At 69.5% G+C, this 112,298-nt stretch carries 108 protein-coding genes (2 of these 108 cut by a window edge); 59 read left to right on the top strand and 49 right to left on the bottom strand.

Going from position 1 to position 112,298, the window contains the following annotated elements:
• Positions 1-413 carry the 5' portion of a dihydrofolate reductase family protein gene (locus ODE13_RS09155; RefSeq protein ID WP_322478995.1) on the bottom strand. It extends 175 nt beyond the left edge of the window, so only the first 413 of its 588 coding nucleotides appear in the window; the start codon lies at positions 411-413; its stop codon lies off the left edge, out of view.
• A gap of 390 nt (positions 414-803) precedes the next feature.
• On the opposite strand from ODE13_RS09155, the gene ODE13_RS09150 reads away from it, so the two are divergent.
• The 8 genes from ODE13_RS09150 to ODE13_RS09115 all read left to right on the top strand — a co-directional run bounded on the left by ODE13_RS09150 (position 804) and on the right by ODE13_RS09115 (position 10,701).
• Complete coding sequence (locus ODE13_RS09150; RefSeq protein WP_322478994.1) at positions 804-1,751, top strand: acyltransferase; 948 nt, start codon at positions 804-806, stop codon at positions 1,749-1,751.
• A gap of 91 nt (positions 1,752-1,842) precedes the next feature.
• The gene (locus ODE13_RS09145) at positions 1,843-4,752 is read left to right on the top strand and encodes a DNA polymerase III subunit gamma and tau (protein ID WP_322478993.1); all 2,910 of its coding nucleotides are present in this window, start codon (positions 1,843-1,845) and stop codon (positions 4,750-4,752) included.
• Between the two features lie 170 nt (positions 4,753-4,922).
• Positions 4,923-5,519: a recombination mediator RecR gene (gene recR / locus ODE13_RS09140; RefSeq protein WP_179541999.1), complete on the top strand. Its 597-nt coding sequence runs from the start codon at positions 4,923-4,925 to the stop codon at positions 5,517-5,519.
• Between the two features lie 323 nt (positions 5,520-5,842).
• On the top strand, positions 5,843-6,736 hold the full coding sequence (locus ODE13_RS09135) for a transporter substrate-binding domain-containing protein (RefSeq protein WP_322478992.1): 894 nt from the start codon (positions 5,843-5,845) through the stop codon (positions 6,734-6,736).
• 86 nt (positions 6,737-6,822) lie between these two features.
• Positions 6,823-7,677, top strand: coding sequence for an amino acid ABC transporter permease (locus tag ODE13_RS09130; RefSeq protein ID WP_322478991.1), 855 nt, complete (start codon positions 6,823-6,825; stop codon positions 7,675-7,677).
• The gene (gene ehuD, locus ODE13_RS09125) at positions 7,674-8,396 is read left to right on the top strand and encodes an ectoine/hydroxyectoine ABC transporter permease subunit EhuD (RefSeq protein ID WP_416210629.1); all 723 of its coding nucleotides are present in this window, start codon (positions 7,674-7,676) and stop codon (positions 8,394-8,396) included. The genes ODE13_RS09130 and ehuD overlap by 4 nt, the downstream gene beginning before the upstream one ends.
• On the top strand, positions 8,380-9,207 hold the full coding sequence (ehuA, locus tag ODE13_RS09120) for an ectoine/hydroxyectoine ABC transporter ATP-binding protein EhuA (RefSeq protein ID WP_322478990.1): 828 nt from the start codon (positions 8,380-8,382) through the stop codon (positions 9,205-9,207). The genes ehuD and ehuA overlap by 17 nt, the downstream gene beginning before the upstream one ends.
• Before the next feature lie 210 nt (positions 9,208-9,417).
• The gene (locus ODE13_RS09115) at positions 9,418-10,701 is read left to right on the top strand and encodes an aspartate kinase (protein ID WP_179541995.1); all 1,284 of its coding nucleotides are present in this window, start codon (positions 9,418-9,420) and stop codon (positions 10,699-10,701) included.
• Between the two features lie 121 nt (positions 10,702-10,822).
• Here the strand turns inward: ODE13_RS09115 and ODE13_RS09110 are convergent, their stop codons facing one another.
• The gene (locus tag ODE13_RS09110) at positions 10,823-11,395 is read right to left on the bottom strand and encodes a GNAT family N-acetyltransferase (protein ID WP_322478989.1); all 573 of its coding nucleotides are present in this window, start codon (positions 11,393-11,395) and stop codon (positions 10,823-10,825) included.
• Positions 11,396-11,676: 281 nt separating this feature from the next.
• Here ODE13_RS09110 and ODE13_RS09105 point away from each other — a divergent pair, with 281 nt between their 5' ends.
• Both ODE13_RS09105 and ODE13_RS09100 read left to right on the top strand, forming a co-directional pair.
• On the top strand, positions 11,677-12,645 hold the full coding sequence (locus ODE13_RS09105; RefSeq protein ID WP_322478988.1) for a 3-methyladenine DNA glycosylase: 969 nt from the start codon (positions 11,677-11,679) through the stop codon (positions 12,643-12,645).
• 68 nt (positions 12,646-12,713) lie between these two features.
• Positions 12,714-13,742, top strand: coding sequence for an NADP-dependent oxidoreductase (locus ODE13_RS09100; RefSeq protein ID WP_322478987.1), 1,029 nt, complete (start codon positions 12,714-12,716; stop codon positions 13,740-13,742).
• A gap of 14 nt (positions 13,743-13,756) precedes the next feature.
• Here the strand turns inward: ODE13_RS09100 and ODE13_RS09095 are convergent, their stop codons facing one another.
• From ODE13_RS09095 to ODE13_RS09085, 3 genes are all read right to left on the bottom strand, one after another.
• A complete protein-coding gene (locus tag ODE13_RS09095) occupies positions 13,757-14,416 on the bottom strand; it encodes an NADPH-dependent F420 reductase (RefSeq protein ID WP_322478986.1) in 660 nt (219 codons plus the stop codon).
• Between the two features lie 104 nt (positions 14,417-14,520).
• Entirely contained in the window at positions 14,521-15,303 is a 783-nt protein-coding gene (locus ODE13_RS09090) for a hypothetical protein (RefSeq protein ID WP_322478985.1), read from the bottom strand.
• 87 nt (positions 15,304-15,390) lie between these two features.
• Positions 15,391-16,002, bottom strand: coding sequence for a LysE family translocator (locus tag ODE13_RS09085; RefSeq protein ID WP_322478984.1), 612 nt, complete (start codon positions 16,000-16,002; stop codon positions 15,391-15,393).
• 222 nt (positions 16,003-16,224) lie between these two features.
• Here ODE13_RS09085 and ODE13_RS09080 point away from each other — a divergent pair, with 222 nt between their 5' ends.
• From ODE13_RS09080 to purL, 6 genes are all read left to right on the top strand, one after another.
• Positions 16,225-17,262 carry an ABC transporter substrate-binding protein gene (locus tag ODE13_RS09080; RefSeq protein ID WP_322478983.1) on the top strand — a complete coding sequence of 346 codons (1,038 nt, stop codon included), beginning with the start codon at positions 16,225-16,227 and terminating at the stop codon, positions 17,260-17,262.
• Entirely contained in the window at positions 17,255-18,319 is a 1,065-nt protein-coding gene (locus ODE13_RS09075) for a FecCD family ABC transporter permease (protein ID WP_416210639.1), read from the top strand. The genes ODE13_RS09080 and ODE13_RS09075 overlap by 8 nt, the downstream gene beginning before the upstream one ends.
• On the top strand, positions 18,316-19,038 hold the full coding sequence (locus ODE13_RS09070; RefSeq protein ID WP_322478982.1) for an ABC transporter ATP-binding protein: 723 nt from the start codon (positions 18,316-18,318) through the stop codon (positions 19,036-19,038). Before ODE13_RS09075 ends, ODE13_RS09070 begins: the two co-directional genes overlap by 4 nt.
• Positions 19,039-19,289: 251 nt before the next feature.
• Entirely contained in the window at positions 19,290-19,541 is a 252-nt protein-coding gene (gene purS / locus ODE13_RS09065; RefSeq protein ID WP_179541987.1) for a phosphoribosylformylglycinamidine synthase subunit PurS, read from the top strand.
• Entirely contained in the window at positions 19,541-20,332 is a 792-nt protein-coding gene (purQ, locus tag ODE13_RS09060; RefSeq protein ID WP_322478981.1) for a phosphoribosylformylglycinamidine synthase subunit PurQ, read from the top strand. Before purS ends, purQ begins: the two co-directional genes overlap by 1 nt.
• Complete coding sequence (purL, locus tag ODE13_RS09055) at positions 20,329-22,653, top strand: phosphoribosylformylglycinamidine synthase subunit PurL (RefSeq protein ID WP_322478980.1); 2,325 nt, start codon at positions 20,329-20,331, stop codon at positions 22,651-22,653. Before purQ ends, purL begins: the two co-directional genes overlap by 4 nt.
• A 134-nt stretch (positions 22,654-22,787) precedes the next feature.
• Here purL and ODE13_RS09050 read toward each other — a convergent pair whose 3' ends face one another.
• Both ODE13_RS09050 and ODE13_RS09045 read right to left on the bottom strand, forming a co-directional pair.
• A complete protein-coding gene (locus ODE13_RS09050) occupies positions 22,788-23,816 on the bottom strand; it encodes a universal stress protein (protein ID WP_322478979.1) in 1,029 nt (342 codons plus the stop codon).
• Positions 23,817-23,885: 69 nt separating this feature from the next.
• A complete protein-coding gene (locus ODE13_RS09045) occupies positions 23,886-24,734 on the bottom strand; it encodes an aldo/keto reductase (protein ID WP_322478978.1) in 849 nt (282 codons plus the stop codon).
• A gap of 189 nt (positions 24,735-24,923) precedes the next feature.
• Here ODE13_RS09045 and ODE13_RS09040 point away from each other — a divergent pair, with 189 nt between their 5' ends.
• The 4 genes from ODE13_RS09040 (at position 24,924) to ODE13_RS09025 (ending at position 28,695) form a co-directional block, all read left to right on the top strand.
• A complete protein-coding gene (locus ODE13_RS09040) occupies positions 24,924-25,547 on the top strand; it encodes a biotin transporter BioY (RefSeq protein ID WP_416210625.1) in 624 nt (207 codons plus the stop codon).
• Positions 25,544-26,779: a fatty acid--CoA ligase family protein gene (locus tag ODE13_RS09035; protein WP_322478977.1), complete on the top strand. Its 1,236-nt coding sequence runs from the start codon at positions 25,544-25,546 to the stop codon at positions 26,777-26,779. The genes ODE13_RS09040 and ODE13_RS09035 overlap by 4 nt, the downstream gene beginning before the upstream one ends.
• On the top strand, positions 26,776-27,960 hold the full coding sequence (locus tag ODE13_RS09030) for an acetyl-CoA C-acyltransferase (RefSeq protein WP_322478976.1): 1,185 nt from the start codon (positions 26,776-26,778) through the stop codon (positions 27,958-27,960). Before ODE13_RS09035 ends, ODE13_RS09030 begins: the two co-directional genes overlap by 4 nt.
• A gap of 558 nt (positions 27,961-28,518) precedes the next feature.
• Positions 28,519-28,695 carry a hypothetical protein gene (locus tag ODE13_RS09025; RefSeq protein ID WP_322478975.1) on the top strand — a complete coding sequence of 59 codons (177 nt, stop codon included), beginning with the start codon at positions 28,519-28,521 and terminating at the stop codon, positions 28,693-28,695.
• A 15-nt stretch (positions 28,696-28,710) separates the two neighbouring features.
• On the opposite strand, the gene ODE13_RS09020 is transcribed toward ODE13_RS09025, so the two are convergent.
• On the bottom strand, positions 28,711-29,259 hold the full coding sequence (locus ODE13_RS09020) for an AAA family ATPase (protein ID WP_322478974.1): 549 nt from the start codon (positions 29,257-29,259) through the stop codon (positions 28,711-28,713).
• An 89-nt stretch (positions 29,260-29,348) separates the two neighbouring features.
• Here ODE13_RS09020 and ODE13_RS09015 point away from each other — a divergent pair, with 89 nt between their 5' ends.
• Positions 29,349-29,651, top strand: coding sequence for a putative quinol monooxygenase (locus ODE13_RS09015; protein WP_179541979.1), 303 nt, complete (start codon positions 29,349-29,351; stop codon positions 29,649-29,651).
• A gap of 11 nt (positions 29,652-29,662) precedes the next feature.
• Here ODE13_RS09015 and ODE13_RS09010 read toward each other — a convergent pair whose 3' ends face one another.
• A complete protein-coding gene (locus ODE13_RS09010; RefSeq protein ID WP_322478973.1) occupies positions 29,663-30,247 on the bottom strand; it encodes a cysteine hydrolase family protein in 585 nt (194 codons plus the stop codon).
• A 71-nt stretch (positions 30,248-30,318) separates the two neighbouring features.
• Between ODE13_RS09010 and ODE13_RS09005 the strand changes: the two genes are divergently transcribed.
• Genes ODE13_RS09005 through ODE13_RS08995 form a run of 3 tightly spaced genes read left to right on the top strand, consistent with a single transcriptional unit; the run spans position 30,319 to position 31,925 of the window.
• A complete protein-coding gene (locus tag ODE13_RS09005) occupies positions 30,319-30,744 on the top strand; it encodes a thioesterase family protein (RefSeq protein WP_322478972.1) in 426 nt (141 codons plus the stop codon).
• A gap of 42 nt (positions 30,745-30,786) precedes the next feature.
• Positions 30,787-31,320, top strand: a complete 534-nt coding sequence (locus ODE13_RS09000; RefSeq protein WP_322478971.1) for a phosphoribosyltransferase family protein — start codon at positions 30,787-30,789, stop codon at positions 31,318-31,320.
• Between the two features lie 8 nt (positions 31,321-31,328).
• Positions 31,329-31,925, top strand: a complete 597-nt coding sequence (locus ODE13_RS08995; RefSeq protein ID WP_322478970.1) for a class I SAM-dependent methyltransferase — start codon at positions 31,329-31,331, stop codon at positions 31,923-31,925.
• A 224-nt stretch (positions 31,926-32,149) separates the two neighbouring features.
• Here the strand turns inward: ODE13_RS08995 and ODE13_RS08990 are convergent, their stop codons facing one another.
• From ODE13_RS08990 to ODE13_RS08965, 6 genes are all read right to left on the bottom strand, one after another.
• Positions 32,150-32,581, bottom strand: a complete 432-nt coding sequence (locus tag ODE13_RS08990) for a hypothetical protein (protein WP_322478969.1) — start codon at positions 32,579-32,581, stop codon at positions 32,150-32,152.
• Positions 32,582-32,827: 246 nt separating this feature from the next.
• A complete protein-coding gene (locus ODE13_RS08985; protein WP_322478968.1) occupies positions 32,828-33,634 on the bottom strand; it encodes an amino acid ABC transporter ATP-binding protein in 807 nt (268 codons plus the stop codon).
• Positions 33,621-34,298, bottom strand: a complete 678-nt coding sequence (locus tag ODE13_RS08980; RefSeq protein WP_179541972.1) for an amino acid ABC transporter permease — start codon at positions 34,296-34,298, stop codon at positions 33,621-33,623. Before ODE13_RS08980 ends, ODE13_RS08985 begins: the two co-directional genes overlap by 14 nt.
• A gap of 15 nt (positions 34,299-34,313) precedes the next feature.
• Positions 34,314-35,141, bottom strand: coding sequence for an amino acid ABC transporter substrate-binding protein (locus ODE13_RS08975; RefSeq protein ID WP_179541971.1), 828 nt, complete (start codon positions 35,139-35,141; stop codon positions 34,314-34,316).
• A gap of 145 nt (positions 35,142-35,286) precedes the next feature.
• Entirely contained in the window at positions 35,287-35,913 is a 627-nt protein-coding gene (locus tag ODE13_RS08970) for a HutD family protein (RefSeq protein WP_322478967.1), read from the bottom strand.
• Positions 35,914-35,933: 20 nt separating this feature from the next.
• On the bottom strand, positions 35,934-36,773 hold the full coding sequence (locus ODE13_RS08965; protein WP_322478966.1) for a helix-turn-helix transcriptional regulator: 840 nt from the start codon (positions 36,771-36,773) through the stop codon (positions 35,934-35,936).
• Between the two features lie 110 nt (positions 36,774-36,883).
• Between ODE13_RS08965 and hxlB the strand changes: the two genes are divergently transcribed.
• The 3 genes from hxlB to ODE13_RS08950 all read left to right on the top strand — a co-directional run bounded on the left by hxlB (position 36,884) and on the right by ODE13_RS08950 (position 38,865).
• Positions 36,884-37,474: a 6-phospho-3-hexuloisomerase gene (gene hxlB, locus ODE13_RS08960; RefSeq protein ID WP_322478965.1), complete on the top strand. Its 591-nt coding sequence runs from the start codon at positions 36,884-36,886 to the stop codon at positions 37,472-37,474.
• Between the two features lie 62 nt (positions 37,475-37,536).
• Positions 37,537-38,169, top strand: coding sequence for a 3-hexulose-6-phosphate synthase (gene hxlA / locus ODE13_RS08955; protein ID WP_322478964.1), 633 nt, complete (start codon positions 37,537-37,539; stop codon positions 38,167-38,169).
• A 72-nt stretch (positions 38,170-38,241) separates the two neighbouring features.
• Complete coding sequence (locus ODE13_RS08950) at positions 38,242-38,865, top strand: DUF1697 domain-containing protein (RefSeq protein WP_322478963.1); 624 nt, start codon at positions 38,242-38,244, stop codon at positions 38,863-38,865.
• Between the two features lie 33 nt (positions 38,866-38,898).
• Here ODE13_RS08950 and ODE13_RS08945 read toward each other — a convergent pair whose 3' ends face one another.
• The 5 genes from ODE13_RS08945 to ODE13_RS08925 all read right to left on the bottom strand — a co-directional run bounded on the left by ODE13_RS08945 (position 38,899) and on the right by ODE13_RS08925 (position 43,141).
• Complete coding sequence (locus ODE13_RS08945; protein ID WP_322478962.1) at positions 38,899-39,795, bottom strand: MetQ/NlpA family ABC transporter substrate-binding protein; 897 nt, start codon at positions 39,793-39,795, stop codon at positions 38,899-38,901.
• Between the two features lie 71 nt (positions 39,796-39,866).
• Positions 39,867-40,640, bottom strand: coding sequence for a methionine ABC transporter permease (locus ODE13_RS08940; RefSeq protein WP_322478961.1), 774 nt, complete (start codon positions 40,638-40,640; stop codon positions 39,867-39,869).
• Positions 40,637-41,383, bottom strand: coding sequence for a methionine ABC transporter ATP-binding protein (locus ODE13_RS08935; protein ID WP_322478960.1), 747 nt, complete (start codon positions 41,381-41,383; stop codon positions 40,637-40,639). The genes ODE13_RS08940 and ODE13_RS08935 overlap by 4 nt, the downstream gene beginning before the upstream one ends.
• Positions 41,384-41,483: 100 nt before the next feature.
• Positions 41,484-42,023 (bottom strand): OsmC family protein, encoded by a 540-nt coding sequence (locus ODE13_RS08930; RefSeq protein ID WP_322478959.1) that lies wholly within the window; start codon positions 42,021-42,023, stop codon positions 41,484-41,486.
• Positions 42,024-42,163: 140 nt separating this feature from the next.
• Positions 42,164-43,141 carry a sugar-binding transcriptional regulator gene (locus tag ODE13_RS08925; RefSeq protein WP_322478958.1) on the bottom strand — a complete coding sequence of 326 codons (978 nt, stop codon included), beginning with the start codon at positions 43,139-43,141 and terminating at the stop codon, positions 42,164-42,166.
• 323 nt (positions 43,142-43,464) lie between these two features.
• On the opposite strand from ODE13_RS08925, the gene ODE13_RS08920 reads away from it, so the two are divergent.
• The 13 genes from ODE13_RS08920 to ODE13_RS08860 all read left to right on the top strand — a co-directional run bounded on the left by ODE13_RS08920 (position 43,465) and on the right by ODE13_RS08860 (position 57,023).
• Positions 43,465-44,655, top strand: coding sequence for a zinc-binding dehydrogenase (locus ODE13_RS08920; RefSeq protein ID WP_322478957.1), 1,191 nt, complete (start codon positions 43,465-43,467; stop codon positions 44,653-44,655).
• The gene (locus tag ODE13_RS08915) at positions 44,652-46,151 is read left to right on the top strand and encodes an RbtT/DalT/CsbX family MFS transporter (RefSeq protein ID WP_322478956.1); all 1,500 of its coding nucleotides are present in this window, start codon (positions 44,652-44,654) and stop codon (positions 46,149-46,151) included. The genes ODE13_RS08920 and ODE13_RS08915 overlap by 4 nt, the downstream gene beginning before the upstream one ends.
• A gap of 96 nt (positions 46,152-46,247) precedes the next feature.
• Positions 46,248-47,954, top strand: coding sequence for a dihydroxyacetone kinase family protein (locus ODE13_RS08910; RefSeq protein WP_322478955.1), 1,707 nt, complete (start codon positions 46,248-46,250; stop codon positions 47,952-47,954).
• 68 nt (positions 47,955-48,022) lie between these two features.
• Entirely contained in the window at positions 48,023-48,496 is a 474-nt protein-coding gene (locus ODE13_RS08905) for a ribose-5-phosphate isomerase (RefSeq protein WP_322478954.1), read from the top strand.
• Positions 48,493-49,272: a GolD/DthD family dehydrogenase gene (locus ODE13_RS08900; protein WP_322478953.1), complete on the top strand. Its 780-nt coding sequence runs from the start codon at positions 48,493-48,495 to the stop codon at positions 49,270-49,272. Before ODE13_RS08905 ends, ODE13_RS08900 begins: the two co-directional genes overlap by 4 nt.
• 138 nt (positions 49,273-49,410) lie before the next feature.
• Positions 49,411-50,061 carry a GntR family transcriptional regulator gene (locus ODE13_RS08895; RefSeq protein ID WP_322478952.1) on the top strand — a complete coding sequence of 217 codons (651 nt, stop codon included), beginning with the start codon at positions 49,411-49,413 and terminating at the stop codon, positions 50,059-50,061.
• A 287-nt stretch (positions 50,062-50,348) separates the two neighbouring features.
• Positions 50,349-51,443 carry a TRAP transporter substrate-binding protein gene (locus ODE13_RS08890; protein WP_322478951.1) on the top strand — a complete coding sequence of 365 codons (1,095 nt, stop codon included), beginning with the start codon at positions 50,349-50,351 and terminating at the stop codon, positions 51,441-51,443.
• Positions 51,440-52,069, top strand: a complete 630-nt coding sequence (locus ODE13_RS08885) for a TRAP transporter small permease (RefSeq protein WP_322478950.1) — start codon at positions 51,440-51,442, stop codon at positions 52,067-52,069. Before ODE13_RS08890 ends, ODE13_RS08885 begins: the two co-directional genes overlap by 4 nt.
• A complete protein-coding gene (locus ODE13_RS08880) occupies positions 52,062-53,333 on the top strand; it encodes a TRAP transporter large permease (protein ID WP_322478949.1) in 1,272 nt (423 codons plus the stop codon). The genes ODE13_RS08885 and ODE13_RS08880 overlap by 8 nt, the downstream gene beginning before the upstream one ends.
• A 71-nt stretch (positions 53,334-53,404) precedes the next feature.
• On the top strand, positions 53,405-54,187 hold the full coding sequence (locus ODE13_RS08875) for an SDR family NAD(P)-dependent oxidoreductase (protein WP_322478948.1): 783 nt from the start codon (positions 53,405-53,407) through the stop codon (positions 54,185-54,187).
• Positions 54,180-55,055, top strand: a complete 876-nt coding sequence (locus ODE13_RS08870) for a sugar phosphate isomerase/epimerase (RefSeq protein ID WP_322478947.1) — start codon at positions 54,180-54,182, stop codon at positions 55,053-55,055. Before ODE13_RS08875 ends, ODE13_RS08870 begins: the two co-directional genes overlap by 8 nt.
• A gap of 43 nt (positions 55,056-55,098) precedes the next feature.
• Positions 55,099-56,016 carry a transketolase gene (locus tag ODE13_RS08865; protein WP_416210621.1) on the top strand — a complete coding sequence of 306 codons (918 nt, stop codon included), beginning with the start codon at positions 55,099-55,101 and terminating at the stop codon, positions 56,014-56,016.
• Positions 56,013-57,023 (top strand): transketolase family protein, encoded by a 1,011-nt coding sequence (locus ODE13_RS08860; protein WP_322478946.1) that lies wholly within the window; start codon positions 56,013-56,015, stop codon positions 57,021-57,023. Before ODE13_RS08865 ends, ODE13_RS08860 begins: the two co-directional genes overlap by 4 nt.
• 108 nt (positions 57,024-57,131) lie before the next feature.
• Here ODE13_RS08860 and ODE13_RS08855 read toward each other — a convergent pair whose 3' ends face one another.
• On the bottom strand, positions 57,132-57,608 hold the full coding sequence (locus ODE13_RS08855; RefSeq protein WP_179541952.1) for a flavodoxin domain-containing protein: 477 nt from the start codon (positions 57,606-57,608) through the stop codon (positions 57,132-57,134).
• A gap of 190 nt (positions 57,609-57,798) precedes the next feature.
• On the opposite strand from ODE13_RS08855, the gene ODE13_RS08850 reads away from it, so the two are divergent.
• Complete coding sequence (locus ODE13_RS08850) at positions 57,799-59,223, top strand: sensor histidine kinase (protein WP_322478945.1); 1,425 nt, start codon at positions 57,799-57,801, stop codon at positions 59,221-59,223.
• A complete protein-coding gene (locus ODE13_RS08845) occupies positions 59,220-60,005 on the top strand; it encodes a response regulator transcription factor (RefSeq protein ID WP_322478944.1) in 786 nt (261 codons plus the stop codon). The genes ODE13_RS08850 and ODE13_RS08845 overlap by 4 nt, the downstream gene beginning before the upstream one ends.
• Positions 60,006-60,156: 151 nt before the next feature.
• Here ODE13_RS08845 and ODE13_RS08840 read toward each other — a convergent pair whose 3' ends face one another.
• Positions 60,157-61,251, bottom strand: a complete 1,095-nt coding sequence (locus ODE13_RS08840; protein ID WP_322478943.1) for a carbon-nitrogen hydrolase family protein — start codon at positions 61,249-61,251, stop codon at positions 60,157-60,159.
• A 129-nt stretch (positions 61,252-61,380) separates the two neighbouring features.
• Here ODE13_RS08840 and ODE13_RS08835 point away from each other — a divergent pair, with 129 nt between their 5' ends.
• The 3 genes from ODE13_RS08835 (at position 61,381) to ODE13_RS08825 (ending at position 64,573) form a co-directional block, all read left to right on the top strand.
• A complete protein-coding gene (locus tag ODE13_RS08835; protein ID WP_322478942.1) occupies positions 61,381-62,325 on the top strand; it encodes a helix-turn-helix domain-containing protein in 945 nt (314 codons plus the stop codon).
• 170 nt (positions 62,326-62,495) lie between these two features.
• Positions 62,496-63,458, top strand: a complete 963-nt coding sequence (locus ODE13_RS08830) for an ABC transporter ATP-binding protein (RefSeq protein WP_322478941.1) — start codon at positions 62,496-62,498, stop codon at positions 63,456-63,458.
• Complete coding sequence (locus ODE13_RS08825; RefSeq protein ID WP_322478940.1) at positions 63,455-64,573, top strand: ABC transporter permease; 1,119 nt, start codon at positions 63,455-63,457, stop codon at positions 64,571-64,573. Before ODE13_RS08830 ends, ODE13_RS08825 begins: the two co-directional genes overlap by 4 nt.
• A gap of 61 nt (positions 64,574-64,634) precedes the next feature.
• Here the strand turns inward: ODE13_RS08825 and ODE13_RS08820 are convergent, their stop codons facing one another.
• The 7 genes from ODE13_RS08820 to ODE13_RS08790 all read right to left on the bottom strand — a co-directional run bounded on the left by ODE13_RS08820 (position 64,635) and on the right by ODE13_RS08790 (position 73,327).
• Positions 64,635-65,972 carry a dicarboxylate/amino acid:cation symporter gene (locus ODE13_RS08820; protein WP_322478939.1) on the bottom strand — a complete coding sequence of 446 codons (1,338 nt, stop codon included), beginning with the start codon at positions 65,970-65,972 and terminating at the stop codon, positions 64,635-64,637.
• A 118-nt stretch (positions 65,973-66,090) separates the two neighbouring features.
• Positions 66,091-68,076, bottom strand: a complete 1,986-nt coding sequence (locus ODE13_RS08815) for an NHL domain-containing thioredoxin family protein (protein ID WP_322478938.1) — start codon at positions 68,074-68,076, stop codon at positions 66,091-66,093.
• A gap of 105 nt (positions 68,077-68,181) precedes the next feature.
• Positions 68,182-69,018 (bottom strand): hypothetical protein, encoded by an 837-nt coding sequence (locus ODE13_RS08810; RefSeq protein WP_322478937.1) that lies wholly within the window; start codon positions 69,016-69,018, stop codon positions 68,182-68,184.
• Positions 69,015-71,219, bottom strand: a complete 2,205-nt coding sequence (locus tag ODE13_RS08805; protein WP_322478936.1) for a cytochrome c oxidase assembly protein — start codon at positions 71,217-71,219, stop codon at positions 69,015-69,017. Before ODE13_RS08805 ends, ODE13_RS08810 begins: the two co-directional genes overlap by 4 nt.
• Before the next feature lie 10 nt (positions 71,220-71,229).
• On the bottom strand, positions 71,230-72,090 hold the full coding sequence (locus tag ODE13_RS08800; RefSeq protein ID WP_322478935.1) for a copper resistance protein CopC: 861 nt from the start codon (positions 72,088-72,090) through the stop codon (positions 71,230-71,232).
• A gap of 119 nt (positions 72,091-72,209) precedes the next feature.
• Complete coding sequence (locus ODE13_RS08795) at positions 72,210-72,824, bottom strand: hypothetical protein (protein WP_322478934.1); 615 nt, start codon at positions 72,822-72,824, stop codon at positions 72,210-72,212.
• 218 nt (positions 72,825-73,042) lie between these two features.
• Complete coding sequence (locus ODE13_RS08790) at positions 73,043-73,327, bottom strand: HU family DNA-binding protein (protein ID WP_179541941.1); 285 nt, start codon at positions 73,325-73,327, stop codon at positions 73,043-73,045.
• A 433-nt stretch (positions 73,328-73,760) separates the two neighbouring features.
• Here ODE13_RS08790 and ODE13_RS08785 point away from each other — a divergent pair, with 433 nt between their 5' ends.
• The 3 genes from ODE13_RS08785 (at position 73,761) to ODE13_RS08775 (ending at position 78,650) form a co-directional block, all read left to right on the top strand.
• Complete coding sequence (locus ODE13_RS08785; protein WP_322478933.1) at positions 73,761-77,210, top strand: pyruvate carboxylase; 3,450 nt, start codon at positions 73,761-73,763, stop codon at positions 77,208-77,210.
• Positions 77,211-77,410: 200 nt separating this feature from the next.
• A complete protein-coding gene (locus ODE13_RS08780; RefSeq protein WP_322478932.1) occupies positions 77,411-77,974 on the top strand; it encodes an ASCH domain-containing protein in 564 nt (187 codons plus the stop codon).
• Positions 77,975-78,071: 97 nt separating this feature from the next.
• Positions 78,072-78,650, top strand: coding sequence for an NUDIX hydrolase (locus ODE13_RS08775; protein WP_322478931.1), 579 nt, complete (start codon positions 78,072-78,074; stop codon positions 78,648-78,650).
• Positions 78,651-78,696: 46 nt separating this feature from the next.
• Here ODE13_RS08775 and manA read toward each other — a convergent pair whose 3' ends face one another.
• The 6 genes from manA to ODE13_RS08745 all read right to left on the bottom strand — a co-directional run bounded on the left by manA (position 78,697) and on the right by ODE13_RS08745 (position 83,792).
• A complete protein-coding gene (gene manA, locus ODE13_RS08770; RefSeq protein WP_322478930.1) occupies positions 78,697-79,941 on the bottom strand; it encodes a mannose-6-phosphate isomerase, class I in 1,245 nt (414 codons plus the stop codon).
• Between the two features lie 483 nt (positions 79,942-80,424).
• Positions 80,425-80,730, bottom strand: coding sequence for a 30S ribosomal protein S14 (rpsN, locus tag ODE13_RS08765; protein WP_179541928.1), 306 nt, complete (start codon positions 80,728-80,730; stop codon positions 80,425-80,427).
• A 2-nt stretch (positions 80,731-80,732) separates the two neighbouring features.
• Complete coding sequence (rpmG, locus tag ODE13_RS08760) at positions 80,733-80,900, bottom strand: 50S ribosomal protein L33 (protein WP_022872124.1); 168 nt, start codon at positions 80,898-80,900, stop codon at positions 80,733-80,735.
• On the bottom strand, positions 80,900-81,136 hold the full coding sequence (gene rpmB, locus ODE13_RS08755) for a 50S ribosomal protein L28 (RefSeq protein ID WP_179541927.1): 237 nt from the start codon (positions 81,134-81,136) through the stop codon (positions 80,900-80,902). Before rpmB ends, rpmG begins: the two co-directional genes overlap by 1 nt.
• A 472-nt stretch (positions 81,137-81,608) precedes the next feature.
• Complete coding sequence (locus ODE13_RS08750; protein WP_322478929.1) at positions 81,609-82,832, bottom strand: acetyl-CoA C-acetyltransferase; 1,224 nt, start codon at positions 82,830-82,832, stop codon at positions 81,609-81,611.
• A gap of 15 nt (positions 82,833-82,847) precedes the next feature.
• A complete protein-coding gene (locus ODE13_RS08745) occupies positions 82,848-83,792 on the bottom strand; it encodes a LysR family transcriptional regulator (RefSeq protein ID WP_322478928.1) in 945 nt (314 codons plus the stop codon).
• 82 nt (positions 83,793-83,874) lie between these two features.
• Between ODE13_RS08745 and ODE13_RS08740 the strand changes: the two genes are divergently transcribed.
• On the top strand, positions 83,875-84,855 hold the full coding sequence (locus ODE13_RS08740) for a DMT family transporter (RefSeq protein ID WP_322478927.1): 981 nt from the start codon (positions 83,875-83,877) through the stop codon (positions 84,853-84,855).
• A gap of 13 nt (positions 84,856-84,868) precedes the next feature.
• Here ODE13_RS08740 and ODE13_RS08735 read toward each other — a convergent pair whose 3' ends face one another.
• From ODE13_RS08735 to ODE13_RS08715, 5 genes are all read right to left on the bottom strand, one after another.
• On the bottom strand, positions 84,869-87,334 hold the full coding sequence (locus tag ODE13_RS08735) for an AAA family ATPase (protein WP_322478926.1): 2,466 nt from the start codon (positions 87,332-87,334) through the stop codon (positions 84,869-84,871).
• A gap of 110 nt (positions 87,335-87,444) precedes the next feature.
• On the bottom strand, positions 87,445-90,483 hold the full coding sequence (locus ODE13_RS08730; RefSeq protein ID WP_322478925.1) for an FAD-binding and (Fe-S)-binding domain-containing protein: 3,039 nt from the start codon (positions 90,481-90,483) through the stop codon (positions 87,445-87,447).
• A 79-nt stretch (positions 90,484-90,562) separates the two neighbouring features.
• Complete coding sequence (locus ODE13_RS08725) at positions 90,563-91,069, bottom strand: DUF3830 family protein (protein ID WP_322478924.1); 507 nt, start codon at positions 91,067-91,069, stop codon at positions 90,563-90,565.
• Between the two features lie 39 nt (positions 91,070-91,108).
• Positions 91,109-92,545, bottom strand: a complete 1,437-nt coding sequence (locus ODE13_RS08720) for an amidase (protein ID WP_322478923.1) — start codon at positions 92,543-92,545, stop codon at positions 91,109-91,111.
• A gap of 114 nt (positions 92,546-92,659) precedes the next feature.
• On the bottom strand, positions 92,660-93,652 hold the full coding sequence (locus ODE13_RS08715) for a D-2-hydroxyacid dehydrogenase (protein WP_322478922.1): 993 nt from the start codon (positions 93,650-93,652) through the stop codon (positions 92,660-92,662).
• Between the two features lie 218 nt (positions 93,653-93,870).
• On the opposite strand from ODE13_RS08715, the gene ODE13_RS08710 reads away from it, so the two are divergent.
• Together ODE13_RS08710 and ODE13_RS08705 are read left to right on the top strand one after the other, a co-directional pair.
• The gene (locus ODE13_RS08710) at positions 93,871-94,641 is read left to right on the top strand and encodes an aspartate/glutamate racemase family protein (RefSeq protein ID WP_322478921.1); all 771 of its coding nucleotides are present in this window, start codon (positions 93,871-93,873) and stop codon (positions 94,639-94,641) included.
• Positions 94,642-94,715: 74 nt separating this feature from the next.
• The gene (locus ODE13_RS08705; protein ID WP_322478920.1) at positions 94,716-95,468 is read left to right on the top strand and encodes a maleate cis-trans isomerase; all 753 of its coding nucleotides are present in this window, start codon (positions 94,716-94,718) and stop codon (positions 95,466-95,468) included.
• A gap of 36 nt (positions 95,469-95,504) precedes the next feature.
• Here the strand turns inward: ODE13_RS08705 and ODE13_RS08700 are convergent, their stop codons facing one another.
• Positions 95,505-95,957: a hypothetical protein gene (locus tag ODE13_RS08700; protein WP_322478919.1), complete on the bottom strand. Its 453-nt coding sequence runs from the start codon at positions 95,955-95,957 to the stop codon at positions 95,505-95,507.
• 131 nt (positions 95,958-96,088) lie between these two features.
• On the opposite strand from ODE13_RS08700, the gene ODE13_RS08695 reads away from it, so the two are divergent.
• The 3 genes from ODE13_RS08695 to ODE13_RS08685 all read left to right on the top strand — a co-directional run bounded on the left by ODE13_RS08695 (position 96,089) and on the right by ODE13_RS08685 (position 98,825).
• Positions 96,089-97,315: a sensor histidine kinase gene (locus ODE13_RS08695; protein ID WP_322478918.1), complete on the top strand. Its 1,227-nt coding sequence runs from the start codon at positions 96,089-96,091 to the stop codon at positions 97,313-97,315.
• Positions 97,312-97,974: a response regulator transcription factor gene (locus ODE13_RS08690; RefSeq protein WP_322478917.1), complete on the top strand. Its 663-nt coding sequence runs from the start codon at positions 97,312-97,314 to the stop codon at positions 97,972-97,974. Before ODE13_RS08695 ends, ODE13_RS08690 begins: the two co-directional genes overlap by 4 nt.
• A 155-nt stretch (positions 97,975-98,129) precedes the next feature.
• A complete protein-coding gene (locus tag ODE13_RS08685) occupies positions 98,130-98,825 on the top strand; it encodes a GntR family transcriptional regulator (RefSeq protein WP_322478916.1) in 696 nt (231 codons plus the stop codon).
• 55 nt (positions 98,826-98,880) lie between these two features.
• Here the strand turns inward: ODE13_RS08685 and ODE13_RS08680 are convergent, their stop codons facing one another.
• Both ODE13_RS08680 and ODE13_RS08675 read right to left on the bottom strand, forming a co-directional pair.
• Positions 98,881-99,777 carry an ABC transporter permease gene (locus ODE13_RS08680; RefSeq protein WP_322478915.1) on the bottom strand — a complete coding sequence of 299 codons (897 nt, stop codon included), beginning with the start codon at positions 99,775-99,777 and terminating at the stop codon, positions 98,881-98,883.
• Complete coding sequence (locus tag ODE13_RS08675) at positions 99,774-100,742, bottom strand: ATP-binding cassette domain-containing protein (protein WP_322478914.1); 969 nt, start codon at positions 100,740-100,742, stop codon at positions 99,774-99,776. Before ODE13_RS08675 ends, ODE13_RS08680 begins: the two co-directional genes overlap by 4 nt.
• A gap of 118 nt (positions 100,743-100,860) precedes the next feature.
• Here ODE13_RS08675 and ODE13_RS08670 point away from each other — a divergent pair, with 118 nt between their 5' ends.
• On the top strand, positions 100,861-101,610 hold the full coding sequence (locus ODE13_RS08670; protein WP_322478913.1) for a TetR/AcrR family transcriptional regulator: 750 nt from the start codon (positions 100,861-100,863) through the stop codon (positions 101,608-101,610).
• A 118-nt stretch (positions 101,611-101,728) separates the two neighbouring features.
• On the opposite strand, the gene ODE13_RS08665 is transcribed toward ODE13_RS08670, so the two are convergent.
• Positions 101,729-102,250 carry a ferritin gene (locus tag ODE13_RS08665; protein WP_322478912.1) on the bottom strand — a complete coding sequence of 174 codons (522 nt, stop codon included), beginning with the start codon at positions 102,248-102,250 and terminating at the stop codon, positions 101,729-101,731.
• Positions 102,251-102,471: 221 nt separating this feature from the next.
• Here ODE13_RS08665 and ODE13_RS08660 point away from each other — a divergent pair, with 221 nt between their 5' ends.
• Together ODE13_RS08660 and ODE13_RS08655 are read left to right on the top strand one after the other, a co-directional pair.
• Positions 102,472-103,476 carry an aldo/keto reductase family protein gene (locus tag ODE13_RS08660; RefSeq protein WP_179541910.1) on the top strand — a complete coding sequence of 335 codons (1,005 nt, stop codon included), beginning with the start codon at positions 102,472-102,474 and terminating at the stop codon, positions 103,474-103,476.
• A 269-nt stretch (positions 103,477-103,745) separates the two neighbouring features.
• Complete coding sequence (locus ODE13_RS08655) at positions 103,746-105,104, top strand: hypothetical protein (RefSeq protein WP_322478911.1); 1,359 nt, start codon at positions 103,746-103,748, stop codon at positions 105,102-105,104.
• 14 nt (positions 105,105-105,118) lie between these two features.
• Here the strand turns inward: ODE13_RS08655 and ODE13_RS08650 are convergent, their stop codons facing one another.
• From ODE13_RS08650 to ODE13_RS08635, 4 genes are all read right to left on the bottom strand, one after another.
• Positions 105,119-105,574, bottom strand: coding sequence for a DoxX family membrane protein (locus ODE13_RS08650; protein ID WP_179541908.1), 456 nt, complete (start codon positions 105,572-105,574; stop codon positions 105,119-105,121).
• A gap of 38 nt (positions 105,575-105,612) precedes the next feature.
• Complete coding sequence (locus ODE13_RS08645) at positions 105,613-106,167, bottom strand: acyl-CoA thioesterase (RefSeq protein ID WP_322478910.1); 555 nt, start codon at positions 106,165-106,167, stop codon at positions 105,613-105,615.
• A gap of 36 nt (positions 106,168-106,203) precedes the next feature.
• Positions 106,204-107,067, bottom strand: a complete 864-nt coding sequence (locus ODE13_RS08640) for a response regulator transcription factor (RefSeq protein ID WP_322478909.1) — start codon at positions 107,065-107,067, stop codon at positions 106,204-106,206.
• A gap of 238 nt (positions 107,068-107,305) precedes the next feature.
• Positions 107,306-107,818, bottom strand: a complete 513-nt coding sequence (locus tag ODE13_RS08635; RefSeq protein WP_322478908.1) for a DUF456 domain-containing protein — start codon at positions 107,816-107,818, stop codon at positions 107,306-107,308.
• 308 nt (positions 107,819-108,126) lie between these two features.
• Here ODE13_RS08635 and ald point away from each other — a divergent pair, with 308 nt between their 5' ends.
• Positions 108,127-109,242, top strand: a complete 1,116-nt coding sequence (gene ald / locus ODE13_RS08630) for an alanine dehydrogenase (RefSeq protein ID WP_322478907.1) — start codon at positions 108,127-108,129, stop codon at positions 109,240-109,242.
• 32 nt (positions 109,243-109,274) lie between these two features.
• On the opposite strand, the gene ODE13_RS08625 is transcribed toward ald, so the two are convergent.
• Entirely contained in the window at positions 109,275-110,444 is a 1,170-nt protein-coding gene (locus ODE13_RS08625) for an acyl-CoA dehydrogenase family protein (protein WP_322478906.1), read from the bottom strand.
• Positions 110,445-110,727: 283 nt separating this feature from the next.
• On the opposite strand from ODE13_RS08625, the gene ODE13_RS08620 reads away from it, so the two are divergent.
• Positions 110,728-112,298, top strand: the 5' portion of a protein-coding gene (locus ODE13_RS08620; RefSeq protein WP_322478905.1) for an AMP-binding protein. Its footprint extends 211 nt past the window's final position; only the first 1,571 of its 1,782 coding nucleotides appear in the window; the start codon lies at positions 110,728-110,730; its stop codon lies beyond the right edge, outside the window.

Below are 112,298 nucleotides of genomic sequence, written 5' to 3'. Positions count from 1 at the left end.
AACACCTGGCCGCCGACGTCCCCGGCGGCGACCTCGACGGTGCGGTCACCCGCGCGCTCCTGCGCCGTCGCCATGGCGGCCTCGATGCCGTCGACGAATGAGAACGCCGCCTCGGGATACCATCCCTCGGGCCTGCCTCGGTGGGTCACGACGACGACATGGGGGACACCGGGAGGTGTTCCGTCCCAGCCATTCGTCATGTCGAAGACGTGGCGACCGACGATCGTCGCCCCGATCTGGTCCCAGTACGGCCGGACGTAGTCGTAGGACGTCTGCGACACCTTCAAGACGCCGCTCTCGTCCAACGGCACGTCACCGCTGAGCAACCAGTCGAACAGCGGCCCGGGCTGATCATTGGCGTCCGCGATGAAGCCATCTACCGAGACCGACGCGTACATCACTACTTCGCCCACGGGGCCCTCCTCCGCTGCGCGAGTGCTTCCAGGTTAACGTCTCGTGAGCTGTCTGTCCTAGAGGAGATCGATCGGTCCAGCGGGGTCGATCCCTAGTACGGTGGCGGCAAGACGGTGGGTGCGGACCAGCCGCTTCGGCGTGACGCCGATCAGCTGCTTGAAGGGCTGTGCCAGATGAGTGCCGCTGACACCGTCCGAGCCCCCTGTCCGAACTCGACTCGACCCGTCGACCCTTCCGCAGGTCAGCCGCGTCCAGGGAACATCCAGGTTTTCCCCGGGGTGGGCCGGTAGACTTTCTGAAGTCTGTCACCTCCCCGAGCCAGGAAACTGAGCACACCCATGCCCTCCCCCAGCAGCCCGACGACGGCGCCAGCCGTCACGAGCAGCCGCATGCAGTGGATGGACCTGCTGCGCGGCGTCGCGGTGATCCTGGTGGTGATCCTGCATGCCGCATCGATCCCGATGTCGACCGGCTCGGGCAGCCGTGAGTGGATCCTCGCCAACCGGTACCTGGAGCCCTTCCGGATGCCGCTGCTGATGTTCCTCTCCGGAATGCTGCTGCCACGTTCCCTGGCCAAACCGCTGCCGCAGTACCTGTGGGGCAAGTACGCGGCGATCGTCTGGCCCGCGGCGGTGTGGATGGTGCTCTACGGGGTCTTCGTCTACCGCAACGGGCCCTTCGAACTGACCTACTGGATCACCGGTGACTACCTGTGGTTCCTGCTCGCCCTGTGCCTCTGCTACGCCGCGGCCGCGGTGCTCCGGAAGGTACCTTTCCTGCTGGTTGCCGCGACGATGATGGTCGTCGTCGTGCTGGTGGAGGTTCCTTCGGGCCTTCCGCACAAGACCCTCTACTACGGGGCCTTCTTCTTCCTGGGCGCCTGGGCCGGACCGCGGGTGGAGCGCTGGGCCCGTGCCCCCTGGATGCTGGTGGCCGCGATGGCCGTCCTCGCTGCGGTGTTCTCCCACCTGGGCCGCGAGGATCACGCACTGCGGATGGGGACCTGGCAGGCCGCCGGGATCTCGCTGCTGGGCTTGGCGGTGATCCTCTGGCTGGCCCCGCGCATTCCGCAGGGCGCGGTCTCCCGCTTCTTCGAGTGGGCCGGGCGCAGCTCGATCGTGGTCTATGTGGCTCACTTCCCGATCCTGGTGATCATCCATCGGGTGCTCGCCGGCATGGAGGCCGCCCCGCTCTGGCACGTGGGGGTCACCACGGTCCTCGGCCTGGCGCTGACCCTGCTGATGGTGTGGCTGCGGCCCTGGACCTCCTGGCTGTACGTCTACCCGCGGCAGAAGCAGGTGACGCAACGGCTGCGGATGCGCGCCGCGCAGAGCTGAGGATCCCTGGTGAGGGGCCGCCCGGAGTCGGCGTTCGGCCCCGCCTCCGATCAAGTGCACGTGTCCCACCCAGACGGTAAGGTTCTTCACTGTGAGCACAGCCCTGTATCGCCGGTACCGCCCCGACACGTTCGCCGACGTGATCGGCCAGGAGCACGTCACCGCACCCCTGGTCACGGCCCTGGGCAAGGACGCCGTCTCACACGCCTATCTGTTCTCCGGCCCGCGCGGCTGCGGGAAGACGACCTCCGCACGCATCCTGGCCCGCTGCCTGAACTGCGCCGAGGGCCCCACCGGCACCCCCTGCGGCCGCTGCGACTCCTGCCGTGACCTGGCCACCGGCGGGCCAGGGTCCCTGGACGTCATCGAGATCGACGCCGCCTCCCACGGCGGTGTCGACGATGCTCGGGACCTGCGCGAGCGGGCCACCTTCGCTCCGGTGCGGGACCGCTACAAGATCTTCATCATCGACGAGGCCCACATGGTCACGGCGGCCGGCTTCAACGCCCTGCTGAAGATCGTGGAGGAGCCGCCGGAGCACATCAAGTTCATCTTCGCGACGACCGAGCCGGACAAGGTCATCGGCACCATCCGCTCGCGCACGCATCACTACCCCTTCCGACTCGTGCCGCCGGAGCCGCTGCTGGAGTACCTGCAGCGACTCTGCCAGCAGGAGCAGGTGGCGGTGGCCCATGGGGTGCTCCCGCTGGTGATCCGCGCCGGCGGCGGCTCGGTCCGGGACACCCTCTCGGTGCTGGACCAGCTGATCGCCGGCTCCACGGACAGCGGCCTGGACTACGACCGCTCCGTGGCGCTGCTGGGCTTCACCCACTCGGCCCTTCTGGACGACGTGGTGGATGCGGTGGCCGCACTGGACGGCGCCACCGCCTTCAGCGTGGTGGATCGGGTGGTGCAGTCGGGGCAGGATCCGCGCCGCTTCGTGGAGGACGTGCTGGAGCGGCTGCGTGACCTGATCATCGTGAAGTCGGTGCCGGACTCCCCGGGAGCCATCCTCCGCGGAGTCCCCGCCGACCAGATCCGACGCATGCAGGACCAGGCCTCCCAGGTGGGTGCGGCCGAGCTCTCGCGCGCGGCAGACATCACCGCCCAGGCCCTGACGGACATGGTCGGGGCGACCTCCCCGCGGCTGCACCTGGAGCTGCTCATGGCTCGGCTGCTGCTGCCTCATGCGGACCAGGGCACCTCCAGCCTGGCCGCCCGGCTCGAACGCCTCGAGCGTCGGGTGGACTTCGTGGCTGGAGCCGGGGTGACGCCGACTGCGGAGGCCGCTCCCGAGCAAGACACGACGACGCCTCCGGGCAGCTCCGGCGCCGGGGCGGCGCCCGCCGAGCACGCGACACCCGCCCCTCAGGCGCCTGCGACGGCCCCGGAGGCACCGGCCCCGGAAACTCCGGCGAGTGCCCCCGCACCTGCTCCGGCACCCCCTGCGCAGTCGGCCGACGAGGGATGGGCGACCCCCGGCGTGCCGCGGTCGGTGGCTGAGCCCGCCCATGTCGAGGCCGCACCTGCTGAACGTGACGCTCAGAGCGAGGAGGCGAGCTCCGCCCCGGCTCCCGGGGAGCCCCGACGGCAGCCTCCGGAGGGGGCACCTCAGCAGAGCGCCCCTCCGCACGAACCTCCGCACGAGCCTCAGCAGGAGGCTCCGTCGCAGCCGTCTCAGTCCGCTGGCGATCCGAGGACCGGAGGCCAGCTTGAGCCCGCCTCGGCTGCTCCGAACGGGACGCGTGTGGAGATGCTCCAGCGCGCCTGGCCGGACATCGTGCAGGCTCTGGCCAGCCAGTCGCGGTTGCTGTGGATGCTGGTCAAGGACAATGCGACGGTGGCCGGCTTCGACGGCAAGACCGTCACGGTGGCCTTCACCAATGACGGCGCTCGGTCGACGTTCTCGAATCGGCACGGCGACCAGGCCCTGAACGCGGCGATCCAGCAGGTGCTCGGCATGCAGGTCAGCTTCGACCTGATCACGGGAGGCGCTCCGCCGGGAGCTGGTCAGGCCCCAAAAGGCCCTAGCCGGCCCACGCCGGCACCCGCCGCCGAGTCCGCTCCCGAGCCCCCGCAGCCGGGCACGTGGAGCTCCTACGCCACGACCGTGCCGTCCCGCTCCGACGGCCCCGCTGACGACCGCCCTGCCGATGACCGCCCTACCGGTGGCCTCACGGGCACCGCCGCGCCAGACCCGGCGACTCCGAGCAGCCCTGCCCTGCCGCACGAACAATCCTCGCCTGCCTGGTTGGCCGAGGAGGCCCCAGAGCCCTATGAGGCCGAGCCTGAGCAGCCCCAGGCTCCACCGTCCCCCCACCCGGCATGGAACGGTGACCCCAGCGGCGACCCGGCCGGATCAGCCCTGTCGGCCGACTCTCCCTCCGAGGCCGGAGAACATCGGGACCCGCCGCAGCTGACCGATCCGACCTACGGCCCCACCACTGCCCCTGCCCCGAGCGTCGACCCGCATCCTGGCTCGACGCTCGGCGAGGCTCCGACAGGCGAAACTCCGACAGGCGAAACTCCGACACACAGTCCCCCGACCGAGGTGTACCTGCTCTCGGAGGAGAAGCCCCGGGTCCCCGCCTTCGCGCGGCGGGCAGAGACTCGCCCCGAATCCTCTGCGCCGCAGTCCCCGGCCCACGGCCGCTCGTCGTCCACCAGCCCTTCGGAGGCCGGCAGTGCCGCTCGCAACGGCGCCTCCGGCAGGATTGCGGCGATCAAGCAGCGCATCTCCCAACGCGGCACAGCGGCGGAACCCCCGGGATGGAACGACGAACCACCACCCCCGGACCCCCTGTATGACCAGGGTGCCCCGCGGGACGCCGCTCAGGCCGGGCCGGGCCCGTCCCTGGCCACCGAAAGCGAGGTGGAGGACATCCCCAGTGACGATGACATCACTGTCGAGGAGTCCTCGGTGTTCGGACGGAAGGCCATCGAGCGGATCCTGGACGGAACACTGATCGAGGAGCGTCGGATGGGCGAAGGGCCGCAGTAGACTGACGCTGACCCGGCACGATCCTCCGCGGGATCCGGGCCCTTCGCCTCTCCAGGGCACCCCTGGTGGGGTCGACGTCGTCGGCGGCTCCGGTGGAATCGACGTCCCAGCCCCGCTCCTCCTTTCGTCCCTGCCCACACCGTCCCCGTTGAGAAAGGCGCGTCCCCACCGTGTATGAGGGTGCAGTCCAAGACCTGATCGACGAGCTGGGCCGGCTTCCCGGCATCGGGCCCAAGTCTGCCCAGCGTGTGGCCTTCCACATCCTGGAGGCCGACACCGAGGACATGCGACGCCTCGCCGAGTCGATCGTCACGGTGAAGGAGAAGGTCAAGTTCTGCCAGATCTGCTTCAACGTCTCGGAGCAGGAGACTTGTCGGATCTGTCAGGACGAACGCCGCGATCGCTCCATCATCTGCGTGGTGGAGGAGTCCAAGGATGTGATGGCCGTCGAACGCACGCGCTCGTTCCGCGGTCTGTACCACGTGCTCGGCGGCTCCATCAATCCCATCGCCGGGGTGGGCCCGGAGCAGCTGCACATCCGTGAGCTGCTCAGCCGGCTCTCCGATGACACGATCGAAGAGGTCATCGTCGCCACCGACCCCAACCTCGAGGGGGAAGCCACGGCCACGTACCTGCTGCGCATGCTCGGCTCCATCGGCATCAAGCTGACCCGGCTGGCCTCCGGGCTGCCGGTGGGCGGCGACCTCGAGTACGCCGACGACGTCACCCTCGGACGGGCCTTCGAAGGTCGCCGGACACTGTCCTGACCTGGTCCTGCAGGACACACAGGCCCTCGCGCCAGAACGTTATCCAAGCGTGATTTTCGATTCCGACGAAGACATCACACCTCCTTTCCCCTGCTCATAGGAGCCCGCTCAGACCGCCGCCGTCGCGGGAGTCGAGGGGCACCGACGCCATATCGTGATTCTTTTCTGCCAGGCATTCCCAGCGCACTGGACGACCCTCACGGATAATCACTTCGGGCAGAAAACAGTTTCCAAATCCTTTAGATGTCACTAGCGTGAGAGCGAGTGCGCACTGCACACTCACTCGCATCGAGGACGCACACCAGAGGATGAGGTACCCACGCATGGCCGCAAAGACATCCATGGCAGTCAAGGCCGGCGCCTTCAGCGCCGCCGCGCTGCTCGCCCTGACCGCCTGCGGAAACGGCGACGACGCTGATACAGACACCGAGGAGAACGGCAACGGTGAGGCTGCAGGCGACACCCTGACCATCGCGCTCTTCGGCGAGGAGCCCTACTCCTGGCTCGACGACGCCGGTGAACCCACCGGCGCCACCATCGCCGTGGCCGAGGAGATCTTCGGCGAGCGCATGGGCTACGACATCGACATCGCGGAGGAGCCCGACTGGGGCAACCTCATCCCCGGCCTGAGCGCCGGGCACTGGGACGTGGTGTCCGCTGGAATGTCCATCACCGGTGAACGCTGCGCCGAGGCCGCCTTCGGCGAGCCGGAGCTGGTGTACACCACAGCCCTGCTGGTCGAAGAGGGCAACCCCCATGACGTCCATGACTTCGAGGACCTGGTGGACGCCGACCTCGACGTCATTGCCCTCAGCGGCGCCGTGGAGTCCGGATACATGGACGCGGTCGGAGTCGACCATGACACGGTCGACGGGGCCGACGACGGCATCGACTTCGTCCAGGGCGGACGTGCCGACGTCTTCGCCCTCACGGCGATCTCGCTCGAAGCCATGGCCGGCGACGCCGACGGCGTGGAGGTCACCGACTCCTTCGCCCACGAGCTGTCTGTGGGTGCCCACACCTTCCGAACCGAGGACACGGAGCTGCTGGAGGAGTTCAATGAGCACCTCGCTGACCTCAAGGAGTCCGGCGAGTACCTGGACCTCGTCAGCGAGTTCGGCTTCACCGAGGACGAGATGCCTCCCGGTGAGCTGACCGCCCAGGAACTCTGCGAGGAGGACCCTGCGGAGCTGACCGAGCAGTACCTCGAGGACTGACCCTCTCCGTCCGCTGACTTCTGCGGCCGGTCCCGGACAGGGGCCGGCCGCACGGTCTGCCACCGCACTCATCTGAGAGGCCACCTATGAACTCCTGGGAAGACTGGCCGGCCCACTTCGAGGTCATGGTCAACTGGTCCGACCGACTCCTCAGCGGCCTCTGGACCACCGTCCAGCTCGCCCTGTACGGAGGGCTGCTGGCCTTCGTCGTCGCGGTCGTCCTGGGACTGATGGCCGGCAGCCCCAGCCTGTGGCTGCGGGCTCCCGCCCGCATCATCATCGAGTTCTTCCGCGGCATCTCCCTGGTGGTGCTGCTCTTCCTGCTGCTGTACGTGCTGCCGCAGTTCTGGATGCGCAACCCTGACCTGCCCTTCGAGGACCTGGTCAGGAACACATTCCTGCTCGGGGTCCTGGCATTGGGCATCAACTACGGGGCCTACGGGGCCGAGGCCGTCCGCGCCTCGCTGACCACAGTGCCGAAGGCCCAGTGGGAGGCGACCACAGCGCTGTCGATGTCCTGGTCGCACAAGATGCGCCGGATCATCTTCCCGCAGGCTTGGGCGCTGATGCTTCCCTCGTTGGCGAACCTGTGGATCCATCTGCTCAAGGGCAGCGCCATCGCCTACATCATCCCCTTCGTCAATGACTTCACCGCCGAGCTGAACAACCTGCGCCGGCCCACCGACATCTGGTTCTCCCACGCCTTCATCGGTCTGGTGGTCTACTTCATCCTCGCGCTGATCCTGACCCTGTTCATGCAGGCCCTGGAGGCCCGGGCCAAGCACAAGCTCGGCCGGGGGCCCTCCCTCCGGGAGATCCTCTCCCCCTCCCCCAAGGCCACACCGGCAGATGCGATCGCTCCGAGCACCTCGAGCGCCGGGCCCGCGACGTCGGAGGCTGACAGGCTCCCCCAGCAGCCGACCTCAGGAGGTGCCCGATGATCCAGAACCGCCTGCGCGCCGCCGAGATCGACGATCCGACCAGGGTCGATGAGGAGGAGATCCGCGAGAGCCCCTTCTGGGACTGGGAGTTCGCGTTCAACGCTCTGCCGGACATGCTGTTGGCGTTCCTGCAGGTCACCCTGGTGGTGACCGTCGTCGGCACACTGATCGCGGCCGTCCTGGGGCTGGTCATCGCCGTTCTGCTGCGGGTGCTGCCCCGGCCGCTGGCCTGGCTGGTGAAGTGGATGGCGAACTTCATCCGCATGACCCCGCTGGTGGTGCAGCTGATCTTCATGTTCTGGACGTTCATGTGGCTCGACGGGATCACCATCGGCATCATCGTCTTCGGCGTCCACTACGCCACCTACATGTCCGAGGTGTACCGGGCCGGCATCGAGTCGGTCCCCCCGGGGCAGTGGGAGGCCACCACGGCGCTGTCCATGTCCGCGGTGCGGACCTGGCGACGTGTGATCATCCCGCAGGCACTGCGCTCCACTGTGCCCTCGTTGGGCAACTACGCCATCTCGATGTTCAAGGACACGCCGTTCCTCATCGTCATCTCGGTCGCCGAGATGGTCACCGTCGCCGGTGAGATCGGCGCCCCCACCTTCCGCTACACGGAGGTCTTCGTGCTGGCCGGGCTGATCTTCCTGGCCGCCAGCTACCCCACTGCCCTTCTGATCAGTCGATTGGAGAAGCGTCTTGCCTACGCCCACTGACCCCTCACCTGCCGGTGCGACGACGGTGTCGGAGACCCCGACACCGGTCATCGAGTTCCGCGACGTGGAGAAGCGCTTCGGCTCCAACGTGGTGCTCAAGGACCTCAACTTCACCGTGGAGCGCGGTGAGCGCGTCACTCTGATCGGCCCCTCCGGCTCCGGAAAGACGACGATCCTGCGCCTGGTGATGACCCTGGAGGAGTTGACCGGCGGCTACATCTTCATCGACGGGGAGCCGCTGACCCATGAAGAGCGCGGGGGCCGGCGCACGCCGGTGCCGAAGAAGAAGCAGAAGCAGCTGCGTACTCGCATCGGGATGGTCTTCCAGCAGTTCAACCTCTTCCCCAACATGACGGTGCTGGAGAACATCATTGAAGCTCCGATCCATGTGCTGGGCCGTCCCAAGGCCGAGGCGATCGCCAAGGCCCACGACCTACTGGAGCAGGTGGGCCTGTCCGACAAGGCAGACGCCCACCCGACCTCGCTCTCCGGCGGTCAGCAGCAGCGGGTGGCTATCGCCCGCGCCCTGGCCATGGACCCCGAGATCCTGCTGCTCGACGAGGTCACTTCCGCCCTGGACCCGGAGGTCGTCGGCGAGGTGCTCAACATCCTCCGTCGGGTCGCGGAGACCACCAACGTCACCATGCTGATCGTCACCCATGAGATGGGCTTCGCCCGCGACGTCTCGCACAAGGTGATGATGTTCGACGGCGGTCATGTGGTGGAGTCCGGCCCTCCGGAGAAGATCTTCACCGATCCCGACCACGAGCGCACGCAGGCTTTCCTGGGCGCCGTGCTGGGAGACAGCTGAGAGATACCGAGCCTCCGCCTGGTCTCGCCGCGAGCCTCCCCGGTGGCGGCACCCACTATGGCGCACCGGCACCTTGACCTAGCTGGGTCCTGGGTGCCGTCCATCCACAGTGTGAGACCGGGCACCGAGTCGTGCCCCGTCGCGGAGCACCCTCATAGAATTGTCCGAAGTCCGCGAAAAAACCCTGTACGGGAGTGAGACACCAACCCCATGAGCTTGATCGTCCAGAAATACGGCGGGTCGTCGGTAGCCGATGCCGAGAGCATCAAACGCGTCGCCCGAAGAGTGGTGGAGACCAAGCGCGCCGGCCACCAGGTCGTCGTCGTGGTCTCCGCGATGGGTGACACCACCGACGAGCTGCTTGACCTGGCGGCCGACATCACTGCCGCCCCTCCCTCGCGAGAGATGGACATCCTGCTGTCCTCCGGCGAGCGCATGTCCATGGCCCTGCTGGCCATGGCGATCCACGAGCTGGGCGAGTCCGCCCAGTCCTTCACCGGCTCCCAGGCCGGCATGATCACCGACGCGATCCACGGCAAGGCCCGCATCATCGAGGTGAGCCCGCAGCGTGTCCAGGAGTCCCTGGATGCCGGCCACGTCGGCATCGTCGCAGGCTTCCAGGGCATGAGCCGCGAGTCCCGGGACATCACCACCATGGGCCGCGGCGGCTCCGACACGACTGCCGTCGCCTTGGCCGCCGCGCTGCACGCCGACGCCTGTGAGATCTACACCGATGTCGACGGCGTCTTCACCGCGGACCCACGCGTGGTGAAGACCGCACGAAAGATCGACGAAATCTCCAGCGAGGACATGCTGGAGATGGCCGCCGCCGGATCCAAGGTGCTGAACCTGCGGTCGGTGGAATACGCGCGGCGCTTCGGCGTGAAGCTTCACGTGCGGTCCTCGTTCAGCCAGCTCGAAGGAACCTGGGTCATCCCCGACCCGTCAGACGTGATCACCATCCAGGAAGGTGAACCCTTGGAACAGCCCATCATCTCCGGAGTCGCCCACGACAGCTCCGAGGCCAAGCTGACCATCACGGGGGTCCCCGACATCCCCGGGAAGGCCGCTGAGATCTTCAACCTGATCGCCGAGGCCGGCACGAACATCGACATGATCGTCCAGAACGTCTCGGACGAGACGAAGACGACCAACATCTCCTTCACCCTGCCGGCCGATGACGGGCCGAAGTCCACCGAGATCCTGCAGGCACATCAGGAACGTATCGGTTTCGAGTCGCTCGCCTATGACGAGCAGGTCGGCAAGGTATCGCTGATCGGCGGCGGCATGCGCAACCACCCGGGCGTCTCGGCGCGGTTCTTCACCGCACTGCGCGACGCCGGCATCAACATCGGCCTGATCTCCACCTCGGAGATCCGCGTCTCGGTCATCACCGCCGCAGCGGACCTGGAGAAGGCCGTCTGCGCGATTCACACCGCATTCGGCCTCGACGCCGACCAGGAGGCCACGGTCTACGCCGGCACCGGCCGCTGAGACTGACCGACCCGGCTCCGTGAGCGATGGCTCCGGGGTTTGGGCCCTTCTGAGGCGCTGGAAGCGCTCATAAGGGCCCAAACCCCGGAGCCATCGTCGTGCGGGGGTACCAGCGCTGAGGTCACTCCACGGCCCGGGAGACTTCCTCGTCGGCGAGCTCCCGGTCGGAGTAGATCAGCCGGACGGCGTCGGGATCCGGATTGCCGGCGTCGGGCCCGCGGTGCCTCAGCACCAGACCCACCTTCTCCGCAACCCGGGCGGAGGCGCGGTTGTGCTCCAGCAGGTAGGCGATGACGGGCAGCTGCGGCCGTGCCGCACGGGCGGCGGCGAGGCCCGCGCGAGCCACGTCGGTGGCGTGGCCTCGCCCGTGGGCCTCAGCGGCGAACCGGTACCCCAGGTTCCAACAGAATCCGCCGCGGACCGCACAGCCGCCGTGGCCGAGCATCTGACCGGAGTCCGGATCACGGACGATCCACTGCCCCAGTCCGTGATCCTGCCAGGACCGTCGCCACAGGCTGAGAAGCTCGTGGGTCTGCCCCTGCTCCGTGTGACGTGCGCTGGGCAGGTGCGTCCACACCCGAGGGTCGGAGTAGATCGCATGGAGTTCCGTGAGGTCGTCCTCGGCGGGACGTGCCAGGAGCAGGCCTGGGGCGAGGGTCTCTGCGGCGGCCACAGGCCGGGGTTCCGTACTCATGGACGCACTCTACGACGAGGCTCTGACGAACAGCGGAGGGCAGGGCCCGTGTGTGACTCGCAGCTGAGAAACACTCAGGCGGCAGGAGCTCCCTTGTGGGGGATCCTGCCGCCTGTGCGTATGGTGCGAGATACGCTCCTGATTCTAACTCAGGACTCAGCCTAAGGTCAGCAGCTGTCCGGTTTGGGGCTCCCACCTGGACATCGGCTCTGCGCCGAGAGAAGGGGATCTGAGATGACGCGCCCGTCGTCGTGCCGGACGCGGTATCCTGACACGCGCCCATGACCACCTCCGCCACACGGACCTCCGCCTCCGCCCCTCCCCCCGCGCCGACCAGTCCCGGCACGCCCGTGGGACACCGCGTGCTGCCTACCGACGAGCACCGTGCCGCCGCCGAGGCCCACCAGCGGCGTGTGGAACGCTACACCAGCGGGTTCCTGGGGCGTCGGCACGCCGGGAAGACGCACCCGGTGGAGGACTTCCTGTTCACCTACTACTCCCACTCACCCGGGCAGCTCTCCCGCTGGCATCCGGGCGTGGGCGCGGTCCTACAGGGAGCCGGTGCCTCCGAGCAGGCCGGGTGGCGCTTCTACACGACGGTCGACGACGGCTCCCCCGAGGGCGCCGCGGGCCTCGACGTCGTGCGCTTCCGCCGAGAACGGGACTCGATGATAGGGTTCGCGCGCCGGCTGCTGGGTGCGACGGCGGCACGGCCGGCGCAGCTGGGCTGCTTCGGCCTGCACGAGTGGGCAATGGTCTACCGCTCCGTGCAGCATGGGCAGCGCCACGACCAGGTGCCGCTGAGGCTGGGCGCCGAGGGCACCGATGAGGTCGTGGAGTCGCTGAACATCCGTTGCACCCATTTCGACGCCTACCGGTTCTACACTCCCTCCGCGAAGCCGCTGAACACGCTGAGCCCCACCCGAGAATCACAGGTGGCCCTGGAGCAGCCAGGGTGCCTGCACGCGAACATGGACCTCTACAAATGGGCCTATAAGCTCATCCCGGCGGTGGGCAGTGAGCTGCTGATGGACTGCTTCGATCTGGCCTGGCGGATCCGCGAGCTGGACATGCGGGCCTCCCCCTATGATCTCGCCGACTGGGGCTATGCTCCGGTGCCGATCGAGACCCCGGCGGGACGCGCTGAGTACGCCCGCGCGCAGAGGAGATTCTCCGAGGAGGCGCAGCTGCTGCGTGGACGGCTCTTGGACGTGCTGGATGTGGTGGACGCCCTGGCCGAGGACGCCTGAGGCGGGAATACCGACGGCCCGATGCACGCTGAAGCGCATCAGGAATCCCGTTCGGAAAGGCTTCACCCATGACTGACACGAGCACCTCCCCGTCCACGAGCACCCAGGTCCAGCTCGTCCGCCGCCCCACCGGGCGCCCGGTGCCTGAGGACTTCCGCACCGTGCAGATCGAGCTGCCGCCGCTGGGCGTCGACGAGGTCCGCGTGGCCAATGAGTTCCTCTCTGTGGACCCCTACATGCGCGGCCGGATGAACGACGTCAAGAGCTACATCCCACCCTTCGCACTGGACGAGACCATGACGGGCGGCGCTGTCGGGCGCGTCGTGGAGTCTCGCGCTGAGTCCCTGCCGGTGGGCACCCCGGTGCGGCACATGCTGGGCTGGCGGGACGTCGCCCAGGCCGAGGCCGACTCCTTCAGCCCGGTGGAGGAGATCCCCGGAGCATCTCTGTCCGCACATCTGGGAATCCTGGGCATGACCGGGCTGACCGCCTATGTGGGCCTGACAGCCATCGCCGACGTGCGCGAGGGTGACACGGTGTTCATCTCCGGGGCCGCCGGCGCAGTCGGCTCCGCCGCAGGGCAGATCGCCCGCCTGCTCGGCGCCTCCCAGGTGATCGGCTCCGCCGGTTCGGCGGAGAAGGTCACCGTGCTGACGGGGAAGTACGGCTACGATGCCGCGATCAACTACAAGGACGCCCCGGTCCGCGACCAGCTGCCTGAGCATGTCCCCGACGGCGTCGACGTCTTCTTCGACAATGTGGGCGGAGACCACCTGGAAGCAGCGCTGGACGTGATGAACGACGGCGGCAGGATCGCCCTGTGCGGGGCGATCGCCAGCTACAACGCCGAGCGGCCGACCCCCGGCCCGGACAACCTGGCGAACCTGATCACCCGCGGGCTGCGCATGCAGGGCTTCACCCTGGGCGGGTACGTCGACCACGCCGGCGAATACCAGCGGCGGATGGCCGAGTGGTTCCCGGCAGGGGACATCCCCCAGGACGAGACCGTGGTGGAGGGGATCGAGAACGCCGTCGAGGCGTTCCTCGGCATGATGGACGGTGCCAACATCGGCAAGATGCTGGTGCGCACCGCCTGATCATCCGCGACCCCTCAGGCGTCGGCGAACACGCGCTGACACTCGGCGGCGAGCAGCGCGCGCATCTGCACGGCGGTGTGCCTGCCGTTGAAGATCTCTGTCCCGTTCTCGAACGACCTGCCCGCCGCCAGCGGGCCGGCGTCGACGGCGTCATAGCCGAGGCTGTCGACGAATCCGGCGACCAGCGCCTTGGCATCCTCGTGGTCCGAGGCGATCGCCAGCGCGCGACGGTTCGGGGCACCGGCTGCGTGGGAGTCGACCTCCAGGTCGCCGTAGCCGATGTGGTTCAGGGTCTTGACCAGGCGCACCTGGCCCATGAACTCCTCGATGACCTCGGAGGTGGAGCGGGCGCCGTCGAACTCCTCCATGAGCCCGTCCACCGGGGCCCAATAGTTCATCGTGTCGATGACCACGTGGCCCTGGAGGACCGCAGTGTCGATGCTGCGGTACTTGTGCAGGGGGACGGCCACGATGATGAGGTCTGCGCCGCGCAGGTCCTGCCGGTCCACCGCGGTGGCTCCCGGGACGATGACCTCGGTGAGCAGCCGGATGTCCTCGGCCGGGCGACCGGTGGCGATCCTCACCGTGTGTCCGGCGCGTACTGCCTGGCGCGCGACAGCAGTGCCCACCCGGCCGGCGCCGAGGACACCGATGGTCAGCGGCTGTGACGTCATCTCATGCTCCTGAGGGGATCGAAGAAAGTATTTCCAATTTGAAGTAACGGGTCGGGTGTCACTTTTGTTCCCCGGGGCGCTCGCCCCGGGCCCCTGGCTCAGCTTCAGCTGACCGGCTGCTCGGCCAGCCACTGCTCGAACGTCGTGGTGGCAACCACGTCGGGCGCCGTCGGGATGAGGCTGCCATCGCCGAGCGGAGTGCGGCCCATCGGGACGCGCAGCACCCGGGCCGCCTGCCGCGTACCGGCGTTGACCCGGGACGCGGCCCGCGCCAGGTCGATCTGCTCGGGCCCGCAGACCTCCACCGTGGCCGGGGGTGCGGTGCTGAGCGCCTGCTCCGCGACGACGTCTGCGGCCTCTGCTGCGGCCAACGGGCGGGAGACCATCCCCGGCACCACAGCAACCGGCCCCAGCCGCATCTGTTCGAGGAACGCTGGCAGCAGCTCGTACCACTGGGTGGTGCGCACGATGGAGACCCGACCGGCCGCCGACGGCGCGTCCCGGTACACCTGCTCCTGGATGGACTTCGCCTGGTAGTACCCCAACCACCGGTTCACGCGGGGCTCCCAGCAGTTGACGATCGACACGCACACGATCCGGGGCGGCGCCCCATCGCGGGTGGTCTCATCACCCAGGGCGGCGACCACGTTCTCCGCGGCTGCGCGGAAGAAGCGGACCGCAGGCCCAGCAGTCAGCGAAGGCCGGTTCAGGCAGTCGACGACGACGTCCACCCCCTCCAGAGCCTGTCGCAGAGCCTCAGCATCCAGGACGTCGACGCCGTCGGCGCGGCTGACCGGCACCACCTGCTGACCGGCGTCTTCGAGTCTGGCGCGCACCAGGGTCCCCATGACTCCCCCGGCTCCCAGGACGGCGATCCGCTGCGGCACTCTCGGCTCCTCTGTTCGGCGATGATCTGCTCCGAACACTCTCGGCCACCGCCGGGGCGCGGAGCGAGGGCTGCCGCCCGGCTCAGCTCACTGCAGCGCCACCCGCAGGCTGAGTCCACCCAGGGCCAGGCCGGTGACCGAGTCCAGCACGCGGCGCACGCGGCGGCGCTGCAGCCATCTCGAGGCGCTGTCGATCAGCAGGGTCAGCACCACGAGCTGGATCAGTCCCAGCACCGGCATGGTGCCGGCCATCAGCCCCAGCGCCCAGAGCGGCATCTCCGGATTCATGAACTGGGGGAACAGCGCCAGATAGAACATCAGCACCGCAGGGTTGGTGATGTTGGTCAGGAAGCCCTGCCGATAGCCGCGCGCGGAGACGCCGCTCTCCGCGAGCGTGGCGGTGTACTGCCCCTGCCAGGCCGAGCGCAGCGCCTGCAGCGCCAGCCAGGCCAGGTAGGCCACGCCGATCCAGCGGACGGTCTGCAGCACCGGCTGGGACTGGGAGATCAGCACGCCCAGCCCCGCGGCGGTCAGCACACCTTGGATCGCGACGGCGGTGGTGACCCCCAGCGCGGTGGCGACCCCACCGCGCCGCCCGCTCATGAGGGCGTTCTTCAGCACGACGGCGGTGTCCGAACCCGGGGTGATGATCACCAGGGCGGCGATCAGCAGGAAGCTGACGTAGGCGCTCCATTCCATGGGTGCCAGTATGCCCCTCCGTGGCGCCTCGTGCAGCGAGACGACGCCGTCCGGGGTCGCGGACCCTCGGCATCGACCAGGCCATGGGTCTCACGCCTCACATCCATCAAACATTCAGGTTTGACGTATTCCACTAAGGTCCGGCTAAACTCACGCTCTGGCATGGCCTCTGCCGCCTGCCGCCCACGTCAAGCACCCCGGGAGCACTTCATGAGGATCCAGATGATCACGAGCGTCGCCGTCGCAGCGGCCCTGGCGGTGACGATCACCGGCTGCGGACCGTCCGAGCCGGTGGCCGAGACCGATACGGGACAGGACGTCACCGCTGAGGGCTCCACCGAGTACCCGCTGACACTGGAGAACTGCGGCCGGGAGATCACGGTCGAGGCCCCGCCGGAGCGAGTGGTCTCCCTGGATCAGAACTCCACTGAGATCCTGCTGTCGCTGGGCCTGGAGGACCGGATCGTCGGCACGGCGTCCTGGACAGACCCGGTGCTTCCCGCACTGGCCGAGGCCGAGGAGGACGTGCCTCGCCTCTCCGACGACGCCCCCACCTATGAGGTCGTCCTCGACACCGATCCAGACCTCATCACCGCGTCCTTCGGACGCCACTTCACCCAGGAGGGAGGGGTGGCGTCCCGCGAACGCTTCTCCGAGACCGGCATGGAGTCCTACCTCTCCCCCACAGACTGTGAGGACGGCACCTCCATCAACGGAGGCAGCAGCCGCACACGGATGCTGGAGATCGAGACGCTCTACACCGAGATCCGCGAACTGGCCGAGATCTTCGACGTCCCGTCCCGTGGTGAGAAGCTGGTGGAGGACCTCCAGGAGCGTGCGGACAGCGCCCTCGACGGCGTCGACGCGGACGGCCTCACCGTCGCCTTCTGGTTCGCCGACACCCGCACCCCGTACATGGCCGGCGGGTACGGCTCCGCTGCGCGTCTGGCCGAGATGTCGGGCTTGGAGAACGTGCTCGCTGACACCCCCGACGACTGGCCCGCCGTCGGCTGGGAGACCGTCGTCGAGAAGGACCCCGACGTGCTCGTGCTGGGCGACCTCCAGCGCGCCCGCTTCCCCGGAGACCTGCTCGAGGACAAGGTCGAGTTCCTCGGATCGGACCCGCTCACCAGGACCCTGGACGCCGTCGAGGAGGAGGACTACATCGCGCTGCACGGTGCGGAGATGAATCCCTCGATCCGGTTCGTCGACGGCCTGGAGAAGATCAGTGAGTTCCTGAAGGAGCGGGACGCTGAGTAGCATCGCTGCTCCGCCGGCCACCGGGCCCACGCTGCGTGCACGCGCCGCGGTCACCGGGACGACGCTGACCCTGGCGGGGCTGACGGTGCTGGCCCTCTCCATCGGCGTCGCCGTCACGCTCGGGCCCGCCGACGTCTCGCTGGTCAACGTCCGCGACATCGTCCTCAACCATCTCGCGGGCGCGCAGATCCCGGTGCGTCCCTCCGAGGACGCCATCGTCTGGCAGGAGCGGCTCCCCAGGGCCCTGGTCGCGGCGGCCTGCGGTGCAGGCCTGGGCCTGTGCGGGACCATCATGCAGTCGCTGCTGCGCAATCCGCTGGCCGACCCCTACGTGCTGGGCGTCTCCTCAGGTGCCTCCACCGGAGCCGTCCTCGTCGGGGTCCTCGGCCTGGGAGGCGCCGCATTGGGTCTCTCCGGCGGGGCTTTCCTCGGCGCGCTCATCGCCTTCGCCCTCGTGCTGACATTGGCACGGATGGCGGGCGGAGGGCATGACCGGGTGGTGCTCGCCGGGGTGGCCAGCACTCAGCTCTTCTCAGCGGTGACCTCGCTGATCGTCTTCGCGTTCGCCGACTCGGACGGCACCCGCGGGATCATGTTCTGGCTCCTGGGATCCCTGGAAGGGGTGCGCTGGCCCGACGTCATGCTGTGCACGGCCGTGGTGCTCACCGGCACGCTGATCTGTCTGCGCTGCGCCCATATGCTGGACGCCTTCGCCTTCGGCGACGAAGTCGCGGCCTCTCTGGGGCTCTCTGTGCGCCGAGTGCGCCTGGGCCTGCTGCTGCTGACCGCGCTGATGACCGCCACGTTGGTCAGCGTGGCGGGCGCGATCGGATTCGTCGGGCTGGTCCTCCCGCACGCCGCGCGGCTGCTGGTCGGCACCCGGCACGTCCGGCTGGTCCCGACGACAGCGGTGCTGGGGGCCATCTTCATGGTATGGGTCGACGCCGGCTCACGGATCGTCTTCGCCCCGACTCCGCTGCCGGTCGGGGTGGGCACGGCGCTGGTCGGGGTCCCAGTGTTCATCGTCCTGCTCGCACGTCGCCGGAGGGCCGCATGAGTCTGCACGCCGAGAACGTCAGCTGGACCCGCGGAGGCTCCCTGGTCGTCGACGGGGTCACGCTGCGCCCCGCCGCGGGGGACACTGTGGGACTGCTGGGTCCCAACGGGTCGGGCAAGTCCTCCCTGCTGCGCCTGATGCACGGGATCGTGAAGCCGTCCTCAGGAGCGGTGCTGCTCGACGGCGAGGCGCTCGCCTCGGTGCCGCGACGTCGGCTCGCCCGCACGGTTGCGGTGGTGGGTCAGCATGCGGAGACGGACACGGACATCCGCGTGGAGGATGTGGTCCGGCTCGGCAGGATTCCGCACCGCGGCGCCTGGGGCGGGGATCCCTCCGCCGACGCCGAGGCCGTCGCTGTCGCGCTGGAGCACACCGGGCTGCAGGAGAAGGCGGACCGGCTGTGGCATACCCTCTCCGGTGGTGAGCGGCAGCGGGCGCAGATCGCCCGGGCGCTGGCCCAACAGCCCAGCGAGCTGCTGCTGGACGAGCCCACCAATCACCTGGACATCCGGCATCAGCTCGAGCTGCTCAGCCTGGTGACGCGGCTGCCGGTCACCTCCGTGGTGGCCCTGCATGACCTCAACCTGGCCGCGATGTTCTGCGACCAGCTCGTGGTCCTGCAGCAGGGGGGCAGTGGTCGCCGGCGGCGCACCGCACGAGGTGCTCACACCCGAGCTGATCGCCGCGGTGTACGAGGTCGAGGCAGAGGTGCATCATGACCCCGGCCGCGGACGGGTGGTCGTCTCCTTCGAACCGACGGCGGCGCTCACCGGAGCCCGCGGCTGACCCGGCCTTGAGGCCGCTGGACAGCCGGTAGACTGGGTCGGCAAGCTCGCGGAGCGCCTGTGTCCGCCGTCGTCCTCACGACGGCGTCTTCGGGCGTGAGACGGCATCTGACCGCTGCGCCCCGGCAGGGCCCCAGTGCTGTCCGCGGGCACGTTCACCCGCATACAAGCACAGGAGAGACCCCATGCCGCGCATCGTCGTCGAGGTCATGCCCAAACCTGAGATCCTCGACCCGCAGGGCAAAGCCATCGCGTCTGCCCTCCCCCACCTCGGCTTCGAGGACTTCTCCGCGGTCCGCCAGGGGAAGCGATTCGAGCTGACCGTCGAGGGCGAGGTCACCGACGAGGCCCTCGCGCAGGCTCGCCGGGCCGCGGAGGAGATGCTCTCCAACCCGGTCATCGAGGACGTCGTGGACGTGCGGGTGGAGGAGTCCTGATGGCAGAGACGCCCCTGATCGGCGACCTCGGCGCCTCCCCTGCCGGCGCAGCCCTGGACGGCGCCCGCATCGGCGTCGTCACCTTCCCCGGGACCCTGGACGACCGCGACGCCGCCCGCGCGGTCCGCCTCGCCGGCGCTCACGCGGTGCCCCTCTGGCATGCCGACGACACGCTCGCCGAGGTGGACGCCGTCGTCGTCCCCGGTGGATTCTCCTACGGCGACTATCTGCGCGCCGGGGCGATCTCCCGCTTCGCCCCGCTGATGAGCCGCCTGACCGAGGCGGCGACGGCGAGCACCGGCGCTGCGCTGCCGGTGCTGGGCATCTGCAACGGGTTCCAGATCCTCACCGAGGCCCACCTGCTGCCGGGCTCGATGATCAAGAACGACCACCTGAAGTTCCGCTGCGCCGATCAGGTGCTGCGCGTGGAGAACACCTCCACCGCCTGGACGAGCCAGTTCACCGCGGACGAGCTGATCACCGTCCCGCTGAAGAACCAGGACGGCCAGTACGTCGCCGACGAGGGCACCCTCGCCCGGCTGGAGGGTGAGGGGCGCGTGGTGTTCCGCTACGTGGGCGCCAACCCGAACGGCTCCCGTCATGACATCGCCGGCATCAGCAATGCCGGAGGCAACGTGGTGGGCCTCATGCCGCATCCGGAGCACGCGGTGGAGGCCGGTTACGGCTCCGAGGACTCCACCGGCATGCGCAACGGCACCGACGGGCTGACCGTGTTCACCTCCGTCCTCTCTTCCCTCGCCGGATCCGACGCTGCAGGAGACTCCAAGTGAGCGAATTCAACATCGACACCGTCGAGCACGCCGCCTCGACCCCTGAGACCGAACTCCCCTGGGCCGAGCTGGGCCTGAAGGAAGACGAATACGCCCGCATCCATGAGATCCTCGGGCGGCGTCCGACGGCGGCGGAGCTGGCCATGTACTCGGTCATGTGGTCCGAGCACTGCTCCTACAAGTCCTCCAAGGTCCACCTGCGCCAGTTCGGTGAGAAGGTCACCGAGGACATGAAGAAGGACCTGATGGTCGGCATCGGGGAGAACGCCGGGGTCACCGACCTCGGTGACGGCTGGGCCGTGACCTTCAAGATCGAGTCGCACAACCACCCCTCCTATGTGGAGCCCTACCAGGGTGCGGCTACGGGCATCGGCGGCATCGTCCGCGACATCATCTCCATGGGTGCCCGCCCGGTGGCGGTGATGGACCCGCTGCGCTTCGGCGACATCGACCACCCCGACACGCGACGCGTGCTGCCGGGCGTGGTCTCCGGCATCGGCGGCTACGGGAACTCCTTGGGCCTGCCGAACATCGGCGGGGAGGTCGTCTTCGACTCCGTCTACCAGCAGAACCCGCTGGTCAACGCCCTGGCGGTGGGCGTGATGCGCCATGAGGACCTGCGCCTGGCCAACGCCTCCGGCGTGGGCAACAAGGTGGTGCTCTTCGGCGCCCGCACCGGCGGTGACGGCATCGGCGGCGCCTCCGTGCTGGCCTCGGAGTCCTTCGACGACACCAAGCCCTCGAAGCGTCCGGCCGTGCAGGTGGGCGACCCGTTCTCCGAGAAGGTGCTCATCGAATGCTGCCTGGAGCTCTTCCACGGCGAGCTCGTCGAAGGCATCCAGGACCTCGGTGCGGCAGGCATCTCCTGTGCCACCAGTGAGCTGGCCTCCAACGGCGAGGGCGGCATGCACGTGGAGCTGACCGATGTGCTGCTGCGCGACCCCTCCCTGACTCCGGGCGAGATCCTGATGTCCGAGTCCCAGGAGCGCATGATGGCCGTGGTCACCCCGGCCAACGCCGAGGCCTTCGAGCAGGTCATGGCCAAGTGGGATGTGGAGTATTCCTGGCTGGGCGAGGTCACCGACACCGGTCGGCTGATCATCGAGTGGGACGGCGAGACGATCGTCGACGTCGATCCGCGCACCGTCGCCCATGACGGCCCTGTCTACGAGCGTCCCTTTCAGCGTCCCTCGTGGCAGGATGCGCTGCAGGCCGACACCTTCCGCTCCTCCGAGTCCAGCAGGGCCCTCCCGGACAACGGCGAGGAGCTGAGTGCGGCGGTCGTGGAGCTGATGTCCTCGCCGAATATGGCCGACACCTCCTGGATCACCGACCAGTACGACAGGTTCGTGGGCGGCAACACGGCACTCTCCCAGCCGGACGACGCCGGGGTGGTCCGCGTGGACGAGACCACCGGCCTGGGCGTGGGGCTCTCCACCGACTGCAACGCCCGCTACACCTACCTTGACCCCTACACCGGGGCGCAGCTCTCCCTGGCCGAGGCCTACCGCAATGTGTCCACCTCGGGGGCCATCCCCAAAGCCGTCTCGGACTGCCTGAACTTCGGCTCCCCGGAGGACCCGGAGGTCATGTGGCAGTTCGCCGAGGCCGTGCGTGGACTGGCCGACGGCTGCCAGGAGCTGGGCATCCCGGTCACCGGCGGCAATGTCTCCCTGTACAACCAGACGGCGGGCCGGGCCATCCACCCGACCCCGGTGGTGGGTGTGCTGGGCAGCTTCGACGACGTCGCCCGCCGCACCCCCTCGGGCTTCCAGCGCTGGGCCGACGGCCAGGCGATCTACCTGCTGGGTGTGACCCGCGACGAGCTGGACGGCTCCGAGTTCGCCCGGCTGCGGGGACACCTCGGCGGGGTGCCCCCGCAGGTGAACCTGGCGGCGGAGAAGACGCTGGGCGAGATCCTCATCAACGCCTCGCGGGACGGCATGATCGACGCCGCCCATGACCTCTCCGAGGGCGGCCTGGCGGCGGGACTGGCGGAGATGAGCCTGCGCTTCGGCGTCGGCTCACGGGTGGCTGTGGACGGGATCTGCGAGCGCGACGGCGTCGACGCCTTCGCTGCGCTGTTCAGCGAGTCTCAGGCCCGCGCCGTCGTCGCGCTGCCCCGCTCCGAGGAGGTGCGCTTCACCGACATGACCACCGCCCGGGGCTTCGCCGCCCTGCGGATCGGCGTGGTGGACGCACAGTCCGGGACCATCGAGGTCGCCGGTCCGTTCGACGGCGGCTCGTTCACCCTGGGGATCGATGAGCTGCGCGAGACGTGGAGCTCGGTCATCCCGTCACGGTTCGCCGCGGAGGTCTGAACCTCCCACCCCTGCATCGAGTGGCCACGAATCACGGCATCTGGGACCCCGACACGGCGTGTCATCCCGGAGATCCCGTGATTCGTGGCCACTCGGCGTCTGGAGACGTCGTCTCGACCCGTCACCCGCAGAGCTCAGCGCTTGTGCATCCGAGGGTGGTCCCCCACATCCGCGCCACCCTCCTGGGAGACGATCATCAGAGGGCCCTGGGCGTGGTGCATCGTCGAGGAGGAGGTCGAACCCACCAGCATGCCGACGAATCCGCCGTGCCCGCGCGTCCCGACGACGGTCAGCTGGGAGGTCTTGGAAGCCTCCACCATCACTGTCGCAGCGGCCCCGTCGACGACGGATATCGACACATCCACATCTGGACGCCGTCCCCGGAGCCAGGTGGCGTCCTCCTCCAGCTGACCGGTGAGCTGGTCACGCGCCTCCTGCACCTGAGCCTCCAACGGCGCCCAGGTCATGACGTCTGCTGCCATGGGCGGCAGCGCGCTCAGAAGCCTCAGGGGAACGCCGAGGGATTCCGCCCAGGCCGCCGCTTCCAGGGCGGCGACCAGACTGTGGGCCGACCCGTCGACACCCACCGACACCGGTGCTTGAGCGTCCGGCTCCGCGTCGCCGGCATCTGTGGAGTGGGGGACTATCACCACGGGGCAGTGCGACCGCGACGGCAGGCTCGCCGAGGTGGACCCCAGCAGCATGCCGGTGAACCCTCCGCGCCCGCGGGTACCCACGACGATGACGTCGGCGTTTCTGGAGTGGAGGGCCAGCGCCTGCCCCGCCGGGCCACGCTCCACGATGGTCCTGACGTCACCGCGTGTGGCGTCAGCCGTGGAGAGCGCGCGCCGCAGGATCCCTTCACCCTCATGTTTGAGGGCCTTCTCATCCACCACTGGCTGGCCGTAGGAGGCGGCGTTGATCGCGTAGGGGGACATCGTGTAGGCGAACACGGCGGTCAGCGGCACGCCGCGGGCCGAGGCGAGGGCGGCCCCCAGCCTCAGTGCGCGGTCTGCATGGGCCGAGCCGTCGACGCCGACGACCACCCCATGGCGGGTACCCTGAGCGTCGTCCGGCAGGTGTTCTTCAGTGGTGGCGTTCATCTCCAGCAGCTCCTTCTCTCGGGCCACGGTGATCGAGGTCACCGCAGTCGTCCCGAGCATAGGCTCGTCCCACCTGGACCACCAGGGTCACTGTGCCTCGATGGAGAGCGAGGAGGGCCGGCCGGCGGTTCAGAACTCCTCGTATACCGCGGGGTCCTGACCCTTCAGCCGTCCGTCCTCTCGGGCCAGCGTGGCGATCCGGCCCAGCTGCTCCTGGGTGAGCTCGAAGTCGTAGAGCGCCAGGTTCTCCCGCTGACGAGTAAGGTCGGCCGACTTCGGCAGGGGGATGGTGCCGCGCGTCAGGTGCCAGCGCAGGATCACCTGCACCGGGCTGCGGCCGAGCTCCTCGGCGATCTTCGTGACCACCGGCTCCTGCTGCAGCTGAGAGTTCCGGCCCACCGGGCTCCAGGCCTCGACGGCGATCCCGTGCTCGTGGTTCCAGGCGATGTCCTCGTCCTGCGGGAACCAGGGGTGGATCTCGATCTGGTTCACGCTCGGGGTCACGCCCGTCTCCTCGGTCAGTCGGGTGAGGTGCTCGGGCAGGAAGTTGCTGACCCCGATGGACCGCAGCAGCCCTCTTTCGCGCAGCTCGATCAGTGTCTGCCAGGCCTCCACATAGGTGTCCTGCTTCGGGTTGGGCCAGTGGATCAGGTACAGGTCGAAGTGATCCAGGCCTGCCCGGTAGAGAGACTCTTCCACGGCCTTCACCGCCTGATCGCGGCGATGGTAGCGTCCCGGCAGCTTGGAGGTCACACGCAGCTCGTCACGGGAGATCCCCGAGGCGACGATGCCGGCACCGACCGCCCCTTCGTTCTCATAGTTGTAGGCGGTGTCCAGCAGCCGGTACCCGGAGCGGATGCCGGCCGCGATGGACTCCGCGCCGGCGGTCCCGCGCAGCTGGTACGTCCCGAGGCCGAGCTCCGGGAGGGTAGTGCCGTCGTTGAGGGTGCGGTGCGGGACAGGGGTCGACTCAGTCATGCGCTCAGGCTCCTTCTCAGGCGAGGACGGGGCGGGGCGTTCAGCCCCGCGCCTCCCATCCTGCCACTCCCATCCTGCCGCTGCCACGCTGTCTGGGACATCCCGGCGCCAGTCGGACTGCTAGCATTTGAACACTGTTCAACTCAGCGAGGTGGTCTCGGTTCGGCCGGACCCAGGAGGAGCCGCACCATGGAGACACTGGATCACACCGCCACCGGTGGCCGCACGTCCGCCCCGAGGGCGACGGCGCCCACCGCCTCGGCCCGAAATCTGGCCCAGATCGCCATGTTCGCCGGTCTGATCGCCGTTCTGGGGCTCCCCGGAGCCATCCCGGTGATGGGCATGGCGGTGCCGGTCACCGCTCAGACGCTGGGGGTGATGCTGGCCGGAGCCATCTTGGGGCCCTGGCGAGGCGCCGCGGCGGTGATCGTGTTCAACACCGTGGTCGCCATGGGGCTGCCGCTGCTGGCCGGAGGACGCGGCGGCCTGGGGGTCTTCTTCGGCCCCAGCGCCGGGTACCTGGTGGGCTGGGTGGCCGGCGCCGCCGTCATCGGGCTGATGGTCCACGGGCTGCGCCGCACAGGCCGGACCCGCCCCACCTGGCCCCGGGTGCTGCTCGGGTGCCTGCTGGGCGGCATCGTGGCCATCTACGCGCTGGGCATCCCGGTGCAGGCGCTCGTCACCGGGCTCGGCCTGCAGGAGACCGCCCTGCTCGCGGCAGCGTTCCTGCCCGGGGATCTGCTCAAGGTGCTGCTGGCCACCCTGGTGACCCTCTCGCTGCGCCGCGCCTACCCGCAGGCCTTCGACCGATGACCACGCCGAGCGCAGATGCCCAGGAGCGCGCCGCGCCGCCTCCTCCCCCACGGATCCGACCCCTCCGCGGAGAGGACCACACCGCCGTCCTGGAGGCCGCGCTGAGGGCCCGGGCCGCAGGCCAGGTGCCGCTGGTCGGTGATGCCCGGTGGACCGAGGAGCACTGGCAGGCGGTGGTCGCCGCCGTCGGGTCCGCTGATCTGCCGGCTGAGGCGGCCTGGGCCGCCTTCACCTCGGGCAGCACCGGAAGGCCGCGGGCGGTGCTGCGCAGCGCCGCCTCCTGGGAGGTCTCCTTCCCCGTCATCGATGAGGCCCTCGACGTCGGCGCCGGGGACTGCATGCTCATCCCGGTGCATCCGGTCTCTTCGATGGCGCTGTATGCCGCCGCCCATGCCGACTCTCGCGGCCTGCGCTGGAGCACGCCGGCCGGCGCCCGGCTCCGCGCGGCGGACCTGGTCGGGCCCACGCTGCTCCACGGCACTCCGACGCATCTGCAGGATCTGGTCGCGCTGCTGGAGAACGGGGCACGGAGCAGCCTGCGGGCGGTGCTGATCGGCGGGGCGCGGGTCGACGAAGGACTGGCGGCCCGCGCCCGGGTGCTGGGGCTGCATCTGGTCAGCTATTTCGGTGCCGCGGAGCTCTCGCTGGTGGCGATGGACCATGGGAATGGGCTGCGCCCGGTGCCCGGCGTGGACGTCGAGGTCCGGGACCACGAACTGTGGGTCCGCACCGAGCAGCTGGCGCTGACCACGATCGGCGAGGGCGGGTCGCTGCGGCGTGACGGAGAGTGGGCCACGGTCGGCGACCGGGCCTCACTCTCTGAGGACGGGGTCATCCACCTGCACGGACGTGCCGATGATGCCATCCTCACCGGGGGTGCCACGGTCATCCCGGCCGACGTCGAGACCTGGCTGGAGGGCCTGGACGAGGTCGACGCCGCCCTGGTGCTCGGCGAACCGCACCCCGTGCTGGGGCGGCTTGTAGTGGCCTGCGTCGAACCGGCTCCCGGGGTCGCCCTTGATCCACGAGCCCTCGAGGCGGCGTCCCGAGGCGCCCTCACCGCGGCTCAGCGGCCGAGGAAGTGGAGGATCCTCACGGAGCTGCCGCGCACCGCCTCCGGGAAGGTCCGTCGCCTCACCCCGGAACAGGCCTTCGCCCTCCCCCAGGCCCCGGCACCGGCCCTGGCACCAACCCCGACGGTCTCCTCCGTCGTGCCGGAGGACCGCCCATGAGCATCACCGGCGCGCGGCACAGTGCAGCCATCGGCGAGGCAGCCACCGGGGAGGCAGCGGCTGGCGAGGTCGCCCTGGTGGCGGGGCTGCGCACGCCGATCACCGGACGCTCCCGCGCGCTGGCCTCCCTGGAGGCCCATGAGCTGGCCGGGCACGTGCTGGCCGGTGTCGCCCGCGCCTCCGCGCGCGTGCCGAAAGCCGTCGTCCTGGGCAACTGCACCGGCCCGGGCGGGAACCTGGGGCGGGTCGCCGCGCTGGGCGCCAGGTTCGGACAGTCCTGTGTGGGCTGGGGCGTGGACGCCCAGTGCGGCTCCGGCCTGGTGGCGGTGATGCAGGCGGCCGATCACGTGCGCCGCACCGGGGAACCGGCCGCGGCCGGCGGAGTGGAGAGCCCCTCCACGGCACCTCGGCGGCTGAAAGACGGCACGCCGATCCGCCAGGCACCGTTCGCTCCCCCGGGATTTCCTGATCCGGACATGACGACGGCGGCAGATGACCTCGCCGCCGTCCGCGGCATCACCCGGGGCCGGCAGGAGGCCTTCGCGCGGCGCAGCCACGAGCTGGCGCTGGCCTCCGGTGCGCTGCTCCATGCAGAGACCCTCCCCCTCCAGGACGCCGACGACGACGGCCCGCGCCGCCTCTCTGCCGGGGCCCTGGCCCGTTTCCGCCCCCTGCTGGACGCGCCCACGGCGACCGTCACTCCGGCCACCGCCGCCCGCATCGCCGACGGTGCGGCGGCCATCATGCTGGTCCCGGCGAAGGAGGCCCAGGGCCCGCACCTGGTGATCCGGGGGCAGTCTCTCGTGGGCGGGGATCCAGCGCTGCCCGGACTGGCCGCCGCTCCCGCGGTGCATGCCGTGCTGGCACAGGCTGGCGCCGTCGTCGGGGATCTGACCGCTGTGGAGGTGGTGGAGGCCTATGCCTCCCAGGCACTGGCGACGCTGGATGACCTCGGTCTGACCGGAGGCACGGGTGAGGGCGACGTGGAGGATGACGTGGACCCACGGGTCAATGCGGCCGGCGGGGCGCTGGCACTGGGGCATCCGTGGGGTGCCTCAGGGGCGGTGGCGCTGGTGCGGCTGCTGCACCGACTCATGGAGTCCCCGCCGGGGGCCCTGGGCGTGGCCACGTGCGCGGTGGCCGGCGGAATGGGGGCGGCAGTGCTGGTCGAACGGAGGTGATCGTGCTGTCACCGACCCGGGGTCTGGCCTGCCTCATCGCCGACGCCAACTGTTTCAGCGCGTCGTGCCACGCCGCGCGCGCCATGCTGACAGTGCCAGGCCAGCTGAGACCGGTGTCCAGATGGCCCGCTCGGGCCGAGATGGCGAGAGCCCATTGACGACGACGGCCAGACTCATCACCCCAGCCACTCCGGTGAGAATGCGCCGACGCAGTCGCACAGGGGTGCGGGGACTCACGACGGCCCAGGCGAGTCCCGCATAGGCCACCGTGCTGCCAGCACTGACGGCCCTCAGGTGGGCGGGAAGCGCGCCAGCATGAGAGCCACCGTAACTCGCTCGACCCCACGGAGCACCGAGGGCGAGACCACACTGAAAGACACTGAGACCAACCAGACCTGCCGCGGTGGCTCGTCGCTCGATCAGGGTCATAGATCCTCCTGGGCACCTGGATGTCGTCCGTGGCTGCGATGCGTACATCGTACCCACAACGCAGTGAGATGCGCTCGGCCAGCCAGTCCGCGAGAGTGGTCTCGCCCGCCCCGAAGGCGGTGGAGGCCTATGCCTCCCAGGAGCATCGGTTCATCCCGCTGGGCGACGGACCTGCGAATCCCCGGCCTGCGGAGCTGGTCACTGACCCGGCATCCGCACGCCCTGATCTACCTCGACGGCCCCGACCACATCGACCTGCTGCGTGTGCTCCACCATCGGCAGGACATCTCACCAACCTTCACCTGACACCACGCTGACCCTCTACGACAGCCGGCCCAGCCAGGCCTCGACCTCGCGGGGCCAACGGAACCGGACCACATGCAGCTGCGGGTGCTGCTCCTCCACAGTCGGGATGACCGGACGCAGACGGCCCCGGGTGCGGATCCCCCAGCGGATGATGTGGTCCTCCTCGGTGAAGAACTCCCGCAGCGGGCCCTCCCGGTTGCCGTTCCACAGCTCAGCTCTGGTCAGCCGACGCCGCACGGTCCGCCGGACGAGCCGCTGCACAGACAGCCAGTCCGGGTAGTCCAGCCACAGGAGGGTGTCCGCCCGGGCGGCGATCAGCGGACGGACCTCTCGGTACTGGTGCTCGATGACCCAGCGATCGCCGGAGGTGAAGCGGTCGACGTCATCGGTGAAGCTGTCCCGTGGGGTCCAGTCAGGGCCGTGGAACAGCGAGTCCAGCTCCACCCGGGGGCAGTCCAGGCGCTCGGCCAGCCGGTCCGCCAGGGTGGTCTTGCCTGCCCCCGAGGTCCCGGCCACGGCGATGCGGCGCGGGGTCCAGGTGAGGGGATCTCTTGGGGTCAGCACCGCAGCAGTCTATGTCGCCCCACTCCGAGCTCACACCCCTGCGGCCGGGAAGCGTCCCGCCGAGGTCATTCAGGCGCTAGCGTCATCCCATGACCTACGTGAACACCGGATCCTTCGTGACCCAGCCCGGCCACCGCGACGCCGTCGTCGCCATCCTGACGCGCCATTCCCCTCAGCTGGCCGCCTCCGGATGCCTGAGCTACGAGGTCGGCGTCGACGAGGACCACCCGGACACCGTCTTCGTCGCAGAGACCTGGACCTCTGCCTCGGCCCATGAGCAGTCTCTGCAGCTCGAGAGCACCCGGGAGGCGATCGCCGAGGCCATGCCCCTGCTCACCGGAGAGATGACGCAGCAGCACTTCACCTCGGTGGGCTCACCGCTGCAGGACTGAGGCTGTTCTCGTCAGCCCCGACGCGGAACCGCCCTCAGCAGCTCCTCGGTGGAGACCACGGTGGCGAACTCCCCGTGCAGGTTCGTCGCGGTGGCCTGCATCAGCTGCTCGGCGGTGAGCACCCGGCCGTCAGGACCGGTGCGGTCAAAGGAGTGGGTGGCGTCCAGGGCGAAGAGCACCCGATGCCCCAGGTTCCCACCGACCCGGGCCGTGGTCTCGCAGCAGTGATTGGTGGAGATCCCGCAGACCACGATCGTCTCGATCCCGGCGGCGCGCAGCCAGGCGTCCAGGTCCGGTGTTCCGTGGAAGGAGGAGTTCACGGACTTGACCACGTGCAGGTCGGCCGGGCCCTCCACGATCTCTTCCAACTGGTGCCCCTGATCCGAGGGGTGCAGCGGCGAATCCGGGTCGGTCGAGGAGTGGCTGACCAGCACCACCGGCATCTTCACGTCCCGCCAGGCCTGCAGCAGCCGGTGGATGTTCTGCTCGCTGTCCGGGTTTCCACGGCGGCCCCAATGCTCGGCGTCGCGGAAACCCTGCTGGACGTCGACCACGATCAGTGCCGTCGTCGGGGTGATGCCGAGGCTCTCGTTCATGGGGCCACCGTACACCGCTTGCTACCCTGACCAGCGTCGGTCCGGATGTCCGACAGGAAGTGAGGCGACGGATGAGCGTGCGGGTTCCGATCGAGCTGCGCTGGGGCGACCAGGACGCCTTCGGACATGTGAACAACGCCGCGGTGATGCGGATCCTCGAGGAGGCTCGCACCCGCGGTTTCTGGCGCACCACCGATGACGGCGACGGCGGTTTCCCGCCGCTGACCGCGGACTCCCCGGTGTGGTCCGTGGTCGCCGAGGTGACCATCCGGTACCTGGGGCAGATCGACTATCAGACCGCGCCGGTGACGGTGGAGATGAGCATCGCCAAGCTCGCCGGCGCCAGCCTGGACATCGCCTACCGGATCCTCGCCGACGGTGACACCGAGCCGCGGGTCACTGCCACCACCCGGATCGTCACCGTGGACCGGGACACCGGCCGCCCCTGCCGCCTGCCCGCCGAGATGCGGGAGGCATTGGCGCAGCACACGGCGTGATTCGGTGCAGAGGCCGCTGGAACCTGCGCATAGGATGGCCTCATGCTCGCAGACGCCACGACCGCGCACGCGAACGTCCTTCACCATTTCCGTTGGGTGCAGGGCGACGCCGACACCTGGAACATGTTGCGTGATGCGTCCTCTCTCGACTCCATCGTGTCCGAGTTGGCTCGCCTCAGCGCAACGGACAAGCCCGACGTCACCGCCGGGATCGAAGCCAGGGGCTTGGTCCTCGCGCCGATGGTCGCCCTGACACTCGGCATCGGGTTCACTCCCATTCGTAAGGGCGGCGCGCTGTTTCCCGGCGACACGGCGACCGTCGAGAGCAGTCCCGATTACCGGGGCAGGGCTCAGACCCTGTCGATCAGGACCGATCACCTGGGTCCTGGTGTGCGAGTCTCCCTTGTCGACGACTGGGTCGAGACAGGGAGTCAGGCTGCGGCCGCGAAGAAGCTCATCGAGGATTCTGACGCCGAACTCGTGAACGTCACCGCCATCATCGATGAGGCCGACGAAGCAGCCCGCTCGATGCTGCCCGTCATTCGGTCCATCGTGCGCAGCCACGACCTTCCCTGACGAAGGTCATGACTCTCGAATCTGTCCGCACCTCCTACGGGACCCGAGCCGAGGAGTACATTGCCGCGCTCGGGAGCATCACCCAGGCGCACCATGACGATGTGTCGCTGATCCGCCAGTGGGCCGGGAGTCTCGACGGCCCGGTGATCGACGTCGGATGTGGGGCCGGGCAGTGGACGGAGCTGCTCCGGAGCATGGGGGTCGAGGTGTGCGGCGTCGACCCCGTGCGGGAGTTCATCGAGAGCGCGCGGGACACGTATCCCGACGGACGGTATCGCGTCGGTCGGGCGGAGCGCCTGAGCGTGGACTCCGGCACTCTGGGCGGCGTGCTGGCCTGGTACTCACTCATCCACACCGCCCCTGAACACATCGGCGCACCCCTGACCGAGTTCGCCCGATGCCTGCGCCCCGGAGGCGGTCTCGCGCTGGGGTTCTTCATAGGCCCGACAGTGGAGCCCTTCGACCACGCCGTCACGACCGCCTACTACTGGCCCATGGACACCCTCACAGCCGAGGTCGAAGCGGCAGGGTTGACGGCGACCCACACATCGACGCGCACCGGTTCGGGGCATCGGCTGCACGGCGCACTGCTGGCCACCCGGTGATCACCGCATGCTGAGACCGTTCTGCACACACGAATCACGTCTGCACCACAAGATCTCATAGTGCAGACGTGATTCACGTGTGCAGGTCGAGGAGGAGGGCGTCCGGAGCCCCCTCAGAACGGCTTCAGCAGCCGATCCACGGTGCGCTACTCGCCACCCGCTGATATCCAGAATCGGCACGTGTCGGAGCCTTTCGCCGCACCCGACTCTGGGAGTCACACGCCTCACGAGTTCTGCTGCTCCGGATTCACCAGGAACATCTGCGGGTAGTCCGCACAGTCGACGTCATCGCTCACCGGTGGATCGAAGTATCCCCCGGACAGTTCCACACCCTCACCGATGGGCAGGGGCACACCATCCGGCAGACTGATTCCACCTCCAGGATCTTCCTCGGTCCCCTCGGGAAAGATCACCCCATAGTCAGTGCCATCGGCGGCACCGTAGAGACAACCGGCCTCGTCGATGCCGACCTCACCGACGAAGAGGGCTTCCGGATGCCCGTCATCACCGCTGATATCGATGGTCAGGAATGTGAACTCCTGGGCCTCGATGTCCTCGATGGAACTCCCCCATGCCTGACAAGCAGCCACAGACAAACACGCTACTGCCACGATCGCAGCTAGGATCGCCGCCCCACTGCGGTCCATCCGGGCCACCCCTCTCGGAGTACAGGAAGTCGCCTTCACTCTGAGTGTTGGCTACTCTCCCACAGGCCATGTCATCGCGCACGGCCAGACGCGCACCGGTTCGGGGCATCGGCCGCACGGTGCGCTGTTGACCACGGGCTGATCACCGCATGCTGGCACCGTTCTGCACGCACAAATCACGTCTGCACCACAAGATCTCGTAGTGCAGACGTGATGTGAGGGTGCAGATCGAGGAGGAGAGTCTCCGGACCACCCTCAGAACGGGTTCAGCAGCCGGTGGACGAACCGCTGGGTACGGTCCCGGCGCGGACGGCGCAGCACCTCGCTGGCCGGTCCCTCCTCCACGACCACCCCGCCGTCCATGAAGACCACCTGGTCGGCGACCTCCCGGGCGAAGGCCAGCTCGTGGGTCACCAGGACCATGGTCCACCCCTCCTCAGCCAGCTCCTTGATCACGGTGAGCACGTCGCCCACCAGCTCGGGGTCCAGGGCGGAGGTGGGCTCGTCGAAGAGCAGCAGGGCAGGCTTCATCGCCAGGGCTCGGACGATCCCCACCCGCTGCTGCTGGCCGCCGGAGAGCTGGTGCGGGTACTGGTCCCGCTTCTCGGCGAGACCCACCCTCCCCAGCAGCCGTTCGGCGTCGGCGATGGCCTCCGCCTTGGGGCGGCGCTGCACCTGCACCGGGCCTTCGATGACGTTCTGGATCACTGTCTTGTGCGGGAAGAGGTTGTAGCCCTGGAACACCATCGCGCTGCGCGTGCGCAGGGACTCCTTCTCCCGGCGCCTGGTGCGCGGGCCAAAGGTGACTTCTGGGCCGCCGTCGAAGGCGATGACCCCGGCGTCGGGACGCTCCAGCCCGTTGAGGCAGCGCAGCACCGTGGTCTTCCCGGACCCGGAGGGGCCGATCAGCGCCAGCACCTTGCCGGCGTCGACCTGCAGGTCGATGTGGCGCAGCACCTCATGGTCTCCGAAGGACTTGTTCAGCCCGGACACGCGCAGCAGCGCGGCGCCAGGGCGCGCACCTCCGAACGGCTCGACGGCGGAGGGTTCAGCGGGCGACATATCGATCCAGCCTCCTCTCCAGGCGCATCTGGCCCGAGGAGAGGACCAGACAGAACACCCAGTAGATCACTGCGGCCTCCACGTAGAGCACCATGAACTGTTGGCTGAACGCGGCGATCTGCTGAGCCGCGCGGAACATCTCGGTGACCAGGATCAGCGAGGCCAGCGAGGTGTCCTTCACCAGGGAGATGAACGTGTTGGACAACGGCGGCACCGAGACCCGGGCGGCCTGCGGCAGGATGAGCCGACGCAGTGTCTGCACCCGGGACATGCCGATGGTGTACCCGGCCTCCCACTGCCCCACCGGCACCGAGAGGATCGCCGCACGGATCACCTCGGCGGCGTAGCCGCCCACGTTCAGCGAGAATGCGATGACCGCACTGGGCCAGGGGTCGATGGTCACCCCGACCGAGGGCAGGCCGAAGAAGATCACGAACAGCTGCACCAGCAGCGGGGTGCCGCGGATGACAGAGATGTAGGCGCGCGCGATCCAGGAGACGGGACGGATGCTGCTGATCCTCATCAGCGCGACGACGAGCGCCAGGATCAGTCCCAGCGAGAAGCTCGCGAGGGTCAGCGGGATGGTCCCGGTCAGGCCGGCTCTGAGCATCGGCCAGAAGGAATCTGCCACGAGCTCCCAGTCGAGCTCAGACAACCACTCCATGGACACCGCCCCCGATCACTGCGAGACGTCGGCGTCGAAGTACTCTTCGCTGATCTCGGTCAGCGTGCCGTCCTCGGCCAGCTCTGCGAGCGCCTCGTCCACGGCCTCCACGAGCGACTCGCTGCCCTGCCGGAAGGTCAGGGCGGCGAAGGACTGGTCATCGGTCTCGGCCGCGATCGCGATGTTCTCGTTGTCCTCGGTGGCCTGGTAATCCAGGTAGGTGAGCTTGTCATTGATGGTGGCGTCCACCCGGCCCTGCTCCAGCAGGGTCACCGACTGGGCCCAGCCCTCCACACCCTCGACGTCGGCGCCGGCCTCGACGGCGAGGTCGTACCAGTTGCTGGTCAGCGACTGCGCGGTGGTCTTGCCCTCGAGGTCTTCGAAGCTGGTGATCTCCTCGTTGTCGGCCAGGGTGACGATGACCCCGTTGCTGACGGTATAGGGCTCGGAGAACAGGTAGGACTCCTGGCGGTCCTCGGTGACGGAGACCTGGTTGGCGACGACGTCGAAGCGCGCGGACTCCAGCCCGGCGAACATGGCGTCCCACTGGGTCTCCTCGAACTGGACCTCCACCCCCAGCTTCTCGGCCACGGCGGTGACGATGTCGACGTCGTAGCCGGTCAGGTCCCCGGAGCCGCCCTCATGGTAGGAGAAGGGCCGGTAGGTGCCCTCGGTGCCGACCGTCAGGGTGCCTTCCTCCTGGACGTCCTCCAGGGTGAGCCCGGCGGCGGACTCCTCGTCAGTGTCCTCGCCGACGTCGGCGGTGTCATCGGCGCTGCAGGCGGCCGTGGAGATCAGCAGTGCGGCGATCGCGGCGGCGGGCAGGACGCGGCGGTGAGTCATCAGATTTCCCCCGAGGTGTGTGGTCATGGACGAGCTGTCCGGACGGCTAGTGAACGTAGCACGCCGGCAGGCGCTGGCCCGCCGCACATGACGCAAGACGACGAGCACACCTGCCTCAACCTGCTGACGAGTCCATCGATTCCCCTCAGCGAACCCCCTCATGCCCCGCGACCTGATCCCGGACCCGGACACGGGCCACCACTGCTGACCCGTCCGTATGGATGCGAGCCGGACCATGCGGCCGGAGAGTCTGGTCTTGGGCCAGCTCTCCCCCGTCTCGGAGGCTCACCGACCCGGAGAGCACGAAGATCGCGACGTCGGCAGGGTCCAGCGCCGACCAGCCGGCCGCGAGGTGCTCGACGCGCACCTCACCGCGGGCCCGGGATCGATCGACCATGACGTTCAGCGCCTGCTGGGGCCCTGCCTGGCCGAGCACGGCGCGGACAGGGTCCTCTCCGGCGAAGGAGACCTGAGACCGCCCGGTCAACGTGTGCGCCCGGGAGCCGACGTGCAGCTCCATCGGGCCCGGGGTGACGAGGGTGAACACCCGGTCCACCCCTGGCAGCGCGGAGAAGGCGCTGTCATCCACCAGATCCGCGAGACTGAGCCGCCAGAGGAATCCCGGCCCCGGCCCGCCGGCGTCGACCTCTGGACCCATGGGGCGGGACTCCACGGGGCGGGGTTCCTCGGTGGCGATCACGCGCGTGGTGCCCAGTCCGTTCTTCCACGGGGCAGGGGCCAGCTGCCTGGTCGAGATGATCTGGTGGGTCATTGGTCTCGCTCCCATGCCCCTCAGCGCAGCAGCGCGATGAGCTCCGCGCGGTTCCGTGTGCCGGTCTTGCGGAGCAGCTTGGAGATGTGGAACTTGACGGTGTGGTCGCTGATCCCCAGCTCGCCCGCGATCTCGGCGTTGCGCGAACCACGGGCCAGGTGCTGCAGCACCTCGGCCTCCCGGGGGCTCAGCTCCGCGAGATCTTCCAACGGAAGCGCCGCCGGTGCCGGGTCCAGCGGGACGGCGATGCTGATCTCGGTGCCCCACCCTCGCGTGGACTCCACCTCCATCCTGCCGCCGAGCGCACTCAGATGCTCGGCGATCGGGCGGAGCGCGTCGTCATGGGCACGGAGCTCCCCGGCCCCGTCATCGCGGAGGTGGATCAGCAGGTGCAGACCGTCGCAGTCCCAATGGATCCGGACGCGGCGGGCCTCGGACGAGTCGACGACGATCAGCACGGCGCTGCGGACGATCGCCCGTGCCGCCTGGGCCACATCTCCGGGCAGCGCCCGGCCGTTGGGCGGAGGCTCCACGAACTCCACCTCCACGCGGCCATGACGCACCAGCGGGCGCAGCTCGGCCTTCAGACGCCCGAAGGCCCCGGTGACCGGCTCCAACAGGTCCGCCCCCTGCCGCGCGGAGGAACGCGCCTCCACCAGCGCGGCGGCGGCGATGCCGGTCGCGGTCTCCCGCGCTTCGCGGTCCCCCAGCCGCGGCGAGCGCAGCGCGGCCAGAATGGTCTCCAGCGTCACCGCCTGCCGATCCGCCAGCTCCGAGACGGAGCGGGCGTGCTGCGAGGCGTGGCGACGATCCGCGGGCGCGGGCAGCTCGTGGGGGTCCTGCGTCGGATCCTGCGTCATGCCCCACAGGCTAGCCGACCTGCCCGTCCGAGCAGTCCTGGCCGAACGGGCAGTGTCACTGGACCTTCGAGGGATGGTGCGCTGCCCGGCCGGTGGGCAGGATCGTCTCCATGAACGCGAACATCACGCTGACCACGCACACCACCGTCGGCAGTGCGCTGCAGGAGATCACCTCCGAGCTTGCCCGGAGCTCTGACACCCTGACGCTCGCCGGCCGCACTTTGGAGGACCTGGCCGCGGTCGTCTCGGGGGCTGGGCGGGTCTTCGTCCTGGGCTCGGGTCGCTCGGGTCTGGCTCTGAAGATGACCGCGATGCGGCTGATGCACCTGGGACTCACGACCCACGTCGTCGGCGAGATCACCGCCCCAGCGATCCGGGCCGGGGACGTCCTGCTGGTGGCCAGCGGCTCCGGAACCACCACGGGCATCCTGCAGGCCGCCGAGAAGGCGCGGTCCGTCGGTGCGACGGTCGCCGCGCTCACCGCCACACCAGAGTCGCCGCTGGCGCAGCTCGCCGAGGTGACGGTGGAGGTGCCCGCAGCGGCGAAGCTCGATCGCAGCGGGAGCATCTCGGCGCAGTACGCCGGAAGCCTCTTCGAACAGGGCCTGGTCGTGCTCGGAGATGCGCTGTTCCACGCCCTGTGGCAGCGCAGCGGCCTCACCGGTGACGACCTCTGGCCGCGCCACGCCAATCTGGAATGACATCCACCCCCGAACCGCCTGAATTCGCCGCTCACCCCGACAGACTCTGAAGGAGAACTCTCATGAAGATCCAGTTCGCCATGGACACCCTCACCACCGAGCAGGCCCTGGAGTGGGCCGCTGCGGCGGCCCCTCACGTCGACATCCTGGAACTCGGCACCCCGCTCATCAAGAGCGAAGGGCTCCGCGCGGTCACCGCCGTGAAGGACGCTCACCCGGACAAGGTCGTCTTCGCCGATCTGAAGACCATGGACGCCGGCGCCCTGGAGGCCGAGATCGCCTTCACCGCCGGCGCCGACCTCGTCACCGTGCTGGGCACCGCTGACGACAGCACCATCGTCGGTGCCGTCGAAGCCGCCCGCCGCCACGGCAAGGGCGTCGTCGTGGACCTGATCGGGGTGAAGGACAAGGCACGCCGCGCCCAGGAGGTCGTGGAGCTCGGGGCTGAGCTCGTCGAGATGCACGCGGGTCTCGACGAACAGGCTCAGGAGGGCTACTCACTGGATGACCTCCTCACCGCGGGGCGGGCCTCCGGTGTGCCGTTCTCCGTGGCCGGCGGGGTCAGCGCCTCCACTGTCGCAGATGTGCAGACCGCGGGCGCGCAGATCGCGGTCGCCGGCGGGGCCATCTACTCGGCCGATGACATCGGCGCAGCCGCCCAGGCGCTGCGCGCGGCGATTACCGTCCCCGTCTGACCGCTCTCACGTCTCAGCCGGTGCCCGGCGGGGAAGCTCCTGCTCCCCGTCGGGCACCGGTAGTCTGTGCCCATGGCAGCCCCGGCTCCGGCCAGCTCTCACGATCCCACCACCGGTCCTTCGTGGTGCGCGCTGCTGCGCGGCATCGGACCGGGGAGCCCGAACATGCGCAATGAGAATCTGCGCGCGGTCTTCACGGATCTGGGGTTCGACGACGTCGCCTCGGTGATCTCCAGCGGCAACATCATCTTCAGCGCCGATTCCGGTGAAGTCCCGCACGACGGCGGCGCGCTCGGCTCCCCCGAGCGGGCCAGTGCCGAAGCACACATCCAGGCCGCGCTGCACGAAGCCCTGGGCATCGACGGAGGCACCGTGCTGCGCAGCCGAGCGGAGCTGGAGTCGCTGGTGCAGGCCGCACCCTTCGGCGAGCGGGAACACTCCCGGGCCACCTATCTGCTGGCGACGTTCTTGAAGGATCCGGCCGCGGTCCAGGACACCGTGGACCTGCCGACGCCGCCGTCGTCGACCACCGAGCTGCTCGGCCATCATGAGCCGTCGGCCGCGGTGCTGTCCGTCACCGACACCACCGCGGCGAAGACCCCGGACGTGATGGTCTGGCTGGAGCGTGCCTTCGGCAAGCAGATCACCACCCGCACCTGGCGGACGGTGACCCGCATCCTGGCCAAGATGCCCTGACGCTGACCTGAGCTGAGCAGTCTCCCGGGAGGATCAGAACGCGGGCAGCAGCGTCTCGCTGTGCTCCTCCTCCAGGAAGTCACGCACCTCGTCAGAGGTCATGGCCTGCTCGAGCACCTCGATCTTCTCGGTGTCGGCGTCCTCGGCACGGGCCACCAGCTGGATCGCGAAGCGCTGGTCCACGGTCTCCTCCAGCAGGATCGCGTCCTGCGGGGTCAGCCCCACCCGGGCGATGTAGGTCGGATAGTTGTAGACCAACGCGATGCCGTCCTCCTCGTAGGCCGAGGAGAGGTTCAGCAGGTCCACCTGCACCCATTCGAGGTCCTTCGGGTTCTCCTCGATGTCGGAGATCCGCCCCTCGAAGCCGACACCCTCGGCCAGGCTGATCAGCCCGTGCTCGTCGAGGATCGCCAGTGCCCTCCCTTCGTTCGAGGCGTCGTTGGGGATGGCGACCTGTGCGCCCTCGGGGATGTCGGCGACGTCGTCGAACTCTGCCGAGTAGAAGCCCACCTTCGCGTCATAGATCGGCGCCAGGGCGGTCAGCTCGGCGTCGTGCTCGGCGTTGAAGGCCTGCATGTACGGCTCATGCTGGGCGAAGTTCGCGTCCACCTCGCCATCGGCCAGCAGCCGGTTGTACTGGACGTTGTCGCTGACCTGGACGAGCTCCACTGTCCAGCCCTCCTCCTCGGCCACCTCTCCGGCGACCTCGACGACGTCGGTCATCGGTGGCATATGCGAGGCCACCCGGATGGTGGTGTCCGACCCGGCGTCGCCTCCGGCCCCCTCACCGGTGGTGTCTCCGCCCTCGGCGCAGCCGGTGAGCAGGAGTGCACCCGCGGCGAGCACGGCAAGCGGCCGGAGGAATGCACGGAACCGGGCGGAGCCGTGGGCGGAGAGGGAGGTGGGACGGGGGCGGGGACTAGATGACATGGTCTCCTTCTTCGGATGTGGGCGGTGCGGGTGGATCGGAGGATCCAGGCTGGTCAGGGCGGTCAGGGCGGTCAGGGCACCCGGCGGTCGATGCGCCGCGAGATCCAGGTCCCGGTCCCTTGGAGGAGCATCACCACCACGATCATGATCAGGATGGTGGCGTACATGATCTCGTACTCATAGGTCTGGTACCCGTAGCGGATGGCGAAGTCGCCGACTCCTCCGCCGCCCACCACTCCCATGATGGTGGAGTAGGAGACCATGGAGATGGTCACCGTGGTCAGGCTCAGCACCAGTCCGGAGCGGGCTTCGGGGTAGAGGAACCGGGTGATCAGCTGCAGGGTGCTGGCCCCCAGGGCGTCGGCGAGCTCCACGGTCTGCCGCGGCACGTCGAGCAGGGTCTGCTCCACCCAGCGGGCATAGAGCGCCACCGCGACGAAGGCCAGCGGCACCGAGGCCGCGGTGGTGCCGAAGGAGGTCCCGACCAGCCAGCGGGTGAACGGGATCAGTGCGACCACGAACAGCAGGAACGGCACGGAGCGGACCACGTTGACATAGCCGTTGAGCACGGCGTAGAGCCCGTGCCGGGGCTGCGGCCCGTTCCTCCGGGAGAGGTACATCCAGGTGCCGATCGGCAGCCCCAGCAGCACCGCGGCCAGCAGCGAGTTGCCCAGCATCAGCCCGGTCTCCCAGATGGCCTGGAGCATCTCCCCGCGATAAGCACCCAGGCTGGCGGTGAGCTCGTCGAAGGAGCCGGCGACCTCGGCGAGGATCCCCTCGCCGCTCCCCTGGGCCGTCAGGGCGCCCGCGATCATGCCTTCCCCGAACATGCCTTCCCCGATCATGCGAGGTACCTCTGGGCCCGTTCGGCGTAGGTGGCGAAGGCTTCCCGCGGCGGCGGGGCGACGACGTCGGCCACCGCGGTGAGGCGACCCCGCTCCAGCACTGCCGCTCGGTCGCAGGAGGCCTTGATGACGTCGAGCTCGTGGCTGACCAGCACAATCGTGGTGCGCAGCTCGCGCCGGATCTGGCCGAGGATCTCCATGACCTCTTCGGTGTGGTGGTCGTCCAGGGCGGAGGTGGGCTCGTCGCAGAGCAGGATCCCCGGCTCGGTCACCAGTGCCCGGGCGATGGCCACCCGCTGCTTTTCCCCGCCGCTGAGCAGGCTGGGGTGTTTGTGCGCGTGATCAGCCATGTTCACGAAGTCCAACATCTGCATCACCCGGTCCCGCTCCCGGCGGCGCTGCAGGCGCAGCGGCAGGGCGGCGTTGTCGAAGACTGTCTTGTTGGCCAGCAGGTTGAACTGCTGGAAGACCATGCCGATGCGGCGGCGCCGGGCGCGCCGGGCCCGCGGGCTGAGCGCGGCGAGGTCGACCCCGTCCACCAGCACGCGGCCTGCCGTGGGCGCCTCGAGGTGGTTGATCATCCGCAGCAGGGAGGACTTCCCCGACCCGGATTCGCCGACGACGCCGAACATCTCCTCATCCTGGATGGTGAGGTCGATGCCCCGCAGGGCGTGGAGCTCCGGGCCGCGGCGTCCGGCCCCCTGGCGCCGGTAGGTCTTGGTGACGTGTTGGAGCTCGATCATAGGGGGCGCCCTGCCCGAGGGCCCCGTCCATCGGCTGGGCGATGCGCCTGTGCGGGCAGGTCTCGCGCCCGGGTCTGTGCTGGTGAGTCCACGCCCCGTCTCAACGCGGGGCGGGCGCAGAGAATTCCGCCACCTGCACCGGCGGGTGCGCCGGCGCCCCTGGAACTCCGGTGAGCAGCTTCGAGATGGGGCACCGGGCGTGGGCCGCCGCCACATGAGGGCGGGCCTGATCCGGGCTCATCCCCTCCACGGCGGCGACGGCGCGGGGGACGAACCGATAGCCCGCTCCGGACGGCTCACGGTGGAGGTCGACGTCGACCCGCACGGTGCAGCGCGCCTCGATGCCGGCCTCGGCCAGCACGACCTCCAGGGTGGCGTTGAGGCAGGTGCTCCAGGCCATGCCGAGCAGCTGCTCGGGATCGGCGCCCACTTCCGAGCTCCCGTTCGACCCTGTCGGACGATCCGTGTCGAACGGTGAGGCGGTGGGCAGCGACGGACCGCCCTCGGCCCAGACGCGCCCCGAGGTGCCTCCGATGTTGACCACGGCGGCGGAGTACAGGGGGCGCGCGCCATCCTCGTAGGGGGTGTCGGCGTCACGGGCGCCGTCGTCGTCAAGGTGCTGAGTGGCAGGGGTACTCATGCGCCCATGCTAGATCCCCGTCCCGGGACGCCCCACCCCGTTGCCTCTGCGGTTTGCGCCCTTATGACGCGCGGATCGGCCCCTTAAGGGCGCAAACCGCAGAGGCAACATAGGAGAGGCAACGCAGGAGAGGCAGCTCCTCAGCGCTTCAGCGCGCGGGCGATGCCGCGGGCGGTAGCCTCATCGGTCACCAGGATGTTGAACCAGCCGGCCCGGGCTCCGGCGATGATGCTGGGCACCTTCTGCGCTCCCGCCGCTGCGGCGATCCGGGTGGGCACGCCCTTGAGGGTGTCTCCGGGGATGCGGACCATCCGCTCGCCTCCGGGGAAAGCGACCTCCTGGCCGTCGTCGTCGTAGAAGGCCAGGCAGACGTCCCCCACCGACCGGACCAGGGAGGGGTGATCCCGCGGCACGGACCGGGCGATCGAGGCCCGGGTCGAGGCGGGGGCGCCCACCCCGACCAGCGCCACCTTGGCGGAGCGCCAATCGTCGACGATCTGCCGGTAGCCAGGGTCGTCCTGGAGCGCCTCGAGGAGCGCCGGGGAGGGCATGGAGGGGGCGAAGAGGTAGTGCGGGTAGCCCCCGGAGGTGACGGTGAAGGCGCGGACGACCTCGTTGGTCTGGTGCCAGGCGTCAGGCTCGGCCTGACCGCCCACAGTGGGCGCGACCACGACGCCGCTGAAGTCGCCGAGGCGCTGCTGGGCCAGCGCGTAGGTGGTCGCTCCGGAGGAGATGAGCATGACGTCGCCGGCGCTGAGCGGGGTGTCGGCCAGCGCATGGCGGGTCGCCGGGCCCAGTCCGGGTCCGAGCCGGTGGGACTGATCACCGGGGGCGAGATGCACCTCATGGAGTCCGAGCAGCTCCTGCAGGGTGCGGCGGAGGTCGTCGGAGCCGACGGCGGTGGGCCGGTGGACACGGATCTCCACGATGCCCAGGCGACGGGCCTCGCCGAGCAGCCGGCTGATGGAGGGGCGGGAGACCTGCAGCTGTTCGGCGACCTGGGCCTGCGTCGCACCCTGCTCGTAGTACATCTGGGCGGCGCGGTAGAGCCGATCGAGCTCGTCGAGCCCGGACTCCTGATCGCCTCCCGGCGGCGCCGGGGTGGGGTCTCGGTCCACTGATGCGCCTTCCAGCTCGGTCCGACAGGTGTCGACCTCAGGCCTCCGATCCCTGGTGGATCGCGGATCTTCGCCGGTCGATGTGACTCTCACCAGAGTATCGTCCGTCACCCCTGCATGCGTGAACATATGTGCTTGACGTTTGTTCCGACCCCGTTACTATGGTCTCACGTGACCTACCACACGTGACGCTCCGCTCACCGGAGACGCCGCCCCAGGGCTCGCCCACCGGCCCGCCGGTCACCTCCGGCCCGCCGCCCCGCCCGAGGACGACGCCGGCCGGCCGCGATGACGCATCCGCCCACCAGCGAGGAACACTCACCATGACCACCACCTCCACCCCCGCCCCCAGCCTCTCCCCCGTCACCACGACGGCACCCGGCGTCGAGATCCCCGGCACCATGCGTGCCGTCGTCGTCCACGGCCCGGAGGACTACCGGCTCGAGCAGCGCCCCGTGCCCACTCCCGGGCCGGGCGAGCTGCTGCTGCGCACCGACGCCGTCGGCGTCTGCGCCTCGGACCTGAAGTGCTACCACGGCGCCGAGAAGTTCTGGGGCGGCGAGCACAAGGACGCCTGGGCCGAGACGGACCGCATCCCCGGGCACGAGTTCGTCGGCACCGTCGTCGCCGCCGGAGACGGCGCGCTGGAGTCCCGCGGCGTGGCCTTCGGCGACCGTCTGGCCTGCGAGCAGATCGTCCCCTGCGGCGACTGCTTCTACTGCGGCCGCGGCATCTACTGGATGTGCGAGCCCCATGACATGTTCGGATTCAAAGGCTTCGACGGGGCCATGGCCGAGTACGTGCTGATCCCCGTGCAGGCGCTGACCCACCCAGTCTCCACCGACCTGCCGGGCCAGTTCGCGGCCTTCTCCGAGCCGCTCTCCTGCGCCATGCACGCCGTGGAGCGCGGCGGCATCCAGTTCGAGGACACCGTGGTGATCGCCGGCGCAGGACCCATCGGCCTCTCCGCCATCGCCGGGGCGCGGCAGAAGAACCCGCTGCGCATCATCGCCCTGGACATGGTCGAGGAGAAGCTCGAGCTGGCCAGAGCCTGCGGAGCCGACGTCACCATCAACATCGCCGAGGAGGACGCCGTCGCGAAGGTCAAGGAGCTGACCGGCGGCTACGGCGCCGACGTCTACATCGAGGCCACCGGCCACCCCTCCGCCGTCGGCCAGGGCCTGAACCTGCTGCGCAAGCTGGGCCGCTTCGTGGAGTACTCCGTGTTCAAGGACAAGGCCTCCGTGGATTGGTCGATCATCTCCGACGACAAGGAGCTCGACGTCCTCGGAGCTCACCTCGGCCCGCACTGCTGGCCCGCGGCGATCAAGCTGATCGAGGACGACAAGCTTCCCATGGAGCGCATCTGCACCCACCAGTACCCGCTGGAGCGTTTCCAGGACGCTCTGAACATGGTCGCCGACTCCTCCGGCCAGTCGGTGAAGGTCTCGATCCTGCCCAACGGCCCGGTCCCTGCCGGCACGGCGAACAACCTCCAGGACGGTGAGGCATGAGCACCTCGACGACGTCCCGCACCTCCGGCACGGCGAGCGCCGGCCCGCTGCCTGCGGGCCACCCCGACGAGTCCCGGCTGGACCGGCTGGGCATGCCCCACGTGCTGCGCTTCGGCTTCTTCGGCCTGCTGCTGGTCATGACAGGTGTCGGAGTGGAGTCCAACATCCTCACCCCGCACATGGTGGAGGTGCTCGGCTCCCCCGAGGCCACCGTCTCAGCCATCATCACCGGTCATTCCGTCTCGGTGCTCATCGCTTCCTACCTGGGCGGGTCGCTCTCCGACCTGTTCGGACCCCGTCGGATCATGGCCGCCGGTGCGGTGATCTTCGTGGTCTTCCAGGTGCTGTTCCTGGTCTCCCTGGCCGCCGGCAGCCTGGAGCTGGCCGCTATCACCTACTTCCTGCGCGGCTTCGGATTCCCGATGTTCGCCTTCGCCTTCATCGTCTGGGTCAACATCACCGCCCCGCCGGAGAGGAACTCCACGGCGATCGGCTGGTTCTACGTGATGTACACCGGCGGCCTCCCCACGCTGGGTTCGCTGGTCGCCCTCGGAGCGATCCCAGCCTTCGGCGGCGGCGGAGAGGGCGGCGTCGGAGAGACCGGCGCCATGTGGCTGGCCGGCGGACTGGTCGCGCTCGGGTTCCTGCTGGCCCACTTCGGGATCCGCGACGAGCGCGGCCGGCACCGGCTGGCCCCGGCCGGCGAGTCCGCCTCCCAGGTGCTCACCGCCGGGATCCGACTGACCTTCACCAACCGCCGGGTCGCGATGGGCTTCATGATCCGCCTGATCAACACCGCCCCGCAGTTCGGCATGTTCATCATGCTGCCCGTGGTGATCTCCACGACCCTGGGCTGGGGCCAGTCGCGCTGGCTGGCGATGACCGTGGCCGTCTACGCCACCAACATCCTGGTCAACGCCGTCTTCGGCGCCATCGGGGATCGCTGGGGCTGGCGCCGGACCGTGAAGTGGTTCGGCATCACCGGGTCCGCCGTCGGCCTGCTGCTGTGGTGGTACGTCCCCCACATGGTGCCGCCCGGATCCACCTGGGGCTACGTCCTCTCGGTGGTCGCCGGCTGCATCTTCGGCTGCCTGCTGGCCGGATTCGTCCCGATGGGCGCCATCATGCCGGCCCTGGCCCCCGACCATCGGGGGGCCGCCATGGCGATGTACACCACCGCCGCTGGTGGTGCGATCTTCGTCGGCTCCGCCGTGGTGGCGATCGTGTTCAACGTCGCCAGCTGGATCGGGATGAGCGACTTCGCCCGCAACTCGCTGGTGGTGTGGATCTTCGTCGCCCTCTATGCCTGCGCCTTCGTCATGATCCGCCATCTGAAGGTCCCCCAGGACGAGATCAAGGAGAAGCACGGGAAGCTCTTCGGCCGCCGGCAGGTGCCGCTGACCGAGGAGGCGGTCGACCCCGCGCAGCCTCTGCCGGTGGACCCGCAGGGCGGCTCACCTGCCCAGACCGACCCCCGGACCGCCTCGACACGATGACCGCACGACGACGGCGGCTCCGGCCACACCGGCCGGTCCGCCGTCGTCGCCCCTCCCACGCATCCGTTCGCCATCCCGCCCAAGGAGACCCCCGCCGTGACCACTCTGTTCAATGACCCGGCCAGCTTCATGGAGGATCAGCTCGCCGGCTTCCTCGACGCCTTCTCCGACCGCCTCCACGGTGTCGACGGCGGAGTGGTCTCCACAGCGCCGCAGTCCAACCCTGAGGTCGCCGTCGTCGTCGGCGGAGGCTCCGGACACTACCCGGCCTTCTCCGGCCTGGTGGGCCCCGGGCTGGCCCACGGCGCCGTGATCGGCAACATCTTCACCTCCCCTTCGGCCAGCCGCGCCTGCTCCGTGGGCCGCGCCGCGGACAACGGCCGGGGCGTGATCTTCACCTTCGGCAACTACGCCGGGGACACCATGAACTTCGGCCTGGCCACCCAGCGCCTGGCCGCCGAGGGAATCGACGCCCGCGTCGTGGTGGTCACCGATGACATCGCCTCCGCCGAGGAGCCGGAGAAGCGCCGCGGCATCGCCGGTGACCTCACCGTGTTCAAGGTGCTGGGCGCCGCCGCCGCCGAGGGTCTGAACATCGACGCCGTCGAGGCCGCCGGGAACCACGCGAATGCGATGACCCGCACCCTGGGTGTCGCCTTCTCCGGCTGCACCATGCCCGGGGCCGAGGAACCGCTGTTCCAGGTCCCCGAAGGCCACTTGGGCCTGGGACTGGGCATCCACGGCGAGCCCGGCATCAAGGACGTGCCGATGCTGCGCGCCGAGGAGCTCGCCGCCCTGTTCGTGGAGCGCGTGCTGGCGGAAGCGCCTGCCGGCGCCGGGACACGCGTCGCCGCTGTGCTCAACGGCCTGGGCACCACCAAGTACGAGGAGCTGTTCCTGGTCTGGGGCACCGTGGCCGCGCTGCTGCGCGACCGCGGCTACGAGGTGGTCCAGCCCGAGATCGGCGAACTGGTCACCAGTCTGGACATGGGCGGCTGCTCGCTGACCCTGATGTGGCTGGACGAGGACCTGGAGCGCTGGTGGACCGCCGACGCCTACACACCTGCCTTCAAGCGGGTGGCCTCCGCGCTGCCGGCCGGCACCGGCGCCCGCACGAGCGTCACCGCCCAGGCGCCGCAGGCCGAGGTCCCCGTGGCCGGCGAGGCAGGGCAGGATCTGGCCGCCCAGGTGCGCGCCGCGGCCGCCGACCTGGCCGTGCTGCTGGAGGAGAAGTCCGAGGAGCTGGGCCGCATCGACGCCGTCGCCGGGGACGGAGACCACGGCCGAGGGATGCTGCGCGGCGTCCTTGCCGCCCTGGCCGCCGTGGAGCAGGTTCCCCCACATGCCGGCGCGTCCGAGGTGATCCGCGCAGGTGGACGGGCCTGGGCCGACGACGCCGGCGGCACCTCCGGGGTGCTGTGGGGCGCGGCCCTGGAGGCCGCTGCGGCCACGCTCGACGACGACGCCGACTCCTACTCGGCGCAGGATGCCGCCGCGGCGGTGCGCGCCTTCCAGGAGTCCATGCAGCAGCTGGGTCGAGCCCGAGTCGGCGACAAGACCCTGCTGGACTCGCTGGTGCCCTTCGTCGAAACTCTCGAGGCCGCCGTCGTCGCTGGCGATCCGCTGGCCACCGCCTGGTCCGAGGCCAGCGCCGAAGCCACCCGGGCCGCCGAGACCACCCGGGACCTGCGCCCGGCGGTCGGCCGTGCCCGGCCGCTGGCGGAGAAGAGCCTGGGCACTCCGGACGCCGGGGCCGTCTCCATGGCGATGATCCTGCACCGCGTGGGAGAGCACCTGCGCTGAACCGTCCGCGCAGGGCGACGACACCTCCCCTGCCCCATCACAGACCACACCCGAGGAAAGGACAGACCATGAGCAGGAAGCTGCGACTGGTGGTCGGCTGCGACGATGCCGGCTACGACTACAAAGAGACCCTGAAGGCCGACTTCGAGGCGGATGACCGCGTGGAGTCCGTGGTCGACGTCGGGGTGGACGCCGACGGCCACACCCCTTACCCGCATATCGCGGTCGACGCGGCCCAGCTGGTCGCCGACGGCAAGGCCGACCGCGCCCTGCTGATCTGCGGCACCGGTCTCGGTGTGGCGATCTCCGCGAACAAGGTGCCGGGCATCCGCGCCGTCACCGCCCACGACCCCTTCTCCGTGGAGCGCTCGGTGCTTTCCAACAACGCCCAGGTGCTGTGCATGGGTCAGCGCGTGGTCGGCAAGGAGCTCGCCCGCAAGCTGGCGAAGGAGTGGCTGGACCACGAGTTCGACACCTCCAGCGCCTCTGCCGAGAAGGTCGCCGCGATCAGCAAGTACGAGCAGACCGGGAGCTGCGGGTGAGCTCGGCCGGCGCCGCACTGTTCGACCTCACCGGCCGGGTCGCCGTGGTGACCGGCGGCGCCTCCGGCCTCGGCCAGGCGATCGCCCACGGCTTCGCTCGGCAGCACGCGAAGGTCGTGCTGGCTGATCTGGACGCGGACCGGCTCACCGCCACGGCCGAGCAGCTGCGCGCCGCGCACCCCGACGGCGGCGGCGTGGACACGCGGCGTCTGGACGTCATCGACGCCGAGGCGGTGGAGGAGACGCTTGCCGCCGTCGTCGCCGACCACGGGGCGGTGGACATCCTGGTGAACTCTGCCGGGATCGTGGCGCTGGATCCGGTGGAGCAGGTGCCCGTCGAGACCTGGGAGAAGGTGCTGCAGGTGAACCTCACCGGCACTTTCCTCGCCTGCCGGGCCGCGGGCCGGCACATGAAGGCCGCCGAATACGGGCGCATCGTGAACATCGCCTCCCAGGCGGCGCATGTGGCGCTGGAGCACCACGCCGCCTACGGGGCCTCGAAGTCCGGGCTGTTCGGGCTCACGGCGTCGCTGGCCCGCGAGCTGGGTCCCCACGGGGTCACCGCCAACACCATCTCCCCCACCGTGGTGATGACCGAATTGGGCCGTCAGGTCTGGGACGGCCCGCACGGTGAGGCGCACCAGGCCGAGATCCCCACCCGACGGTTCGCCGAGCCGGAGGAGATCGCCGCGGCCGTCGTCTACCTGTCCTCGCAGGAGGCGGCGATGGTCAACGGCGCCGATCTGCGCATCGACGGCGGGTTCACCATCGTCTGAGCAGCCCCCCCGGTGCCTCTGCGGTTCGGGCCCTTATGACGCGATATTCGCCGTCATAAGGGCCCAAGACGCGGAGGCATCGTGGTGGACGACGCCGGACCACGTCAACTGTCGACACATGTCGGTAAGCTTGACGCCATGCCGAACCCGCGACTGCCCAAGCTGAACCGCATGACCCTTCGCGAACAGGTGCTCGAGTCGCTGCGCGAGGCCGTTCTCAGCGGAACTTTCCGGCCGGGCGATCACCTAGCCGAGACTGAGCTGGCCGAGAGCTACGGGGTCAGCCGCGGCACGGTGCGGGAGGCGCTGCGGACCCTCCAGCAGGCCGGACTCGTCACCGGCGACTCGCGCGGAAAGGTCCGGGTCCGCACTCTGAGCCCCGGGGAGATCGGCGAGATCTTCCGTGTGCGCGCCGCCCTGGAGACCCTGGCCGTGGAGGAGATCATCGCACGCGGCGACGCCCCCGCGGTCGCCGCCGAGCTGCACACCCTCCTCCCGCCCGCCCAGGAGGACGACGTCGACTACCTCCGGCGGCTGGAGCTCGACCTGGCGTTCCACCAGCGCCTCTGCGAGCTCTCCGGCAACGCCACGCTCATGGAGACCTGGGCCGGTCTGGAGGACCGGATGCGCGTGGTCATGTTCTCCCCCGGCCAGGGCGACCCCGTCGACATCATGAACGCCGACCATCACGCCCCCTTGGTGGAGGCCATCGCCGCCGAAGACCCGGTCGGCGCCAGAGCGGCCTTCTTCGCCCACATGGACGAGGCCGCCCGGCGCTGGAGCGCCTGAGGGGACACCTCGAGGCCTCCCCTCCCGACCCTTCCCAGCCCTTCCCCTCTCTCCTCGTCCAGTTCGCCTGAGCGGCGCTGGGACGATTCCGCAGCCCGCTCACCCTGGTGATGCGCGCTCTCCTGCCTGAGCATTCGCACGTTCCCGCTCTGTCAACATCTTTTTACCAACTGTTGACAGTTGACGCCAGGGCCCGCATGATGGTGAGCCAGCGCACGTGATGCGCACCACCTGCAGAAGAACCTCGACCCCATCCCCATGCCCAGCTGTGACACGAGGAGTGTCCCGTGACATCCCAGCCTTCCGACCCACGAGGCCCCGGCCGGTCCCACTGCCGCCGCTCCCCCCGGCGCCCCCGCGGCCTGCGGGCCACCGCCGTCCTCGGCGTCCTGGCCCTCACCGCAGGCCTCGCCTCCTGCGGCACCGGCGCCGATGCCGAGGCCGACGACTCCCGCCGCCTGCTGCTCGGTCACGGAGCCGAACCGGGCAACCCGCGGTCCCTGGCCGCTGAGCACTTCAGCGAACGCGTGGCCGAGGAGACCGATGGACGCATCGAGGCCCAGGTGCTGGGCCAAGAGTCTCTCGGCTCCGACAGCGACATGATGGTCTCCGTCGCCTCGGGCACGCTGGACATGTCGGTGAACTCCCAGGGGCCCTTCTCTCCAGTGGTCCCCGAGGCCAACCTGGTGGGTCTGCCGTTCCTCTTCGAGAACAGCGAGCACGCCTACGAGGTCATCGACGGGGAGGCCGGCGACCACCTGGCCGCCGAGGCCGAAGAGCGCGGCTACCACGTGCTCGCGTGGTGGGACAACGGCGTCCGCGACATCACCAACAGCACCCGCCCCATCGAGGACGTCGAAGACCTGCGCGGGCTCCAGATCCGCACCCCGGACGACCCGATGACCATCGACATCTTCCGCTCCCTCGGTGCCTCCCCCACCCCGATGGCCTTCGGCGAGCTGTACCTGGGCCTGCGCCAAGGCGCGGTGGACGGGCAGGAGAACCCTGTGGTGAACATCCACTCCTCCTCGCTCCACGAGGTCCAGGACCATCTGGCCGTCACCGGCCACAAATACGAGCTGAACCCCTTCGTCATCTCCACACAGACCTGGGCCACGCTCGACGAGGAGGACCAGGAGCTGCTCTCCGAGCTGGCGATCGAGGCCCGCGACCACCAGCGGGCGCTCATGCAGAAGCAGACCGAGGAGATCTACAGCGAGTACGAGGACACCCTCGAGGTCACCCATCCGGACCGCGAGGCCTTCCGCGAAGCCACCGGGGACGTCTACGAGTCCTGGCGGCAGGAGCACCCCGAGTTCTACGAGCTGATCACCGAGGCCGCGGAGCAGACCCGCGCCACGCACGAGGAGGACGCGCCGTGAACACCCGCCCCACTCCCCAGGAGACGCGCGACGACGAGCGCTTCCTCTCCGAGGCCGACCTCGCCGAGATCGAGCGGCCGGACACGGAGATCGTCATCCCCCGCGCCGGAGATCCGATCAACGAGGCCTTCCGGAAGGTCGGCGCCACCATCGCGGTGAGCTCACTGCTGATCGTCTGGGTGCTGCTGCTGGTCGCCGTCGTCCTCCGATACGCGACCGGCTCCTCCATGGACTTCGCCACCGAGCTGCCCGCCTATCTGTACCCGTGGATCATCGCCGGCGGCGTCATCGTGGCCATGGCGCTGGGAGGCCACATCGCCGTGGACTTCGTGCTCACCCGGCTCGGTCCGCGCGGCGCACAGGGCACCCAGGTGGGCATCTGGGTCTTCAGCGGCACGCTCTTCGCCGTGATCACAGTGCTCTCGCTGAGCCTGGTCGAGCCGCTGCTCGCCCAGATCACCCCGATCCTGGGCTGGCCACGATTCGGCAGCTTCGCCGCCTTCATGCTGATGGCGGCCTGTCTCTCGGTGCAGAGCTTCGCCCGGGCCTGGTCCTTCGCCCGCGGGCGGACAGACGACGTCACAGCCGATGCCGCCGGCGCGAAGGAGGAGGTCTACGGTGTCTGAGATCCTATTCGCGATGATCGCCCTGCTGGCGCTGCTGGCAGTGGGCGTGCCGGTGGCCTTCGCCATCCTGGCCGCCACCCTGGTGGGCCTACTGCTGGTGGGCGACTTCCCGCTCCACGTGGCCACCCAGGCCTCCTTCCAGCCCACCGGGGACTTCCTGCTGCTGGCGATCCCCTTCTTCATCCTCACTGCGGACCTGCTGGCCAACGGCACCCTGGGCCGTCAGGTCATCGGTCTGGCCACGCGCATCGTGGGTCGCTTCCGAGGCGGTGTCGGGCAGTCCAGCGTGGTCACCTCGCTGGTGTTCTCCGGAGTCTCCGGCTCGGCGGTGGCCGACGCCTCAGGTCTGGGCCGAGTGCTGATCCCCTGGACCAAGAAGGTCGGGTATCCGGCCTCCTACGCGGCGGCCGTGAACTCCTCGACGTCGATCCTCGGAGTCATCATCCCGCCGTCGATCCCGATGATCCTGTTCGCGGCGACCTCCGGCGCCTCGGTGGCGGCGGTCTTCGCCGCCGGTGTGGTGCCGGGCATCATTCTGGCGGTCGGCATGCTGTTCGTCTGTTGGTTCGTCGCCCTCCGCAACGGCTTCCCCCGGGTGCGGGTCAGGCTGACCCCGAAGCGGCTGCTGAAGGACGTGCTGCTGGCGCTTCCCGCGATCGTGCTGCCGGTGCTGATGATCCGCCTGGTGCTGCTCTACGGCGTCGCCACGGTCACCGAGGTCTCGGTGCTGGCCGCCCTCTATGCGGTGGTCCTGCGGGTGACGATCTACCGGGACCTCTCGGTGAAGGGCTTCCTGCAGTCGATGATCTCCACCTCCGCCGCCACCGGCGTGGTGATGCTGCTGATTATGACCTCCTCCGCGCTGAGCTGGCTGCTCACCGTGCAGGAGCTGCCTCAGCGTCTGGCATCTCTGGTCCTGGACACCGTGGACGCCCCGTGGCTGATCATGCTGGCCATGATCGTCCTGCTGCTGCTGGTGGGGATGTTCCTGGACATGTCTCCGGCGATCCTGCTCCTCACCCCGGTGCTGCTGCCGCTGGCAGACCGCATCGGGATGGACCCTGTACATCTCGGAGTGGTGATGGTCCTGGCCCTGGCGATCGGCCTGTTCACGCCGCCGGTGGGCACCACTCTGTACATCTCTTCATCCATCGGTGAGGTCAAGGTCGAACAGACCGTCAGAGCCCTGCTCCCCTTCTATGCAGTGGCGATGCTGGTCCTGCTGCTGATCGCCTTCGTCCCCTCGCTGCTGGTCACGCTCTAAGGCATGTCCTCCCGCTGAACAGCTGACCACCCGATCGAACCCCGCCCGACATCTGTGAAAGGAACACCACTGTGAACCACCACTCCACCGCGCCCGCGCCGCAGCGCACCGCCGTCATCACCGGCGCAGCCTCGCCCCGCGGCATCGGCCGTGCCACGGCCCGCCGTTATGCCCTCCAGGGCTGGGCCGTCGCGCTGCTGGACCTTGACGGCGACGGTGCCAGCGCCGCCGCAGCTGAGATCGCTGAGGAGACGGGCGTCTCGGCGCTGGGCGTTCCTGTGGACGTGACGAAGAAGGACTCCGTGGTGGCCGCCGCAGAGGCCGTGCGCTCCTCCGGGCTGCCGCCGGTCGGCGCGTTGGCCAACATCGCGGGGCTGGCCTCGCCGGTGCCGTTCCTGGAGGTCGACCTCGAGCTGTGGCAGCGCGTCATGGATGTGAACCTCACCGGGACGTTCCTGGTGACCCAGGCTTTCCTGCCGGACATGCTCCAGCACGGCTACGGCCGGGTGGTGAACATGTCCTCGGTCTCCGCCCAGCAGGGTGGCGGGGTGTTCTCCAAGACCCCGTACTCCGCCGCGAAGGCCGGAATCCTGGGGCTGACCCGCTCGCTGGCCCGTGAGGTCGCCGAGCACGGGATCACCGTCAATGCGATCTCCCCGGGTGTGGTGGACACCGACATCCGCGCAGGCGCCACCGACGAGGAGAACGAGGCACGGCTCTCGGCCGCGGTGCCGATGCGACGCCAGGGCAGCGCAGAGGAGATCGGAGCCCTGGTGGTGTGGCTCTCCGGCATCGACGCCGGATACATCACCGGCGGCACCCACAACATCAATGGAGGGGCGTACATTGCCTGAGGCCACGCAGGAGCCTGCGTCGGAGACTTCCCTGGGGAGACCCGCCGCATCTGTCGGGGACCCACGGGTCGGAATCTCCACGATCTCCTTCCGGCACCGCACCTTCCAGGACGCCCTGCGGATCATCGCCGAGCTTGGCGCGACCGAGGTGGACCTCGGTGCGATCCCCGCGGTGGTGGACCACGTGCCGGTCCCCTTCACCGGTGACCCCGCCTCCTACGTCGAGGCGCTCCAGCACCACGGGCTGCACGGCGGGGCCGTGAACGCCGACGTCGGGGACCTCAACGACCCTGCCCTGGCCCCGGAGAGACTCACCCATGTGGCCTCGGGACTGGCCGATCTTGCCGCCGCCGTCGGAGGCACGCTGATCGTCCCCTGCGGACGATCCTCCTGGGAGCCCTTCCAGGACGAGGAGACGGATCTGCAGGTCATCGCGGGGAACCTGCGTCTGCTGGCGCGGATCTGCGCCGACCGGGGTGTGCGGCTGCAGGTGGAGCTGCTGCACCACCTGCGCTATGTGCACTCAGTGGAGCGTGCGCAGAAGGTCCTCGACAGCGTCGGGGAGGAGATCTTCGGGCTGCTCTTCGACGTCTCGCACATCGTGGCCTCCGGGGACGACCCGATCGCCTGGCTGCGCAGCTGCGCCCCTCGCGTGGAGCGGGTCCACCTGCGCGACGCCGTCCCGGGCGACCTGAACCTCGGCATCGGACGCGGCCAGGTGGACTTCGCTTCGGTGATCTCCGCGCTGGAGGCGGCAGACTTCACCGGCACCTACATCCTCGAGCTGGAGACCCATGACATCGCCGAGGAGGACCGCGAGGACGACGCCGCGCGCAGCCGCGCCGAGATCCTCAGACTGCTGGCCTGAAACCACCGCTGATCTCCCTCACGACCGCAGAGGAAGGACCACCATGAGCACCGCACCACAGCCCGGTATGCGCGCACCGATGCGCGACCGCGGCCTCGACGTCAGGGTGAAGTCAGCCCAGGAGGCCGCCTATCAGATTCGGATGGGCGTCCTCGAGCAGGGCGAGGCCCAGGGGGAGGGTTACGTCGGCCAGGCGCTCGGCGCGGCCGACCTGCTCGCCGTCGCCTACACCGACCAGATGCACCTGGACCCGGCGAACCCCGACTGGGAGGGCCGCGACAGGTTCCTGCTCTCCATCGGGCATTACGCCCTGGCCGTGTACTCCGCACTGGCTGAAGCCGGGACGATCCCCCGCGAGGAGCTGACCACCTACGCCGCTGACGGCTCCCGGCTGCCGATGTCGGGGATGTCCACCTACACCCCCGGCATGGAGATCTCCGGCGGATCCCTGGGCCACGGGCTCGGCATCGCGGTGGGCACCGCGCTGGGGCTGCGCCACCAGGGCCGCGGGCAACCCCTGGTGCTCAATCTGCTCTCCGACGGTGAGCTCGACGAAGGGTCCACCTGGGAGGCCGCGATGAGCGCGAGCCATTTCGAGCTGGGGAACCTGATCGCCCTGGTGGACATGAACGGCATGCAGGCCGATGGGCGCACTGAGGACGTGATGCGCAACGAACCCCAGGTAGAGCGCTGGGAGTCCTTCGGCTGGCACGCCCAGCGGGTGGACGGCCACGACGTCGAAGCGCTCATCCGAGCCTTCGACTCGGCCGCCGAGGGGGCATCCCCCACCGGGCGCCCGCATGTCATCATCTGCGACACCGTGCTCGGGAAGGGCGTGCCGATGCTCGAGAGTCGGGAGAAGCTGCACTTCATGAAGATCGCCGAGGAGGAATGGCCGCTCTGCAAGGAGCAGCTGACCGCCGGCCACAGGTCCGACGAGACTGAGGAGGACGTCCGATGAGCACCTCGAACACCGCGGAGCAGAAGCCGCTGCGGTCGGCGGCGATGATCGCCTCGATCGCCGACCCCGGCGTCGAGACCACCCGGGCACCCTTCGGGCACGCGCTCAACGCCGTGGCCGCACAGGACGAACGGATCGTCGGCCTGACGGCAGATCTGGGCAAGTACACCGATCTGCACATCTTCGGCCGAGAGCACCCGCAGCGCTACTACCAGATGGGGATGGCCGAGCAGCTGATGCTCGGAGCAGCCGCCGGCATGGCGCAGACCGGACTGGTGCCGTTCGTGACCACCTACTCGGTGTTCGCGACCCGCCGCGCCTACGACTTCCTGTGCCTGGACATCGCGGAGCCCGAGCTCAACGTCAACGTCATGGCGGCGCTGCCCGGACTGACCACCGGCTACGGGCCATCGCATCAGGCCACCGAGGACATCTCGATCCTGCGTGGCATGCCGAACCTGACCATCGTGGACCCGGCCGACGCCGTCGACATCGAGCAGGCCGTCCCCCAGCTGGCCGCCGCCCCCGGTCCCAGCTACACCCGCCTGCTGCGCGGGGCCGTGCCGCGGGTTCTCCACGAATACGACTACAGCTTCGAGCTGGGAAAGGCGAAGCTGGTGCGCCCGGGCACGGATGTGCTGCTGATCGCCAGCGGCCTGATGACCATGCGCGCGCTGCTGGCCGCGGAGAAGCTCGCCGCCCACGACGTCGACGTCGCGGTGCTGCACTGCCCCACCATCAAGCCCTTCGACGCCGAGACGGTGCTGGCCGAGATCGACTCGCCGCGGCTGACGCTCACCTGCGAGAACCACACGGTGATCGGCGGGCTGTTCGAGTCTGTGGCGGCCGCGCTGGCCCGGCGGCCCGTCGGCAGACCGGTGCACCCCATCGCGCTGCCCGATGAGTTCCTCGACGCCGGGGCGCTGCCGACCCTGCACGACCGTTACGGCCTCTCGACCGACGCCGTCGTCGCGCGCGTGCTGACGGAGCTCGACGCCCAGGGCTGAGATCCGGCCCGACGTGTTGCCTCTGCAGTTCGGGCCCTTATGACGCGATATTCGCCGTCATAAGGGCCCGAACCGCGGAGACAACATGGAGAGTGGCGTGCAGGAGCCTCAGCTGATGCCGTAGGCCAGCAGCGAGCTGGCCCAGTCCTCGATGGCCGGCCAGTCGCGGAAGTCGGCGTCCTTCGGAGCCTTGGCGACGGTCAGCTGCACCTTCTCGAAGAAGCTGATCTTCTCCGCGTCGATGGCGCCCCGGAAGTACGCCATCTCCCGGTGCGGATGCTGACGCAGGGCCGCGTAGAGCGGCTCGTCGAGCCGGGGCCCGCCGCCCACCGCGAAGAGGAACAGCGGCTTGCCGCTGAGCTCGGTGCGGTTGCTGTCCAGGAACAGCTTCCCGGGCCCGTAGAGCGCCTGCCGGTAGACGGGCAGGCCGACGACGACGTTGTCCGCCTCGTACAGCCACTGCCCGGCCTCGGAGACGTCCTTCACATGGGTGGCGACGCCGCGCGCATTCAGCGTGGTGGCGATCCGCTCACCGATCTCCGCCGTGGAGCCGTGCTTGCTCGCCGTGACGACCAACGTGGTCATGAGGGCATCCACCTTTCCCAGTCCTGAGATGCTTCTCTGAGTCTACTGACTCCTCGCCCCGGGCAGAACGCGACGACGATGGCGCGCCCGCACAGATCGGGCTACCCTCCCCTTCAGTGACCTCTGACAGAGATCGCGCCCAGAGCCCCCTGGCGCTCCGCACGCCGCCGCCCACTGCAGGAGGACCCCGATGACGGCGCCCGAGTCTGAATCCGCCGCGACGTCTCCCGCTGCCTCGACAGCCCGATCCGGGGTCTCTGCGGACTCTGACGAGTGGCGACGGCGCGGTCCCACCACGGAAGAGCTGCACCACGACATGCTGATCGCGCTGGCCCTGTTCTGCGGGGCGGTGCTGTCACTGACCCTCGGCCGCGGGCTGGGCTTCTATGAGGATCCTGCCGGTCCCGTGGTCTCGGTCCTGTGCCTGGCGCTGCTGCACCTGCCGGTCGCGTGGCGACGCCGGCGTCCGGCCGTCGTCGCCGTCGTGGTGGCCGGGGCCATGATCCTCAGCGGCGAGCTGCGGGTGCCGGAGCTGCTCATCAGCAACATCTCCATCTTCCTGGTCCTCTACACGCTGGGCGCGTGGAGGGCCCGGGACCGGGCTGCCCGCATCGCGCGCTGGACGGTGGTGGCCGCGATGGCGGCCTGGCTCCTGGTCTCGTTCATCCGCATCTCCGTGGAGCCGATGTTCGACTCCGACGAACCTCTGGCGCCGGGGGCGCTGACCCCTGCGCTGGCCATGATCCTGTACCAGCTGCTCACCAACGTCCTGTTCTTCGCCGGCGCCATCTGGTTCGGCCACCGGGCGTGGGAGTCCGCCCGGGACCGTGCCCGGGCCGAAGAGCGCGCCGAGCAGCTGCGCGCCGAGCGGGCCCTCGTCGCCCAGCAGACCATCGCGCTGGAGCGGCTCCGCCTGGCCCGCGAGCTGCACGACTCGGTGGCCCATCACGTCTCCCTCATGGGGATCCAGGCGTCCGCCGCCCGGACGGTGCTGCCCACCGATCCCGGCGAGGCCGAACGGTGCATCCGGCGCGTGGAGGACGCCGCCCGACGCTCCGTGGCGGAGCTGCACCACCTGCTGGGCGTGCTGCGCACGCACGACCAGGACGCCGTCACCAGCACCCTGCGCGCCGAGCACATCCCCGACCTGATGGAGCAGCTGCGCAGCGCTGGCATCGCCGTGGACCATCAGGTGCACGGGGATCCGCGGCCCCTGGAGCCGCTGGCCTCCCTGACCCTGTACCGGGTGGCCCAGGAGTCGCTGACGAACGTGCGCAAGCATGCCGGCCCCTCCGCCCAGGCGAGCCTGCGAATCCGGTGGCGCGGCGCCTCCGTGGAGCTCGAGGTCACCGACGACGGCGGCGGCCCTGCCGCCCAGCGCCCCGCCGGTGCCCGGACGCCCTCACGCCCCGCGGGAGGGCATGGCCTTCAGGGGATGCGTGAGCGGGCCGCGGCCGCCGGGGGTCGCCTGGAGACCGGTCCCTCCCCCGAGGGCGGCTTCATGGTGCGGGTCGAGCTGCCGCTGGACGTCGCGGCGGCGAGCACGGCGGCCGGCACCGCCGACTCCCCCGACTCCGGCACCGAGCCAGCCCTGGCCTTCGAGGAGAGACTGTGACGCACGCATCGGAGGTGCCCGCCTCACAGGCTCCTGCACCGCAGACGCCCGTGTCAGGTACGCCGTCGGCACCAGAGGCCCCCGTCCGGGTGCTGCTCGCCGACGACCAGCCGCTGCTGCTCCAGGGTATCGCCACGATCCTGAACGCGCAGCCAGATCTGCAAGTGATCGGCACCGCCTCCTCGGGGCAGGAGGCGGTGGAGATGGCCGAGCGACTGCGCCCGCACGTGATCTGCATGGACATCGAGATGCCAGGCATGGACGGCATCGAGGCCACCGCTCGAGTGCGGGGATCCGGGACGGCGGAGGTCATCATGCTGACCACCTTCAACCGTGAGGACTATCTGCTGCGCGCGTTGCAGGCCGGCGCCAGCGGGTTCCTGCTGAAGACCGCCTCTCCCGAGCAGCTCGCCGAGGGCATCCGCACCGTGGCCGGCGGCGAGGCGCTGCTGGCCCCTGAGGTCACCCGGTCGCTGATCCGCCGAGCGGTCAGGTCCGGAAACCCGCGCGACGCGGACGTCCACGACGGCGGCCTGGGCACCCGGGAGCCACGCGGAGGGATGGCGCCGGACCCCCTGAGTGAGCGCGAGGTGGAGGTGCTCAGCCTGGCGGCCCGGGGACTGTCGAACGCGGAGATCGGTGTGCGGCTGTTCATCGGAGCGGAGACCGTGAAGACGCATATGTCCCGAGTGCTGGCGAAGCTGCATCTGCGCAACCGCGTGGAGGCCGTCGCCTACGCCTACCACCATCGGATCGTCACCCCGGACGGAGACCCCACCTGAGGTCCCGACCGCGATGGACCGACAGCCTGCATGCGTCCATGCTCGGTCACAGATGACGAACGACACCTCAGGGCGGTGCTGGTGACGCCCCGCACCGCCCTGAGCCATTGCGCGTCTCCCGCATCTCACCAACCCCGTGGACGGCACGGCGTCATTCGACCGCCCCCGCATCGGACGCCTTCTCCTGCTCGGCCTCTTGGAGGCCGCTCTCCGGAGGCAGGATCTGCGGATCCTCTCGGTGTCCGCCTCGCGTCACGCGGGGCTGTTGCTGATCGTTGAACCGCAGCTGCAGGACGTCCGGTCGCGAGTAGTGACCCACCGGATCGGCAGCGTTCTTAGCGGCCAGGATCGCGGAAAGATCGAGATCTGCGTACAGGATGCCTTCCTCGTCCGGCGCAAGCGGTTCGGCGAGCATCCTCCCGTCGGGAGCGAAGATCCGTGCGTATCCGCCGCCGGGGTGGATGAGTCCGCGTTTCTCTTCCGTGTCGGCGAAGATCCGGAGCCCCGCTTCACCGACGACTGCAGATGCGGCAAGCACGAAAGTCTGTCCCTCGACGGCGTACTGCTGCGAGGCTGCCGTATTGACCTCTGGGCCCAGTGCGTACACGGCCCCTGGGAAGATCGAGAAGCTGGGCCACGAGGCGATGTGGATCTGCTCGTGCTGGGAGAACAGCGCGTACTTGCTCAAGGGCTGGAGATGTTCCCAACAGCAGAGGGAGCCGATCCTCCCGAGACTCGTCTCAGTGACGATCAGGTCCGAGCCGTCGCCCTCGCCGAAGACCGTACGCTCCACATGCGTGGGCTTGAGCTTGCGCCGGGCGGAGACCAGGGTGCCGTCTGCCTCGATGACGGCCTGTCCCATGTACAGCGATCCGGCATCCCGCTCGCTGTACCCGAGGCCGACGACGATGCCGGACCGGCGGGCGGCATCCTGGATCGCCCGCATCTCTCGCCCCTCGACCGTGAGCGAGTTCGCGGCGTAGGGCACGGTGAACTGGGACTGCCAGGCCACCGAGTCGAGCCAGATCCACCAGGGATAGTTGGGGATCCAGGTCTCTGGGAAAGCGATGATCTCAGCACCGTGGTCAGCGGCTTCTCTGATCAGCTCGACTGTCTTCTCGACGGCCCCTTCGAGGTCAAGCCAGACCGGCTCCTGCTGAACCACCGCGGCCCGTACAGTGCGCGTGTAGTTGATGTCCATGAGTGTCTCCAGATCCTCTCGGAATGTGCTGGTGATCACCATCATGGACGTCCAAGGGGCCGGAGAGAGAGGCGATCTGCGCAGGGTCTTCCGACGATCCGCGCCCCGCCGCCGACCCGTGGGTCCGCCGCATCCGCTCTTGTCCAGCCGACCTCTCGTCTCTATCCTCAGACTATGGAGCACCATGTCGCCGACAGCTTCGGCCACTGGAGCGAGATCTGCAGCAGGAGCTTCGTCCCTCTCCTTGCCTGCCCGAGGACTCTGACGACCTGCGCAGATGATGACTTCACGGCGCACATCACCACGCGTCATCTGGGTCCAGTGCGCCTCGCCCACGTCTCCTCCGGGGCCTCGCGGATCGTCCGCTCAGGCCGACTGATCGCCGCCGAACCGCGGGAAGATGTGCTGCTGTCGCTCCAGATCGCTGGCGCCGGCACGGTGACCCAGGGCGGCCGACAGGCCGACCTGAGTCCGTCCCAGGCAGCCCTGTATGAAACTGACCGGCCCTATGAGCTCCGCTTCGACCGTCCGATGAGCGAGTACGTCGTCCAGGCTCCCCGGTCTCTGGTGCGCATCGCCCCAGCTGCGGCCCGACGATCGACGGCGATTCCCGTGGCTGGACGGTCCACCGCCGTGCTTCGTCATGTCGTCCAGGAGCTGCTCACAGCCGAGGAGTCGCTTGATGCCGTGCAGGACGAGATGTATGGCCACATCGTGCTCGAGCTGCTGGCCGACGGCATCCGTACCCTCGACGACGGCGAAGCCGAGGGCGCTCTCTCGGGAGAATCCCTCGTCGCCTCGGCGCAGGCGATCATGGAGCGGGACAGCGCGGACCCACAGCTCACCATCGAGAGTGTGGCGCGCCGCCTGGGGATCTCCCGTCGATCCCTGGAGAAGCTCTTCGCCGACCATGGCGCCACGACGCCGGCGGCTCACCTGCGCCGTGCCCGCCTGCGGCGCGCCGAACGCCTGCTGGTCCGGAGCGACGCCACCATCGCTGCCATCGGCTATGCGGCGGGGTTCAGCGACGAGCGCACCTTCTATCGCGCTTTCCGCCGATGTCATGACATGCCGCCGAACGAATGGCGCACACGGCAGGGGCGACACCATGGCGGCTGAGCCCCTGACACCCCGTCTGCGCCAGCCCTGCGAGCGGCACCCGGCCGCCACGATGACGACCCGTCGCATACGACGATGACCGTCACCAGAGCGTGAAGTCCGCATTCTTCACCGGCAGGATCCCCCGGTCGGGGGATCCGCCTGTCGGTGCTCCGGCCTAGGCTCGGAGCATGCTCGAACTCGACTCCGTCTGCAGGTCCTATTCCGGTCGCCAGGTGCTCCACGACGTCTCCTTCTCCCCCCGGAGGGGCAGGCTGACCGGCTTCGTCGGCGGCAACGGCGCCGGGAAGACCACCACTATGCGCATCACCCTCGGCGTCCTGGACGCCGATTCCGGCACCGTCCGGCTCGACGGCACCCCTGTGAGCCCGGCGTCCCGCGTCCGGTTCGGCTACATGCCGGAGGAGCGCGGACTCTACCCCAAGATGCGGGTGGCCGAGCAGCTCAGCTACCTGGCGCGCCTGCATGGCTTCGACCGCCATGAGGCCCGGCGTCGAGCCGAAGCTCTGCTGGCCCGCCTGGACCTCACGGAGCGCGGCGATGACCCGCTGGAGTCGCTGTCCCTGGGGAACCAGCAGCGAGTCCAGATCGCCGCGGCCCTGATCCACGACCCGGACGTCCTGATCCTCGACGAGCCGTTCTCCGGGCTGGACCCGATGGCGGTCGAGGTCGTCCTCTCCGTGCTCACCGAGCAGGCCGAGGCGGGCGCCGTCGTGCTCTTCTCCTCCCACCAGCTGGACGTCGTGGAGCGGCTCTGCGATGACCTGGTGATCATCGGCGCCGGCCGGATCCTGGCGCAGGGAGGGCGGGAGGAGCTGCGCGAGCGGCACGGCACCCGGCGCTATGAGCTCGTCACCGAGGACGACGCCGGCTGGGTCCGGGATGTCCCCGACGTCGAGATCGACGAGTCTGCCGCCGGGCGAGTGCTGTTCCGCGCCGGAGCCGAGACCGCCCAGCAGGTGCTGCAGCGCGCCGCCCAGCAGGGCCCGGTCCTGCGCTTCACCCCGCTGCTGCCCAGTCTCAGTGAGATCTTCAAGGACGTCGCCGCACAGGTCGATGACACACAGGTCGACGCCACAGAGCCGCGCACGGAACAGCCCACCCACCACCCGGAGAAGGAGGTCGCCCGATGAGCGCCCCCTCGCCCACCCTCTCCCCCGCGCCGCTGAGCGTCGGCCAGGCCTCGCTGCTGGTGGCCGAACGGGAGATCACCTCCCAGGTGCGCAGCAAGGCGTTCCTGATCAGCCAGCTCATCACCATACTGTTCGTCGCCGGCGGCATCGTGGCCATGGGTCTCTTCGGCGGCGGGGAGGACGATGCCCCGGAGGTCGCCGTCGTCGACGCCGGCCAGGCGGCCGAGGCTCTCCCCTCCGACGGCCTGGAGCGTGTGGAGGCCGCCGACATGGCTGCCGCCGAGGAGCTGCTGCGCGACGGTGACGTGGAGGCGATCATCACCGCCGACGCACACTCCCTGGTGGGCCTGCAGGTGATCGGCTTGGACTCCGAGCCCGCCGATGTCGCCCAGCTGCTCTCCGCCTCCCCGACGCTGAGCACGCTCGAGGACGAGAGCGACGGTGGGCTGCGCATGGTCGTGGCGATGTTGTTCGGCCTGGTCTTCATGATGCTCTCGATCACTTCGGGCATGATGATCGTGCAGAACACCATCCAGGAGAAGCAGTCTCGGATCGTTGAGATCCTGCTCTCCTCGATCACGGCGCGGTCTCTGCTGGCCGGCAAGGTGCTGGGCAACTCGGTGCTGGCCATCGGTCAGGCGGTGGTGATCGCCGCGGCCGCCGCCGCGGCCCTGATGCTCTCCGGACAGCAGGACGTGCTCGACATGCTCACCGTGCCGATGCTGTGGTTCGTGCTGTTCTTCATGCCCGGATTCGTGCTGATCGCCGCTATGTTCGCCGCCGGTGCGGCACTGGTCTCCCGGCAGGAGGACTCGGGAGCGGTGATCACTCCCACGATGATGCTGAGCATGATCCCGTACTTCGTGGTGGTCTTCTTCCACGACAACTCGCTGATCATGACCATCGCGTCCTATGTGCCGTTCAGTGCGCCGGTGGCCATGCCGCTGCGGATGTTCTTCAACGAGGCGATGTGGTTCGAGCCGATCCTGGCTCTGGCCGTGCTGCTCGCCGCAGCCGTGGCGTTCATGCTCATCGCCGCTCGGGTCTACAGCCGCTCGCTGCTGCGCACCGGCCAGCGGGTCCCCCTGCGGGAGGCCCTGGGCTCAAGCCGCTGACCCGCCCGTCCGGTGTCAGCCGGTCACGTCTCGGCCGGTGTCAGTCTCAGCCGGCGCCGGACTAGCCGGTGCCTGCCTCGTCCTCCTCGTCGACCTCGCCGACCTCCGGCGGGGCGTCGGGGTCCACCAGCATTCCGGGTTCGGACTTCGCGATGATCCGGGTGCCGGTCAGGTCACCGGCGACGTTGCACAGGGTGCGGCCCATGTCCAGGATGGCGTCGATGCCGGCCACCAGCGCCACCGGCGCCATGGGGAGCCCGGCGGCGGTGACGGCCATGGTGAGCATGATCAGCCCGGCACCGGGCACTCCGGCGGTGCCGATGGACGCGAGCACGCCCACGGCGGCCACGGTGGCCAGCTGCGTCAGGGTCAGCTGCGTGCCGGTGACGTTGGCGATGAACACCGTCGCCGCGCCCACATAGATGGCAGTGCCGTCCATGTTGATGGTCGCGCCCAGCGGGAGCGTGAAGGAGTAGACGCCCTTGCGCACGCCGAGCCGCTCGGCGGCGCGGATGCTGACCGGCAGGGTGCCGCTGGAGGAGCGGGTGACGAAACCGGTGAGCATGGGCTCCTTGGCCTCGCGGAAGAACCGGCCCACCGGCGCACGGAACAGCAGCAGGATCAGGGCGTAGACGGCGATCTGCAGGATGATGCTGCCGTAGACCACGCCGGTCAGCGAGGCCAGCGGCAGCAGCGCATCGGCGCCGGTCTCCCCCACCACCACGGCGATGAGCGCGAACACACCGATGGGTGAGTACTGCAGCACCCCGCGGATGACGAGGAACACCAGCTCCACGCCGCCGTCGACGAATCGACGCAGATGCATGGCCAGTCCGGCGAGGTGGTCGTCGGTGCTGTCCTGCATGAAGGCCAGCGCGACGCCGACGGCCAGGGCGAAGAACATCACCGCCAGCACCTCGCCCTCGGCGAGAGCGCTGAAGATGTTGTCCGGCACGATGCCGGTGAGGACCTCCGCCAGCGGCGGGGCCGTCTCCTCGTCGACCTCCGCGTCGCCGGGCAGGCTCAGTCCGGCGCCGGGAGAGACCAGCAGCGCGACGCCGATGCCGATGGTCATCGCGAAGGCGGTGGTGACCAGGTAGTAGACGAAGGCCTTGCCGCCGATGCGTCCCAGCGTCTTCGGCGAGACGGAGGCGACCCCGGCGATGAGGGTGAGCAGGATCAGCGGCATCACCAGCATCGTCAGCAGCCGCAGGAAGATGTCCCCCAAGGGCTGCACGACGGCGATCGGCGGTCCGACCACCAGCCCGGCGACGACGCCGAGCACCAGGGCGACAGCGAGCTTCCAGATGAGTGGGACGTCCAGGTACCAGCGCCACGGGGACCGACGCGACGCCGTCGGCTCCTCTGCTCCGGTGCGGGATGGGGAGGATCCGGCCATGTCATGCCTCTCCTGTAAGGCGGACCTGTCACGATCCGGCTGCTCCGACGAATGTGCAGAGTCCAGTGTGACATGGCTGACCTGCTCGTTCACGGAGCGGCAGGGGCTCCCGTTCAGTTCACCTGATGCCGCGCAGGTCCAGCGTCAGGGCGGAGTCCCCGCCCTCTTCGACGGTCACCGGGATCCCCCAGTCCTGCTGGTACAGGTGGCAGGCGGCATGCATCGGGATCTCCTGACCCGGAGCTCCGTCACAGGCGGCCGCCCGAGCCGTGATGTGCAGGACGCCCTCCGGCACCGAGGGGTTCAGCCGCAGGGTGCGGCTCAGCCCCTCACCGTTGCCGGCTCCTTCGGCGATCAGCTCCTCCGGGGAGGAGGAGATCTTCAGCTGGGTGGGGTCGCCCCAGCGGTCGTCGAGCTTCTGCCCGGTGGGCGCTTCAAAGCCGATGCTCAGGCTGAACTCGCCGGGGGCCACCGGGGTCGTGGGCCGCTGGGTCTCCTGCGCGCCCTCGTCCACGGTGAGGAACTCTTCGGGGATGGCCACGCGGACCAGCTCGTGAGCGTTGGTCTCCACCACCAGCAGGGTGGTGCCGTCGGAGTCCAGCAGCACGTCGGAGGGTTCCTTCAGCCCACGGGCCACAGTGGAGACGGCGGCGGCCACGGTGGTGCCGTCGGCCGCCCGGTGCTCGCCGCGGTACCTGCGGATGGCCCCGTTGTAGGTGTCGGCCACCAGCACCGAGGAATCCGGCAGCACGGTCACACCCAACGGGTGCTGCAGGCGCGCCTCAGCAGGGTCTCCGTCGCGGAAGCCGAAGTCGAACAGCCCTTCGCCGATGATGGTCTCCACCGCAGGAGCCTCCGGGTTCTGGCTGAGCCGCAGCACCCGCAACGAGGACGTCTCGGAGTCGGCGATCCACACATCCCCTGCGGCGTCGGCAGCCAGCCCGGAGGTCTGGGCGAACCAGGACTCGTCGGCCGGGCCGTCGGTCAGACCTTCCAGCCCGGTGCCGGCCAGCACCTTCAGCTCACCGGTGACGGGGTCGAAGGAGAAGATCTGGTGGGTGCCGGCCATCGCGATGATCACCGAGCCGGTCACCGGGGACCACAGCACATCCCACGGGGAGGACAGCGAGACCTCCAGAGGTGCCATGCCCAGGCTGCCCACCTCGGGGCGCTCGGTCTGGGTCACCCGCTCGGAGTCGATGAGCCGCTGCACGCCGTTGCCGGCCAGCGTGGTCACCTGGCCGGTGGACACGTCGATGCCGCGCAGCCGGTGGTTCACCGTATCGGCGACGACGAGGTCATAGCCCACCTTTTCGGCCACCTCAGCCGGGAGCACGGCCAGGCCCTGCGGCTCGGTGAACAGAGCGGCGTCGGCGTCGCCGTCTCGGTGGCCCTTCTCCGTACCGGGCTCTGCGTCGGGCTCCCCGCCGCCCCAGCTGCGAGATACGGTCTGCAGGTCAGGCTCGAGCTCCACGATCCGGTGATGGCCGGTGTCCGCCACCAGGAAGCGGCCCACGGAGGAGTCGTCCCCGTCCAGCGGGCGGGTGACCGGCACGGCCTTACCCGGGAAGCGCAGGGTGCGGGAGACCGGCTCCGGCGGCACATAGGGGCCGTCGCCACGATGCAGGGTGCCTTTGGCCTCGTGCTCGGCGACCAGCTCCTCCACGAGGGACTCCAGCCCGGCCACGTGACCCTCGCCGGCCAGGTTGGCGGCGATGTAGCCCTCAGGGTCGACGACGACCAGGGTCGGCCAGGCGCGGGCCGAGTAGGCCTGCCAGGTGATCAGGTTCGGGTCGTCGAGCACCGGATGGGCGATCTCGTAGCGCTCGACGGCGGCGGCCAGGGCCTCCGGGTCCGCCTCGTGCTCGAATTTCGGGGAATGCACGCCCACCGTGACCAGCACATCGGAGTGCTTCTGCTCCAGCGGACGCATCTCATCGAGCACGTGGAGGCAGTTGATGCAGCAGAAGGTCCAGAAGTCCAGGATGACGATCTTGCCGCGCAGATCCTCGAGGGTGACCTCCTTCCCTCCGGTGTTCAGCCATCCGCGGCCGACCAGCTCGGAGGCCCGCACCCGTGAGGTGCGGCGGATCGTCTCCGTCATGCGTGTGCTCCTTCTGTCCTGTTCCTGCCCGGTGTTCCTGCCCGTGTCGTGCCCGTGTCGTGTCCGTGCCGTGGCGACGTCGCACCGGCGGCCGACCGGAGCCGCTCAGCCGTCGAGCGCCTCCAGCGTCGACACGGTGATCGCCTCGGCCATGGTCGTGAACTCCTGCGAGGACGCCGCCGGCTCCCCGATGAAGGAGACCATCACGACGTCGTCGCCCTGACGGGTGAACAGGATCTGCGCCGCGATCATTCCATCATCCTCCCCCTCGGCCAGCGTCCGTGACCTCGAATAGGCCACAGTGCCCTCTCCCCGCCCCCTGGCAGGCTCCAGGGTCTCGAGGGACACTTCGTCCATGGCGAGCACGTAGTCGGCGTCCAGCTGCGTCAGCCGCACCTCGGGACAGGACTCCACCAGGGCCTGCACATGGCCCATGTGCTCCTGTGCCCGGGAGGCCTCGTCCTCGCCGTCGATCTCGGCGATCTCGATGGACCCGGTGCCGGTGAAGGTCTCCGAGCCGAAGTCCACACGCGCGGCGTCCGAGCCCAGCAGCAGCGGAGCCCAGTCCACTGCGGCCAGCGGCTCCTCGCAGGAGGCGGGTTCGACGTCGACGTCGGCCTCCCCTTCAGCCAGGGAGCCCTCCATCTGGTCGCGGAACTCCTCCACCGCCGCCTCGGTGTAGAACCCGGCAGAGTCGAAGCCGAAGCTGGAGGCGCGTTCCATTCCGGCCTCGGCGGCGCCGATGAGCCGCTCCGTGCCTGCCCGGGGGCTCTGCTCGCCCTCCTCGCCGGCGCCCTCGTCAGCTCCGCAGCCGCTCAGTGCCAGCACCACGGTCAGCAGGGCCGCCGGCACGACGGCTCCACGGCGCGGCGGCACAGGGCACGGGCCGGTGCGCGGCCCGGGGTGTGCCGCCTGGGGCGTCGGCGTGTGGTGCCTGCTCATCGTGGGTCGTCCCTCTCTGCCATGCGGGCGAACATCTCGTTGTACTCGTGCAGGCCGGCGTCCCCGGTGCGGTCGGCCTCGCGGTCCTCCCGGACCATCTCCCGCCTATCCTCCCGGGACCATTGCACGGCGGCGATCACCGCCAGAAGCATCGTGGGGATCTCACCGAGCCCCCACATCAGCTCACCGCCGCGCTGCTGGTCCTCCAGGGCGGAGAAGCCCCAGTCGTGCCCGATGTTTCCGAACCAGCTGGCCTGGATCAGGGACTCAGCCCCGGAGAGCGCCACCGCGATGAACGCGTGGAAGGCCATGGTGGCCAGCAGGATCACGAGCCTGATCGCATGCGCGGGCCGCTTCGGCAGCGGATCATGGCCGACCATCACGAGCGCGAAGATGTAGCCGGTCAGCAGAAAGTGGATGTTCATCAGCTCGTGTCCCAGGTGATACTCCAGGGCGAGGCCGAACAGCGGGGTGTAGTAGAACAGCACGAGCGAACCGGCGAAGTTCACCGCCGCCACGACCGGGTGGGTCACTACTCGGGAGAACCGGGAGTGCACCAGCCACAGGATCCATTCGCGGGCCCCGCGGGTGCCGTCGGTGCGCGGTGACAGCGAGCGCAGAGCCAGCGTCACCGGAGAACCCAGCACCAGGAACATCGGAGCGACCATGGTGAGCGTCATGTGCTGGATCATGTGCCCGGAGAACAGCACCATCCCGTAGATCGCCGGTCCGCCGGAGGTCACCCAGAGCAGCACGGTGAGTCCGAACAGGAAGCTCACCGCGCGCATGATCGACCAGGCGTCGCCGCGGCGACGCAGCTTCACCATTGAGTGCAGGTACCAGGCGGCCAGGAACACGACGACGGCGACCCATAGCCAGTCGAACCGCCACTGGCTGAACCAGAGTCCCAGGGTCGGCTCGGGCGGGAGGTCGTAGCCGGTGAGGATCCGGGCCGGGGTGGCGTCAGAGGGCTGGTCCTCAGAGACCGGCGGGGAGGTGCGGCCCAGCACGGCGCTGACGCCGATCACTGCTGACATGATCGCGATCTCCACCAGGATCAGCTGCCACAGCAGACCGGTGACGGCTCGGCTGCGGGTGGGGTCGGGGCTCGCACCGGACGAGGCTCCCGCGCCGGCGCCCTCATGGGCTCCGGCCAGGCGCGGGATGATCCAGCTGCGGTGCATCCACCCGATGATCGCCAGACCGACGGTGGCGCCGAACTTCAGCGCGAGCATGATCCCGTAGGGGGTGGTCAGCAGCTGGTCCAGGGTGGCGATGCGCAGATCCGCGTTGATGATGCCGGAGGCCGCCACGGTGGCGATGGCCAGCCCGGCCAGCACCGAGTACCGGCGCAGCAGGGTGCCCACGATCTCCGGGCCACCCTGCTCGCGTGCCGTCAGCGCGGTGGCCTGTCGGCGGATCTCCGGGGAGAGCAGGGCCAGCACCACCAGTCCGCCCACCCAGATCACCACGCCCAGCAGATGCAGGGCCAGGGAGTTCACCGCCGCGGTGTGGTCATCGCCGGAGGCGGAGTGCCCCACCAGCGCCATGGGGATGATGCCGCTCAGCCCCAGCACCGCCACGAAGAAGAGTCCGGCCGGGGCACGCACCGCGAAGACCAGGGTGGCGAACACCGCGGCGATGAGCACCACCGTCATCCAGGCCTGGCCGGTGGGGATGGACTGCACGTACCCCAGGAACCCGGCGGAGAAGCCATCATCGGAGGAGAGCGGCTGCCCGGCCAGCGCCGAGTAGGTCAGCACCAGCACGGCCACAGCCGCCACGGTCCACACGACGGCGGCCACCCCGGCGATCTGCAGGGTGCAGGCGTAGAGCGGGTGCGTGATCACGGCGGAGGCCCCGGACCTCCCGGCGCGGTCCGCGCGCCGTTTCTCCGCACGGCGCTGTCGGCTGCGCGGGCCCACGCGGGAGGGCACCGCCATGACCGCCAGGATGACCCCGCCGATGGCGGTGGCCATGGCCACGTGGTGGATGAAGCGGGCCACCGGCAGGCCCCACCGGGTGACGACGCCCGGGTCCGCGATCTGGGACGGGCGGCCGATGCCGGTGAGCAGGCCGGCCACCGCCACGGCCACCAGGCCGAGACAGAGGGCGGCGCCCACCGCAGGCAGCGAGACGGCGCGCACGGGGGCGTCCGCAGTCGAACGGGCGGCGTCTCGGCCGCCTGCGGCAGGCGTCATCGGGTCTTCCTCACTTCTCGTCTCGGGGACGGTCGTCAGCGCCGTCGGTGCCATCCACGGAGTCGCCGGTCTCATGCGGGCCGGTGCCCGTGCCGCCGGGGGTCTCGCGGGGCTGGCGCGGAGCCTGCTTCCACTCCTCCACCTGTGTCATCTTGCGGCGCATGAGCACCACCGCGAGGATGACCACCAGCACGCCGCCCAGACCGGTGAGGACCGCGGCCCAGGCCGGGAACTGGCCCTCGGCCGTGGCGGGATCGGCATCAGCATCGGCGGCAGGGTCGACCTCGGTGTTCTGCGCCTCGGTGTCCCCACCGGCGGTGTCCTCACCGACGGGCGCCTCCTCAGCATCGCCGCCGGCGTCCGCCTCCTCCTCATCGACGTCCTGGGTGGCGTCCTCATCGGCCTGCTCTGCAGCACCCTCGGGCAGCTCGACCTCGAAGGAGTAGCTGTCCTCCTCATCGTGACCGTCCGAGTAGACGACTCGGTAGACGACCTCGTACTCTCCGTCGGGAAGCTCCCCGTCCAGCGGAGTGGACATGGCGGCGCCGTCGACCACGGTGTCGGTCTCCCAGCTCTCCCCGTCCTCGTCGGTCACTCGGATCTCGTTGGTGATGTTCGTACCCTCGGTGAGGCCCTCGCCGGTGAACTGGAGGGTGATCTCCTCCGGGCTCTCGGTCAGCACCTCGCCGGCCTCGGGCGTGGAGGAGAGCAGCTCGTCATGGGCCCAGGCCGGAGCGGCGGTCAGCGCGGTCAGCCCGAGCGCGGCGCCCCCTGCCGCGGCGGCGAGCCTGGCGGCACGACGATGCGGGCGCAGGGACCGGCCACAGGTGGTGACGCCGGCCGGTGCAGCGGTGATGGTGGAAATGTTCATGATGTCCTTCGGTGGGTCGCGGGGTGTGGCGTGCGCTCGGCGGAGCGCCGATGAGGACGCACGCCCCAGGTGCAGTCCGGCCGCGAGTCCTGCAGCCGGGCGTGGACGCCGCAGGGGCGTCAGACAGGCACCGGTGGGCCCCGCACCGTGCAGGGGCCGCGCCCCGCCCACAGGTCGGTCAGCGGCGGGATCGGGCCGCTCGGCGTCAGATCTGCCGAGCCGGCGCCCAGGTGCACCGCCCGCGGAGTCATCAGGATGCGCGCCGGTCCCAGCGAGAGCAGGCTGGAGAGGGCCTCAAGGATCGATTCCCCGCGGCGCAGCACCACGATGGTCAGCACGGCGGCCAGCCCGTGCGAGAAGGTCATGCCCAGATCGGGGGCTCCCCCCTGGACGGCGCTCAGCGCCGCCTGGCCGTGCCCGGCATGCGGCACAGCCGCTGCGGCGCCGCTGGGAGCGACGGCTCCCGCCGAGGCGGGCAGGAAGGTGAAGAGACCGTGGAACACCGCCTGGGAGATCAGCACGGAGGCCACCAGCCGCAGACGCCCGAATCGCAGGGTGGCCAGAGCCGTGCACAGCGGCACGCTCACCGCCAGCGCCAGGAGGACCACCAGCGGGTGCGGAGCATGATGTCCGGCGGCGGAGTGCGCGACGACGGCGGTGCTCACGGCGGCGACGGCCGCCAGGGAGCCGCGGAGCAGGCGCTGGCCGCCGCTGAGACGCGGGGCTGCACGCATGGTGCACCTCCCTGTCGTGGATCCGTGCTGCGTCGGTGCTGTCCGGACACCGCCAGCAATTCTACGCTCGGTAGAAGTCAGTGTGGGCAGATGTGACCTGGAGGGGACATGGGCTCGCCGCCGACCCGTCCCCGACACCCGCCGGAGACGACGTCGGCCCCTGTCCGCGATGCTGCGGACCAGGGGCCGACGTCACAAGCCGGAGCGGCTGCCGTGCCTCACTTGCCGGAGGCGGCGGCCTTCAGCTTGGAGCCCGCGGTCAGCTTCACCGAGTAGCCCTCGGGGATCTGGATGGTCTCGCCGGTCTGCGGGTTGCGACCGGTGCGGGCGGCACGCTTGGTGCGCTCCACGGCCAGCCAGCCCGGGACGGTGACCTTCTCGCCCTGGGAGACCTGAGAGGTGAAGACGTCGAAGACTGCGTCCAGCACGCCGTTCACGGCGGCCTGGGAGTTGCCCGACTTCTCTGCGACGGCTGCCACGAGCTCGCTGCGATTCATAGCCATAGTGTGTCCTCCTGGACTGGTTCGGTGTCAGTCCCCGTGTCAGGGGCTTTCAGAACGGCAACCTACCACGGCGTCACGCCCAGAACCGCATGATTCCGGGCGATTCACAGTGATTTTCCAGGGTCCGGGCCCTCGTGTGCAGCCTCTGTGAAGCATCCCACCCCACCCATGTGCCCCACCGGTCGTCGTCGCCTCCGGGGATTCTGCCCGAACGTGCCTCCATGTGACGCGGGACACGTGGCGCCGGCCACCATGGCCGGTATCCTGTGCACACTGCCCGGACTGCCCGGGCCGATCCAGGTGCTGAGGACGCTCGTCGGGCAATGACGCCCACCGGGTGAGCACCCGGGCAGGCCCCACCGCAGCGCCGCGCAGAGCTTCTGCCCGACCGCACGACGATGTGCGGCCGCCTATGAGAGGAAAGCGACAACGGATGTTCTCCAAGATTCTGGTGGCCAACCGCGGTGAGATCGCCATCCGCGCCCTGCGCGCCGCCAACGAGCTCGGGGCCAGCACGGTCGCCGTCTACCCGCATGAGGACCGCAACTCCTTCCACCGCCAGAAGGCCGACGAGGCCTACCGCATCGGGGAGGAGGGGCACCCCGTCAGGGCCTACCTCGACGTCGACGAGATCGTCCGGGTCGCCCGGGAGTCCGGCGCTGACGCCATCTACCCCGGCTACGGCTTCCTCTCCGAGAACCCGCAGCTCGCCCGCGCCGCCGAGGAGGCCGGCATCGCCTTCGTGGGACCTCCGGCCGACGTGCTGGAGTCGACCGGGGACAAGATCCGCGCCCTGCGCGCCGCCCGGGAGGCGGGAGTCCCGGTGCTGGACAGCTCAGACCCTTCCGATGACCCGGAGAAGCTGATCGCCGAGGCCGACGCCATCGGCTTCCCCATCTTCGTCAAGGCCGTGGCCGGCGGCGGGGGTCGCGGCATGCGCCGCGTGGAGACCCGCGAGCAGCTCCCCGACGCGCTGCGTGCGGCCATGCGCGAGGCGGAGACCGCCTTCGGCAACGCGACGGTCTTCCTCGAGCAGGCCGTGGTGCGTCCCCGTCACGTGGAGGTCCAGATCCTCGCCGACGGTGAGGGGAACGTGGTGCACCTCTTCGAGCGGGACTGCTCCATCCAGCGTCGCCACCAGAAGGTCGTGGAGATCGCGCCCGCCCCGAACCTCGACGACGAGATCCGCCAGGCGCTGTTCCGCGACGCCGTGGCCTTCGCCAAGGCCATGGGCTACCGCAACGCCGGGACCGTGGAGTTCCTCGTGGACACCGCCGGCGAGCGCGCCGGTCAGCATGTGTTCATCGAGATGAACCCGCGCATCCAGGTGGAGCACACGGTCACGGAGGAGATCACCGACGTCGACCTGGTCATCTCCCAGCTGCGCATCGCCGCGGGCGAGACCCTGGAGGACCTGGGGATCCGCCAGGAGGAGCTGCGCGTGCGCGGCTCGGCGATGCAGTGCCGCATCACCACCGAGGACCCGGCCGCGGACTTCCGCCCCGATGTCGGCACCGTGACCGTCTACCGTTCGGCCGGCGGCTCCGGGATCCGGCTCGACGGCGGCACCGTCTACACCGGTGCGGAGATCAGCCCGCACTTCGACTCCATGCTGGTCAAGCTGACCAGCCGGGGCCGAGACCGGCTCACCGCGATCCGTCGCGCCCGGCGCGCGCTGGCGGAGTTCCGCATCCGCGGGGTGGCGACCAACATCCCGTTCCTGATGAACGTCCTCGACGACGAGCAGTTCCTCTCCGGGGATCTGGCCACCGACTTCATCGACAAGCGTCCGGAGTTGGCCAAGGTCAACAGGTCCAAGGACCGTGGCACCAAGGTGCTGCAGTACCTGGCCGACACCACCGTCAACCAGCCCCACGGGCCGCGGGTGGAGGGCATCGACCCGCGGGACAAGCTCCCCCGCTTCCCCGGGGACAAGCAGGACGAACCGGACCGCAGCCCCTTCGACGGGCCGTCGTCGCACCCGAAGCCCACCGGCTGGCGGGACGTGCTGCAGCAGAAGGGTCCGGAGGGATTCGCCCAGGCGCTGCGCGAGCAGACCGCTCTGGCGGTCACCGACACCACCTTCCGTGACGCCCACCAGTCGCTGCTGGCTACCCGGGTGCGCACCCGGGACCTGCTGGCCGCCGCGCCCGCACTGGCCCATGTGGTGCCCGGGCTGTTCTCCGTGGAGGCCTGGGGCGGAGCGACCTACGACGTCGCCTTGCGCTTCCTCTCGGAGGACCCCTGGCGGCGCCTGGCGCTGCTGCGGGCGGAGATGCCGAACATTCCCCTCCAGATGCTGCTGCGGGGACGCAACACGGTCGGATACACCCCCTACCCGCTGGAGGTGACCGACGCGTTCGTCGCCGAGGCCGCCGAGACCGGGGTCGACATCTTCCGCATCTTCGACGCGCTCAACGACGTCGACCAGATCACCCCGGCCATCGCGGCAGTGCGCAAGACCGGCACCGCAGTGGCGGAGGCGGCCCTGTGCTACACCGGCGACCTCTCCGACCCGGACGAGGACCTCTACACGCTGGACTACTACCTGGGCCTGGCCCAGCAGATGGTCGACGCCGGCGCCCACATCCTGGCGATCAAGGACATGGCCGGACTGCTGCGCCCCGCCGCCGCCCGCACCCTCGTCACCGCCCTGCGTGAGCGCTTCCACCTGCCGGTGCACCTGCACACCCATGACACCGCAGGCGGGCAGCTGGCCACCCTGCTGGCCGCCACCGAGGCCGGGGTCGACGCCGTCGACGTCGCCACCGCCTCAGTGGCCGCCACGACCTCCCAGCCGCCGGCCTCCGCACTGGTGGCCGCCCTGGAGCACACCGAGCGTGACACCGGGCTGGGCCTGGAGGCCGTCGCCTCGCTGGAGCCCTACTGGGAGGCCGTGCGTGGGATCTACCGGCCCTTCGAGTCCGGACTGCCCAGCCCGACCGGGCGGGTGTACCGGCACGAGATCCCCGGCGGTCAGCTCTCCAACCTGCGGCAGCAGGCGATCGCGCTGGGCCTGGGTGAGAGGTTTGAAGACATCGAGGACATGTACCACGCGGCCGATCAGATGCTCGGCCGCCTGGTGAAGGTCACGCCGTCGTCGAAGGTGGTCGGCGACCTGGCCCTGCAGCTGGTGGGCATGGGCGTGGACCCGGCCGAGTTCGAGGCCGAGCCGCAGAACTTCGACCTGCCGGACTCGGTGATCCAGTTCCTGGCCGGACAGCTCGGCGACCCGCCCGGCGGCTGGCCGGAGCCGTTCCGCACCAAGGCACTGGAGGGCCGGACCGTCCGCCCGCTGGACGAGGACCTCACCGAGGAGGACCGCGCCGGGCTGGCCGCAGACTCCGCCACCCGGCAGGCCACGCTGAACCGGCTGCTGTTCCCCGGGCCCACGCGAGACTACGAGGCTGCGCGTGACGCCTACGGTGACGTGATGGTGCTGCACACCCGGGACTTCCTCTACGGGCTGCGCAAGGATCATGAGCACACCATCTCCCTGGGCAAGGGAGTGCGGCTGCTGGTGACCCTGAAGTCCATCTCCGAACCGGACGAGAAGGGCATGCGCACCGTGGTGTGCACGCTCAACGGACAGCCTCGGCCCCTGGTGGTGCGCGACGAGTCCGTGGAGGCCACAGTCCGCGCCGCGGAGAAGGCCGACCCGTCCTCCCCCGGCCAGGTGGCCGCGCCCTTCGCCGGCGCCGTCTCCTTGCTCGTGGAGGAGGGACAGACCGTGGAGCCGGGGCAGAACATCGCCACCATCGAGGCGATGAAGATGGAGGCCGCGATCACCACTGCAGTGGGCGGGACCGTGGCCCGGACCGTGCTCAACGGGGTCCAGCAGGTCGACGGCGGAGACCTCCTGGTGGTGGTCGAACCCGCCTGAGGCATGGAGGGACCGGAGTGCCCGGAGGATCCGGAAGGGCCCGCATTCCCGGACCACCGCGCGCACTCCGGTCTCCTCACCTCTTCGAGTGGGGGAATCCACTACCGCTAAACGCCGGAGTCGGCGTTTAGCGGTAGTGGATTCCCCCACTCGATGCGGGTTCGGGCTCGATGTGGGTTCGGGCGGATACGCTGGCGATCATGTCCAGCATCGACCCCTCCCCCGCCCCAGCCGCCGAGGCGACGATCCCTCGTCGTGTGCTCACCCCTTGTGATCAGGATGCCGCGCGCACCCTGTGGGAGCAGTACGCGGAGGCACATCCGGTGGCCGCCTCCGCGAGCCCGGATTTCCTGGTCGATCAGTTCGGGGATCACGCCGAGCTGGCCGATGAGCTCCTGGAGCTGGTGCTCACCGGGCGCAAGACCTCCACGGCCAGTCTGCTGGCCGAATACGTCTGGGAGGGCGAGACGCCGCCGAGGATCGGAGCGCACACCGTGTTCTGCGACGGCCACGGCGCACCCCGAGCGATCGTGCGCACCATCGGCCTGGCCCTGGCCGGGTTCTACGACGTCGACGCCGAGCACGCCTGGGCGGAGGGCGAGGGAGATCGCAGCCTGGCCCAATGGCGCACCGAGCACCGGAGATTCTGGGAGCGGGTGTGCACGGCCGCCGGGCGCAGCTTCAGCACCGACATGGAGGTGCTCATGGAGCGTTTCGACGTGGTCTGGGCCGCACCCGTCGCGCGGGGAACCCACTACCGCTGAGTCGGAGATCTCGGCCCACGGCAGCCGTAGATTCCCCACTCGACGTGGGGTCGGGGCAATCGGGGCCGCGGAAGGCGCGGGCGGTACGCTGGCGGGCATGACCACGCCGCCCACGCACCTCGCCCTCTCCCCGATCGCCGCCCGGTTCCTCGCGGATCTGGAGGCCTGGAGCCCGGCCTCGGCGCAGCAGGAGCGGCTGAGGCAGGACTACCTGGCGCTGGCCCTGCACGGGGATGAGCCCTTCCGCCGCCGCCCACGGCCCGAGCACTTCACCGCCAGCTGCTTCATCTTCGACGAAACGCTCACCCAGGTGCTGCTCTGCTTCCACAGCAAGGGCCGGTTCTGGGTGCAGCTGGGCGGCCACATCGAGGACTCCGACGACTCCGTCCTCGAGGCCGCCTTTCGGGAGGCCGTCGAGGAGAGCGGTCTGACGAGCCTGCGGCCGCTGCACCGCCGTCCGGTCGACCTCAACGTGCACCCTTTGGGCTCCGGGTTCTCCCATTGCACGGCGCACTGGGACATCGGCTATGCAGCGATCGCCCCGCGGGACGCACAGATCATGGTCAGCGAGGAGTCCGAAGACGTCGCCTGGTGGCCGGTGGACCGCCTGCCCGAGGACGTCGCCCCAGAGTTCGACGTCCGCCTGCAGGTGGTGCTCACCGAGCTGGGCGCCTGAACGGACCGCCGTCAGATGGCGCTGGGGCGGGACAACCGCATCCGGCTCATGACCTCCTGGCGGAGGGGTCGTCGCGCGGGATCGCCAGAAAGGCGCGCCCCTGACCGTCCACGCGCAGCCGGCCGGAGCCGGTGTGCAGCAGCTGATCGCCGCGGCCCGCCGTACGGGTCTCCTCGGCCTCCGAGGCAGCGGGGGTGTTCTCGCCGTCAGCGGAGACCCGGAACCGCCCGTCGAGCACGATCAGCACGCTGGGTCCGGGAGCCTCCACCTCAGCCGAGCCGGTGATCTCAAGCAGCTCGAACGGCGCCCCCTCCTGGCCCGCCGGCCGGTGGGCCACCACGTGGTCACCCACCGGCACCGCAGAGCTCGGGTGCACGGCGCGCGGAGTCAGGTCGGCGACGCGCAGCAGCTCGGCGGTGTCCACATGCTTGCTGGTCAGCCCGCCTCGCAGCACGTTGTCACTGGGCCCCATGAGCTCCACTCCGAGGCCCTGCACATACGAGTGGAGCACTCCTGCCGGGAGCCACAGCGACTCCCCCGCACGCAGGGTCAGGTGGTGCAGCATGACCGCGACCGCGATCCCCCGGTCCCCCGGATGGGACTCCTGCAGCAGGCGGATCAGGCGCCACGGCCCGGGCTCCTCCGTTCCTGCCCCAGACTGCTCTGCCGCCGCGGCGGCCAGCAGCGCGGGCACCACGGCCGCAGACTCCTCGGCGGTGAGCAGCCAGGCGACGACGTCGCCCAGCTCGTCCTGCCGCTCCGCGGCCTGGCTGAGGAGCTCCTGCCAGCGGCCCAACGCACGGCCGGCCGCGGTGGTGGAGTTCTGCGGGAGCTGGATGCGGACCGCGTCGAGGGTCCTCATGATCTGTTCCGTACTCCGGAAGCCGCACAGCGCCTGAAAACCATCCTCCAGGGCGACGAGCATCTCCGGCTTCGGCCGGGAATCCCGATAGTTGCGGTGCGGCGCGTCGATTGGGATTCCGGCGGCCTCCTCCCGGACAAAGCCGCTCTCCGCCTGGGCGGCGGCGGGGTGGGCCTGGAGCGAAAGGGGGCGCTCGGCGGCGAGGATCTTCAGCAGGAACTCCAGACGACGGCCCGTGAGCTGCTCCCACTGGTGGGCGTCCGTCCATTGGGCCTCGGTATCGACGAACCTGCTCGGCGCCTTCGGATGGGCGCCAAGCCACAGCTCCGCCTCTTGGACGGGGCCCATCGAACGCCCGAGAAGCGCGGAGATCCTCCCCTGGGAACCCCAGTCATAGGCCATGCAGTCGTTGTCGATGTTCAGCAGCATCACTGATGCACTCCCCCGCGTCCTGCGGTCAGGCGGAGATCTCGCGGCGGGAGGTTCAGGTGCTTCCGGCGGGCGGGGTGACGTGCAATGGTCACGGCAGCGCTCCTCGAGGTCGGCCTCGGCGGGCACGAGGCACATCGGCAATCTGCATGACATCGTAGGACATCACGAAATCGTCCACAAGGATCATCGTCATGCTCGAGGTGCACCGTCACGGGGCCGTCGCGACAGAACAGGCCCACAGAGCTGACGATGGGACCCGGCGCCCCGCCCTCGCGGGTCACTACGGCCTCCATGAATCTCCCCGGCGCTTCCTGATGTCTCACGATGCCATCGCAGGCCGATGAGACCTGCCTCGCGGTCAGCCGACGGGGCGCGCTGGCATCCGGGCCTGCGGAGACGACAAGGGCGGGACCACCCGAAGGTGATCCCGCCCTTGTCAGCGGTCTGGCAGATCAGCCGAAGCTGATCACCAGGACATCGTCACCAGGACGACTTGGTGATCCCGGGCAGCTCGCCGTTGTGCGCCATGTTGCGGAAACGGATGCGCGAGATGCCGAACTTCTGGAAGGTGCCGCGCGGACGACCGTCGATGGAGTCGCGGTTGCGGACACGGATCGGGCTGGCGTCGCGGGGCAGCTTCTGCAGGCCCACGCGAGCAGCCTCGCGGTCCTCGTCGGAGGCGTTCGGGTCGGTCAGCGTCTTCTTCAGCTGAGCGCGCTTCTCGGCGTAGCGCTCAACGATGATCTTGCGCTGCTCGTTCTTTGCGATCTTGGACTTCTTGGCCATGATCAGCGCTCCTCTCGGAAGTCGACGTGCTTACGGACGACCGGGTCGTACTTCTTCAGCACGATGCGGTCGGGGTTGTTGCGGCGGTTCTTGCGGGTCACGTAGGTGAACCCGGTGCCGGCCGTCGACTTCAGCTTGATGATGGGACGTACGTCCTTGTCCTTGGCCATTAGAGCTTCTCACCCTTCTCAATCAGCTCGGCGACGACAGCGTCGATGCCGCGGACATCGATGGTCTTGATGCCCTTCACGGACAGGTTCAGCGTGACGTGACGCCCCAGCGAGGGCACCCAGTAACGCTTCTTCTGGATGTTCGGGTCGAACCGGCGCTTGGTGCGACGGTGCGAGTGGGAGATGCTGTGGCCGAACTGCGGCCCCACTCCGGTTACCTGGCAACGAGCTGCCATGATCACTCCTCCAACATAAGTACGAATATATCTCCGGGCGGTGCCCGCGAACACACGGATCCCCAGGTCAGACCTGATAAGACCATGCGGTCGTTGAGCCGAGTCCCGCCACCAGTTGTGACACCGTGACTTACGAGGACGGACCAGGCTGGGTGAGATCCAACCGAAGTGCCTTCTCATCGCGGACGAAAGACGGTGGTGCTTGCCTTGTGGTGCGCTGGAATCCAGGCTTCACAATTCACCGAACTGCTTTCCGTCGCCGAGCCCCAGCCTTCCCGACGGACGTGGATCAGAGCATCTCGGATCCATCACCCACCGGGCATGCTTCAGGCACAGCACAGCACGGCTTGCGACTGTCAATAGTAGCCGGACGGCGCGAGAACGGCAAAGCGGAGCCCGGATTCCGCGGCCGACGACGACGTCGGCCCGGCTCCCGGCGCTCCGCTCCCGACGATCCCCAGCTCAGCCGTGCTCAGCTCAGCCGCTCGATGACCATCGCCATGCCCTGGCCGCCTCCCACGCACATCGTCTCCAGGCCGTACTGGCCGTCGGCTGCGCGCAGACCGTTGAGCAGGGTCGCAGTGATCCGCGCCCCCGTCATGCCGAAGGGGTGACCGAGGGCGATCGCCCCGCCGTGGACGTTGAGCTTCTCCCACGGCACGCCGAGCTCCTTGGCGGAGGGGATCACCTGTGCGGCGAAGGCCTCGTTGATCTCCACGAGGTCGACGTCGTCGACGCCCAGACCGGCCCGCTCCAGGGCCTGCCGGCTGGCACCGACCGGTCCCATCCCCATGATCTCGGGAGACAGCCCGGTCAGCCCGGTGGAGACGATGCGCCCCAGCGGCTCGAGCCCCAGCTCACGGGCTCGGGTGTCACTCATGATGACCAGCGCGGCCGCACCGTCGCTGAGCGGGCAGGCATTGCCGGCGGTGACCGTCCCGTCCGGGCGGAAGACCGGATCCAGGCCGGCGAGCGCCTCGGCGGTCACGCCGGGGCGGGGGCTGTCGTCGGCGTCGACGGTGGTGCCGTCCGGCAGGCGCAGCGGGGTGATCTCACGGGCGAAGAACCCGTCTGCGATGGCCTTCTCGGCACGGTTCTGGCTGAGCTGGGCGAACTCGTCCTGCTCGGCCCGGGTGACCCCGGTGTGCCGGGCGACGTTCTCGGCGGTCTGCCCCATGGTGATGTACGCGTCGGGCAGCTGCCCGTCATCGCGCGGATCGTGCCAGACGGCTCCACCCTCGGCGGTCTTGGCCGTGCGGGCCATGGCTTCGGCGAAGCGCGGATTCTCGAGCTCGGCCCCAGGGATCCAGTCGGAGGTGCCCTGGGCGAATCGGCTGACCGCCTCCACTCCGGCGGAGATGAACACGTCACCCTCGCCGGCCTGGATGGCATGGAAGGCCATGCGGGTGGCCTGCAGGGAGGAGGAGCAGTAGCGAGTGACGGTGGTGCCGGGCAGGTGGTCCATGCCCGCGAGGACCGCCACGATGCGAGCCATGTTGAACCCCTGCTCCCCGCCGGGAAGGCCGCAGCCGAGCATGAGATCCTCGATCTCCCCAGGATCCAGCTGCGGCACCTTCTCCAGTGCGGCCTGGACCATCTGGGCGGTCATGTCGTCGGCGCGCAGATCCACCAGGGATCCTTTGCGCGCCCTGCCGATCGGCGACCGGGCCACGGACACGATGACGGCTTCAGCCATGATGTGATCTCCCTCTCAGAACGATTGTGACTCCAGAGTAACATCGCCTGCCGGAGCCGTCACCCCGCCGTCGTCGGCCAGCCCGCGCAGCATCTCGAGCACCCGGCGCACCGCCGGTGACCCGCACAGGCTGCCCCGGGAGCGCACCATGATGGTCCGCCGAAGCGCCGCCCCGGACAGTTCGACGGCGGTCACCTGCGCGGGGTCCGCCCGCACCGAGGAGAAGCTCAGCCGGGGCATCACCGTGATGCCCACACCGGCGGCCACCAAGGCCACCGCGGAACCGTAGTCCTGGGTCTCGTACTGGAAGCCGGGCGTGAAGCCGGCCGCAGCACAGGCCTCCAACAGGATCTGGCGGCAGGTGCCGCGGGTCAGGTCGTTGTCCACCCATCGCCAGCCGGCCAACTCCTCCAGGGCAGCCCCCCGCCGCCCGGCCAGCGGATGCCCCACGGGCACCACCGCCACATAGGGCTCGGTGAGCAGCGGTTCGACGTCGTAGCCCGGCCGATCGGGCAGGTCTCGGTGGGCCACGCAGATCTCGACGTCGACGTCTTCGTCGCGCCCCTGCGCAGCCTCCCAGAGCCGCAGGTCCAGTCGCAGGTCGTGGAACTCGGCCGAGATCGCCGCGACGACGGCGGGCATCCAGGTCACACCGACCGAAGCGATGTGCGAGATCACCAGTGACCCGGTCCGCCCCTCCCGCAGGTCGACGGCCAGCTCCTCCAGACGCACGGCCTGGCCGAGCAGCCGATCGGCCTCCTCGGCGAAATGTCGGGCCACCCCGGTGGGCGCCAGGCCGCGCCCATCGCGGATGAAGAGCTCCAGGCCGGTGTCCTTCTGCAAGGCCTGGAGCTGCTGGCTCACCGCCGACGGCGTGTACCCCAGATTGGCAGCGGCGGCGTGCACGGAGCCGGCGGCGAGCACAGCACGGAACGTCCGCAGCCTGGTCAGATCGATCATGGATGCATCGTAAAGCAGTGCTGAATGATCGTCCAGAGATGTTCGCTTGTGCTGTTGAGTTTCAGGCGGGAGGATCATCGTTATGACCCGCCTCCTCGCCGCTGATGCCCTTGCTCATCCGGCCGCCGCGCCCCCTGCCGGCCTGGGCCCCGGCGGCATCCACCTCGACGGCACCAGCGGCACCCCCGGCCGCTGGTCGCGGCTGGCCGCACCCGCCGCCGTCGCCGTCACAGTGACGCTGTGGGCCTCCTCCTTCGTGATCATCCGCTGGGCAGCACCGGTGTTCTCCCCGGGTCCGCTGGCGCTGATCAGGCTGGTGGCCGGTGTGGCGATGCTGACGCTGATGCTGCTCGTGCTGCGCCGTCGCATGCCGCGGCTCCCCCGGCTGCGCGTGCTGGCGATGATCGTGGTCTACGGGGCGCTGTGGTTCGCCGCTTACACGGTGATCCTCAACCATGCCGGGCATCATCTCGACGCCGGCACCACGGCCATGGTCGTCAACGTCTCCCCGATCCTGGTCGCAGTCTCGGCCGGGCTGCTGTTCCGCGAGGGCTGGCCGCGCTCGCTCTTCGCCGGGATGGCAGTGGCCCTGGCCGGCATCGCGCTGATCACCCTGGCCGCCGGCGACGGACAGATCTCTCTGGTGGGCGTGGTGCTGGCGCTCGTCGCCGCCGTCACCTACTCGATCGCGATGCTGCTGCAGCGGGCGGTGCTGCCCGGGATGGACCCGCTGACCGTGGTGTGGCTGGGCTGCGCGGCCGGCACGCTGGCGGTGCTCCCCTGGGCCGGACAGGCCTGGGCCGAGCTGCAGGCCGCCCCGGCGGCGGCCATCTGGGGCGCGGTGTCCATGGGTGTGGGCGCCACGGCCCTGGGCTTCTCACTCTGGGCCTTCGCGCAGACCCGGATGCCCACCGGACGTCTGGCGGCGTGTTCGCTGGCCGTGCCGGCGGTGGCGGTCGCGATGTCCGCGCTCACCCTCGGCGAGGTGCCCACGCCGCTGGCCATCGTCGGGGGCGCGCTGTGCCTCGTCGGCGTCGGGGTCGCCCAGCTCGGCCGTCGCTGAGGCGGTGCCGGCCTCAGCCCACCCCGGCCCAGCTGAAGAACTGCTCGGCGGCCAGCACGGGCTTGCCGTACTCCTGGGCCTTGCGGGCCTTGCCGGACTGGGTGCCGAGCTCGGCGACCACCAGCAGGTCACAGCGCGTCTTGGTGACCGTATTGACCGGTGTCAGCCCCAGAGAGGCGGCCAGCGTCGTCATCTGCTCCCGCCCCCAGGTCCGCCCGTCGGCGGAGACCGCCTCACCGGTGAAGCAGACCCGGGCTCCCGGGACCAGGATCTGCTCCAGGTCCTCACCGGTGCCGGACTTCAGCTGCTCCTCGGTGACGACCTCCCGTCCGAGGAGGTCACCGACGGCGACCAGCCGATCCCCCAGCTGTGGGGTCAGCGTCACCCGGGCCGCGGCACGGCCGATCTGCTCCGCCACCGCGTGCCGGGCACCGGCGTGCCAGGAGTCAGGCTGCCGCTCCTCCCCCTGCCCGGGCCCGGATCCGCACCCTGACCCGAAGCCGGCGTCCCCGGCACCCAGCAGGATCGCCCCGACCTGACGGCTGACATCCAGCAGCGCCCCCAGACCTGGCATCTCCTCGAGGGAGGGCGAGGCCGTCTCCGGGTCCCGGGTGAGCAGATGCCCGGTGCCCTGCACCGAATCCTCGGAGGGTTCGAAGCCGGTGGCGGAGCGGTCCACAGCCTCAGGGGTCTCCGCCTCGGCGAGGAGCAGGGCGTCCATGACCTGACGGGCCGCGTCCAGGGCACGCGCGGGGGCCGCGCCGCGTGCCGGCGCCGGGCTGCCGGCCCTCGGGACGCGCGTCGTGACCGTCCGCGGGGCCTCGGCCCCGAAGGGCATCAGCTCCACCTGTCCGAGCCGCTTGAGCTCGAAGTCGATGAGTCCGAGGGTGCGGTCGATCTGCTCCCCCACCGGGACGTGTCCGGCGATCACCGGGGAGAGCACCGCCCAGGCCTCGGGCAGTGTGGGGGCCACCAGGATGTCCTCGGTGCTGATCCCGCAGGTGGTCCGGGCGTCCGCCAGATCCCGCTGCGGGTTCACCAGCGTACTCAGCCCGGTGCCGTCCTCGAAGACCACCGCGATCTCCACCGGCCGAGGTCGGGACATTCGCCCCTCGTCCCCCACGGTGAGCACGGCGAGCGCACAGCGCCGCCGAGCGGATCCGCTCCCAGAGCTGCCGCGCAGGAAGCGCAGGATCCGCCGGTCGGTCTTCATATCCTTCGGGAACACCGGGCGGGTGAGCACCAACCCGGCCAACGAGGTCACCCGGCTCAGCGCCACATAGAGCTGCCCGAAGGAGAAGGTCCCTCCGGAGAGGTCCACGATCAGGCGGTCTGCGGTCTGTCCCTGGCTCTTGTGCACGGTGATCGCCCAGGCGAGCTTGAACGGCAGCTGCCGATAGGTGCCCACCACCAGATGCGTCAGCATCCCGCCATGGACCTCAGGGCGGGTGATGTCCCAGGTGTGCGGTCCGACGTCGACCACCGCGCCGTCGCGCAGCGCCACCTGGACGAGCGGCTCGCCGTCGTCGTCCACCTCGACACCGAGCACATGCCCCAGCGTGCCGTTGACCCAGCGGCCCAGCGGGTCGTTGGTGAGGAAAATGATCTGCGCCCCGACCTTGAAGACCAGCCGCTCCTCCACCGGACGGTCGAATCCGTCCTGCTCGCCGCGGGTGATCGCGCGACAGACGTGCTCATCCCCAGGGAGCCGTTCCAGGCGGCGGCGATTGCGGGCGGAGGCGATGCGGTTGGTGGTGGCCAGGGTCAGCCAGAACTCGCCGTCGGGCGGTTCGAAGTCGGGGTCGACGTGTTGGTTGAGGTCATCCCGGGCGGAGCCGAGCAGCACACCCTCCCGGATGGAGTTCAGCACCGCGGTGAGCTGGTCGTCGCCGAGCTGCCGGAACACGGTGGTCAACGAGACGGTCGGGAAGTCCTCCTCCCGGTAGCTGTCCGCGGAGAAGAAGTAGGGGGTCGGGTAGCGGGTCTCGAAGTGCCGCCGCTCGGACTCGGTGACCACCGGGGGCAGCTGCAGCAGGTCTCCCACGAGCACCAGCTGCACCCCGCCGAGGCGCTGCCCCGGCCGAGGGCCGAACCGCTCCAAGGCAGCGACGAGCTGGTCGAGGAGGTCGGCCCGGACCATCGAGGCCTCGTCGATGATCAGCGTGTCCAGCGCCTTCAGCGTCCCGGCGAACCGCCCCGGGTAGTAACGGCCGTGGCGGATCTCCTCCAGGGTGATCTGCGAGTGGAAGCCGAAGAGCCGATGGATCGTGTAGCCGTCCACGTTCAGCGCGGCGATGCCGGTGGGCGCGGCGACGACGACGTGGCGGTCTGCGGCGCTGTCCTCGCTGCGGCGCAGGAACTCACGGATCAGCGTGGACTTGCCCGTCCCCGCCTTGCCGGTGAGGAAGACCGACTCTCCGGCCTCCAGGCGGGCCAGAGCTTCGTGGAACTCCTCGGTGAGGATGATCTCAGCGGCCATGGGTCCCTTCCCCGCGGGAGCCGGGCTGTCAGACGTGCCCGGCGAACTCCGGGAGAGTGTACCCGCCTCCCCGGCCCCGAGAGACGCCCCTCGGCGGGTCAGTAGCTCGATCAGCTGCGCTCGGCCAGCAGCTCCGCCAGGTGGATGGCCGCGACGTCGGCGAGATCGTCGAGCTGGATGCGACAGGACATCCCGTCGGCCAGCACCACAGTCTCCCCCGTCGCCTCGGGCCGGTCCTGCTCCTCGGCGGCCCTTCGCACAGCCGGCAGCAGGTTGGTCTCCGCCACGGCGACGCTGACCTCGTAGTGGCCGGCCTCGACCCCGAAGTTGCCGGCCAGCCCGCAGCAGCCCGGCACTGCGGTGACCTCTGCACCGGCCAGCTCCAGCAGCGCCTGATCGGCCTGCCAGCCGATCACCGCACGCTGGTGGCAGTGCGGCTGGGCGACCACCCGCACTCCGCTCAGATCAGGCAGCTGCACCTTCCCCTCGTCCACCAGCCGGTGGATCAGCTCCGCGAAGGTCAGCACCCCGTCGGCGACGGTCTGAGCCTCGGGGCGGTCCGAGAGCTGGACCAGATCACTGCGCAGCGTCGCGGTGCAGGAGGGCTCCAGTCCGATCACCGGTACCCCGGACTCCACCGGCTCCAGCAGCGCGTCCACCGCGCCGTCGAGCAGCCTGCGGGCCTGATCCAGCTGACCGGTGGTGATCCAGGGCAGCGCGCAGCAGGCCCGCCGCTGCAGCAGCCGCACGTCCAGCCCCTGGCCACGCAGGAACTCCAGCGCAGCCAGCCCGGACTGCGGGAAGAAATGGTCGGTGAAGGAGTCCGCCCAGACCCAGACGTCAGGCTGGGGACGGGTCCCGGCGGACTGACCGGCAGACGCCCCGAGCTCGGCCCGGCTGCCACTTGGGTCCGATTCCACGGGCCCGGTACTCCCAGCACGGTCCTGTCGTGCCGCGGCCCGCCGCAGCGTCTTCCGGGCGAAGGCCGGCACCGAGCGCCGCGGATCGATCCCAGCGGTCCATTTCGCCGCCGCGGCCAGCGGAGGCACCTTCATCATCGTGTTGACCAGCGGGGCCACCGGGGCGGCCAGCCGCGCCCAGAACGGCATCCGACCCAGCAGGTAGTGAGAGCGCGGACGCAGTCGACGACGCCGACGTCGACCCTGCTCCCCGGCACCCTCGCTCCCACCGACGTCGTAGGTCTGGTAGAGCGCCTCAGACTTGTACGCGGCCATGTCCACCCCGGCGGGGCAGTCCGAGGCACAGCCCTTGCAGGAGAGGCACAGATCAAGGGCCTCGTGGACCGCCGGGTCACTCAGACCCTTCACCAGGGTTCCGTCCATGGCCTCCTGCAGGATCCGTCCCCGGCCCCGTGTGGAATCCTTCTCCTCCTTGGTGGCCAGATAGGAGGGGCACATCACCCCCGAGGTCGAGGGCGCGACGCACTTCCCCACCCCGGAGCAGCGGTGCACCGCAGCGCCGAAGTCGCCGTCGTCGTGGGTGTGCCGAAGCCCCGGCCAGGGCAGCCCCCGGGTGGCCTGGGTGGGCCGCAGGTCAGCGGTGTGCGGGGCTGGATCGGTGATGATCCCCGGGTTGAGCAGATTCTGCGGGTCGCAGATGCGCTTGGCCCGGGCGAAGAGGTCCATCGAGGTCTCGTCATACATGTACGGCAGCAGCTCGGAACGGACGCGGCCATCGCCGTGCTCGCCGGAGAGCGACCCTCCGTAGACGGCCAGCCGCTCCGCGCAGGTGCGCATGAACTCGGCGAAGACCCCGGTGCTGCCGGGGTCGCCGTGAGCGAAGGGGAAATCGATGCGGCAGTGGATGCAGCCGTCTCCGAAATGCCCGTACGGGTAGCCCTGCAGCCCGAAATCGACCAGCAGCTCCTCGAACTCGCGCATCCAGGCTCCCAGGTGCTCCGGTGGGACGGCGGCGTCCTCCCACCCTGAATGGGCCGGGGTGGGCAGACTGACGCCGGCCAACCCGGCTCCGTCCTCACGGATCCGCCACAGCGCGGCCGCCTGGGCGGCGTCGTCCACCAGGCCCGAGTCCACGCAGCCGGAGGCGGCTCGCACCGTGGCGATGACGTCATCGGCGTCGTCCCCGGCGGCCTCCACGAACAGCCAGCTCTCCCCCTCCGGCAGCGGCGGCACCTGCTTGCCCGCCCCTCGGACCAACGCCACCAGCCGAGAGTCCATGCCCTCGCAGGCGATGAGCCGGCCCGGGGCCGCGGCGAGCAGCTGCGGCACGGCGTCGGCGGCCTCGGCCACCGAGTGGTAGCCCAGCACCATCAGCAGTCGGCGCGGATGATCGGCCACCAGATTGACCGTGGCCTCCAGCACGGTGCCCAGGGTCCCTTCGGTGCCCACCAGGAAGCGGTCGACCCGCCCCTGGTTCTCAGGCAACAGGTGCTCCAGGGAATAGCCGCTCACCTGCCGGTCGAAACGGCCGAAGTGGGTCCGCACATGGCCCAGGTTCATCTCCGCCAGGCGGAGCAGCTGTTCGGCGGTGGAGCCTGTAGAGGCGACGGCGGCTCGTCCGGCTCCGCGACCCGCCGTCGTCGTGCTGCCGCCGGCGTGGAAAGAACCAACCTCACCGTTGCCGAACAGCACAGTGGCGGCCTCGACGTTGTCAGCGGTGCGCCCGTAGCCCAAGGCGCGGGATCCGCAGGCGTTGTTGCCCATCATGCCGCCGATCGTGCAGCGGGTGTGGGTGGAGGGGTCGGGGCCGAAGCGCAGCCCATGCGGTGAGACGGCGCGCTGCAGCACCGCGTGGACGACGCCGGGCTCCACCCGGGCGGTCCGAGCCTCCGGGTCGATCTCCAAAATGCGGTCGAGGTCACGGGTGTCGACGACGATCCCAGCGCCCACGGCGTTGCCCGCGATGGAGGTTCCGGCCCCGCGCAGGGTGACCGGCACCCCGGTGGAGCGGGAGACCTCATGGACGGCGTGCAGCTCGTCGACGTGCTGCGGCCGGGTCACGACCTGTGGGACCACCCGGTAGAGGCTGGCGTCAGAGGAGTACATGCCACGGGCCAGGGCGGAGTCGTCGACGCGGGAGACCCCCGCACCGCGCAGCTGCTGGGCGATCTCACGGCCCGCGTCCTGGGCGGGACGCTCACCGATGGCGGGTGGAACGGTCGAGGTCACGTCGTCGTCTCCTTTCGCCGAGTGGGTCCGAACTTACCGGATCGCCAGCAGCATCCACGGTGCTGAGAGGGTGGCGCGGTCAGTCCTCTCCAGCACGGGCGAAGGCCAGCGTCTCCCCGCGGGCCCCGTCCATCCAGATCGACTGGCAGGCCTCGGCCATGGACTCCAGCCCGTCCACCACAGTGGCGAACACGTTGCCGGGCACCCACCCTTGGTCCCCATTGATCAGCAGGTTGTTCCGGCCGTAGAAGAGCGCCAGATCGATGATCTCGCGCCGTTCCCGCACCCCCGCGGCCTCCTCGTAGCCGTAGCCCGGATTGCCGAGGTCGTCCGAGTCGAACCGGAACCAGCACACGTCCCCCGGGATCGGGGTGACCGTGGTGTTCTCCTTGCCGGGATCATGTTCGGCGAAGCCCGGCAGCAGGTTGTAGATCTCGTTGCGCGCGTACTTGCCGTGGTAGACCTGCCCCGCCTGTGGGAGCGCGTCCCACACGGCCGCACAGGTCCGCGGCGCGACGTCGTCGAGCAGCCGCGCGGTGCAGCTCACTCCGCGTGCGGTCAAGGTGATGCTGATGTAGCGGGCCATGGTCCTCCTCGAGCAGTCCGGACGTCCGTTCGCGCGGCCTCAGACGGCCGAGGTGCGCGCCATGGGCTCCACCGGGCGGATGAACTGCTCCCCGGAGGCCTTCTCGAAAGCCCGAGCGGCCCGCAGCACCAGACGGTCCTGGGTGCGTGCCCCGACGATCTGCAGCCCCACCGGCAGCCCGTCCGAGGCGACGCCGCAGGGCACCGAGGCCGCCGGCTGCTGGGTCATGTTGAACGGGTAGGTGTAGGGCGTCCAGGACGTCCACAGGTCCGAGGGCCAGCCCTCGGGGGCCTGCCTGCTGTGGTCGAAGGCGGTGATCGGCATGGTCGGGGTGACCAGCAGGTCGTAGTTCTCATGGAAGGCCCCCATGCGCACACCCAGATCCATGCGGACGGCGGTGGCACCCAGATAGTCCAGGGCAGAGGCCTCGGCGTAGCGCCGGATCCCCGCCCGCAGTCCGGGGTCCACCTGGTCCACGGCGTCCGGCCCGAAGGCTTCGAGCACCTTCGCCGCACCGCTGAACCAGAGGACGTGGAAAGCCTCCACCGGGTCCTCGAAGCCGGGGTCGACCTCCTCCACCACGGCACCCGCCCGCTCCAGCAGCGAGACCGCGTCGGTGACGAGGCGCTCCACCTCGGGGTCGTTCTCCACGAAGCCCAGGTTTCGTGAGTAGGCGATGCGCAGACCTGCGACACCGTCCTCGAGGCCCTCCAGGTAGGACGAGGTCGGCGTAGGGAGCGCGGCCCAGTCCCGGGAGTCGAAGCCGGTGATGACGTCCATCAGCATCGCGGCGTCGGTGACGCTGCGCGTCATCGGCCCGGCGTGGGCGAGAGTCCCGAAAGGCGAGGCGGGGAACATGGGCACCTGGCCGTAGGTGGCCTTGAGCGCGACCGTCCCGGTGAAGGAGGCGGGGATCCGCACCGACCCGCCGGCGTCGGTACCGACGGCCCAGGGTGCCATGCCGGCGCCGACGGCGGCCGAGGCGCCTCCCGAGGAGCCGCCGGCGGTGGTGCTCGGGTCCCAGGGGTTGCCGGTCGCGCCGCAGCGGATGCTGTCTGTGGTGCCCTTCCAGGCGAACTCCGGGGTGGTGGTCTTCCCGACCAGCACCGCCCCGGTCTCCTTCAGCCGCGCCACGCAGGGGGCGTCCACGTCCCAGGGGCCGTCCTCACCGATGAGCGTCGACCCCTTGTAGGTGGGCCAACCCTTGGTGAGGAACATGTCCTTGATGGAGGTGGGCAGGCCGTCACCGGGGCCCAGGGTCTCTCCGGCCTGCCAGCGGCGGGCGGAGGCCTCCGCGGAGGTGCGAGCGGACTCAGGGTCCACGAGCACGAAGGCGTTCAGGACGTCATCGTGCCGAGCGATCTGCTCCAGCACGGCCTCTGTCGCGTCGACCGGGCTGAAATCTCCAGCGCGGTAGCCGGCGAGGAGCTCGGTCGCGGTCATCTCCGCGAGGCTGCTCGGGGTTCGACGGTCCATGGTTGACCTCCTGTGTGCCGGGTATGTGCCGGGTGTGGGCCTGATGTGAAGTGCCAGGGGTGCGCCGCCGCCGTCCGCGCCGCCCTCTGGGGCGTGCCCGGTGTCGGGGCGACGTCAGGGCTGCGGGCGGGGCACGTAGCCCTTCTGCTTGTCGACGATGTTGTGCAGGGTCTCTCCGGCGAGCCAGCGCCGGGCGTTGTCGAGGAACTGCTCGGCGAGTGCGTCGCGCCAGCCGATGACGTCCCCGGACATATGGGCGGTGATCAGCACATCCTCGCGCTCCCACAGCGGAGAGCCCTGCGGGAGCGGCTCCTGATCGAAGACATCCAGGGTGGCGAATCCGAGAGGCCCGTGATCCAGGGCCTCGACGAGGGCGACCTCGTCGACGGTCTCCCCCCGGCCGATATTGATCAGGTGGGCGCCGTCCTTCACGGCAGCGAGCGCCTGGGCGTCGAGGAGCCCGGTGGTCTGCGGGGTCAGAGGTGCCGCGTTGACGACGACGTCGGCGGCACCGATGTGGGCCGGCAGGTCGTCGCTGGCGATCACCGTGCCGAAGTCGGGATCCTGGTCTCGGGCGGTGCGCCCTGCGGCGAAGACCTCGACGTCGACCGCCCGCAGGAGCGTGGCGATCTCCCGGCCGATCGCGCCGGTGCCGATGACCAGGGCGGTGAGGCCCTGCACGCGCTGGGTCTCGCGGTGCTCCCAGGTGCGGGTCTGCTGGCGCCGCAGGCTGCCGGGCATGTCCTTGGCACGGGCGAGCACGGCGCCGAGCACGTACTCGGCGATGGGTCGGTCGAAGGTGCCCTGGGCGTTGGTGACGGTGACCTCGGACTCGGCCAGCTCGTCGAAGAGCAGCTTGTCCACTCCGGCGGCGGCCACGTGGATCCAGTCCAGGGCGTCGGCGGCGTGCCAGGCGTCAGAGACTGCGCGGGAGAAGAAGTCCCACAGGAAGAGGATGTCGGCTCCGGGGAGCGCCTCGCTCAGCTCCGCGGCGGTGGTCCGGCGGATCTCGGCCCGGTCCTCGAGCTCATCCAGGCCGGGCGGCACGGCGTAGGGGCCGTCGTCGTCGGGACACAGGACCGTGATGACCGGCAGGGAGTCCGCCATCCGTCACCTCGCTTCCAGAAGGGGTGGGCTGAGCGCGGCGCGGGGACCTCGTGGCCGGCCGGGAGCACCTGTGAGGAACATCTCCCGGAGACCGCGACATCCCCTCCCCGGAAGGGCTTTCCGAGGCAGGGACCGTGCCGCTATGCTATGAAGACCTCACGAAGATTGTCAACAATCTTGCAGGAGATGATTGCACCGCCTCTGGATTGGAGCGGCCCATGGCCCTCACCCCCTTCCCCGGATCCGACCGCATGGCACCCGCCATCGGTGTCGTGGTCCCCTATGACATGGCTCTGGACCGAGAGCTGCGCACCTTCACCCAGGACGCAGACGGCGTCGAGCAGCTGGATCTGCTGTTCACCCGCACCCGGCACGAGCCCCTGGCGGTGACGGTCAAGCAGGCCCGGGCGATCTCCCGCCCCAAGGCGATCGCGGACTGCGTCCGCTCCGTCTCTGCGGTGACCCCCTCCGCATACCTCTACGCCTGCACCTCGGGCAGCTTCGTCCGCGGGATCTCCGGCGAGCACGATCTGGTGCGCGCCATGACGGACGCCGGCGAGGCACCCTGCTTCACCACCTCCGGCGCCCTGCTCGCCGCGGTCCAGGCGCTGGGCGTGCGGACCCTTGCGACGGCGACCCCCTACGACGACGCCATCACCGCCCAGTTCGCCGCCTTCTTCGCCGAGTCCGGGATCCACCTGATGAGCAACTCGAACCTCGGACTCTCCGGCCGCATCTGGGAGGTCCCCTCCCAGCGCACCTACGACCTGGTCCGGGAGGCAGACTCCGACCAGGCCGAGGCAGTGGTGGTCTCCTGCACGAACCTGCCGACCTACGACGTGCTCGCCCAGCTGGAGCAGGACCTCGGGAAACCCGTCATCTCCGCCAACCAGGCGACAGTGTGGGCGGTGCTGCAGCACTTCGGGCTCCCCTACCACGGGCCCGGCCGGGCACTGGCCCGGCAGGAGCCCTCGGCGGCGGTGGTCTGACCCGGGTGCGCCCCATCAGCCCCGCCCGCCCTCTGCCACCCACCAGTCCGACGCGCCCTCTCGAAGGAGGACCCTTGACCGACTCTCAGCACGCCCCCACCATCGGCATCCTCTACCCCGGCCATGCCGCGGAGGACGACTTCCCCGCCTTCGAGGAGGCCGCCGGGGGCGCCGTCCGGCTTCCCCTGGTGCACACCACCATCGGAGTGGACGAACACACCCCGGAGGCCCTGCTGGAGACCGGCTCCGCCGCACGCCTGGCCGAGGGCACGGCGCGCCTGCTCGCCGATCACAGGGTGGACGCGGTGATGTGGGCCTGCACATCGGGCAGCTTCGTCTACGGCCATGACGGTGCCGCCGAGCAGGCCCGGGCCGTTCAGGAGGTAGCCGGCGTTCCGGCATCCTCGACGTCACTGGCGTATCTGCACGCGCTGGAGGCGCTCGACGTGCGGCACGTCGCGGTGGCGGCCTCCTACCCGGCGGACCTGGCCGAGCACTTCCGCGCACTGCTGGCGCAAGCCGGGGTCGACGTCGTGACCTTCGCCGCGCACGGGATCTTCACGGCCGCGGAGGTCGGCCTGATGGGACGCGATGACGTCATCGCGATGATCCGCGCCGTGGATGTGCCCCAGGCGGAGGCCATGCTCGTCCCGGATACGGCGATGCACTCACTCGGCTGGATCCCAGAGCTGGAGGAGGCGCTGGGCAAACCGGTGCTCACCGCGAACCAGGTGACCATCTGGGAGGGTCTGCGGCTGACCGGCCGGCCGGCACCCGCGCTGCCCATGCTGGGACGCCTGGACTCTGTTCCGGCCCGGACGGCGTGACCCGCCCCTGGGCGAGCAGCTGCGGAGATCGGCGGGTCAACGATGCCGGGAGACCAGCGCCGCCCGGAGGCCCGCGGCGATGCCGCCGACGACGGCACCCCAGATCGCATTGACGATCAGGACCATGGGGATCGCGATCGGCTGCGCGAAGGGGCCCTGCAGCTCGCCGCCGAGCACCGGAGAGAGGACCGCCGAGAGGACCATGCTCAGCACGGCATAGACGAGCCCGGCGAGCACCAGCGTGAGGAAGGGCCTGGAGACCCGAGCCAGCAGGACGACGCCGATCCAGACGGCCGAGATCACCACGGTGGCGCCCACCGCGAAGAGGCCCTTGGGCAGGACGTCGCCGCCGCCGGAGACACCGGTGATGTGCATCAGCGGCCGGAGCAGCGCGACAGCACCGAGCAGGAGGATGAGCCGCCAGGGGAGCCTCCCTCGCGGGGCCTCGTCGGAGGAGGGGCGGAAGTGCGATCCATCAGCTGGGTTCATGACCTCGACGCTACGGACCGGCGATGCGCCCCACATCCGCGCGGCGTCCTGCTCAGGTGTCGTCGCGCGGCGTCTCCGGCAGTCGCCTGCAGGCGACTGCCGGAGGCCCAGGACGCTCCTAGACTGGTGTCATGCCTGCCCCTGTCGGCGCTGAGCCGGATCCGTCTGCCCGCGTCCAGCGGTGGCTCGTGGACGCCGTGCTCGGAGTGGCCGTCTTCGGCGCGGTGGCCGGGACGATCTCCGCCGACGTCGCCGGCGACCGCGACGCTGAGCCGCTGGCCTATCTGTGGGCGTTCGGGCTGGGAGCGCTCATGCTGGTCCGCCGTCGCTTCCCCCTGGGTGTCCTGGGGCTGACGTTCGTGGCGTTCTGGGCCTACTACATGGTCGGCTACCCGACGATCGGGCTCAGTGTGCCGACCGCCGCCGCGCTCTACTCCGCCGCGGAGTTCCGCCGCGCGGTCTGGGCCGTCTCGGCCGCGGTGCTGCTGCTGGGCGGCAGCTACTTCTACCGCCTGGTGATCGCCGGGCAGGACCCCACCCGTGTGGTCGGCTATGAGCTCTCCGGGCACGTGGCGCTGATGACCGCGGCGATAGCCCTGGGAGTGAGCATGCGTCTGCGCCGGGAGCTCAGGGAGAACACCCGGAGACTGTTGGAGGCGGCCGAGGCCCATGAACGCAGCCAGGCCGCCGCGGCGATCGCCACCGAACGGGCAGACATCGCACGGGAGCTGCACGACTCCCTGGGGCATCGGACCACGGTCATCTCGCTGCACGCCGATGTCGCCCGCGAGGCCCTCGACCGCGACCGCCGTGCGGCGGAGGACGCCCTCGACGTGGTCAAGAGCACCAGCGGCGAGATGATGGACGAGATGCGCCGGACCGTACAGATGCTGCGACGCCAGAAGGACCCCCGGAGCCCACTCTCCCTCGACGCCCTGCAGGGCCAGGTCTTCGACCTCCTGCCGCTGGAGGTCCACGCGCGGATCCAGACCCATGACGACGAGCGCCTCGCGCCCGACCATGTGCAGGCGGCCGCGTACCGGATCGTCCAGGAGGCGCTGACCAATGTGGTCCGACACTCCGCGGCCGACTACGCTGAGGTGGCCGTGACGCTCACCGACGGTCGGCTGCAGGTGACGGTCCGGGATCCCGGGCCGGCGAGACCGCCCCGCGAGCGCTCCGCGCAGCAGGCGGCGGGCCTGGGGCTCCACGGGATGCGCGAACGGGCCGAGGCGCTGGGCGGCAGTCTGACCGCCGGGCCCGAGGGGGACGGTTTCGCGGTCCATGCGACGCTGCCCGGCGTCATCTCCCTCAGCCAGACCCCGGCCACCCGGCCTGCCGCTGAGGAGGGCCGATGATCAGCGTGCTGATCGCCGACGACCAGGTCCTGGTGCGCACTGGTCTGCGCGCGCTGCTCACCCACGATCCAGAGATCACGGTCGTCGCAGAGTCTCGGACCGGCCAGGATGCGGTCCGGGCCGTGCAGGCCCACCGTCCCGACGTCGTACTCATGGACATCCGCATGCCCGTCATGGACGGCATCGAGGCCACTCGGAGAATCTGCGCGGACCCCGAGCTCGATGGCAGCCGCATTCTGATCCTGACCACCTTCGACGAGGATCAGGACATCATCGATGCCGTCCGTGCCGGCGCCGCCGGGTACCTGCTCAAGGACATCGCCTCCGAGGAGCTCCGGACGGCGGTCCGCACGGCCGCCGCCGGCGGGAACCTCCTCTCCCCCACGATCGCGCGCAAGGTCATGGAACATATGGCCTCCGCGCCGTCACCGCAGGACGAGCCCTCGGTGGACCTCTCCGAGCTCACCGACCGGGAGATCGAGGTCCTCACCCGGGTGGGCCATGGAGACACGAACGCGGAGATCGGAGCCGCTCTGTTCCTCAGCCCCGCCACGGCACGGACGTATGTGAGCCGCATCCTCGCCAAGCTGCAGGCTCGAGACCGGACGGAGCTGGCGATCATCGCCCACCGTGCTGGACTCCCCCGCACGAACCGGTGAACAGGCACCGGTGAACACGGGCGTCCCAGCCGTTGTATGATTATTGTCAACAATCCATGTATCACGTGATGTCGGTCTCCCCTCCGTCCGTGTCCGCCGCACCACTGCCCCCTTGCCCGGCCGCCAGATCCCACCTCGACCCGCTGGAGCCCCCGATGCCGACGACCGCCGCCCGCTCCCCCCGCAGCTTCACCCGGGTGAACCGCGAGTCGACGGCGTCTCTGATCACTCGGCAGCTGCGTGAGGGGATCATGTACGGCAGCCTGCCAGCGGGCACCCAGCTCTCCGAAGCCAGGTTGTCCGCCGAGTTCGGCGTCAGCCGAGGACCGCTTCGTGAGGCCATGCAGCGCTTGGTGCAGGAAGGGCTGGTGCGCAGCGAGCCGAACCGCGGACTCTTCGTCAAGGAGCTCGACGCCGAGGAGATCCGGGACCTCTACGTGGCACGCAGCGCCGTGGAGTCGGCGGCGGCGCTGATGATCATCAGAGAACGGACCCCCGGAGCGGTGGAGCAGCTGCGCAGCGCCTGCGAGGCGATGCGGCGCGCGGCCGCCGCCGAGGATCTCTCCGCGCTCTCGGACGCGGACTTCGACTTCCACGAGGCGCTGGTCACGGCCTCCGGCAGCCCTCGGCTTCGACGCATGCACGAGACTCTCATGGTGGAGACCCGGATGTGCCTGACGGCCCTGCAGGGGACCTACTTCGATCCTGACGATCAGGCGGAGGAGCACCGGCGGATCGCCGACGCCGTGGCCGCCGGCGATGAGGCCACCGTGCTCAGCGAGATCGATGACCATATGCACCAGGCCCTGGAGCGGCTCATCCGCCACGGTCAGCACGTGACGGAGGAATGAGGGGGCACCGCCCACCTCGCTCCTCCGTCACATGCCCGCCCGCGCGGTGCCGTGCTCAGCGACTCAGGTTCTTGAACTGACGCACGGCCAGCGGCAGGAAGATCAGCATGATCACTGCCGGCCAGATCAGCGCGCCGGCCAGCGCATGGCCGTCGATCCAGAAGGCGGGCTCCAGATTCCCCATACCCGGAGTCTCGAAGAGCTCACGGATCGCCGCCGCCGTCGAGGAGACGGGATTCCACGCGGCTATCGCACCGAGCCAGCCGGGCATCATCTCCGGCGGGGCGAACACCGAGGAGATGAACCCCAGCGGGAATGCGACGGCGAACAGCATCCCGGCCGTCTCGGTGTTCTTGATGCACAGCCCCAGAAAGATGCCTACGAAGATCAGTGCCAGCCGCAGCCAGAGCAGCAGCGCGAACGCCGCAAGGGTGGCGCCCAGACTTCCACCCGAACGCCAACCGATCAGCAGGGCGACACCGGCGATGACGGCCAGGTCCACGGCCGCACGGATCACATCGGAGACCGCCCGGCCGGTGACCGGGGCGGAGGAGGACATCGGCATGGACCGGAAGCGGTCCATGAATCCCTTCTCCTTGTTGTGGGTCACCGCATAAGCGGTGTCCATGAACCCGAAGGCCATGGTCATGGCGAACATCCCCGGCATGGCGAAGTCCACATAGCCCTCCCCCGCGCCCTGACCGGTCACATCCATGGCGGAGCCGAAGACGTAGACGAACATCAGCACCATTACCACCGGGAAGCCGATCTGCCAGGCGAAAGTGCTGGGCTGGCGCACCAGGTGGGTGAACTCCTGGAGCACGATCGTCCAGCAGTCGCGAGCCGCCCAGAGAGGCCCTTCGGAACTGAGGGTCTGCGGCGCGGCGGACTGTGCCGTGGTGGTGGGTGTACTGGCCCCCTGTGGGCTCGTGCTCTGTGTCCTGGTGGTCATCGCGCCTCCTGGCGTGTCGGGCCTGCATCGGAGGTCAGGTGCAGGAAGGCTTCGTCGAGGGTCGGACGACGCAGGCCGATGTCGGCGACGTCGATGCCCAGCGTCCTGATCTCCGCGGCCACCGCAGTCAGTGCGGCGACGCCGTCCGGCACGGACACGCTGAGACTGCCTTCGGCCTCGTCAACAGAAGGCTCGACGTCGACCACACGGGTGATCAACTCCTGGAGACGGACCAGGTCGCCCGGCTCGGCCGCGACGACCTCCAGCCGCTCGTCGCCGATCCGCCGCTTGAGCCCGGACGGAGTGTCCTCGATGAAGTTGCGCCCCTGATCGATCAGGCTGATCCGGTCACAGAGCTTGTCCGCCTCGTCAAGGTAGTGGGTGGTCAGCAACACCGTCGTCCCCTGGATGGTGAGGTTCCGCACGGACTCCCACACCTCCCGACGCCCCGCCGGGTCCAGACCGGTGGTCGGCTCATCCAGGAACATCACCTGCGGAGCCAGGATCATCGACGCGGCAAGGTCCAGTCGACGGCGCATGCCGCCCGAGAACTTCTTCGGGGAGCAATCGGCCGAACCGGTCAGCCCGAAGACCTCCAGGAGCTCGTCGGCACGCCGCTGGGCGTCCGCCTTTCTGAGTCGGAAGAGCCTGCCGAACATCGTCAGGTTCTGCCGCGCGGTCATCAGGTCGTCGACCGCGGTCTGCTGACCCGTCAGTCCGATGCTGCGACGCACCTCGCGCGGCTGGGCGGCGACGTCGTAGCCGGCCACGCGGGCCTGGCCAGCATCAGGGTCCGTCAGCGTGGCGAGGATGCGGACCGCCGTCGTCTTGCCCGCCCCGTTGGGTCCGAGCAGTCCGTGCACCGTGCCTCGCGGCACGGCCAGGTCGACACCCTCGAGCGCCGCCTTCCCCTTGTATCTCTTGGTGAGGCCGAGGGCCTCCACCGCGAGGTCTGGTGAAACCATGGAACACCACCTCCTTCTTCCATGCCATGATCTGCGTACAGTGTTCTGAGTACTTCGAACGCAGCTAAGGTAGCGTACAGTGAACGCAATAAGCAAGCATGGCGTCCCGGAAGGCACGATGAACGATCCGAACCCGTTGGCAAAGTCCCTGCAGCTGCTGTGGGACGGCCTCCCCCCGGCGAAGAAGGGGCCGAAGCCCAAACTCACCCTGGAGAGGATCGTGGCCGCCGGGGTCGAGCTGGCCGACGCCGAGGGGCTCGACTCCCTGTCCATGCGCAAGCTCGCCGACAGGCTCGACGTGGGGGCGATGTCCCTCTACCGCTACGTGCCGTCCAAGACCGAGCTCCTGAACCTGATGCTCGACGCCGTCAGCGGGCCGAACGATGCCCGGAAGGTTTCCCTGGAGGCCGGGTGGCGCGCATGTCTGGAGGCTGCAGGCTGGGGAGGACGCCGACTCTACCTGGACCATCCCTGGCTGCTGCAGGTGAACTGGACCCGCCCCGTGCTGGGCCCGAACAGCCTGGCCGACATGGAGCTGCTGATGACAGGGCTGAAAGACCTCCCGATGACCGATCAGGAGAAGATGAGCATCATCACGGCGCTGGATTCCTATGCCGTGGGGACCGTCCGCCAGGAGATCCTGTGGCAGAACGCCCCCGCGGAGACCGGCATGACCGACGAGGAGTTCTGGAACCACCAGCTTCCGATCCTGGAGGAGGTCATGGCCTCCGGCCGCTTCCCCTCTATGGCCGCACTCTCCGAGGACACCTTCAGCGGCAGCTGGGAGGACAGCTTCGCGTTCGGCCTCAATCTCCTCCTCGACGGACTCGAACAGAAGCTCAACCGGCGAGCCTCAGAGGCGGGCTGATCGGGCGGCCGATCAGGAGCCCGCCGCCCGCCCCGCGCATGACGAGGGGGACCTGCTTCCTGTCTCGTGGCCACGCGAGCCGACAGCAGCAGATCCCCCTCAACGGACCGGCTCAGCCCTACTGGGCGGCGGCCTCAGTGCCGTTGGACTGCCGGACCCCCAGCCGATCGTCCAACTTCAGCAGGCCCGGCCCGTCGTCGCCGATGAGCCGGATCTTGCCGATGAGCTCGGAGACCGTCGCTTCCTCCTCCAGCTGCTCATCGATGAACCAGCTGAGCAGGGGCAGAGCGTCGATGTCCCCCTCCTGCTGCGCCAGCCGATACAGGTTGCGGATCGACTCCGAGACCTTCTCCTCGTGGGCGAGGGACGCCTCGAAGGCCTCCAGCACAGTCTCGGCCCGAGCCGCGACGGCGGGCACCGCCCGGATGCGGGGATGGGCGCCGCGGTCGGTCATGTGGTCGATGAACTTGTTCGCGTGCACGACCTCCTCGTCGGCCTGCGCGCGGAACCAGGAGGCCAATCCGGGCAGGTCGAGCATGTCCATCTCGATCCCGAGCTGCCGGTAGACCAACGAGGCCTCCAGCTCGAGGGTGACCTGCTCGTTGAAGGCCTCTTCCAGCGTGCCGGTGAGCTTTGCCATTGCGAGAACACTCTCCTTGCCTCTTGTCCAGGGCGGGCACGGTCGGACGACGGCGCCCCTGCGCGCCACTCTAGCCAGCGCCACCTCCCGTGACCACGCAGGAAAGGCAGGCCTCACCAGTGCCGATACCCTCAGCACGCATCGCACGATGCTCGAGGCGACTCGTCCTGAGACCTGCGATTCCCTGTTCAGCGGCGCACCGTATCGATAGTGTGAGCAGCATGGAGTTCAGGTACCTCGGCCACAGCGGCCTCAAGATCTCGGAGATCACCTACGGCAACTGGATCACGCACGGGTCGCAGGTGGAGAACGACACTGCCACCCGGTGCGTGCACGCCGCGCTCGACGCCGGCATCACCACCTTCGACACTGCTGACGTCTACGCGAACACGGTGGCCGAGCAGGTGCTGGGCGACGCCGTGGCCGGTCAGCGTCGGGAATCGCTGGAGATCTTCACCAAGGTGTACTTCCCCACCGGGCCGAAGGGGCATAACGACACCGGCCTCTCCCGCAAGCACATCATGGAGTCCATCGACGGCTCGCTGCGCCGCCTCGGCACGGACTACGTGGACCTGTACCAGGCGCACCGCTTCGACGTCGAGACTCCGCTGGAGGAGACGATGCAGGCTTTCGCCGACATCGTCCGCCAGGGCAAGGCGCTCTACATCGGCGTCAGCGAGTGGAACGCCGAGCAGCTGCGTGCAGGCCACGCCCTGGCCAAGGAGCTCGGGTTCCAGCTGATCTCGAACCAGCCGCAGTACAACATGCTGTGGCGGGTGATCGAGCCGGAGGTCATCCCGGCCTCCGAGGAGCTCGGCATCTCGCAGATCGTCTGGTCGCCGATCGCCCAGGGGGTGCTCACCGGCAAGTACGTGCCGGGCCAGCCCCTGCCAGAGGGGTCCCGAGCCACCGACGAGCAGGGCGGCGCGCAGTTCATCCAGCGGTACCTCGACGATGAGATCCTCCAGGCGGTGCAGAAGCTCAAGCCCATCGCCGAGGAACTGGAGCTGACCCTCGCCCAGCTCTCGATCGCCTGGGTGCTGCAGAACCCGAACGTGGCGACCGCCCTGGTGGGCGCCTCTCGCCCGGAGCAGATCGCCTCCAACGTGGCGGCCGCCGGAGTCACTCTCGACGGGGCCACCCTGGAGGCCATCGACTCGGTCGTCGGCCACCTGGCCCAGGACGACCCCGCGCTGACGAAGTCGCCGGAGGCCCGGGTGGCCTGACCCGTCAGTCGACGTCCGAGGCGCAACCGCCACGAAGGTCACGCATCGGATCACGGCCACCGTGACCTTTCACCTCGACCCCCCCTGTTCCCGGGTTCTCCACCCGTGGTTCAGCTGGTCCTGGAGGAGTGAATTCAGGCTCAGCTGAAGGTTTCCCCAGGTCAGAGACCTGCAGCGCGCGCAGTGACCAAATCGTTATGAAACCTCGCCGATCATGCGTACACTGTGAATTCTGAAATGATCTGCACTGGGGTGAAAGGTGGTCAAGCGTGAGCCACGCTTCCGATGTCAGGCGACACCCGCGCCTGACGGCCGCACTCTGCGGGACCGCGCTTGCCGGCGGCCTGCTGCTCTGCGGCACGGCGCCCGCCTCAGCGACCACCCAGGACGCCGAGGCTGAGCCGACCGCCGAGTCCGCGCACGTGGGATCGAGCACTCAGGAAGACGAGCCTGAGGACCAGCAGGGTGACGCTGAAGACGGCACCGACTCCACCAGCTCCGACGACGAGGGCTCCGAGGACGACGACCGGCTGGATGGACAGCGCGAAGAGCAGTCCGGCACCGAGAGCCCTTCTCCCACCCCCTCCGATGAGCAGACCCCGGAGGAGGACGGCGAGGACGATGACGAGGGCCCCTCCGACGAAGACCCCTCCGCCGAGGACGACGACACGGACCCGCCGACCGAAGGTGACGAGTCCGGCGACGATGCTGGAAGCGACGACGGCAGCGAAGACGGCCAGGACACCTCCTCCCCGAGTCCGGAGCCCGAGCCAGAACCCGAGCCCGAGCCCACCGACCCTGGCACGATCCCGCCGGAGGGCGAGGAAGAGACAGGCGACGAGGGCGAGACGGACGGCGGGGACGGCGACGGGACGACCCCCTCGCCGGATGACCCTGCGGTTCTGGAGCCCGTCTGCGGCTCGGCGACGGGCTACCCGGGCGATGCGCTCTCCTTCGAGGTCACCGTGAGCACCCCGGATGCGCGCATCGTCTCGGTGAGCACCGGCATCCGCGGCGGGAGCTCCTCCTATGACGGCCTGACCGTCCAGTACGTACTGGATCGGGAGATCACTGAGATCATGCAGGACACCGTGACCGTCACCGTGGAGTCCGAGGACGGTCAGACCGCCAACTGCTCCGGGACGCTGACCGTGTACCCGAACGTCTCCAGCAGCCCTTCCTCCCAGGAGGATGACCCTGCACAGGACGAGAACCCTGCCTCACCGCCTGAAGACGAGTCCACCCAGGATGTCGAGCGGACGTCGTCTCCCACCCGAACGGGCCCGCCCGCAGTCCCCGGCGCCCCGGACACTCCGGAGCCGGAGGACGGGCTCCCGGAGCCGGAGGCCTCGGATGACGATGAGGACGAGGATGAGGACCTGCACAGCACCGTGAGCCCTCGGCCGCTGGTCCCGCACGTCCCGGGGTCTCCGGAGGAACAGATTGACGGCTCACAGTCGGCCGAAAGCTCCGCAGAGAGCGACTCGGACGACGAGCACGACGCTGGCCTGGCCGCCACCGGGGCGGAGCCGCACACGATGGCCGCCGGCCTGATCGGCTCCGTCGCGGTCGCCATCGGCTCGCTCGCCGTATGGGGTGCCCACCGGCGTGGCCGCGCCCGCAGCTGAGCGCCCTGCCCAGATCAGCGCCGCCGGATCGACCGCCAGGCCGGGGCGTCGACGCTGAAGGCGCCCGGCCCGGTGAAGACCAGGGCGAGGCTGAGCACCGCATAGAGGATCATGAACTCCAGCGGGTTCCCCAGCAGCAGCAGGAACGGCTCATTCCACCCATGCACGTTGACGAAGACGGGGCCGGCGTCGAGGAGCAGGTATGCTCCGGCCCCGGCCAGCAGCATCATCACCGCAGCGGCCAGGCGGGTCAGCAGGCCCAGGACCAGCAGGGCACCGCCGATGATCTCGACGAACGGCAGCGCGGTGCCGATGTGCTCGGCGAAGGGCACGGCGAGGCCGGCCACGTAGTCGCTCGCACCGTCCAGGCCCAGCCAGGACGACTTGCGCAGGCCGGAGACGAGCAGAAGGATGCCCGCTGCGAGGCGGAGCAGGAGAAGACCGAGATCGACGCTGAAGACATTCCGCATGACACCACTCTGACACCTGGCCAGGACTGATGCGTGCTTCACCACACGTTGGGCGCAGGCTTCCTGCTCGAGGGGAGCGCGGCAGACTCTCTCCAGCGGCGCAGCCCCTCATCGACGGAGAGGTCCTCGGGCACCACATGCCCCAGCTCCCGGATCATCTCCAGGATCTGTTCATTGCTCACCGGCCCCTGAGCCGAGACCAGACGTGTGGCGATCTGTGCGCGCACATAGATCTCTCCGTCGACGACGGCACGCTGCTCGAAGTAGATGCTCTTCTCGTCCAGCCCCAGAATCCGAGTGTGGATCTCGAAACGGGTCATGAAGGTGACAGACCTCCGGAAGGTGATCTGCTCGGACTGGACCACAGGGGACCATCCGCGGCCCCGCATCTGCTTCCAGATCCCGGCGCGGGCCATGAGGTCGAACCGGCCGAGGTCGAACAGCGAGAGGTACTGCCCGTTGTTGACATGCATCGCGATATCGACGTCGGTGGGCAGCGCCCGCAGGGTGATCGTGGAGGTCTCCCAGGGGGTCAGCGGCGAGCGTCGTCGGGCGCGCAATAAGGTCATCAGGGTGCGGAAGATCACATGCATGGAGACCAGTCTGCCACAGAAGCTACCGCTCGGTAATCACTCTCTCGACGCGTCCCCCGGCACCTGGGGTGCCGACTCGGGCGCCCCATCGAGAGTCGAGCCGGCGGAGCCGCCATCGGCTCTCCCCTGCTCCTGCGTCTCGTCCTCGGCGAGCGTCTCGGCCGGGCGCAGCACGTAGCCCGCGCCCCGCACCGTGTGGATCATCCGTGGCATGTCCGCCTCGATCTTCTTGCGCACATAGGAGATGTAGAGTTCGACGATGTTCGCCTGGCCCGCGAACTCATACTCCCAGACCTGCTGCAGGATCTCGGTCTTGGGCAGGACGGTGCGCGCATGGCGCATGAGCAGGCGCAGCAGCCGGAACTCGGTGTCCGAGAGATCGATGTCCTTCTCTCCGCGCTGCACAGTGCGCGCGGCGGTGTCCATCAGCAGATCGCCCACCACCAGGCGTTCACCCTCCCGGCGCTCCGGAAGGCGCCCGGCGAGAAAGTGCAGCCGCCGCAGCGACTCCTCGACATCGATGCGGGCGGCCATGTGGTCGTCCACGGGCTCACAGAGCGCGGCCACCGTGGGGAAGTCCACGTCGGTGTCGAACCAGACCAGTGCCGCGGCGTCCTCCAAGTGGCGGCGCATCTCACGCACGACGCTCTCCAGGTCGGGAACGCGGCGACTGGCGCGCGCATCGACCACCACCAGCTGCGGCTTGTCCTCCGTGATGAGCAGCCGCGCCGTATCACCGTTCGGCGCGTGGAGGACCTTCACGTCCAGGGACCGCAGCCGCTGGGTGAGCTCGGAGACCGCAGGCGAGGGACCCGCGAGGATCAGCACGGGCGAGGAGATGTGCAGCTCCGGTTCGCCGGCGTCGTCGAAGTGCCCGACTCCCCCGCGCTCTGCCTCCACAGCACCCTCCGTCCGGCATTTCTCAGCATGATCACCCGACGCGCCCCTAGTGGGCGGCCCCGGGCGCAGGCGACTCTCAGCTTCCGTACAGAGTGCCAAGATAGCCCACTTCTGTGCCGTCCGACACCCCACGGACGCCGGCCCAGCGGGATCCCTGCACTGCCATCATCCCTGGTGAGCGCCCTGAGAGCCGGTGATCACCGGATAAGACGTCGCCCGGGGATGGGACGCCAGAAGCTCAGGCCAGCAGGTGGACCAGCGTGCCGATCAGGAAGCTGGAGACGGCGAGTCCGGCAAGCCCGAATTCAAGAAGGATGCCCAGCCCCATCGCTCGCAGGGCCTTCAGGCTCGCCTGTCCGGCCGCCTGCCAGTCCCGCTCGCGCCGGATGAACTCTGCGCCGAACAGTCCGGCTCCGAAGCCGATGAACAGCCCCAGCGGTGGGAGCAGCACCATGCCGACCAGTGCGGCGAGGATCGCCACGAGGACCGGACCCCGTGGGATCTCTTCCCGGTGCAGCACCCGTCCGGTGAGCACCGTGGAAGCGACCCAGCCGGAGGTTGCCAGCATCATCCCGACGACTGCTGCGGTCCACACCGCGGTCCCGCCGAGCAGCACGGCCCAGGTCAGCAGGGTCAGGATGATCAGCAGACTGCCGGGCAGCACCGGGAGCACGACACCGGCCATGCCGACCAGCAGCAGGATGAGGGCCGCACCGGTGGCCACGCCTTCGGAGAGAAGTCCTTCGAGCATGGGCCCAGCCTGCCACACCCCCGAGCCGGCGCGCGCCGCACGCACAGGCGCCGGGACCCGCGCCATGGCAGGGATCCCTCGACGGCGCCGAGCCCCGCGGCGCGCACTTGGCAGGAGCTCACGCGGGGCCATAACCTTGTGAGGCCTGGATCACCACGTCCAGGCCGGCGTGCGGTGATCTGAGCACCTGTGCAGGGCCGGTGACGACGGCGTCATACGGCCATGCCAGACTGAGGCACACCGAAGGATCCGCCGTCCAGCACATCAGCGACCGCGGGCCCACAAGGCGCGCGGAGCAAGGAGACCAGATGATCATCGGAGTCCCGACCGAAGTCAAGAACAACGAGTTCCGTGTGGCCCTGACCCCCGCAGGCGCCGTGGATCTCACCCAGCGCGGCCACACCGTGCTCATCCAGTCCGGCGCCGGCGAGGGCTCCGGCTTCTCGGACGAGGACTACCGCACCGCCGGTGCCGAGCTGGTCCCCGAGGTCGCAGATGTCTGGAGCCGCGCCGAGCTGGTGCTCAAGGTCAAGGAGCCGCAGGCCGAGGAGTTCCCCCGCATGCATGAGGGACAGGTCCTGTTCACCTACCTGCACCTGGCGGCCGAACCCGAGTGCGCGGCGGCGCTGAAGGAGCGCGGGGTCACCGCGATCGCCTACGAGACCGTCACCGGCCCGAAGGGGCTGCCGCTGCTGGCCCCGATGAGCGAGGTCGCTGGGCGCCTGGCCCCACAGGTGGGCGCCTACCACCTGATGCACTCCCAGGGCGGATCAGGGATGCTGATCGGCGGAGTGCCGGGGGCCCGCGCGGCGAAGGTCGTCGTCGTCGGCGGGGGCACGGCCGGCGAGCAGGCAGCCATCATCGCGATGGGCATGGGCGCCGACGTGACCGTCATCGATCTGAACCTGGAGCGGCTGCGCGAGCTCTCGGCAATGTCCGCCCGCGGGCTGACGACGCTGGCGTCGAACACGCTGACCATCGCCCAGGAGGTCGCCGCGGCGGACATGGTGATCGGCTCCGTGCTGATCCCCGGAGCCTCGGCGCCGAAGCTGGTCACCCGAGAGATGGCCGCCGCGATGCGGCCGGGCTCGGTCCTGGTCGACATCGCGATCGACCAGGGCGGATGCTTCGAGGGCTCGAAGCCGACCACCCACGCGGAGCCCACGTTCACCATCGGGGATCAGATCTACTACTGCGTGGCCAACATGCCCGGAGCTGTACCGCACACCGCCACGGCCGCGCTGACGAACGCCACCCTTCCCTACATCTTCAAGCTCGCGGACAAGGGCTGGAAGGCCGCACTCGCCGCGGATCCGCATTTGGCCGCGGGTCTGAACGTGCATGCCGGTCGGCTCACCCACGCCCCGGTCGCCGAGGCCCTCGGCGAGGAGGCGATGCCGCTGGAGGCGGCCCTGGCCGACTGACCTCCGCCTGCACGCTCGTCGATAGGCGCCGCTCAGACGAAGGCTGAGACTCCGGTCATCGCCCGGCCGACGATCAGCGAATTGATGCCGTAGGAGCCCTCGTACGTGTAGATCGCCTCGGCATCGCCCATGAGCTTCGACGCCTCATACTCGGAGGTCAGTCCGTTCCCGCCGAGAGCCTCCCGGCCGATCGCCGCCGAGGCCCTGGCCAGCCGTGTGGTGGTCGACTTCACCGTCGCGGCGTGCACCATCTCCAGCCGGCCGGCCTGCTGCAGCTCGGTCACCTGCACCATGAGCGCGGTGGACGACGTCAGGTTCCCAGTGATCTCCGCGATGGCCTGCTGGATGAGCTGGAAGGAAGCCAGCGGCCGACCGAACTGGTCGCGCCCGGCGACATAATCACGCACGACGTCGAGCACCGCATGCTGCAGCCCCACAGCCTGCCACCCCACCCAGGCGCGGGAGCTACGCAGCAGGACGTTGGTGTCGGCGAAGCTGCGCGCACCGGGCAGCAGAGCCTCGGCAGGGACCCGGAGGTCCTCGAGGACGACGTCGGCGTTGGGGATGCCCCGCAGCCCCATCTTGTGACGGATGATCTCGGCGTGATACCCCGGGGTGTTGGTCTCCACGAGGAAGCACTTGATGGCATCGTCGTCGACGTCCCGAGCCCACACGAGAGCGACGTCGGCGATGGTGGCCATCCCGATCCAGCGTTTGGTGCCGTTCAGGACCCAGGAGTCCCCGTCACGTCTGGCCGTGGTGGCCAGACCGCCGGCGATGTCCGAGCCGTGGTCGGGCTCGGTGAGGCAGAACGCCCCAAGAGTCTCGAACCGGGTGAGCCGAGCCAGCCACGTGTCCCGCTGCGCCGCGGAGCCGAAGGCGTGGATCAGGCCCACGATCAGCTCGTTGTGGATCCCCATCACAGCGGACATGGACACGTCCGCCTGAGCGACGGCGGCATGCGCGAGTCCCTTGAACAGCCGCGAGCTGCCATCGATCTCCAGCCCGGCGAGCCCCAGATCCGCCATGGCAGGCAGAGCCTGGGTGAGGAAGCGCTCCTCGTTCCATGCGTCGATGGAGGGTGCGCGGAGGTTCGCCTGCGCGTAGGCCTCGATCTCCTGGAGCCGCTCCTCCTCCTCTGCGGGCAGACGGCGTCGGACCTCCAGGAGGTCCCCGTCCGGGTACTGGGCTGCAGCGGCCACCGTCACCAGCTCCTTCGCATGCTCGCCGACCCCTGCGACCGGCTATGGTGAGCCACCCGCAGGCTGATATGAGGAGATGCGTCCGTCGCGGGAACGCACCTCGGTCTCGCGTCCCGGGCAGCGCCGGGTCTCAGCGCCCCTGCCCCCGGGATCCTCAGTATAGGACCACGTCAGTGAGGCGCATCACACCACCGGGGGCGGTGTCGTACGCTGGCGGGGTCGGCCCGCGCCTCAGGGCCCTGCCCCCCCCCTGCACCGTTCCCCCGAGGAGGAGCTCCCCCACATGAGCACCACAGACACGTCCACCCGCAGCGACGCGGCCGCAGGGCTTCGTGAGGCCCGCGATCGACTCGTCGCTCTCCAGCAGGACCATTCCCGCGCCTGTGAGGAGTTCCGCTGGCCCCGGTTCGAGCACTTCAACTTCGGCCTGGACTGGTTCGACGGCATCGCCGCAGGGGAACGCGCCCATCAGGAGGCGTTGGTGATCGCTGAGGCCGACGGCACGGTGCTCCGACGGACCTTCGCGCAGCTGAGCGCCGACTCGAACCGGGTGGCGAACTGGCTCTCCGCCCAGGGGATGTCCCGCGGGGACCGGATGATCCTGATGCTGGGCAACCAGGTCGAGCTGTGGGAGCTGATGCTCGCCGGGATCAAGCTCGGCGCTGTGCTGATCCCCACCGCCACCCAGATGGGCCCCGTAGACCTGCAGGACCGGGTCAGGCGCGGCGAAGCCCGCTGGGCCGCGGCGGGCCCGGCAGATCTGGAGAAGTTCGGAGACGTCGAGGGCGAGCTGACGCTGATCCACGTGCCCGGGGCACGCACTCCTGACGAGCCCGCGCCGCAGATCGATGCGCCGTCAGGTGCTCCGCGCACTGTCCTGCACTATGAGGCCGCCCGGAAGGCGGCGGCGACGTTCACTCCCGGCGAGCCGACCGGCGCCGACGATACCCTGCTGCTCTACTTCACCTCCGGGACCACCTCGCTGCCCAAGCTTGTGGAGCACACCCACACCTCCTACCCGGTGGGGCATCTGTCCACGCTCTACTGGATCGGGATGCAGCCGGGGGACGTGCACCTCAACGTGGCCGGCCCCGGCTGGGCGAAGCACGCCTGGTCGAATTTCTTCACCCCGTGGATCGCGGAGGCGACGATCTTCATCTACAACTACGCGCGCTTCGACGCCACCGAGCTGATGACCCAGATGGACGCCCACGGAGTGAGCAGTTTCTGCGCGCCGCCCACCGTGTGGCGGATGCTCATCCAGGCCGACCTGACCCAGCTGCGCCGCCCGCCCCGGGTGACGGTCTCCGCCGGGGAGCCGCTGAACGCGGAGGTCATCGACCAGGTGGAGCGCGCCTGGGGATGCACCATCCGCGACGGCTTCGGGCAGACCGAGACCACCCTCCAGGTGGCCAACACTCCTGGCCAGCCGCTGGTGCGCGGCTCTATGGGCCGTCCGCTCCCGGGCTTCGACGTGGTGCTGATCGATCCACGCACCGGCGAGGAGGCCCAGGAGGGCGAGCTGTGCCTGCGGGCCGAACAGTCCGGACCTGCTCGCCCGGTGGGCCTGATGAAGGGTTACGCGGGAGACCCCGAGCGCACTGCCGAAGTGTTCAGGAACGGGCTCTACCACACCGGGGACGTGGTCCGCCGAGACGAGGACGGAGTACTGACCTATGTGGGCCGCAGCGACGATGTCTTCAAGTCCAGCGACTACCGGATCTCCCCCTTCGAGCTGGAGTCGGTGCTGGTGGAGCACCCGGCGGTGGCGGAGGCCGCCGTCGTGCCCGCCGCGGACGAGCTGCGACTCGCGGTGCCGAAGGCGTATGTGGTGCTGGCCGCCGGCTGGGAATG

Source organism: Nesterenkonia sp. HG001, from assembly GCF_034438835.1.
Taxonomy (GTDB): Bacteria; Actinomycetota; Actinomycetes; order Actinomycetales; family Micrococcaceae; genus Nesterenkonia; species Nesterenkonia xinjiangensis.
Note: the sequence above shows the minus strand (reverse complement) of the source record. Positions and strands in the feature narration are given on the sequence as shown.

Excerpts from the sequence above, each read along its gene's own strand:
- ODE13_RS08740 (WP_322478927.1), top strand. The coding sequence starts at position 83,875 with ATGACCCGCCTCCTCGCCGCTGATGCCCTTGCTCATCCGGCCGCCGCG.
- ODE13_RS08635 (WP_322478908.1), bottom strand. The coding sequence starts at position 107,818 with ATGCTCGAAGGACTTCTCTCCGAAGGCGTGGCCACCGGTGCGGCCCTC.
- ODE13_RS08970 (WP_322478967.1), bottom strand. The coding sequence starts at position 35,913 with ATGACCCACCAGATCATCTCGACCAGGCAGCTGGCCCCTGCCCCGTGG.
- ODE13_RS08785 (WP_322478933.1), top strand. The coding sequence starts at position 73,761 with ATGTTCTCCAAGATTCTGGTGGCCAACCGCGGTGAGATCGCCATCCGC.
- ODE13_RS08745 (WP_322478928.1), bottom strand. The coding sequence starts at position 83,792 with ATGATCGATCTGACCAGGCTGCGGACGTTCCGTGCTGTGCTCGCCGCC.
- ODE13_RS08975 (WP_179541971.1), bottom strand. The coding sequence starts at position 35,141 with ATGACTCACCGCCGCGTCCTGCCCGCCGCCGCGATCGCCGCACTGCTG.
- ODE13_RS08805 (WP_322478936.1), bottom strand. The coding sequence starts at position 71,219 with ATGACGCCTGCCGCAGGCGGCCGAGACGCCGCCCGTTCGACTGCGGAC.
- ald (WP_322478907.1), top strand. The coding sequence starts at position 108,127 with ATGATCATCGGAGTCCCGACCGAAGTCAAGAACAACGAGTTCCGTGTG.
- ODE13_RS09135 (WP_322478992.1), top strand. The coding sequence starts at position 5,843 with ATGGCCGCAAAGACATCCATGGCAGTCAAGGCCGGCGCCTTCAGCGCC.
- ODE13_RS08965 (WP_322478966.1), bottom strand. The coding sequence starts at position 36,773 with ATGACGCAGGATCCGACGCAGGACCCCCACGAGCTGCCCGCGCCCGCG.
- ODE13_RS08895 (WP_322478952.1), top strand. The coding sequence starts at position 49,411 with ATGCCGAACCCGCGACTGCCCAAGCTGAACCGCATGACCCTTCGCGAA.
- ODE13_RS08665 (WP_322478912.1), bottom strand. The coding sequence starts at position 102,250 with ATGGCAAAGCTCACCGGCACGCTGGAAGAGGCCTTCAACGAGCAGGTC.
- ODE13_RS09070 (WP_322478982.1), top strand. The coding sequence starts at position 18,316 with ATGAGTCTGCACGCCGAGAACGTCAGCTGGACCCGCGGAGGCTCCCTG.
- ODE13_RS08835 (WP_322478942.1), top strand. The coding sequence starts at position 61,381 with ATGGAGCACCATGTCGCCGACAGCTTCGGCCACTGGAGCGAGATCTGC.
- ODE13_RS08855 (WP_179541952.1), bottom strand. The coding sequence starts at position 57,608 with ATGACCACGTTGGTCGTCACGGCGAGCAAGCACGGCTCCACGGCGGAG.
- ODE13_RS08820 (WP_322478939.1), bottom strand. The coding sequence starts at position 65,972 with ATGGCCGGATCCTCCCCATCCCGCACCGGAGCAGAGGAGCCGACGGCG.
- ODE13_RS08915 (WP_322478956.1), top strand. The coding sequence starts at position 44,652 with ATGAGCACCTCGACGACGTCCCGCACCTCCGGCACGGCGAGCGCCGGC.
- ODE13_RS08695 (WP_322478918.1), top strand. The coding sequence starts at position 96,089 with ATGCCTGCCCCTGTCGGCGCTGAGCCGGATCCGTCTGCCCGCGTCCAG.
- ODE13_RS08660 (WP_179541910.1), top strand. The coding sequence starts at position 102,472 with ATGGAGTTCAGGTACCTCGGCCACAGCGGCCTCAAGATCTCGGAGATC.
- ODE13_RS09040 (WP_416210625.1), top strand. The coding sequence starts at position 24,924 with ATGGAGACACTGGATCACACCGCCACCGGTGGCCGCACGTCCGCCCCG.
- ODE13_RS08995 (WP_322478970.1), top strand. The coding sequence starts at position 31,329 with ATGACTCTCGAATCTGTCCGCACCTCCTACGGGACCCGAGCCGAGGAG.
- ODE13_RS08940 (WP_322478961.1), bottom strand. The coding sequence starts at position 40,640 with ATGATCGGGGAAGGCATGTTCGGGGAAGGCATGATCGCGGGCGCCCTG.
- ODE13_RS08860 (WP_322478946.1), top strand. The coding sequence starts at position 56,013 with ATGAGCACCTCGAACACCGCGGAGCAGAAGCCGCTGCGGTCGGCGGCG.
- ODE13_RS08710 (WP_322478921.1), top strand. The coding sequence starts at position 93,871 with ATGGCCCTCACCCCCTTCCCCGGATCCGACCGCATGGCACCCGCCATC.
- rpmB (WP_179541927.1), bottom strand. The coding sequence starts at position 81,136 with ATGGCAGCTCGTTGCCAGGTAACCGGAGTGGGGCCGCAGTTCGGCCAC.
- ODE13_RS09105 (WP_322478988.1), top strand. The coding sequence starts at position 11,677 with ATGACCACCTCCGCCACACGGACCTCCGCCTCCGCCCCTCCCCCCGCG.
- ODE13_RS09025 (WP_322478975.1), top strand. The coding sequence starts at position 28,519 with ATGCCTCCCAGGAGCATCGGTTCATCCCGCTGGGCGACGGACCTGCGA.
- ODE13_RS09095 (WP_322478986.1), bottom strand. The coding sequence starts at position 14,416 with ATGACGTCACAGCCGCTGACCATCGGTGTCCTCGGCGCCGGCCGGGTG.
- ODE13_RS08920 (WP_322478957.1), top strand. The coding sequence starts at position 43,465 with ATGACCACCACCTCCACCCCCGCCCCCAGCCTCTCCCCCGTCACCACG.
- rpmG (WP_022872124.1), bottom strand. The coding sequence starts at position 80,900 with ATGGCCAAGGACAAGGACGTACGTCCCATCATCAAGCTGAAGTCGACG.
- ODE13_RS09045 (WP_322478978.1), bottom strand. The coding sequence starts at position 24,734 with ATGACTGAGTCGACCCCTGTCCCGCACCGCACCCTCAACGACGGCACT.
- ODE13_RS09100 (WP_322478987.1), top strand. The coding sequence starts at position 12,714 with ATGACTGACACGAGCACCTCCCCGTCCACGAGCACCCAGGTCCAGCTC.
- ODE13_RS08725 (WP_322478924.1), bottom strand. The coding sequence starts at position 91,069 with ATGGCCCGCTACATCAGCATCACCTTGACCGCACGCGGAGTGAGCTGC.
- ODE13_RS08715 (WP_322478922.1), bottom strand. The coding sequence starts at position 93,652 with ATGGCGGACTCCCTGCCGGTCATCACGGTCCTGTGTCCCGACGACGAC.
- ODE13_RS08800 (WP_322478935.1), bottom strand. The coding sequence starts at position 72,090 with ATGAACATTTCCACCATCACCGCTGCACCGGCCGGCGTCACCACCTGT.
- ODE13_RS08680 (WP_322478915.1), bottom strand. The coding sequence starts at position 99,777 with ATGACCACCAGGACACAGAGCACGAGCCCACAGGGGGCCAGTACACCC.
- ODE13_RS09005 (WP_322478972.1), top strand. The coding sequence starts at position 30,319 with ATGAGCGTGCGGGTTCCGATCGAGCTGCGCTGGGGCGACCAGGACGCC.
- purS (WP_179541987.1), top strand. The coding sequence starts at position 19,290 with ATGCCGCGCATCGTCGTCGAGGTCATGCCCAAACCTGAGATCCTCGAC.
- ODE13_RS09150 (WP_322478994.1), top strand. The coding sequence starts at position 804 with ATGCAGTGGATGGACCTGCTGCGCGGCGTCGCGGTGATCCTGGTGGTG.
- ODE13_RS08735 (WP_322478926.1), bottom strand. The coding sequence starts at position 87,334 with ATGGCCGCTGAGATCATCCTCACCGAGGAGTTCCACGAAGCTCTGGCC.
- ODE13_RS08905 (WP_322478954.1), top strand. The coding sequence starts at position 48,023 with ATGAGCAGGAAGCTGCGACTGGTGGTCGGCTGCGACGATGCCGGCTAC.
- ODE13_RS08930 (WP_322478959.1), bottom strand. The coding sequence starts at position 42,023 with ATGAGTACCCCTGCCACTCAGCACCTTGACGACGACGGCGCCCGTGAC.
- ODE13_RS08810 (WP_322478937.1), bottom strand. The coding sequence starts at position 69,018 with ATGAGCAGGCACCACACGCCGACGCCCCAGGCGGCACACCCCGGGCCG.
- ODE13_RS08690 (WP_322478917.1), top strand. The coding sequence starts at position 97,312 with ATGATCAGCGTGCTGATCGCCGACGACCAGGTCCTGGTGCGCACTGGT.
- ODE13_RS08825 (WP_322478940.1), top strand. The coding sequence starts at position 63,455 with ATGAGCGCCCCCTCGCCCACCCTCTCCCCCGCGCCGCTGAGCGTCGGC.
- ODE13_RS08865 (WP_416210621.1), top strand. The coding sequence starts at position 55,099 with ATGAGCACCGCACCACAGCCCGGTATGCGCGCACCGATGCGCGACCGC.
- ODE13_RS09130 (WP_322478991.1), top strand. The coding sequence starts at position 6,823 with ATGAACTCCTGGGAAGACTGGCCGGCCCACTTCGAGGTCATGGTCAAC.
- ODE13_RS08790 (WP_179541941.1), bottom strand. The coding sequence starts at position 73,327 with ATGGCTATGAATCGCAGCGAGCTCGTGGCAGCCGTCGCAGAGAAGTCG.
- ODE13_RS08795 (WP_322478934.1), bottom strand. The coding sequence starts at position 72,824 with ATGCGTGCAGCCCCGCGTCTCAGCGGCGGCCAGCGCCTGCTCCGCGGC.
- ODE13_RS08675 (WP_322478914.1), bottom strand. The coding sequence starts at position 100,742 with ATGGTTTCACCAGACCTCGCGGTGGAGGCCCTCGGCCTCACCAAGAGA.
- ODE13_RS08950 (WP_322478963.1), top strand. The coding sequence starts at position 38,242 with ATGGCAGCCCCGGCTCCGGCCAGCTCTCACGATCCCACCACCGGTCCT.
- ODE13_RS08775 (WP_322478931.1), top strand. The coding sequence starts at position 78,072 with ATGACCACGCCGCCCACGCACCTCGCCCTCTCCCCGATCGCCGCCCGG.
- ODE13_RS08980 (WP_179541972.1), bottom strand. The coding sequence starts at position 34,298 with ATGGAGTGGTTGTCTGAGCTCGACTGGGAGCTCGTGGCAGATTCCTTC.
- ODE13_RS08750 (WP_322478929.1), bottom strand. The coding sequence starts at position 82,832 with ATGGCTGAAGCCGTCATCGTGTCCGTGGCCCGGTCGCCGATCGGCAGG.
- ODE13_RS09050 (WP_322478979.1), bottom strand. The coding sequence starts at position 23,816 with ATGCTCGGGACGACTGCGGTGACCTCGATCACCGTGGCCCGAGAGAAG.
- ODE13_RS08685 (WP_322478916.1), top strand. The coding sequence starts at position 98,130 with ATGCCGACGACCGCCGCCCGCTCCCCCCGCAGCTTCACCCGGGTGAAC.
- ODE13_RS09010 (WP_322478973.1), bottom strand. The coding sequence starts at position 30,247 with ATGAACGAGAGCCTCGGCATCACCCCGACGACGGCACTGATCGTGGTC.
- ODE13_RS08850 (WP_322478945.1), top strand. The coding sequence starts at position 57,799 with ATGACGGCGCCCGAGTCTGAATCCGCCGCGACGTCTCCCGCTGCCTCG.
- ODE13_RS08670 (WP_322478913.1), top strand. The coding sequence starts at position 100,861 with ATGAACGATCCGAACCCGTTGGCAAAGTCCCTGCAGCTGCTGTGGGAC.
- ODE13_RS09085 (WP_322478984.1), bottom strand. The coding sequence starts at position 16,002 with ATGGAATGGAGCGCCTACGTCAGCTTCCTGCTGATCGCCGCCCTGGTG.
- ODE13_RS08935 (WP_322478960.1), bottom strand. The coding sequence starts at position 41,383 with ATGATCGAGCTCCAACACGTCACCAAGACCTACCGGCGCCAGGGGGCC.
- ODE13_RS09000 (WP_322478971.1), top strand. The coding sequence starts at position 30,787 with ATGCTCGCAGACGCCACGACCGCGCACGCGAACGTCCTTCACCATTTC.
- ODE13_RS08650 (WP_179541908.1), bottom strand. The coding sequence starts at position 105,574 with ATGCGGAATGTCTTCAGCGTCGATCTCGGTCTTCTCCTGCTCCGCCTC.
- ODE13_RS08815 (WP_322478938.1), bottom strand. The coding sequence starts at position 68,076 with ATGACGGAGACGATCCGCCGCACCTCACGGGTGCGGGCCTCCGAGCTG.
- hxlB (WP_322478965.1), top strand. The coding sequence starts at position 36,884 with ATGAACGCGAACATCACGCTGACCACGCACACCACCGTCGGCAGTGCG.
- ODE13_RS08830 (WP_322478941.1), top strand. The coding sequence starts at position 62,496 with ATGCTCGAACTCGACTCCGTCTGCAGGTCCTATTCCGGTCGCCAGGTG.
- ODE13_RS08840 (WP_322478943.1), bottom strand. The coding sequence starts at position 61,251 with ATGATGGTGATCACCAGCACATTCCGAGAGGATCTGGAGACACTCATG.
- ehuD (WP_416210629.1), top strand. The coding sequence starts at position 7,674 with ATGATCCAGAACCGCCTGCGCGCCGCCGAGATCGACGATCCGACCAGG.
- ODE13_RS09035 (WP_322478977.1), top strand. The coding sequence starts at position 25,544 with ATGACCACGCCGAGCGCAGATGCCCAGGAGCGCGCCGCGCCGCCTCCT.
- ODE13_RS09115 (WP_179541995.1), top strand. The coding sequence starts at position 9,418 with ATGAGCTTGATCGTCCAGAAATACGGCGGGTCGTCGGTAGCCGATGCC.
- ODE13_RS09030 (WP_322478976.1), top strand. The coding sequence starts at position 26,776 with ATGAGCATCACCGGCGCGCGGCACAGTGCAGCCATCGGCGAGGCAGCC.
- manA (WP_322478930.1), bottom strand. The coding sequence starts at position 79,941 with ATGCTGCTGAACATCGACAACGACTGCATGGCCTATGACTGGGGTTCC.
- hxlA (WP_322478964.1), top strand. The coding sequence starts at position 37,537 with ATGAAGATCCAGTTCGCCATGGACACCCTCACCACCGAGCAGGCCCTG.
- ODE13_RS08985 (WP_322478968.1), bottom strand. The coding sequence starts at position 33,634 with ATGTCGCCCGCTGAACCCTCCGCCGTCGAGCCGTTCGGAGGTGCGCGC.
- ODE13_RS08645 (WP_322478910.1), bottom strand. The coding sequence starts at position 106,167 with ATGCATGTGATCTTCCGCACCCTGATGACCTTATTGCGCGCCCGACGA.
- rpsN (WP_179541928.1), bottom strand. The coding sequence starts at position 80,730 with ATGGCCAAGAAGTCCAAGATCGCAAAGAACGAGCAGCGCAAGATCATC.
- ODE13_RS09110 (WP_322478989.1), bottom strand. The coding sequence starts at position 11,395 with ATGAGTACGGAACCCCGGCCTGTGGCCGCCGCAGAGACCCTCGCCCCA.
- ODE13_RS08780 (WP_322478932.1), top strand. The coding sequence starts at position 77,411 with ATGTCCAGCATCGACCCCTCCCCCGCCCCAGCCGCCGAGGCGACGATC.
- ODE13_RS09015 (WP_179541979.1), top strand. The coding sequence starts at position 29,349 with ATGACCTACGTGAACACCGGATCCTTCGTGACCCAGCCCGGCCACCGC.
- ODE13_RS08700 (WP_322478919.1), bottom strand. The coding sequence starts at position 95,957 with ATGAACCCAGCTGATGGATCGCACTTCCGCCCCTCCTCCGACGAGGCC.
- ODE13_RS08945 (WP_322478962.1), bottom strand. The coding sequence starts at position 39,795 with ATGTCATCTAGTCCCCGCCCCCGTCCCACCTCCCTCTCCGCCCACGGC.
- ODE13_RS09080 (WP_322478983.1), top strand. The coding sequence starts at position 16,225 with ATGATCACGAGCGTCGCCGTCGCAGCGGCCCTGGCGGTGACGATCACC.
- purQ (WP_322478981.1), top strand. The coding sequence starts at position 19,541 with ATGGCAGAGACGCCCCTGATCGGCGACCTCGGCGCCTCCCCTGCCGGC.
- ODE13_RS08720 (WP_322478923.1), bottom strand. The coding sequence starts at position 92,545 with ATGGACCGTCGAACCCCGAGCAGCCTCGCGGAGATGACCGCGACCGAG.